Below are 115343 nucleotides of genomic sequence, written 5' to 3' on the forward strand. Positions count from 1 at the left end.
GATACGAAACAAGCTGACCGGCGGCGGTTTTGTCGTACCCCTCGCCTTTCATTTCCGCATAGACTTCGCAAATGTCAGCCTTGATTGCGTCCTCTTCTTCCTTGAGGCGCAAAACGCGGTCGATGAAAGACTTGAGGCGGGAATTGCTCATACCACCACCCCGCTTCTTGCTTCCTTGCGGGGCTTGGGGGATGGAACCAAAACACTGCTAGGCCACCGGACCCCATCAGGCCAATTCTTAGAAAAATTGTTTACGACCTCATCATATTTTTTGACCGTAAATGTAGTTTCGCCATCACGGATGCGAACAAAGAATTTACCGTCAGAGGCGATATGCCGTCCGACTGTTGTTTCTTCGATCCGCTTCGCCGCACCATAAATCGCGGCTAGTGTGAGGAGGTTCTGTGCAAGCTGTGTTTCCATAGCTCGCTACCATAATGGGAATTTTCCTACTTTTCAATGGGAAATTTCCGATTTCCAATTCAATGGGGAAAAATCCTATTCTCAGCGCATGATGGAACTGAAAGAAATCGTACAAACCAGACTGAAGCAACTCGGCCTTGGCCCAGTCGAAGCGGCGACGGCGGCGGGTCTTGAGCGCACTTATATCCGCGACATTGTCGAAGGAAAGAAAAAATCTGTACGCACTGATAAGCTCCAGGCATTGGCCGACGCCTTGAAAATCGACGCCGCCGCCCTGCAACGCGGGGAACTGGTCGCGAGCGACAACGCCAATGAAAGTCCAAGCTGGTCTGAATTCACTGATCTGTTCTCCAAGGTAAGCGAAGATGATCAGGAGGCCGTTTTGCGGTTAATGCGCTCGCTAGCTGCCGCAAAGAAAGAATAATCTGGTGCTGTTCCGTTGCGGATAATTCTGACCATATGATTTCTGCTTCTTTTAACTTAGCCACGTCCTGCCTCCGCTCGTTTCCTATGCTGACTCGCTTTCGCGAACAAATCAAGAACAAGGATAGTTAAGAGGCGGGGATAAGTTTGACGGGCTTGCTTTTTGCTTCGGAGAGGGAAGATGATGAACGCAGGTAGATTCGGAGGCAGGAATTGGATTTCGGCGACTACGTAATATATGTCGATGAGAGCGGTGATCACAGCCTGACATCAATAGATGAAAACTATCCGATTTTTTCCTTGGCGTTTTGTATCTTTAGAAAAGATGAATACATAAACACCGCTGTTCCGGCTATGCAATCATTCAAATTCAGATGGTTCGGCCATGACAACGTTGTTTTGCATGAATCTGATATTGTCAAAAGGAGAGGGCCGTTTCACTTTTTGCAATATGACAAAATACGAGACCGATTTATGAATGACCTAAGTGAAGTCATGGAAAAAACCCCTATGACTATCGTATCTTCCGTCATCAGAAAAGAAAATCTCAAACGGCGATACGCCAACCCGGAAAATCCATATGAGTTAGGGCTTCTTTTCTGCATGGAAAAGGCCCACGAATTTATTGAGTTTCATGCGGATCACGAGCGCCGCTGCCATATCATTTGCGAATCCCGCAGTCCGCGCGAAAAAGCAGGGAGAGGAAAAGAAGACGCCGCTCTCGAATTGGAATTTCGCAGGATCGTGGCAGGGGATCATTATCTTCAGGCAAGGAACGGTCATCGCCCTATACCCTGCTTTGATATACTTTTCGCATCTAAGCTGGCGAATTCCACCGGGTTGCAAATTGCCGACCTGATTGCCCGGCCGATTGGATTGCGCATATTTAAAGGCAACCAAGAAAACCGTGCGTTTGATATAATATCGCGGAAGATATGGTCAGGGCCGAAGGGGAACAGCATGTTTCACGGTATTAAGGTATTCCCATAAAAGCGAAAGGCCCCGGTTAAACCGAGGCCATAACGCCGACCAGGAACAAACCCCAATCCACTTGAATCCTATATAGCACACCCTATCCCGGTTTTCCACATCTAGCATATATTTTATCTAACTAGCCGCAAAAAATTACGGAAATTTCGAGCGGTTGGGTAATCCCCCGTTCTTAGCGGGGCTCGATCATATAGCCCGAGAAAATTCTACTTTTGAATCCCGTTAATTGCCGGGGGGGGGTACCGTTGCAAAACCACCCATCAGGTTTTTTTGGCAGGATCAGCTATAATCGGCCCATAGAAAGACCTTCGTTCATTCTCCTATAGCGCTGCAATATATTAGATAATTCTAGTGCATAAAAAATTGATAATGTTATTTTTAGCGACACTTGAAAAGGCGTTTTTTATTTCTAGATTCAATAAATCTGTATTTACCAATACAGATAAAGAGCGACCCAGAAGATGTTTGCCGCATCTTCTGGGCCATATTGTACCCCCGTTACGGGAGAAGTGATCACTTGACCATTCATTTAATGCGTTCTCTCAGCATGTCAAGCCCTTCTCTCGGCGGAATGCCATGGAGAATATAATTGGCACTACTGCATGAACGACAGCTTATCACCCCAACTGTTGAGCTTCTGGATGCGCAGCTTGACGGGTTTCTTACCACTTCGCAGCTTATTGATCTTCTACATGATAAGCTTCAACCTAGTGGACAAGACCTAGATATTCTGCGCAATAGGAATGATACCCACTTCAGTCAGAAGGTGCGTAACCTTGTATGCCATCGCAATAATAGCACGGGCTTGGAGGCCCGTGGGCTGGCGGTTTATATCAGAATCCGAAAAGGATGGCAGATAACTGACCACGGCAAGGACTACATGAAGAAACTACGCGATCACAAGGCCGCGTAGTCTCGATCGCACTCTAGTTTCCGCCGACAAGGCGGAACCCACATTAGGCGCGGATGAGTAATCTCCGCGCCTTTTTCCCATACAAACCAAGCATAACCAGTTGCGGTGCTGGCTTTCGGGTCAACCCTGCCCTTGACCATGGGAACGCGCTCTGAAAATTGGGCGAACTTGCTTGGCGGATTGATGCTGAAAATATTCTCGAACCGCCCCACACTTTCAAGGAATACGGTTCGAGCAAGTATCGCCACGCCTTCACGTGCGACGACAAGCGCCCGCTCTACAAATTCTTCTGCCAGCCGAAACGGCGGATTGGTAATCACCCAATCGTGCGACAGGGCCTCATAAGGATAGGTCAGAAAGTCGCGAACTGGCGCAAATCCATAATGATACGCGTCTGCGCTATCAACCTGCCCGAAATATTCCGCCAGAGGCTTCGCCATGTAGCCGCGACCACACGCTGGCTCCAGACAGGTTTTCGTGCCCAATAATTCCGGCGATCCAATCACATGCTCGACCAGTGCCCGCGTCGCCCATGGCGGCGTTGGAAAATCGTCAGGGCTGTCTTTCGGCTCGAACCGCTGGGCCATGACCGCATGTGATGTGTTCTGTTTCATGGCCTCTCCTATCTCCCATCACCCTATCGAGCAACCGTTAAGGCTCGCTGAATTACTCAAGTGATTCTACCGCATTGCGACGGCGGGGCAATGGGGTGGGGAAAATTAAAATAGGAAATATCCAACTTTTCTGTTTACAAGTGGGATTTATCCTACTATATTGCTCTCAACAAACGAGTTGGGAGCGCCGCTCTCAACCTAGCCCGGAGAGAGCGATGAGCACTTTAGATAATCTGACAATTGGAGACCCGGACCATGCCGACGCCGGTAAGGTCGAGGGGGAACTGACAGCCGCAGCGCTTGACGTGCTGGCCGAGCGCCGGAGAGTGTCCGATCTTTTGTGTAACGGGAAACTGGTCCATGCTTCATTAAAAGGAAGCTTGCATGACGATCTCGAAGGAAATTCTGGATGAACTGCTGAAGGGCGTTGCCTGCCCTGAAGATCTGCTCGGTGATTCCGGGCTGATGAAAGAGCTTAAAATCCGGCTGATGGAACGGATGCTTGGCGCGGAGCTTACCGAGCATTTGGGCTATGATGAAGGCAAGGAAGCGCCGGTCGAGCAGACGAACCGTCGCAATGGCTCGACGAAGAAGGTGCTGAAGAGCGAGGACGGTGAATTGCCTGTGGCCGTTCCGCGCGACCGCGACAGCAGTTTTGAGCCTGCCTTGGTGAAAAAAGGGCCAGACGCGGATCGACGGGATGGACGACAAGATCATCGGGCTCTATGCCGCCGGTCTGAGCGTTCGCGATATTCAGGCCCATCTTTTGGATCTGTATGGCCTGAGGGTCTCGCCTGACCTGATCAGCCGGGTCACGGATGCGGTTCTGGATGAAGTGCGGGAATGGCAAAGCCGCGCGCTGGACCGAATGTACCCAATCATCATCTTTGATGCGCTGCGCGTGAAAATCCGTGATGGCGACAGTCGAACGGTGAAAAACAAGGCCGTTTACGTGGCCCTGGGTGTCACCCGTGATGGGCTGCGTGAAGTTCTTGGGCTCTGGATTGCCGAGAATGAAGGAGCGAAGTTCTGGCTTTCGGTGATGAATGAACTGAAAAACCGGGGCCTGCAGGGCATTCTGATCGCAGTCGTTGACGGCCTGAAGGGCTTTCCGGATGCCATCACCGCTGCCTTTCCCGAAACGATGGTCCAAACATGCATCGTTCATCTGGTGCGTCACAGCTTGAACTTCTGTTCATGGAAGGATCGCAAGCCCGTGGCGACCGACCTGCGGCGGATTTACGAAGCGACGAATGCGGAAATGGCAGCCATTGAGCTTGATTGCTTCGAAGCAAAATGGGCCGACAAATATGCCTCCATCGCGCCCGCGTGGCGGCGCGCCTGGCAGGAGGTCATTCCTTTCTTTGCGTTTGATCCGGCCATCCGCAAAATCATCTACACCACGAATGCCATAGAAAGTCTGAACCGCGTGATCCGTAAATCGATCAAGACGCGCGGCTCGTTTCCCACCGATGAAGCAGCTACCAAGCTGATCTATCTGGCGATCCGCAGCTTCGAAAAAGATGGGCGAAACGTAAGAGAATGGTTTGCAGCCAGAAACCAGTTCGCCATAATGTTCAATGAGCGCTTCGACGCTTGAGTATCAAAAGCCGCATGGATCCGAGCAGATACACAGAGTTTATGACACTCCCGAGCGCCGCCGTCAGATCGAGAAGGAAGGCTGGACACCTCAACATGATGATCTTCACACTGACGGCGAGCTATATTCGCGCGAAGCAGAGCAAGCCCGACTCGCTACCGATGGAATGAGCCGGGTAGTGCGCCTAAAGCGCAATGGCTAACCTTTTGGCTAACCGCTTTCTGGCTAACCTTAACATATTGATTTAATTGTATAATTTTGGTGAATGGTGGGCCCGGAGGGACTCGAACCCCCAACCAAGCGGTTATGAGCCGCCGGCTCTAACCAATTGAGCTACAGGCCCCACGCATCCTTGCCCTACCCTAAAGAATGGCAGGATACAAGCCGTCAATTGCATCACTTGCCCTAATGCGCACATATTCGATTGCCATGCAGGAGCAGGATAATCGGAATCGTCCAAGCATCGAAAAGTTTGATTGCATATTCGCTCTTTGTTCGTTCAGATAGGTGGCCGTTCACGCGCGAATGAATATAAGGCTTTGATGTTATACGGAAATCAACCTTCAGCGCGTTTATTTCGCACAGGCGACCCAGCATTCATCACAGGAGATTTCATGCGTAACCACATTCAAAAATTCATGGTCCCCTCGCTCTCAGTGCTCATGATCGCATTTGCCCTGCCTGCCATTGCACAGGAGACCCAGCCGATGAAACAACCTGCGCTTATTGCAGTGACCGGCGAAGGTAAGATGACTGCTTCGCCTGACATGGCCATTCTCAATCTGACCGTATTGCGTGAAGCCAAGACGGCTCGTGAAGCCATGACCGCAAATAATGAAGCAATGTCCAAGGTTCTCGAAGCCATGAAAAGCAACGGGCTGGAGGATCGCGATCTTCAGACCGGCAGCATCGATATTCAGCCGCGATATGTATATCCGGACGACAAAAATGGCCTGAAAGAACCCAGCATCACCAGCTATACGGTATCCAACAGCATCGTCGTGCGTGTGCGCGATCTCTCAAAGCTGGGAGCGATTCTCGATGAATCCGTGACGCTCGGCGTCAATCAGGGCGGCGGCCTTAGTTTCGTCAACGACAATCCTTCAGCCACCATCAACGAGGCGCGCAAGCGTGCAGTCGCAGATGCCGTCGCCAAGGCGAAGACCCTTGCCGATGCAGCGGGCGTCGGACTGGGCCGGGTAATCGAGATCAATGAACAAAGCCGTGCGCCAGCGCCCATGCCCATTGCCCGCGAGTTCAAGACGATGGCCGCAGCAGCACCCGATAGTGCCGTTCCGGTCGCGGCGGGTGAAAATACCTATAATGTTTTCGTCAATATGCGGTTTGAGATTAGTCAATAAGAGGAAGCTGCGAGCTACCCCCCGACAACCGAGAACCAACCTTATGATAAAACAAAAAGCCCCGGTCGCATTTCGCTGTCCGGTTCAAATTGCGCCCTAGCGCTGTGAAGCCGGGGCGTCAACCATGTAATGAAGGTAATCTTCCTCGCTCTCCAGCTCATGATCGAAGGCCGCGACCTTGCCGCGAACGGAAATCCCGGCCTCATGAACCGTATCGGAAGAGCCGGAAACAAGCGGATGCCACCAGTACAGGTCGCTGCCCTCAGCCACCAGACGATAGGCGCAGGTCTGGGGCAGCCAGCTGACCTCGTAGATGATTTCCGGGGTAAGAAGGACGCAATCGGGCACCCATTTGCGGCGATCGGGATAATTGCTGCATTGGCAGCTTTCTGAATCAAGCAGCGTACAGGCTACGCTCGTCCAGTAGATTTCGTCGGTGTCGTCATCCTGCAATTTATGCATGCAGCATTGACCACAGCCATCACACAGGCTTTCCCACTCATTGCGAGATAGCTCTTCAAGAGATTTTGTCCGCCAGAAAGGTTCTTTTTTCATAACCCCAATGCCTCGACAGGCATTACCTTGAATAAAACAGCGCCGCGCATCGTCATCGAATGCGCGACGCTTTTTTGTCTACAGAAGATCAGTCGAAAATACGCTCGCCCTGCTCGTCAATAATCTGCCGCCCCTTGTTAAGGGTAATGCTGGCAGCATCTTCGATACCGGGGCAGCGATCCGCACGCACAAAGCGGTGTTCTTTGGTCTCGCCATCGATGGTCTTGGAGATCACACCGCAAACCTGATATTGACCGCCTTCGCTATAAGGCGTTGCGATAATCAGAAACTCCTTATGCTCCAGCCGCCCGGCTTCTTTTGGCTCCGCCGGGGTCTCCGGGGCAGAACCACCACCAAAAAGTCGCTTCAAAAAGGACATGTCGCCCCCTCTCCTTCATGATACTTCGTCCGCAAGCTGGAACAGCTTCGGACAAAGCTTTTTAGAGCGCATCCCGAAAAGTGTGAAACGGTTTTCGGAAAAGATGCGCGTTTAAAGAAAAGGTTAGAGCGCCGATCTGATTCAATCAGATCAAAACGCGCGCTAACTGTCGAGGAACGAACGCAGCTTGCGCGAACGGCTCGGATGCTTGAGCTTGCGCAGCGCCTTCGCCTCGATCTGTCGAATACGTTCGCGCGTCACGGAGAACTGCTGTCCAACTTCTTCCAGCGTGTGATCGGTGTTCATGCCGATGCCAAAGCGCATGCGCAGAACACGCTCCTCGCGCGGTGTCAGCGATGCCAGAACGCGGGTCGTGGTATCACGCAGATTGGCCTGGATCGCAGCATCGATCGGCAGAAGTGCATTCTTGTCCTCGATGAAATCGCCCAGATGTGAATCTTCCTCATCACCGACCGGTGTTTCCAGAGAGATCGGCTCCTTGGCGATTTTGAGCACCTTGCGCACTTTTTCAAGCGGCATGGCCAGCTTTTCCGCCAGCTCTTCCGGGGTCGGCTCGCGCCCGATTTCATGCAGCATCTGGCGCGACGTACGCACGATCTTGTTGATCGTCTCGATCATATGCACCGGAATGCGGATGGTGCGCGCCTGATCGGCGATCGAACGGGTGATCGCCTGACGAATCCACCACGTCGCATAGGTCGAGAATTTGTAACCACGGCGATATTCGAACTTGTCGACCGCTTTCATCAGGCCAATATTGCCTTCTTGAATGAGATCGAGGAACTGAAGACCGCGATTGGTGTATTTCTTGGCGATCGAAATGACGAGACGCAGATTGGCCTCGACCATTTCCTTCTTGGCGATGGTCGCCTCGCGTTCGCCCTTCTGCACCTGATTGACGATACGGCGGAATTCACCAATGGAAATCGCAGTCTCGGTCGCCAGATTCTGGATCTCGCTGCGCAGGCGCAAGATCGCAGCCTCTTCGCGGTTTGCGAACTCCTTCCAGCCCCGGCTCGTGAGGGTCGAAATGCGCTCGACCCAGTTGGGATCGAGTTCATGCCCCTGATATTCCTTCAGGAACTCCTCGCGGCGGACACCGAAGGATTCGGCAAGACGCAACAGCCTGCCTTCGTTCTGCACAAGGCGCTTGTTGATGTCGTAAAGCTGCTCGACAAGCTGCTCGATACGATTCTGGTTCAGCGACAAGGATTTCACAGCCTTGATAAGCTGGTCTTTCAGTTCCTTGTAGCGGCGCTCCTGGCTGGACGAAAGCTCGCCCGTGGCCGCCAGACGGCTTTCAACCTGCTGGTCCTGAAGCTTGCGCAGCTTGCGATAGGTATCAGCGATCAGGTCGAGCGTTTCCATGACCTGCGGGCGCAGTTCGGCTTCCATGGCCGCCAGCGACAGGTTGGCTTCGTCTTCATCATCCTCTTCTTCTTCCGCAGCCGCATCACCGCCGACATTGGTGATGTCGTCATCATCGCGTGTCCGGCGCGCAGATTTTTCATCGCGCGGCTTTTCCTCTTCCACACGCTCGATCACCGGGGCCTGCTTGGCTTCCGGACCGGCATAGGTGGTTTCAAGGTCGATGATTTCGCGCAGAAGAATATTGGCGTCGTTGAGCTGATCACGCCAGATAATGATGGCCTGAAAGGTCAGCGGGCTTTCACAAAGCCCGGCAATCATCGTTTCGCGGCCTGCCTCGATGCGCTTGGCAATGGCGATTTCGCCTTCGCGCGACAAAAGCTCGACGGAACCCATCTCACGCAAATACATGCGCACCGGATCATCCGTGCGGTCGGTCGGCTCTTTTTTGGTGGTGGTCGCAGCAACAGCAGTGCCGGTCGCCTCAACGAGTTCGCCGCCTTCTTCGCTTTCTTCCTCGTTGTCGTCGCGATCATTGTCCTGCTCGTCATCTTCGACGACGTTGATGCCCATATCGGACAGCATGGACATAGTGTCTTCGATCTGTTCGGATGTCACTTCCTCGGAAGGCAGCACGGCATTCAGCTCGTCCATGGTGACGTAGCCGCGCTTCTTCGCAAGTTTGATCATCTTCTTGACAGCATCGTCAGAAAGGTCGAGAAGAGGTCCGTCGGTAGCAGCTTCGCGCTCGACTTCGACTTCTTCGTTTTCCTTAACCTTCGTTGCCATATTATTCGTCTCCAGGCGACACCGGTCGCATCTAAGATATATAGGGTGGTCCTGCGGTTTTGCGAGATCGCAACCTGCCGGATAAATTTTTCCGAAGCGCTGCACGTCTCGTTGAGGCTGCCCGCATTCCGGCATTTACGACACCGCACTGTTTTCTCAGAAAATCGAAACCGATTTCCGTCAAATGCGGTAGTAGCCAGTTCCCGTTAATACCGAATTAACTCTACCGTCCTTGGCAGCCTTGCCGTCTCCAGTTTTTCAGGCAGGTCCGGAATTCATATGCACCGACAGGTGCCGAACCCCTCATACCACCGCTCAAAGGGCTGGTTTCCGGAGTCCGTTTCGGGAATATTTATCGATAATCAGTTCTATGGTCCTTGCTCGAACTGTCGTGATTCCGTCATTTATGCTGCACGTCAAGAGCGACTCACCTGATTCGGCCTCAAAAAGCGAATCATTTATTGCCCACGCGCCGCGCAGCGCTCATTCCAGACCCCGAATCCCGTATTTCAGGCCTGCTCCGTTCGCTGTGGCGTTTAGTGATTCGGGTGATTCGAATCAGAAGCTACCCACCGGCCGCCCGGATGAAAGGCCAAACCCTTCAATAAGCGCTTCGGTCGCCTCGGCTTTCATGAGCTGGTTACGAATATCGACAAGCCTGCCGAAAAGTTCGCCCGTTTCATCCGTTTCAAGCATCTCTTCCAAAGCGCGCAGTTCCTTATGTAGTGCGCGACTGCGCTGATGCAAGTGAAGCGCCTGACGCAGCGCCTCCCGCGCATCCTCTTCCGCAGCCTGCGATGTTGCAGGCCACAGGCGCGCGCGCTTGATCGATTGCTCCAGCGCATCGATCAACTCGCCATGGCCAGCCTCGGCCAACGCCAGCCGCATCGCAGCGCCATCTTCAATATGATCGGAGGCCAGAACATCGAGCAACGCAGCTTGCAACGATCTTAATGCATCATGCCCAGGATCGATTCCCGCCAGCATTTCAAAATCTTCATCGATCAGTCTTGGGTGATTGATGAGGATGAGAAGTATCGTGGCCTCACGCAAAGGCGCATTATTTGCACCCGCACCGATGCTGCGCCCTTTTACAAGCGTTGAACGCACGAGGCTGTCCGAATATGCAAGCCGCCCGCCCGCGACAAGCCCCACGCCTCTGCTAGCGCCTTGCCCGCGCCCCTTATTCCCGCCGCGATTAAAGGAACTGCCGCCGCGTCGGGCATTCTGCCGTCCCTGCCCGAAAAATACCTGTGCGCGCTCACGCATTTCCTGAGCGTAATGACGGCGAATATCCTCATGCGCGATGCGGCTGGTGATTTCGCGCAGCCGCGCTTCCAGTTCCGCCCGCCGCTCCGGCGTATCAAAGACCCCTGCCGCCGTTTCCCGGCTCCAGATCATATCGACCAGCGGCCGGGCATCGCCTATCACAGCGTAAAAGGCCGAAGCCCCTTCCGCGCGCACCAGATCGTCCGGGTCCTGGCCTTCCGGCAGCAGGGCAAAGCGCAGGGATTTCCCCGGCTGTAAGGCTGGCAAGCCCAGATCGGCTGCACGATGCGCCGCGCGCAGACCGGCCCCATCGCCATCGAAGCACAAGACCGGCTCGGGGCTGATGCGCCACAAAAGTTCAAGCTGCTCTTCGGTCAATGCGGTTCCGAGCGGAGCGACAGCCTGATCGATGCCAGCCTGAGCCAGCGCGATCACATCCATATAGCCTTCCACGGCAATGATGGGCTTTGCCCCTTCGCCGCCCTGAGGCTGCGAAGCCTTGCGCGCGCGCAAGCCATTATAAAGCACCCGCCCCTTATGAAAGAGTTCGGTCTCGGGGGAGTTGAGATATTTCGCCGGCGCATCCGCCGATAGCGCCCGTCCGCCAAAGGCGATAATGCGCCCGCGCAAATCCTCGATCGGAAACATGATGCGATCGCGAAAGCGGTCATAGGAAACTGCTATGCCCTCGCCATGGACCACCAGCCCGCATGCTTCGATCTGCTCACGCGAAATGTCCTTGCCTGCCAGAAACTCCTTGAGGGCATTGCGCGATTCCGGGGCATAGCCGATGCGAAAACTCTGCTGCGTCGCGCTTGAAAGCCCGCGATCGCGCAAATAGGCACGCGCTTTGGCACCCGCAGGACTTTGCAACTGGCTTTCAAAAAACTGCGCCGCCAGTTCCATCGCATCGTAAAGCGTCGCGCGCTGTGCCTCGCGCTTCTCCATTTCAGGATCGCGCGCGGGCATCGGCACGCCCGCCATATCGGCAACGCGCTCAACCGCCTCGGGGAAGCTCGCCCCTTCGAGTTCTGTCAGGAACCTGAAATGATCGCCCGTCACACCGCAGCCAAAACAGTGATAGCGGCCCTTGCGGTCTTCACAGTGAAAACTTGGCGTCTTCTCACCATGGAACGGACAGCACGCCCAGAAATCACCCTTTGCCGGATTGCTCTTTTTACGGTCGAACGAAACCCGTGTCCCGATCAATGTCGAGATGGGGACACGATCTCTAAGCTCGTCGAGAAAAGAGGACGGAAAACGCATTACCAATGTCACTTTCAGCTCTGATGGCAGAACGGTTGATCGACCGGGCCAATTCCTGCCCCCGCATCAGTCGCGCCAATCCAGATATGCACTCATATGTGAATATAGGTCCGAATATAAGCATGAGGGACACGACAGTCCATCATACATAAAGCAGCTTCCCCGCTAATCACATGGCCATGGCATGCGCATGCGGCGTCATAAAACTGTCATCTAATCGTCACATTAAGCCGTCATCGCTTGATCTGCCGATCCTTCAAGTTCATATTCCATGCCAGCCCCTGCTCACCGGGAGCGTATTTTTCTCTTTTATAGCGTAGACTTACCGGGGAGTTTCGTCTCCCCAACCAGAAAGGATTTTTTTGTGAACGGTTCTGTGGTCCTTTTGCATCTGGCCGGTGCCGTAGCCTTGCTGCTCTGGGCGACCCGCATGGTGCGCACCGGTGTGGAGCGCGCCTATGGCGATCGCTTGCGCAGGCGTTTGCGCAACCAGATGCAAAAACCACTGCTGGCCATCGTCTTCGGCCTGTTTCTAGCGATCGCCCTGCAAAGCTCGACTGCCGTCACCCTTCTTGTCGGCTCCTTTGTCGGTTCAGGTTTCGTCAGCGGCCTGGCTGGCCTCATGGCCGTTCGCGGCGGAGAGCTTGGCTCCGCGCTCGTGGTAAAGATCCTCAGCTACGACCTGACCTTGCTCGTGCCGATATGCCTTGTCGCGGGCACGACCATTTTCATGACCACCGAGCGGCGCGACTGGCGCCAGATCGGGCGCGTTCTGGTCGGTATCGGCCTGCTCATCCTGTCTCTGGAGATGACCGGCCAGGCGACGGAGCCTCTGCGCCAGAGCGCGCTTCTTCCCATCATCGTGGATTATCTTTCCGGCGATCCCGTCACCGCCTATCTTCTCGCCGCGCTGATGACATGGCTGTTTCACTCAAGCATTGCGGCGGTCATCCTGCTGACCACTTTCGCATCGCGCGGCCTGATCCAGCCCGAACTTGCGGTCGTAATGGTTCTGGGCGTCAATCTCGGCTCCTCCGTCATCGCCCCGATCCTGACCCGTAACGCCCCTGCGGAAACGCGCGTGGTGCCATTGGGTAATCTCCTGATGCGCGGTGCCGGTTCGCTCGTCATTCTCATATTGCTCGAAACCTTCCATCCTCCCGTTACCTTTTTAGGCAGCGATCCGGTAGCGCAGGTGGTCAACGCCCATATTCTGTTTAATGCCCTTATTCTGGTTGCCAGCATTCCGCTGTCGCGGCTGTTACTGCGCACAACCGAAGCGCTGGTCCACCTCAATGCCAATAAGAACACGCCTGCCCAACCCCTTGAAATGGAGGAATATAGCGCGCTCGATAGCAGCGTTCTGGATCGTCCGTCGCAAGCTCTTGCCAATGCAACGCGCGAAGTCATCGGGGTTTGCGATACGATCGACGTCATGCTACGCCGCATCATAGAGCTTTATGAAAAGGCCGATCAGAAACAAATCGACGAGCTTGCAGCCCTCGATGACCGGGTGGACAGCAAGCATGCGGCCATCAAGCTCTATCTGGCCCGGCTGGCAACGCATGAACTCAACGATTATGAATCCGTGCGCATACAGGAACTGATGGGTGCCTGCGTCAAGCTTGAGCAGGTCGGCGACATCATCGTGCGCAACATGCTTGTCCATGTGCAAAAGAAGATGGACCATCAGCTCGAATTCACCGAGGAAGGGTGGGAAGAGCTGACTCATTTTCACGCTATGGTGCTGGCCAGTGCACATCTGGCCTTCAACGTCATCGTCTCGCGTGACGGACGAACCGCGCGCCAGCTTGTGCAGGAAAAGGACCGTCTGCGCGATCTGGAAAAGCAGATGAGCGCGCGCCATTTTTCACGCCTGCGTGAAGGCTCGACGCGCAGCATCGAGACAAGCTCGATCCACCTCGACACGATCCGCGATCTCAAGCAGATCAATTCGCTGCTGGCTTCAATGGCCTATCCGGTTCTCGAAGAACAGGGCCTGCTCGGGCAAACACGGCTCAGGACCGCAAAACAGGGCTGAAAAACTCCAGCTCTGTTTAAGCCGTAACCCGTTCTATTGCAGCAGCGTCTTGATCAGGGCGCTAGCCTTGCTGAAATCCATTTTGCCGGCATAACGCTCTTTGAGCACGGCCATGCATTTGCCCATGTCACGCAGTCCCTGCGCGCCAATCTCGGCGATCACAGCCTCGCAAGCCTTCTTGATCTCCTCGTCGCTCATTTGCTCCGGCAGGAAATCATTGATGATCGCGATTTCCTCACGCTCGGCTTCCGCCAGTTCCAGACGGCTGCCTTCCTCGTAAATACGCGCCGATTCCTCGCGCTGCTTGACCATCTTGCCCAGAATGCCCAGAAGCTCTTCATCATTGACCGGGTCCTTGCCCGCCGTGCGATTGGCAATGTCGCGATCCTTGATGGCGGCGATGATGAGACGAAGCGTCGAGACGCGGCGCTTGTCTTGCGCTTTCAGCGCGGTGGTAAGTGCCTGGGTAATCTCCTGGCGAAGCATATATTTCTCCTGACGGCGTTACGGCGTCTTTGCCCATTCGTGCGGATCGCACCGATGGTCTTGCTGTAGCTCTCTTCTATGCGCAAGCGGGCTGTTAAATCAATCGCAGACAATAGCGGGGATTGCGCCTGCATATTGATTACTGTGGTTTTTGCTGTCACAATTTTTCAAAACCCAGCCGGGAACGATTGACCTGAGGGCAGAGTTTCTCTATTGCTCAAGGCTTAGCAGGACATCGGCACGCGCTCGCGGCGGGAAGTTTAAACCCCGCTGCTTTTTGGCGCGTATATGGCTCTGAAAGCTCCCTCTTTTCAAGCTGCCCTTTCCGGGCAATTGAAAGCAGATGCGTGCCGCGTCACTGGAACATCTTAAATACGCGCCCAAGTCAGGCGCGAAACCAAGCAGGAGTGCACGCCATGACCGAAGTCCCATCCAAGACCGCACCCTGGACGATTGCAAAGCGAACCGGCATTCTCGTTCTGGCCGATGGAACCGTGATCGAAGGTCTCGGCCTTGGGGCGACCGGCGCAATCGAAGCAGAAGTGGTCTTCAATACTGCGCTCACCGGCTATCAGGAAATCCTCACCGATCCGTCCTATGCGGGCCAGATCGTCACCTTCACCTTCCCCCATATCGGCAATGTCGGCACCAATGCCGAGGACATCGAAGACCTGACCCCGGCCAATCGTTTTGGTCCTGTGGGAGCAATTTTCAAGGCGGACATCACCTCGCCATCCAATTTTCGCTCCACGCAAAACCTCGATGACTGGCTCAAGAGCCGTGGCATCATCGCCCTTGCAGGGATCGATACCCGCGCCCTCACCGCTCTTATTCGCGAGCGCGGCGCGCAGAACGCCGTCATCGCCCACGATCCGGAAGGCAAGTTCGACATTGAGGCTCTCAAGGCGCGTGCCGCAAGCTGGAGCGGTTTGGAAAATGTCGATCTCGCCAAGGAAGTCACGGTCGGCCAGAGCCTCGTCTGGAAGGAAACGCCCTGGACCATTCAGGCTGGTTATGAAGAGCAGGAAACCGCACCTGAATATAATATCGTGGCGCTCGACTTCGGCGTAAAGCGCAACATTCTGCGCCTGCTCGCAGGGCTCGGCGCGAAAATCACCGTATTGCCGGCAACCGCCACGGCAGAGGACGTCCTTGCCCATAATCCTGACGGCGTCTTCCTTTCGAACGGCCCCGGAGATCCGGCCGCAACCGGCGAATATGCCGTTCCCATGGTCGAAAAGCTCATTGAGTCCGGTCTGCCGATTTTCGGTATCTGCCTCGGCCACCAGATGTTGGCGCGCGCCCTTGGCGCAAAGACCGAGAAGATGCATCAGGGCCATCATGGCGCAAACCATCCTGTAAAGGACTACACCACCGGCAAGGTTGAAATCGTTTCGATGAACCATGGCTTTGCCGTCGATTCCGACAGCCTGCCCGACCATGTGGAAGAAACCCACGTCTCGCTTTTCGACGGCACCAATTGCGGCCTGCGCGTCATCGGCAAGCCGATCTTCTCCGTGCAGCATCACCCGGAAGCATCACCCGGACCGCAGGATTCCCATTATCTCTTCCGCCGCTTCATCAATCTGATCCGCGAGAAGAAGGGCGAGGCCCCGCTTCCCGAACGCGAACAAGCCGCGTGAATCAAATATTGAAAAATTGTCGTTAACCCGCTGTTAATAAACAAGAAGCCGGAGCGTTCGCCCCGGCTTTTTGTTTAAACATCTCCACTGAACGTATCGCATGCATCCAGCTTGCCGCTGTCGAAACCGCGCTGGAACCACTTGGCGCGCTGCGCGGATGTGCCATGATTGAAACTATCCGGCACGACATAGCCCTGACTGCGGCGTTGCAGCGTATCGTCACCGATCTGGTGCGCCGCATTCAGCGCTTCTTCCAGATCACCGCTTTCGAGAATACCCTTCTGCTCGGTGTAATACCCCCAGACACCGGCAAAACAATCGGCCTGAAGCTCGACGCGCACGGACATCTGGTTCGCCTGTGCCTCATTCATGGATTGGCGCATCTGGTTGAACTTCGGCAAAATGCCCAGAAGATTCTGAACATGGTGGCCGACTTCATGCGCCAGAACATAAGCCTGCGCGAAATCACCCGATGCGCCGAAGCGATTGGCAAGCTCATTGAAGAATGTCAGGTCGATATAAAGCTTGCGGTCGCCGGGGCAATAGAAAGGACCCGATGCCGATGACGCAAGGCCGCAGGCCGAGCTGACCGAATCCGAAAACAGCACCATGGTCGGCGGCGTATAGTTCTGGCCGCGCGACTGGAAAATGCCGTTCCACACATCTTCGGTTTCTGCAAGAACAGTACGCGCGAATTGCGTGGTCTCGTCATTGGAAACCGTACCGCCTTCCGCCACCGTACGGCCACCGCCTTGCTGGGTCTGTGTGCCCGTTCCAATACTGCCGTCACCAAACAGGACCGGCAGCGGATCGATGCCCACGGCCTTGAGCACGAAGAACATCACCACGAGAATGAGTATGCCGGAGATTCCACCGCCCCGCACGATGCGAAAGCCCGGTCCACCCATTCCGCCACGGCCCATCCCCCCGCGCTGCTGTCCGCGCAGGTCTTCCACATTGTCGCTTTGTCTACGGCCTTGCCAGCGCATTGCGCGTCTCCCTTCACCATACCACTCCCAGGGAATGGCACCCAGTTCATGCCACCGATTGTCGCATACAGGATTGGCACGGCAACATAAAAATATATGACAATTCAAATCACAAACGAAAACGGCCATGCAACATATGGCAGGGAAAGCCATTCAGGAGTGATATTTTCGTGAAACCGCGCATTTTCTTGGCCATAAGAGCATTTGTGGGGTTCCGCTTTGCGTGATCATTGCCTATAAGGCCCGCTTAGCCCACAGAATTCATACGCTGCCAACCCGCCGGAAAACCGCGCGGGCTTTTCTGGCAGGCTAAGAAGCATATCTGTCGAAAGTGGGAACCGGTTTCGACAGATATGCATGAACATTTAAAGAGCAGGATGCGCCATGCCGAAACGTACAGACATCAAATCGATCCTGATTATCGGCGCGGGCCCTATCGTTATCGGCCAGGCCTGCGAGTTCGATTATTCGGGTACGCAGGCCTGCAAGGCATTGAAAGAGGAAGGCTACCGCATCATCCTCGTCAATTCCAATCCGGCCACGATCATGACCGATCCCGATCTGGCGGATGCCACCTATATCGAGCCGATCACCCCGGAAGTCGTCGCCAAGATCATCGCCAAGGAGCGCCCCGATGCGCTGCTGCCCACCATGGGCGGACAGACCGCGCTCAACACCGCCCTTTCCCTGCGTCGCATGGGTGTGCTGGAACGCTATAATGTCGAGATGATCGGCGCCAATGCCGAAGCCATCGACAAGGCCGAGGACCGCGCCCTCTTCCGCGAGGCCATGCAGAAGATCGGCCTCGACACGCCCACCTCGATGCTCGCCAATGCAACCAAGATCAAGGAAGAAGATCGCAAGCGCCACGAAGCCCGGCGCGCCGAAGTCAAGGCGCAATATTCGGGTGACGAACTGGACAAGGCGCTCGACAAGCTTGAAACGGAATGGCAGCTGGGCGAAGTCGAGCGCAAGCAGCGCTATGTGAGCCACGCGCTGGGCAAGGCCGCACAGGCGATTGATGTCGTCGGTCTTCCTGCCATCATCCGCCCTTCCTTTACGCTTGGCGGCACCGGCGGCGGCATTGCCTATAACCGGCAGGAATTTTTCGAGATCATCGAGCGCGGCCTCGATGCCTCACCGACCACCGAAGTGCTGATCGAGGAATCGGTGCTGGGCTGGAAGGAATATGAAATGGAAGTCGTCCGCGACAAAGCGGACAACTGCATCATCATCTGCTCGATCGAAAACCTCGATCCGATGGGTGTGCACACCGGCGACAGCATCACTGTTGCACCTGCGCTGACCCTGACGGACAAGGAATATCAGATCATGCGCAACGCCTCGATTGCGGTGCTGCGCGAGATCGGCGTCGAAACCGGCGGCTCCAACGTGCAGTTCGCGACCAATCCGGCCAATGGCCGCATGATCGTCATCGAAATGAACCCGCGCGTCTCGCGCTCTTCGGCTCTCGCTTCCAAGGCGACCGGCTTCCCGATCGCCAAGGTCGCAGCCAAGCTTGCTATCGGCTACACGCTCGACGAACTCGACAATGACATTACAGGCGGCGCGACGCCTGCTTCCTTCGAACCGTCGATCGACTATGTCGTCACGAAGATTCCGCGCTTCGCCTTCGAGAAATTCCCCGGCTCCTCGCCCATCCTGACCACCGCCATGAAGTCGGTCGGTGAAGTCATGGCCATCGGCCGCACTTTCCAGGAAAGCTTGCAGAAGGCGCTTCGCGGTCTGGAAACCGGACTGACCGGCCTTGATGAAATCACCATCCCCAATATCGAGGAAGGCGATGAAAAGAACGCCATCCGCGCAGCCATCGGCACACCGACACCGGACCGCCTGCGCATGGTGGCTCAGGCAATGCGCCTTGGTCTGAGCGTTGAGCAGATATTTGACGCATCCAAGATCGATCCATGGTTCCTTGAGCAGATCGAAGCCATCGTTAAGACCGAAGAACGCATCCGCGAACACGGCCTGCCGCGTGACGCCGAGAACCTGCGCATGCTGAAAGCCATGGGCTTCTCCGATGCCCGTCTTGCAAGCCTGACGGCCAAGGACGCCGAAGACGTTGCAAAACTGCGCGCCGATCTTGATGTACATCCGGTCTACAAGCGCATCGATACCTGTGCAGCGGAATTCGCCTCGCCGACCGCCTATATGTATTCGACCTATGAAACCCCATTCGTCGGCCAGCCGCGCTCGGAGGCGGAAGTCTCGGATCGCAAGAAGGTCGTTATTCTTGGTGGTGGTCCAAACCGTATCGGTCAGGGCATCGAGTTCGACTATTGCTGCTGCCATGCGGCTTTTGCCCTGGGCGATGCCGACTATGAAGCCATCATGGTCAACTGCAACCCGGAAACGGTATCGACCGACTACGACACCTCCGACCGCCTCTATTTCGAGCCGCTGACGGCGGAAGACGTATTGGAAATCCTGCGCATCGAGAGGCAAAAGGGTACACTGCACGGCGTCATCGTGCAGTATGGCGGGCAAACGCCGCTCAAGCTCGCCAATGCGCTTGAAAAAGCCGGCATTCCCATTCTCGGCACCTCGCCGGATGCTATCGATCTGGCCGAAGACCGTGACCGTTTCCAGAAGCTGCTTATCAAGCTCGATCTCAACCAGCCGAAGAATGGTATTGCCTATTCGGTCGAACAGGCACGACTGGTAGCGGGCGATCTGGGCTTTCCACTGGTCGTGCGTCCATCCTACGTTCTGGGTGGCCGCGCCATGCAGATCATCCATGATGAGCGCGGACTGCAATCCTATCTGCTCGACATTGTGCCGGAACTGGTGCCGGAAGACATCAAGGCCAAATATCCGAACGACAAGACCGGCCAGATCAACACGCTGCTCGGCAAGAACCCGCTGCTGTTCGACACCTATCTCACCGAAGCCATCGAGGTGGACGTGGACTGCCTGTGTGACGGCAAGGACAGTTTTGTCGCCGGAATCATGGAACATATCGAGGAAGCCGGAATTCATTCGGGCGATTCGGCCTGCTCCTTGCCGGTCCATACCCTCTCGCCTGACATTATTGCCGAACTGGAGCGCCAGACCGCAGCACTTGCAAAGGCGCTGAATGTCGGCGGTCTGATGAACGTGCAGTTTGCGATCAAGGGTGACGAGATTTTCATTCTCGAAGTCAATCCGCGTGCCTCGCGCACCGTTCCCTTCGTCGCCAAGACCATTGGCGCGCCCATCGCCAAGGTGGCTGCCCGCGTCATGGCCGGCGAAAGTCTGGATGCGGCATTCAACGCCTATGGCGGGCATCCGAAGCCAACCGCCCGTCCGCATATCGCGGTCAAGGAAGCCGTCTTCCCCTTTGCCCGCTTCCCCGGTGTCGACACCCTGCTCGGACCGGAAATGCGCTCGACCGGCGAAGTGATGGGGCTTGATTACGATTTTGCTCTCGCCTTCGCAAAAGCCCAGCTTGGCGCAGGCGTCGAGCTTCCGCGCGAGGGTACAGTCTTTGTTTCGGTGCGCGACGAGGACAAGGAGCGCGTGCTCGGCCCTGTGCGCAGGCTGGTCAGTCTGGGCTTCAAGGTCATGGCAACGGGCGGCACGCAGCAATTCCTTGCGGCCAATGGTGTTGAAGCCACCAAGATCAACAAGGTCATTGAAGGTCGTCCCCATGTCGAGGACGCGATCCGCAATCGCCAGATTCATCTGGTCTTCAACACGACCGACAGCGCCAGCGCCGTTTCCGACTCCAAGTCGATCCGCCGCGCAACGCTGATGCAGAAGCTGCCTTATTATACGACGATGTCCGGTGCGGAAGCTGCCGCCGAAGCCATCGCCGCCCTCAAGGCCGGTTCTCTGGAGGTGCGCCCCTTGCAGGATTATTTCCGGGCATAATCTCACCGGAACACGCATTCATGGCCGGGGGTGAAAGCCTCCGGCCATTTCCGTTTGCTTTTTATGATGCGGCACGTCGAGCGGATCGGCATCGAGATCCATTTCCAGATGTAATTGCCGTTTCAGCAGACCGTCATGCCCCAGCGTCTTGCCGATATGGATAACTGCGGCACCCTGCAAAGGGCCGGTCAGAATGGCATAAGCACGCTGCCGGGCCTCTTCATCCATGCCATCCAGCACCCCGTCAATGACGATCCAGTGCGGGTTTTGCAGCACAAGCCGGGCAATGGCGATGCATTGCTGCTCGTCGCGGGTCAATGTCCGATCCCAGCGCAGTCTGTTATTGAGTTGCGGCACCAACCGTTCCAGTCCCGCAAGCTTCAGCACATCCGCCACCTGATTATGTGAGAAGTCTTTGCGATCAAGTGGATAAACAACCGCCTCAAGCAGATCGCCCGGCGGGATATAGGGCGCATTCGGAATGAAAACCACCTGATTGCTCGCAGGCATGCCGATGCGGCCGCTGCCCCATGGCCATAACCCGGCAAGCGCCCGGAAGAACAGGCTGCGCTCGCCTTCCGTCGCTCCCGTCACCAGCACATATTCGCCGGGTTCGATGGCGAATGATTTTTCCACCAGATTGAGACAGCCATCGGAGGTCGCGATGGAAAGCTGCTCGACGCTCAGGCGCTCATTTTCATTTGTCGTCACCATGATCTGACGGTCGAGGCCGCCAATTTCGTCCATCCGCAGGATTGCCTGACGAAAACTTGCCACTCGCAGCAAGGTTGCGCGCCAATCGGCAATAGCGCCAAAATTATCGACGAACCAGCGCAGCGAATTATGCACCTGCGTGAAAGCGCCAACGGCCATCATCAGCCCGCCAAATGTCAGGTCGCCTGCAAAATAAACCGGAGCCGCCACCAGAATGGGCGCAACAATCGTAAACCAGCCATAGCCCGCCGTCACCCATGTCAGGCCGGTCGTCGCTATGACGATCCGCTTGATTGCCACCAGAACCGCATCAATATCGCGATTGATGCGGCGCAATTCGTCGGCTTCTCCGCGCACGAGTGTAACTGCATCGATATGTTCGTTCACCCGCATCAGCGAGTAGCGAAAATCCGCCTCGCGCGCATAGCGATTGGCATTGTGGTTGACCAGACTGCGCCCCACGATCCAGGTTAGCAGCGAGGCCGAACCCGCATAAATGACCGCAGCCCAGACCATATAGCCGGGAATGGAAAAACTGTAACCTTGCACATGAAAGACGAAGCCACTTGAGAGCGACCATAGCACACCGACGAAACTGACCAGAATAACGGTTGATTGCAGCAGGTTGATGCCCAGATCACAGGTCATTTCGGCAAGATGGCGCGCATCTTCCTGAAGCCGCTGATCCGGATTGACGCCGATTTCTCCTGCCCTTGCGAGACGAAAGGCTCTCCCCGGTTGCAGCCATTGCCCCACCAGATCCCGCGCGAGCCCCTCACGCAATTTCAGCTTGAACATGAGGTTCAGCCATGTCTGCGAAACGTTGAGAACGAGAACGCTGCCCGCAATCGCAAAAAACACCAGAAGTTGGTGAAAGAAAGCATTCAGATCGCGCCGTGACAGCGCATCATAGAAAGGAACATTCCACCGGTTGACCGCGACCTGACCGATTGCGATCAGAACGATCAGCACGAATATGCCCGTGCCGATAGCCATCAGGGAATTGCGCACCGGCGAGGCCCAGAACGCCTTCAGCATCATGCGGGCTTGCGAAAGCAGATCACTGTCTTCAGCGTGCATATGGACGGATTTGCGAGAAGCGCTTTTTCCAGCCCCGGCAGTCTTTCCTCTCTTCATGGTCCGACCTCGCTATCCCGGCATGCCAAAAAGTCCCGGGCAGAGCTATTTCAGAAGCACTGTCGCATGAAAAATGCCGCAGCGAAATCAATGCACGACAAAATCCAGCCGTCTTGTATTGGTCAAATTTGTCGCATATAGTGGCGTCATCGATTTTTCGGTCAAGTGACTTTGCGACCCGTGCGGCCTGTCCGTGCTTCCTGACGATCTCCTGTCCATAAATTCGATTCACAGGGACGTATGCGAAGCATGCGGACTAAAGACTACTAACGTTACAAAGGAATTTCCCATGGCTACGGGAACAGTCAAGTGGTTCAACACGACCAAGGGCTTCGGCTTCATCCAGCCGGATCAGGGCGGTGCGGACGTTTTCGTTCACATCTCCGCCGTTCAGCGCGCTGGCCTTGCCACGCTCGATGAAGGCCAGAAGGTTTCGTACGAAATCGTTCAGGACCGTCGTTCGGGTCGTTCGTCTGCCGACAATCTGGTCGCAGCCTGATCGGTACTTGACACGAACAAATAAAAGAAGGCGGGGAAACACCCCGCCTTTTTCTTATCATGCAGGCAGCCATTCAAGCGGCGCATGCCCTCTCATCCGCAGCGATGCGCATCATGCGTATAGGCATAAGATGAAATCAGCCATTTTTGCCACATACAGGCGCAGGAACGCCAAATTTGTTGCAAATCCATAAAGCTTTTGTTGCGATTCGTGCGCCAATGAGACATAGAAATGGCGCAAGACCGGACCACGCCCGGTGCCGGTTATCTGATCCTGCCATCTATGGAGAACGATCATGGCATTTCTCGCCGACGCCCTTTCACGTGTGAAGCCCTCCGCGACCATCGCGGTCAGCCAGAAAGCACGCGAACTGAAAGCCAAAGGCAAGGACGTGATTGGCCTGGGAGCAGGCGAACCCGATTTCGATACGCCCGACAATATCAAGCAGGCCGCCATCGAAGCGATCAATCGCGGCGAAACCAAATATACGCCCGTGGCCGGTATTCCTGAACTCCGCCAGGCGATTGTCGCAAAATACAAGCGCGAAAACGGCCTCGACTATAAGCCGGAGCAGGTCATCGTCGGCACTGGCGGCAAGCAGATTCTCTTCAATGCCTTCATGGCGACCCTCAATCCCGGCGATGAGGTCATTATCCCGGCTCCCTATTGGGTCAGCTATCCTGAAATGGTGGCGATCAATGGCGGCACGCCGGTTTTCATCGACACCAGGCTCGAAGACAGCTTCAAGCTGACCGCAGCCGATCTTGAAAAGGCGATCACGCCTAAGACCAAGTGGTTTATTTTCAATTCGCCTTCAAACCCCAGCGGTGCCGCTTATACCGAAGCCGAACTCAAGGCATTGACCGATGTTCTCGTGCGTCATCCGCATGTGTGGATTCTGACCGACGATATGTATGAGCATCTTGTCTATGGCGATTTTGTCTTCACCACGCCCGCACAGATCGAACCGTCGCTTTATGAGCGCACGCTTACGATGAACGGCGTCTCGAAAGCCTATGCCATGACCGGCTGGCGCATTGGCTATGCCGCAGGTCCGCTCCAGCTCATCAAGGCCATGGACATGGTTCAGGGTCAGCAGACGTCCGGCGCCTGCTCCATCGCGCAATGGGCAGCGGTCGAAGCACTGAACGGCCCGCAGGATTTCATTGCCACCAACAAGAAAATCTTCCAGGGACGCCGCGATCTGGTCGTTTCCATGCTCAATCAGGCAAGCGGCATCACCTGCCCGACCCCGGAAGGTGCTTTCTATGTCTATCCGTCCTGTGCGGGATTGATCGGCAAGAAGACCCCGGAAGGCAAGGTCATCGAAACCGACGAAGATTTCGTCACAGCCCTTCTGGAAACAGAAGGCGTTGCCGTCGTTCATGGCTCAGCCTTCGGCCTCGGCCCGAACTTCCGCATTTCTTATGCGACATCTGAAGCCTTGCTCGAAGAAGCCTGCACGCGCATCCAGCGCTTCTGCGCAAGCTTGCGTTGAGCTGGTATAAAATAACAAGAGACAGGGGCCGCAAGGCCCCTTTTCTTTGTGCAATATAGAAAGACGATCATTTCCCCCCCCCAAGCCAAAAAGCCAAAAAGCCAAAAAAAAAGCCAGACAAATGTCTGGCTTTGAGTTTTGAAGGTGCCCTTAGGCAAACCTCCAGAGGGGAACACTCAGCCCGCGCAAATGGGAGGAGGAAACGCAGCGCTGAGATGATCTCTATATGCTCCCTGCATGGCGTTTTGGCAATACGACTTTAGCGCAATGCAGCCATGCATTTTACGCATGGCTTGTTTCGAGCGTAATTCTTTTTAAAAACAATTAGTTAAAAGGAAGAAGCAATTCTGGCCATCGGCACCGCCGCCGGCATATCCGGCCTGAAATACAAAGTCGGCAAACAAACGGCCTGCGAATCACATCGTAAACCCGTTGTCCGAGTGAATTTCGCTACACCGGATCAGAACGTCCAGTTACGCGCCTTGGAAAAAAGGAAATCGCGGAAAGCATGCAGCTTCGCCGAATTCTTCAATGCTTCCGGATAGCAGAAAAACGTATCGAAGGAGGGTATTTCTTCCAGTTCCGGCAAAAGCTTCACCAGACCGGCATCCTTGTCCGCCATATAGTCGGGCAATACAGCGATACCAACGCCGCGCTGGACTGCACGGCGGACAGAAAGCAGATTATTGACCTGAAGCACCGGGATGCGCGCACTTCCATCCGCTCGTCCTGCGACCTCCAGCCAGTTTAATCCCGTCAGATAATTGGGCGCAGGCTCCCCAAAGGTTACGATACGATGCTGGTCGATTTCATCGATGGAGTTGAGCTTGCCATATTTGGAAACATAGCTTGCCGAGGCATAGACATGCATATGCACGGTAAAAAGACGGCGCTGGATGAGGTCCGGCTGTTGCGGCTGGCGCAGGCGGATCGCGCAATCTGCATGCCGCATCGTCAAATCCAGCTCTTCATTATCGAGAATGAGCTGAAGCTGCACATCCTGATATAAATCCACAAATTCCTGGATGCGCTCGACAAGCCAGCCGGAGCCGAGCCCGACAGTCGTCGTCACCCGCAGACGGCCCGTCGGCTTCTCGCGACTTTCCGACAGCTTGGAACGGACATTTTCAAGCTTCATCAGCACGTCATGCGCCGTGCGGTAAAGGATTTCACCCTGCTCCGTCAGGATAAGACCACGCGCATGACGATGAAACAGCGGAACACCGACATCCTGCTCCAATGCGCTCACCTGACGCGAAATCGCCGATTGCGACAGGCGCAGGGTCTGTGCGGCATGCGTGAACGAACCGGCCTCAGCCGCCGCATGGAATATGCGCAGTTTGTCCCAATCCAGCGGTGCGGCCACGTTTTTCTCCCCTCATTATTCCGCTGCTTCGTGCAGCGGTTCCTGTGCAGCCAGCCAGCGTTCGGCTTCGAGCGCGGCCATGCAGCCCATACCGGCAGCAGTGACTGCCTGACGATAGACATCATCCGTCACATCCCCGGCTGCAAAGATACCCGGTACATCCGTGGCAGTAGAATCGGGCGCCGTCCACAGATAGCCATTCGGCTTCTGTTTGAGCTTGCCTTCGAACAGGGCCACTGCCGGAGCATGGCCGATAGCTATGAAGACCCCATGCGTGTCCAGTTCACGCGTCTCCCCCGTCACAATGTCTTTCAGGCGAACCCCGGTGACGGTTGCCCCCATTGGCGGCTTGGCTTCTGTCCCTACAATCTCGTCGATGACATTGTTCCAGATGACCTTGACGTTCTCACGCGAAAGCAGGCGATCCTGAAGAATCTTTTCAGCGCGGAATCCATCGCGCCGATGCACCACGGTCACGCTTTTTGCTATATGCGAAAGATAAAGCGCCTCTTCGACCGCCGTATTGCCGCCGCCGACAACCACCACGTCCTTGCCGCGATAGAAGAAACCGTCACAGGTCGCACAAGCGGAAACACCGCCGCCCATGAACGCCTGCTCGCTTTCGAGACCGAGCCATTTGGCTTGCGCGCCGGTGGCAATGATCAGGGTGTCACAAGTGTAGACCGTACCGGAATCGCCGATCAGGCGGAATGGACGCTGTGTCGTTTCAACCTCGGTAATGATGTCATGCACGATCTCCGCACCGACATTTTCAGCCTGCGCTGCCATCTGCTCCATCATCCAGGGCCCCTGCACCGGATCAGCATAGCCGGGATAGTTTTCCACATCGGTGGTGATCATCAACTGCCCGCCCTGCTGCAAGCCCGCAATGACGATCGGCTTGAGCATGGCGCGCGCGGCGTAGATCGCCGCCGTATAGCCTGCCGGTCCGGAACCGATGACAATGACGGGCGCATGGCGTTGTGACATGGATATTTTCTCCGGTCGTATATTTGGTGATCGCGGGCCGCCAGCTTACCAGAATCGCCCGCTCGCGCTCCACTTTTGCCAATGCCCGGATATTATGGCCAAGGTAGGTCCACTACCCGCGCATTGCAAGGTTTGACAGGCATGAGCGCCGGTTTAGCCACAGCTTGTCGCCTTCATGCAGAACCTCGAAACACAGCCGCATTGCGGTTGAGCCGATCCCGCATTAAACAGGCAGAATGTAAATACGCCTCGCCAGTCGCCGGAGACGATCGCCATTTATCAGACTGTTGCCAATATTTGCGCGCGTTTCGGCCTTTTCATGGCCGCTGCCATGTTGCTGCCTGCCGCCATCGACCTGCGCGATGGCAGCGATGACGCATTGATCTTCGTGCGCTCAGCCGCCGCGACCGCCGCCCTTTCAGCACTGGTATTCGTCGCAACCCACAAGGCGACCGTGCGATTTACGCCGCGTCTGGGCTTTCTGCTGACGGTCTGCCTGTGGATGACCGCAAGCTTTCTCGGCTCGATGCCGCTTTATTTCTCGCATCTGCCCATCAGCTATGCCACCGCCTTCTTCGAGGCCATGTCCGGCGTTACCTCAACGGGTGCAACGGCGCTTTCCGGCCTTGACGATATGCAGCGCGGCATATTGCTCTGGCGCTCCTTGCTGTGCTGGATCGGGGGCATCGGCTTCATCGGCCTGGCGCTGCTCATGCTGCCATCGCTGCGCGCGGGCGGGCTGGCCCTCTTCCATATGGAGAATTCCGACAAGTCGGAAAAAATCCTGCCGCGCATGAACCAGATCGCGCTGGGTATTGTCAGCGCCTATCTGAGCCTGACCGCAGCCTGCATCATCGCCTATTTCGCGGTGGGCATGAGCATTTTCGATGCAATCAACCATGGCCTGTCCACCGTCGCGACCGCCGGTTTTTCCACGCATGATGCGTCGCTGGGCTTTTACGAAAACAACCGGGCGCTCCTGATGATCTCAACCATTTTCATGGTGCTTTCGGCCCTGCCCTTCGTTCTCTATATCAAGGCTTTCATGCCGCGCAGGCTCGAATTGCTCACTGATCCGCAAATGAAGCTCTTCCTCACGCTCGTCATCGGGTTCAGTTTTCTCCTCGCAATCGTATTGCGGGCCGGGCCACATATTCCCTTTGGCGATGCACTCGTCCTGGCATCGTTTCATTTCGTCTCCGTCATCAGCACCACTGGTTTTTCAACCGAGGACTATTCCCTCTGGGGACCGCCTGCCATTGGCATTTTCTTTCTGGCTTCGTTTCTTGGCGGTTGTGCCGGCTCGACATCGGGCGGCATCAAGATGAACCGCCTCATCATCCTCTGGAGCCTGACACGGGCCAATCTGGTTCGTCTCATCATGCCTCACGCCGTTATAAAGATTCGCTATGGTTCCTCGGAAGTATCCGGCGAAATTGCGCAAAGCGTCCTGCTTTATCTGTTTCTTTACATCGCTTCGCTGATTATCGGCGCTGTCTTGCTGGCCTCGCTGGGCCTCGATTTCGTCTCGGCCCTTACCGGAGCGCTGACTGCCCTGTCCAATGTCGGGCCGGGGCTTGGAGATACGATCGGTCCGGTGGGCAATTATTCCACCATTGACGATCCCGCGCTTTGGGTACTCTCGTTTCTCATGCTTGCAGGGCGACTTGAGCTGGTGACTGTATTTATCCTGTTCACACGTACTTTCTGGGTGCGCTGAGCGCTCCATGGACGGTTTACACAGGGCTGCATCTTTTGTTATGAGCATGACTAGATTGCGCTTTGACGGCGCGGAATATTTTATAATTACCCTGGAATGAAATTTCCTTGCGCGTGGAGTTTTACATGCCGATCAAGGCCGACCTGGATGAAATTGATTGGAAAATCCTCCGGGAGCTCCAGGATAACGGGCGTATCACCAATGTCGAACTGGCTGAACGGGTCGGCATATCCGCGCCGCCCTGCCTGCGCCGTGTGCGCAAGCTTGAAGAAAGCGGCATCATCCGCGGCTATCGGGCAATATTGAACGGCAATGCTCTGGGACAGGATCTGGTCGCTTTCTGCTCTGTCGGCCTGCATCGGCAGGCCGATGCCGATCTCAAGGCATTTGCCGAAAAAACCAAACATTGGCCCCTGGTTCGCCGTGCATGGATGGTATCAGGCGAATCCGACTTCCTGCTGCATTGCGTGGCACGCGACCTCAACACATTCCAGACCTTCGTTATCGAGGAACTGACCGCCACGCCCAATGTGGATTCGGTGCGCACTGCCCTGACCATCCGTCCGGTCAAGGACGAACCTTTGATGATACTCTAGGTCCTGATCTTAGTTTTCTGGTTGCCCCATTCAGCGCCCGTCCGCATCGACATATGGCATAGATGCGTTATTCTGACTTCGGGCAAAATTGGGAAGCATCGACATGCGGCGATTTGATATTGCAATGGCGGCATTCGTTCTGATGCTCGTCTTTTGCTCGCCGAACAATCATGGCTCCGCCTCTCCCATGGATGAGCCTCAGCCGCCCGCAAAGGAATCCGCGCCAAAGATCAGCGATATATGCGAATTGATCGAAACCAGCGCCGACACCCATGGAATCCCCAAAGACTTCTTCGCCCGTTTGATCTGGAAGGAAAGCCGTTTTGATCACCGCGCCGTCAGCCCCGTCGGCGCACAGGGCATTGCGCAGTTCATGCCCTATACGGCCAAAGAACGCGGTCTGTCGGACCCTTTCGACGTCGCACAGGCAATCCCGGCCTCGGCGCGTTTCTTGCGTGATCTGAAGGGTGATTTCGGCAATTGGGGACTTGCCGCCGCCGCCTATAATGCCGGCCCGGGCCGTGTTTCGCGCTGGATACAGTCAGGCGGCTTTCTTCCCTTGGAAACGGAGGATTACGTCCTCGACCTGACCGGCATGCCTGCCGATAATTTTGTATCCGGCACTGAAATCGTGAACCGGCCTCTTGATCCCAAATTGCCCTTCGCGCAGGCGTGCCAGCGCCTGCCGGTCATCCGTACCGCCACCATCCCCATGTCGCGCATCAAGCCCAAACCATGGGGGATTCAGGTCGCAGGCAATTTTCGCCGCACCGTCGCGCTCAATCAGTGGAACAGGCTGCGCAAGCAGTTTCCATCCATCCTGGCCGGACACCATCCCGTCATCAGTCGAATACGCACGCCGATCGCACGGCGGGGCATCTATGCGGTTCGGATCGGTGCCGATAACCGCATGGAGGCCGACAACACCTGCGCTAAACTGCGGGCGGCTGGCGGAGCATGCATAGTTTTGCGCAATAAATAAGCAACCCGTCATGCTATACCAGCATAGAAGCCGATATAGTGCGGCTTAAATGTTCTATTTTGGAATTATCGGATGATATTCTCGAAATTTTTGTAAAGGATTTTGGCAAAACCGGTTCAAAGATGACCATTTATCTGTGACACAAAGAATTTGCTTGCCAAACACCGCATCATAGATCAGTCTTCGGCTGTCCGGGCATTTTGCGTACAAATGGAAGACTGGAAGAACGGCGCGCCGGAACCGCTAGAAGTTCCGGGTTAGAGAGTAATCTCTGGCAATGATCGGTTCCTTTCCAATGTCGAGAACTGCCTGCATGACCCTCTGCCGGGTGTGTGGTGCGCTCGGCTGAAGACGTAATTACACTGTTTCTAATAAGGACAGTGGCGCCAGGAAAAGGAACGGATCCAATGGCACAGACCGGTCAGGTCAAATTCTTCAACTCCGAAAAAGGTTTCGGTTTTATTAAGCCCGATGATGGCGGTGCAGACATCTTCGTGCATATTTCTGCTGTACAGGCCTCTGGCTTGGCAGGACTTGCAGACAACCAGAAAGTTTCTTACGAGACGGAACCGGACCGTCGCGGTAAGGGCCCGAAAGCTGTGAACATCTCCATCACCGAGTAATCGTTTACACAAAAGATTTTCCACCCCGGCCAAAGCCGGGGTTTTTCATTGCCCCGGCACATGCTGTTTTGGCAATGCCGTCAGGATAACGCGCGAAATATTACGAAAGCTGGCTGTATTTTACCAGCCTGACCCCTCTCTTAAAGCTGCTTGAACATCGTTCAGCCTTCATTCATGTCAAAAAGATTAACTTCCTGTTCATACTCGATAGGGAAGCGCGCCATCGCTTTTATATCGCTATTGATATTCATGCTTCTGAAGGAGCGCACAATGAACAAATTTGCAAAAATGACCATCCTGGCCATTGCCTCGGCAGCGGCGGTTTCAGCGCCACTGGCAACGGCTTCCGCAGATTCCTGGGGCCGTCGAGACTGGCATGGCGGCGGGTGGCATCAGTCCTATAGTCACCACCGTCACAACAGAACCGGCGATGCGGTTGCCGCCGGTGTGATCGGACTGGCAGCGGGCGCATTGATCGGCAGTGCGTTGAGCCAGCCGCAGCAAAGGGTCTATGTCGAACCGGCACCGGTCTATGCTCCCCCTCCTCCACCCGCCTATTACCCGGCTCCACCTGCACGCGCCGTGCAATATCGTGCAGATTTCGAGCCATGGAGCCGCAGCTGGTATGATTACTGCTCCGACCGGTATCGCTCTTTCAATCCGACCACCGGAACCTATCGCGGTTATGACGGACAGGATCACTTCTGCACCGCCAATTAAGCCGGATCATAAAAAAGCCGCCCATTGGGCGGCTTTTTGCAATGGCTTGGAGAGGTTCCTGTTTGAACGGAATCATCAGAACCCCTTCAAGTCTTTTCATTCGCTTCCTGTCAGGAACGGATTGCCACGTCTTTCCTCTCCAAAGCGTCCCCCCGGCCCATGACCGCAGATGAAACCAATATCATCACCCAGCGGAAGCAGCTTCTCCTTGATCGAACGGATCAGCGCGGCATGATCGCCGCCCGGCAGATCGGTGCGCCCGATCGATCCGTTGAACAGAACATCACCAACAATGGCAAATCGTGCATCGGGGTTGAAGTAAACCACATGACCCGGCGCATGGCCCGGACAGTGGAACACATCGAATTTATGCTCGCCCAGAGAAACGCTGTCTCCCTGCTCCAGCCAGCGATCCGGCACGGCATTGCGCACGCCTTCGGTCAGGCCATATTTGATGCCGGTCGTGGCCAGATTATCGAGCAGAAACTTGTCGTCCTTATGAGGGCCGATAATATCGACGCCGAGATCTTCTTTCAGATCCATGGCGCCAGCGGCATGGTCAATATGGCCATGCGTGAGCCAGATAGCCTCCACCTGCACATCCTGCGAGGCGATTGCTTCCCTGATGCGTTCAAGATCGCCGCCCGGATCGATCACGACTCCCTTTTTCGTGTCAGCATCGAAAAGCACCGTGCAGTTTTGCTGGAATGGCGTGACCGGAACGATGATAGCCTGCAATTGTCCCATGGGAAGCACTCCATTCAGTCTGATATATTGTAGATGTCACATAATGCGCATGGCCGGCTGTGAAAAGGCTCTATGAGACCCGGCCCTAAATAAACGGGCGGCAATGCCGCCCGAATCCCTCTCGCAAGTGCGTCGGTCGCCCTCTCCAAATCCAGACAGGACGTGTATTCAGGCTTTGTTCGCCATCGAGTTCTTGATCAGCCCGACAATCGCCGTCAGGATGAGTCCGCCAACGCCGCCGCCAGCCAATTGGCCAACTACACCATTAAGCACGGAGTCCAGTCCGCCATTGGATAGCAATGGGAGAAGCTGGCCGAGAATCACACCACCGATGCCGCCGGCAACAGTGTTTCCTGTGGTTCCAAGATTGATGTTCTTTGCGGCACCGGCAACATTTCCGCCGACTACCCCTGCAACCAGCTGGAGAATGATAGGCAATAGAGATTCCATGTTCGTCACCCCATCCGAGTTAAAAAGCCGGAAAAATGCGAATCCGACATAAAAACACTTGTACTGAAACGGGCCAATGTCAAACAATAAGGATAATATTAGTAAAAAAGCGGCCTGAAAGCCGCTCTTTTCTGTTTAAAGCCTGTTATTCGGCAGCTATCCGCTTGGGCTGAACTTCAACGACATAGTCGTTCATTAGAATGTTAGTAATTTCATCGGGCTGGAAGCGATAGGGACCAACCTCCGAAACCGGTGTCACTTCGGCTGCGGTTCCGCATAGGAAGCATGCGGAGAAATCAGCCATTTCTTCCGGCATGATGACCCGTTCAATGACTTCAATGCCGCGACGCTTCGCAAGATCGATAATGGTCCGTCGCGTAATGCCATCGAGGAAGCAATCGGGGATCGGGGTGTGCAATGCGCCGTCCTTGACGAAAAACACGTTTGCACCCGTCGCCTCGGCGACCTGCCCGCGCCAGTCCAGCATCAGCGCATCGGCATAACCCTTGGCTTCTGCCGCATGCTTGGAAATGGTGCAAATCATGTAAAGCCCCGAGGCCTTGGACCGGGACGGTGCGGTGCGAGGATCGGGACGGCGATATTCTGCAATATCCAGCCGGATGCCCTTCATCTTCTCTTCCGGCGAGAAATAGCTCGGCCATTGCCAGATGGCTATTGCAAGATGAATGCGGTTGTTTTGCGCGGAAACACCCAGCGAATCCGAACCGCGCCAGGCGATGGGGCGGACATAGGCATCCTTGAAGCCTTGCTTTTCAAGCAATCCTCGGCAGGCCTCGTTGATCTCCTCGACACTGTAAGGAATCTCGAACCCGAGAATATGCGCAGATTCGTGCAGGCGCTGCGTATGTTCGGTCAGCTTGAATATCTCGCCGCCATAGGCGCGCTCACCTTCGAACACGGCGCTCGCATAATGCAGACCATGCGTGAGCACATGAATCTTCGCGTCCTTCCAGGCGACAAACTCTCCGTCCAGCCAGATAAATCCGTCTCGTTGATCGAATGGAACCTCAGCCATCTTTCTCTTCCTTAAAGTTTCTCCGCGGCCCGTTCCAGACCGCCGTTCAGACAGATATTTTTCGCCCGTTTGGCCGATGGAACAAATAAGCTAAAGGCAAAGCAAGAATATTTCCGCCACAAACGCAAAATAACACTCGCCATAATTCGCTATCCCCCTTATGGGGGAGCGTATCATGGCAGGTAACGCAATTATTTCTTCTTTCACCTATAGCGGCATAATTTTTGTTCCGAAAAACCACTCTGGACTTACCAAAAATTATCTTGGTGATTGAGTTATGTCAATAATGCTGACATATTTATCAAATCAGGATGGAGCCTCGATGTGAATTCGACGAACGACATGAATTATATAAGCAATCCATTGACGACACTGGAGGCGGCTGACCTCAACGTCATTGAACTGCTGTTTTTTTCTTATCGCGATTTCACCGCCGATCCCGATCTCATCCTCGAAAAAATCGGCTTTGGCCGCGCGCACCATCGGGTGCTTTATTTTATCAACCGCAAGCCGGGCATGACGGTTGCCGAGCTTCTGGAAGTATTGCGCATTACCAAGCAAAGCCTCTCGCGCGTTCTCAAGCAACTCATCGATACCGGCCATGTTGTTCAGGCCACGGGCCTCCATGATCGTCGCCATCGCAAGCTTTATCCCACCAAAAGTGGTCGCCAGTTGACCCTTGCGCTCGCCCTGCCGCAGTCACGCCGTATCGCGCGTGCTCTGGAAGAGTCTGATGCAAAAGATCGCGAAATCATTGAGCGCTTCCTTTATAATATGGTCAATCCTGAAAGGCGAAAACAGATCGATGATTTTGCCGCCTCAGAAAATGCCGTGCAACTGCCCACAACAAAGTTGCAAGACAAAAGCGGTGATGATGCCCAAGCCGAACCGGCGAATGGACGGGCCGCGTCTCAATAGCTAAGATGGAAATCCGGCGCAGCATATTGCGCCAGACAGAAACAGGATGGGATCGAACGGCGCCATGGCTGTAGAAGAAAATACTCTTTCGGATGATGCAGCGCATCTGCTTGTTGTTGACGACGATACACGTATCCGCAGCCTTCTTTCGCAATATCTTACCGCCAGCGGTTTTCGCGTGACGATGGCGGGCAGTGCCGCCGAAGCGCGGCGCAAACTGGAAGGCATCGATTTTGATCTGCTGATTCTCGATGTCATGATGCCCGGTGAAACCGGCGTCTCGCTCACCCGCTCGCTGCGTGAGCAGAAGAATGTGCCGATCCTGATGCTCACCGCACTTTCCGAAACCGACAGCCGTATTGATGGGCTGGCCGCAGGCGCGGATGATTATCTGCCCAAGCCTTTCGACCCGCGCGAACTGATTTTGCGGATCAACAATATCCTGCGCCGCGGCGCGACCCCGGCACAGCCGAAAATCGAGCAGATCGTCTTTGGTCCCTACACATTCTTCATTCCGCGCCGCGAGCTGAAGAAAGGCATGGAAACGATCAAGCTGACCGACCGCGAACAGGATATTATGGCGATATTTGCCGAGCGCGCCGGTGAAACCATTCCGCGTCATGAACTGACCGGACAGGATGGCGAAGTGGGCGAACGGACCATTGACGTGCAGATCAACCGTCTGCGCCGCAAGATCGAGCAGGATCCGGCCAATCCCGTCTGGCTGCAAACCGTGCGCGGCATTGGTTACAAGCTGAGTATCGAATAGAAGCCCATGGCAAGCATCCCCTGGCCAGTACAGCCGTTGGGAGTATTCTGAGACGATGAGATCGCTCTGGAGACAACTCACGCGCTGGCTTGCACGGCGAATGCCGAAAGGTCTCTATGCGCGCTCGCTCATTATCATCATCGCGCCGATGGTTCTGCTGCAATCGGTCATTGCCTATGTCTTTATGGAACGGCATTGGCAAATGGTCACTGAACGGCTTTCGACGGCGGTTGTGCGCGATATTTCAGCTATCATCGACATTCTCGAAACCTATCCGCAGGAACCGGGCTACGATAATCTCATTCGCATTTCACAACAGCGCATGGGTCTCAACATCTCGATCCTGCCGCCTGACCCCCTGCCCCCACCCGGCCCCAAACCCTTTTTCGCCATTCTCGATTATTTTCTGAGCGAGGAAATCACCCGCCAGATCAGCCGTCCCTTCTGGGTCGATACGGTCGGCGATTCCGATCTGATCGAAATCCGCATCAAGCTCGAAGACAAGGTATTGCGCGTCTTTGCGCGCCGCAGTCAGGCCTATGCGTCCAATACCGGCATTTTCCTGACATGGATGATAGGTACGGCACTCGTGCTGCTCATCATCGCCATTGCCTTTCTGCGCAACCAGATCAAGCCGATCCAGCAGCTTGCCGAAGCGGCTGAAAGCTTCGGCAAGGGCCGCCCCATGCCGGAGGGGTTCCGCCCCCATGGAGCCGAGGAAGTGCGGCGCGCGGGCATTGCCTTCATCCAGATGCGCGCGCGCATCGAACGCCAGATCGAACAGCGCACGGCCATGCTTTCAGGCGTAAGCCACGACCTGCGCACCATTTTGACCCGCTTCAAGCTGCAACTCGCCCTCGCCGGTCATAGCATCGATATTGAGCCGCTCAATCAGGACATCGCCGATATGCAGACCATGCTTGAAGGCTATCTGGCTTTTGCACGCGGGGAAGGTTCGGAAGAAACCGCCAATCTCGATATGACACATCTGTGTGAAAAGCTGGAAAGTGAAGCACGGCTGCGCGAACGGGGCTTTCAATATTCGATCGAAGGCGACAGCGAAATTCATGTCCGGCCCAATGCCTTTTCGCGCCTTGTCGGCAATCTCGTCTCGAATGCCTTTCGTCACGCGCAAAACGTCGAGCTTTCGATCACCCATCATGATGGCTGGCTGAAAATCATCGTCGACGATGATGGTCCCGGCATTCCACCCGACAGGCGCGAAGATGTCTTCAAACCATTTGTCCGGCTTGACGAAGCGCGGACTCAGGATGCTGGCGGCACCGGGGGGCTTGGTCTGGCCATCGCCCGCGACATTGCCCGCAGCCATGGCGGCGACATCGATCTTGAAGATGCGCCAACCGGCGGTCTGCGCGCTATCATCCGCATTCCGGCATAATCACGATATTTCAGGCGCGATTGATATATTGTGCTGCGATATAGCCCAGCGCAGTTGCCGCGATACAGGCAAAGACCGACAGGCCGATATTGAGCAAAGCGCGGCCGGGAAGACCCAAACGCAGCAGTTCGAAAGTTTGCAGGCTGAAAGACGAAAAAGTGGTGAAACCGCCGCAGATGCCGACCATGAAGGCCAGCCGCCATATTTCGGGTATTGGAAAGCGGCTGGAAGCAAGGGTCAGCGCACCGAACAAGCCTATTGCAAAAGAGCCAGCCACATTAACGAAGATGGTGCTCCATGGCATTCCGCGACTAAGCGGACCCAGCCAGATAGTTACCCAGAAACGCAGGACACTTCCCAACGCCCCGCCAATCGCAACTATGATCGATGCCTGCATTGTGCATCCCACCTCTGCATGATTTGACCCGCGTCAAATTGCATACATCCGCAGGTCGCGCAAATCACAGATTGCACTCAAAAAAGTTTGCCGCCGTTCGGCACTTTCTTGTCGATGGCCGCAAGGACCACTTCGCCTGCCTCATCGGGCAAGCCGAGTGTAAGAACCTCCGACATGAACGGGCCGATCTGGCGCGGAGGAAAATTGACGACAGCCAGCACCTGTTTGCCAACCAGCTCTTCGGGCGCATAATGGCTGGTAATCTGCGCCGACGATTTTTTCACGCCGATCGCCGCGCCAAAATCGATTTTCAGCTTATAGGCAGGCTTGCGCGCTTGCGGGAATGGCTCAGCCTCGACGATGGTTCCCACGCGAATATCGACTTTCTCGAAATCCGCCCAGTCAATCGTTTCCGTTGAACTCATTGCCTCACTCCCGTTGTCATGCGTGTCCAACTGTCTCGAATACCACGCTTTCAAGCGCCTTGCGGGCGGTAACACCCGACCAGATGACAAACTGGAACGCCTGGAAATAGTTCTCGCACGCTTCCAGTGCAGCCGAGAGCAGAACCTCCACCTGACGGCTGGTCGGCTCGGCGCCGCCCGCCAGCAGCAGCGACTGCCGATACATGATCGCGCCTTCCTGCTGCCATAGATCAAAATGGCCCATGAGCAGCTTCTCGTTGATGAGTGAAAGCAGCCGCATCACTTCATTGGCGCGCGGCTCCGCCACTTTCAGGTCGAAAGCGCAGGCAAGATGCAGCGCCTCGAAATCTTCCATCCAGGAGAAAGAGATATGATAATCAGTCCAGCTGCCTGCCACCGATATTGCGATTTCATCATCGCCAGTTCGCTCAAACGTCCAGTCGTTTGAATTCGCTACATGCTCGATTACATCCACAGGATGCGCTTCACGGGCAAATTCAAGCTCAAGAAGGCTCATGTCCGTTTCCTGTTCTGGGAAGTTCCATCACGGTACTTCCAAATCCCGGCGCATGGTTTCCCTGCGCCAGCACCCGCTGCGCCGCGCGACACCGGCACGGTCAAACAGGCACGAATTGATCGGTCGAGGAACTGGCACACCTGACAGGATGCAAGCGCCTCAATGGCATACGCACATACGCAACTGATACTGGAAAGCAGCCTGAAAGACGCGAAACCTGCGATTGATCCCCTGCCGCCGCCCGCATGACCCGGTTACGAATCATGTAGTGTTTTCAGTCTATTGATGCTGAATCCGAACGCCAGCCCCTTTTATGAAAAGAGGCATTAAAGCATGTGGAAATATGGCGGGGACGGACGGCGACCCTTGCCTTAACCGACTCTAAGACAAGGGTTTTTGCCACTTGCAGCCTGTTAATAAAAAATTACGAATTATCTTTGGATTCCGCGCCCGTTGACGGTTTTTTCACCGTTTTGCCGCTCGAATCAGCTTCAAGTTTGCCAAGGCGCGCTTCCAAAGCTTCAATTTTAGCAAGCAAAGCACTGTTTTCAGAACGCGCCTTGATCGCCATTTCGCGCACTGCTTCAAACTCTTCGCGCTGCACCACATCGAGCGTATTGAGAACCCGCTCGCCCTGCGAACGCAAGGCCGTCTCCACTTCGCGCCGCACGCCCTGCGCAGCACCTGCCGCATCGGTTACAAGCTTGGCAAATTCGTCAAGAACCCGGTTTGATCCGCTGGTCATGGCATTCTTCCTTGTTAAAAGCCTGTTTTGGAAATAGGGCTGTCCCGGTTCCGATGCAAGCATCGCTATGCAATCGTGATTAACCGATAGTCGTCGCGCCGCTTGACCGGCGCAGCGACGCCCCGCATGGTCCATGAACAAAATGGAGTAATTGCATGATAGAGACGCCGATGCGAGTTGCAGGCATTGCATTTCCGGACATCGACCCGGTAATTTTCTCTGTCGGTCCCCTGGCTGTGCACTGGTATGGGCTGGGCTATGTCGTCGGCATTCTGTTTGCCTGGTGGTATGGCAAGAAATTGCTGCAAAATCACCGCCTCTGGGCAAACAGCCAACCGCCCATGCAGCCCGAAGCGCTCGATGATTTCGTGATCTGGGCCGCTCTGGGCGTCGTGCTGGGCGGACGCATCGGCTATGTGCTGTTTTACAATTTCTCTTTTTATCTCGCCAATCCCCTCGCCATTCCAGCCGTATGGGATGGCGGCATGTCGTTCCATGGCGGCATTCTCGGCACGACCCTTGCCATGTTTCTTTTTGCGCGCGCACGCGGCATTGGCGTCTGGAGCATGTTCGACACGGTCGCCGCTGGCGTGCCGGTCGGCCTCGGCCTTGTTCGCGTTGCCAATTTCATCAATTCAGAACTCTGGGGCCGCGTCAGCGATGTGCCCTGGGCGGTCTATTTTCCCAATGGCGGTCCGTTGCCGCGCCATCCCAGCCAGCTTTATGAAGCGCTGCTCGAAGGGCTGGTGCTGTTCCTTGTTTTGTTTGCGCTCGTCTGGTCCGGTCACAAACTCAAAAAGCCCGGCTTTGTTGCCGGTGCCTTTGTCGCCGGTTACGGATTAAGCCGGATCGCGGTCGAATTCTTCCGCGAACCCGATGCGCAATTGGGCTATCTTTTCGGCGGCTGGCTCACCATGGGCATGGTGCTTTCGCTGCCGATGGTATTGTTTGGCTTCTGGGCCATCTGGCGCGCCGGGCGGGCTGCGCAAAATGCCTGACACCACACTCAAGGCCCGCCTGAAGCGATTGATCGCAACCACCGGGCCAATCAGCGTGGCGGACTATATGACCGCCTGTCTCGGTGACCGCGAGACGGGCTATTATATGACGCGCGAGCCATTTGGGCGCGACGGCGACTTCATCACTGCCCCCGACGTCAGCCAGATGTTCGGCGAGCTCATTGCCATCTGGTGTGTCAGCATATGGGACGCGCTGGGACGTCCCGAAAAAGCCGTTCTTTGCGAAATCGGTCCCGGTCGCGGCACGCTGATGAGCGACATGCTGCGCGCCATCACAAAACTCGCGCCGCAAATGGCCAGTTCGGCAAGCGTCGCCATGGTGGAAACCAGCCCACGACTGACCGGGATACAGAAACAGAAGCTCACCCCCTTCAAATCCCACATAAACTGGTATGAGCGTTTTACGGATATTCCTGACGGCCCGCTCATCCTCGTCTCCAATGAGCTTTTTGATGCCATTCCGCTCCGCCAGTTCGTCAAGGTCGCGGGCCGTTTTGTCGAACGCATGATTGCGCTCGATCAGCATGGAGAATTGCATTTCGTCAGCGGCGCCACCGGCATTGATCCGGCATTGCTGCCTCGCGAACACGCGCAGGCGCCCGAAGGCGCCATCTTTGAAGCAGCGCCCGCCCGCACGGCCCTGATGCAGGAAATTGCCGAACGCATCGCCGCAAGACGCGGCGCGGCCCTCACCATCGATTATGGTCATCTGCAATCGGGCTTTGGCGATACTTTGCAGGCCATGCTGAAACACGCCTATGACGATGTTTTCGCCCATCCCGGAGAAGCAGACCTGACCAGTCACGTCGATTTTGACATGCTGGAGCGGACCGCGCGCCATTGCGGCTGCAGGACACAAACCATGACGCAGGGCGATTTCCTGCTCGCCATGGGCCTTGTCGACCGCGCCGGGCGGCTGGGTGCCGGACGCGACGCGGCATTTCAGGAAAAAATTCGTGACGACGTCGAACGTCTGGCTGCACCGGACCAGATGGGAACTCTGTTCAAAGTTCTTGCCATTGCCGATACGGCCACACGGCTGTTCCCGTTTGACCCTGACAATTTAGCGTGAACTGACAAGAAGCTGCGATTGACAAGCTTCGCCGCCTCCCCCACCATCCCGCCGTTTGAAACGAGAAGGCCGATGACCGACAAACCGCAACCGCTCCGCTCTGCCTGGCTCGAAGGCCCCGCCGGACATAATGGCCGACGCATAGCGCATGGTTTTTTCACCCGCGAAGGCGGCGTATCAGCGGGCACCTATGCAGGTCTGAACGTGGGCGGCGGCTCAAATGATACGCCCGAATGCGTGGCGGAAAATCGCCGCCGCGTGGCCGAAACCCTCGGTGTTTCCGCCGACCACCTGATGACGGTGCATCAGGTCCATTCCGCGGATGTCCTGCATGTGACGCAGCCTTTCGGCATACCGCGCCCCAAAGCGGACGCCATGGTCACGGACGTCCCCGGCATAGCCATCGGCGCATTGTCGGCTGATTGCGGCCCGGTGCTCTTCGCCGATCACAAGGCAGGTGTTGTCGGCTCCGCCCATGCGGGCTGGCGCGGCGCATTTGACGGCGTGCTGGAAAATACCGTTGAGGCGATGATCGGACTTGGCGCTTCGCGGGAGAATATCATTGCAGTTCTGGGCCCGACAATCGGCCCTGAAAATTACGAGGTCGGCCCTGAATTTTATGGCCAGTTCATCACGCGGGATCCCGCTTATACGACCTATTTCAGACCTTCGAACAAGGAGGGCCACAGGCTTTTCGACCTGTGGCGTTTTATTACCGACCGCCTGACGGGGGCGGGTGTGCAGGCCGATGCGTTACGGCAGTGCACCTATGCCAATGAAGATTTGTTCTATTCCTATCGGCGCATGACGCATCGCAACGAACCAGATTACGGACGCCAGATTGCCGCTATAGCCATTATAGAAAATTGAGGAGAACATGATGGCCCTTCACTTCGAGCCGGAAGAATTTGCCGCACGCCGCGACCGTCTGATCCTGAAGATGGAGGAAGAAAAACTGGATGCCTTGCTGCTGTTTGCGCAGGAAAGCATGTATTGGCTGACGGGCTACGACACGTTCGGTTTTTGTTTTTTCCAGTGCCTCGTCGTCAAGGCCGATGGCTCGATGGTGCTCATGACCCGCTCCGCCGATCTGCGGCAGGCGCGCCACACATCCAATATCGAAGACATCGTCGTCTGGGTCGATCGCGGCAATGCCAACCCCGCCGTCGATCTGCGCAATATCCTCACCGAACTCGATCTGCTTGGCACACGCATCGGCATCGAATACCAGACCCACGGCCTCACCGGGGCCAATGCACGCAAGCTGGACGAGCAATTGCAGAGCTTCGCCAAGCTTTATGATGCATCCGGCATGGTCGATGGACTGCGGCTGCTTAAAAGTCCTGCCGAGATCGCTTATGCGAAGCGCGCGGCGGAACTGAGCGACGAAGCGCTGGACGCGGCACTCAAGCTGATAAAGGCAGGCGCAAGCGAAGCGGATATTCTTGCCGCCATGATGAGCGCCAACTTCGCAGGCGACGGCGATTATCCGGCGAACGAATATATTATCGGCTCAGGCGCGGATGCCCTTTTGTGCCGCTATAAGTCGGGTCGCCGCCAGCTTGCAACCAACGATCAGCTCACGCTTGAATGGTCTGGCGTCTTCCGTCATTACCACGCCCCCATGATGCGCACCGTCATCATCGGCGAGCCGACGCAGGACCATCGGAAATTATACGCCGCGGCCCGCGAGGCGCTCGAAGCGGTCGAAGCCGCCATGACGCCCGCATCCACTTTCGGCGATGTTTTCGACGCCCATGCGCGCACCATGGAAGCGCACGGCCTGACCCGCCATCGCCTGAATGCCTGCGGCTATTCGGTTGGTGCCCGGTTCACGCCATCCTGGATGGACCCGCAAATGTTCTACTCCGCCAATCCGGAAAACATACAGCCGGATATGACCCTCTTTGCCCATATGATCATCATGGATTCCGACACCGGAACCGCCATGACTCTCGGCCAGACCTATCTGACGACAAATGGCGCCGCTGAACCTTTGTCACGTCATTCTCTGGATATGATTGTCAAATGACGCATGATCGGCGATAAACTGCTTCTGGCGCATGAGTAGTTTGCGCTCTTAGGAGCATGAAGCCGAACATGAACAAGGCATATCTTCCCGTATTGCTGTTGCTTGCCGGAATGCTTGCCGCCTGCAACAGCACCGAATCAGCGTTGAATATCGAGGGAGCCGGGCAGCAGACCAGTCAGGCGAGCGGCCAGCCGGAAACGCCGGAAACGTCCACCGCGCCTGCTCCCGCCGCCGCCCCGGCAGCAGGCAGTCCTGCGCAGCAGCCCCAGCGCACTGCCGCCCTCAAGCCCGGCAAGCTTCACATCGCCCCGATCATTGGCGCACCGCTCAACGTGGTGACACCGCTCACCCATCGCATCAATGATGATGCGCGCGCCAGGGGTATCGAGCTTGCAGGCAATGGGGCCACCGATGCCGCCTATGTCATGAAGGGATATTTCTCGGTTCTGTCGGAAGACAACCAGACCACGGTGCTCTATGTCTGGGATGTGCTGGATGCATCCGGCAACCGGCTTCACCGCATACAGGGACAGGAAAAGGTTCCGGGAGCCGCCTCAGATTCCTGGAGTATCGTTCCCCCCTCCGCCATGCAGGCCATCGCAGACCGCACGATTGAGGAATATGCCTCCTGGCTTGCGGCAAATCGCGCATTATGACTGCTTCATCCGTCAAAAGCCTGAATCTCTTATGCAATCCCATGGATAGCGCCGGGAGAAAGTGCTTTGAATGGTCTTTTTACTGCAATTATGTTCCAACGGGCCTTGCAATAAGGGTGACTCTTTGCAATAGGCCCCACATTCGGCAAAGCCTTGCGGACCACGCCCCTTAGGCGCCTTCGAGGTTTTTCTGGAATGGATTTGCAGGGCCGGGCTTGAAGCGGCTCATGCGCAGACAACAGACCTTGTCCGTTCACGGACTTTGCGACAGAACGAAACTGCTCCGGCTTCAGAGGCAAAAGAATGAAACTTTTCGCAGGCAACTCCAACCGGGTTCTTGCCGAATCCGTTGCTCAATATCTCAACATTCCGCTCGGCAAGGCCACGGTCCGCCGGTTCGCCGATCAGGAAATCTTCGTCGAGATTCAGGAAAACGTACGTGGCGAGGACGTATTCGTTCTGCAATCGACCTCTTATCCGGCCAATGATCATTTGATGGAACTGCTCATCATGATCGATGCTTTCCGCCGTTCCTCCGCGCGCCGCATTACTGCGGTTCTTCCCTATTTCGGCTATGCACGGCAGGATCGCAAACCCGGCCCGCGCACGCCGATTTCGGCAAAGCTCGTTGCCAATCTGATTACCGAAGCCGGTGCCAACCGCGTTCTGACCCTCGATCTCCACGCCGGACAGATCCAGGGTTTCTTTGATATTCCAACCGACAATCTTTACTCCGTGCCCGTCATCGCCCGCGACGTGAAGGCAAATTATGCCAATGGCAATTGCATGGTGGTTTCGCCGGATGTCGGCGGCGTGGTGCGCGCGCGCTCGCTGGCAAAACGCATCGACGCCCAGCTCGCCATCGTCGACAAGCGCCGTGAACGCCCCGGCGAATCGGAAGTCATGAATGTCATCGGCGATGTAACCGGCAAGGACTGCCTCTTGTTCGACGATATTGTCGATTCGGGCGGCACGCTATGCAATGCTGCCGAAGCCTTGCTGGCCAAGGGTGCAAAAAGCGTCACCGCCTACATCACCCATGGCGTTCTGTCGGGCGGTGCGGTAGCCCGTATCACCTCATCCAAACTCAAGGAACTGGTGATTACCGACTCGATCCAGCCCACGACGGCAATCAATGATGCGCCGAATATCCGGGTTCTTTCCATTTCCAGCCTGATCGGCGAAGCGATTGCGCGCACGGCGGCGGAAGAATCCGTTTCAAGCCTGTTCGATTAAAATATATGGAGCGGTTCCATCAAATGGAACCGCTTTATTCCGCAGCCGTGCGGTCCTCTGCCTGCTCATCGGGCGCATTGGGATCGCCGGGTGCGGTTTCGCATTCCAGATCGGGGAAATTGGCGATGCGCATTCCCTTGAAATCATTGCGCAGGACCAGAAGTCCACGCTCTTCGAAATAGGTCAGAAGCCGCCTTGCACGGCTGAAGGAATGGGTGCCATAGGCCCGTGCCAATGCCGCATCCGAAGGGCATGGCGCACCCGTCACCGCTGCCTGTGCGACAATCAGGAACACGCCCTGAACATCATCGGTAAGGCTTTCCGAAAGCGCCAGCGCCTTCTGCCACGTCTCTCCCGACGCGGCATCCCCCTCGATGCTCGCTTGCGCCACAGCCAGCCTGCGCCGGAATGCGGGCAGCGCCAAAGGCTCGCCCGGAACACGATGAATGCGGCAGCGCACCAGAAAATCCTGATAAAGCACGGCGACCGAACGAAATGACGCCTCCGGATCGTCCACGATCTCGCGCATGACCTTTTCCAGCAACTCTTCGCGCTCGGCCTCAATAATTCCCGGAAACAGCGGCTCCGTCACAGGCTCCGCTTCAGGCTTCGGCTTCGCCACCTGTGCCAGAATTTCCGCCGTCGATGGCGGTGGCGGTGACGCGGGCGCACGGCGGACAGGCATGCGGATTTCTTCAGGAGCCGGCGTGAAGATCAGCTCATGCGCATCTTGCGGCGCGTCGGGCAGCGGCATCAGCTTTGGCGATGACGAGCGTGCGGAGGTTTCCACCGTGCCGATCCTGACGGGTAGCGGACGGCGGGACAAGGCTGGTCCAAGCGCCACGAAATGCCCCCGCTGCAAATCGCGGAACATTTCGGCCTGCCTGCGTTCCATACCCAGCAAATCGGCGGCACGCGCCATGTCAATATCGAGAAAGGTGCGCCCCATCAGAAAATTGGAGGCTTCTGCGGCCACGTTCTTCGCCAGCTTGGCAAGGCGTTGGGTAGCGATCACGCCGGCCAGACCGCGCTTGCGGCCCCGGCACATGAGATTGGTCATCGCGCCAAGCGAGAGCTTTCGTGCCTCATCGGACACTTCGCCTGCGGCTGCGGGCGCAAAAAGCTGCGCCTCATCGACCACGACCAGCATCGGATACCAGTAATCGCGCTCTGCATCGAAAAGTCCGCCCAGGAATGCTGCCGCAGCGCGCATTTGCTGCTCGACATCGAGCCCTTCCAGATTAAGCACCACCGAAACGCGATGTTGCCTGATGCGGCTGGCAATACGCGTCAATTCCGCTTCAGTGCGCGCGGCATCGACGACGACATGCCCGTACACATCCGCCAATGTGACGAAATCCCCTTCAGGATCGATGACGCATTGCTGCACCCATTGCGCGCTTTGCTCAAGCAGGCGGCGCAGAAGATGCGACTTGCCCGACCCGGAATTGCCCTGCACCAGAAGGCGCGTTGCGAGAAGCTCTTCAAGATCGAGCATGGCCTGTTTGCCGCCGCCAAGCGCATTTGCCGACGCGGTGGCGCTCCCGGCAACAGACCCCATGTCGATACCGACCTGCATCTCGCCTCCTTTTATGAATAACTGGAAATGTTGGAACCCGACGACTCGAACGCAACGTGTCAGCTTCGGTCAGGCACTCCCTACCATCTTTGCCGCCGCCAATGCCACCCGTTAAGAGAAAAGCCCACAGAAGCTGCGTTCCGAACCAAAAAACTTGCGCTCAAAGGCCGTTTGCTCTATAGCACCGCCATCCGCGTAGACACCCTTGGAGGCAACGTGGAATGGAGCTGCCCAACCTTATTCAACAAATAAGGAATCATGGGCTGTTTCATGTCGTTCATTTTTTAAACGACACTCCAGTAAATATCTGAAAGGAAATGCCATGAGCGATAATTTCGTGCTCAAGGCCGATTTGCGCAGCCGGGTTGGTAAGGGGTCCTCCCGCGAACTTCGCCGCAACGGCCAGATTCCAGCAGTCATCTATGGTGACAAGCAGGAGCCCCTCGCAATCGCCATCCCGTACAAGGAAGTTTTCTATAAAATCCATGGCGGTGGCTTCAAGACGACGATCATGACGATCGACGTTGACGGCAAGAAGATCAATGTCCTCCCCAAGGACTACCAGCTTGATCCGGTCCGCGACTTCCCGATGCATGTCGACTTCCTGCGCGTCTCCGCGAAGTCGGTTGTCACGGTCAACGTTCCGGTCCACTTCAAGAATGAAGAAGCTGCTCCCGGCATCAAGCGCGGCGGCGTTCTCAACGTCGTTCGTCACGAAGTCGAACTGATCGTTGCGGCCAACGCTATTCCGGATGCCCTCGAAGTCGACCTTACCGGCCTTGAAATCGGCGATACGGTTCACTTCTCGGCAATCAAGCTGCCGAAAGATGCGTCTCCGGTCATTCAGGATCGCGACTTCACCATCGCCACCATCGCTGCTCCCGCCGGCCTCAAGTCGGACGAAAATGCAGAGGATGCCGAACAGGAAGAAGCAACCAAGGAAGGCGAATAATCGCTTTTCCCGCAGAGAGGGGCTGCAACCATGCTGCTTATCGCAGGACTTGGCAATCCCGGCCCCAAATATGCGCGCAACCGGCATAATATCGGTTTCATGGCGGCGGATGAAATATTCCGCCGCCATCGCTTTTCCAACTGGCAGAAGAAATTCCAGGCGGAAATCGCCGACGGCATCATAGACGGCGAGAAGGTTCTTCTCATCAAGCCGCAGACATTCATGAATCTTTCCGGCCAGTCGATTGGCGAGGCCATGCGCTTTTACAAGCTCTCGCCCGCCGATCTGGTGGTCATTTATGATGAGCTGGACCTGCCCCCCGGCAAGTTGCGCATCAAGACCGGCGGTAGCGCCAATGGCCATAATGGCATCAAGTCCATCGACGCGCATTGCGGGCAGAATTATCGCCGGATGCGCCTTGGCATCGGTCATCCCGGCGCAAAAGAACTGGTGCATAATCACGTACTCGGTGACTTCGCCAAGGCCGACAGCGAATGGCTGGACAAGCTGTGCGCGGCGATTGCCGATAATATCGGCCTGCTTGCCAAGTCGGAAGACAACACATTCATGAACCGTATTGCGCTCGCCATGGGCGATGGCGGCCAGCGCCCGAGCGGCTTCAAGGCCGATGCAACGCAGAGCAAGGAACCGGCCAGGGCGCAGAGCCATATCCGGCAGGCACGGCAGAACCAGAAGCCCGTCAATGTGCCGCAAAGCGGCCCGATGGCCGAAATGCTCAGGAAGCTTCTTGGCAAAAAGGACTGAAAGCGCCAAACGCTCTCCCGCCTCTTGACGCTTCCCTGCCTGATAGCGCATAGCCTCCATGACAAAATTCTATCGAGACAGGTAAGATCATGGGTTTCAAATGCGGCATTGTCGGCCTGCCTAATGTTGGCAAGTCCACGCTCTTCAACGCGCTGACCAAAACTGCGGCCGCACAGGCAGCAAATTATCCCTTCTGCACCATCGAACCCAATACCGGCGAAGTCGCGGTGCCCGACCCGCGCCAGGCCGAAATTGCGCGCATTGCTGGCTCAAAGGAAATCATCCCGACCCGCATCAACTTCGTCGATATTGCAGGCCTTGTGCGCGGCGCTTCCAAGGGGGAAGGTCTTGGCAACCAGTTTCTCGCCAATATTCGAGAAGTCGACGCCATCGTGCATGTGCTGCGCTGCTTCGAAGACGATGACATCACCCACGTAGAGGGCCGTATTGAACCTGTTTCCGATGCGCAGACGGTCGAAACCGAACTCATGCTTTCCGATCTCGAAAGCATCGAGCGCCGTATCGTCCAGATCCGTAAGCGTGCAACCGGCAAGGACAAGGAAGCCCTCACCATCCTGCCCATTATGGAGAACGCGCTGGAACTGCTTCAGAATGGCCAGCCGGTACGCATGATGCTGGCCGACATTTCAGCTGAGGACCTGCTGATCCTCAAGGGCCTCAACCTGCTGACCTCCAAGCCGGTGCTTTATGTATGCAATGTCGCAGAAAGCGACGCGGTCGAGGGCAACGAATTCACCGCTGCCGTCGAAAAAATGGCGCAGGAACAGGGCGCGCAGACCGTCACCATCTCGGCGGCCATCGAGGCCGAAGTCGCGCAATTGCCAGAGGAAGAAGCGGCAGAATATCTCGATGCGATGGGCCTTGACGAACCGGGCCTCGACCGCCTCATTCGTGCAGGCTACAAGCTTCTCGATCTCATCACCTATTTCACCGCTGGCCCCAAGGAAACGCGGGCCTGGACCGTCAGGCGCGGAACGAAGGCTCCCGCTGCGGCAGGCGTTATCCATACCGATTTCGAGCGCGGCTTCATCCGCGCCCAGACAATCGCCTTTGAGGATTACGTAAAATATAGTGGTGAAGCCGGAGCCAAGGAAGCCGGCAAGGCGCGGGACGAAGGCAAGGAATATATCGTCCAGGACGGCGATGTGATGCTGTTCCGCTTCAATACCTGATATAGAGCATTTCCAGCAAAAGTGCGAAGCGGTTTTGCGTCAGGACAATGCGACAAAATAAAGAATTAGAGCAATTCCCTATAAACAGGAACCGTTCTAAAAGCCCTGATCGTTCGACAATCTTCGCAGCGCCCGACAAATAACGGGCACTGCGAAGGTCGCTAATCTCAGTCGCCTTCAAATTCGACAAGCGTGCGCACCGGCACACCGAGCGCTTCAAGCTTCTTGCGGCCACCAAGATCGGGCAGGTCGATGATGAAACAGGCAGCGACGATTTCCGCACCCATCTGCAAAAGAAGTTTGGCAGCCGCTTCGGCTGTGCCGCCGGTCGCGATCAAATCATCGACAAGAATAATGCGCTCGCCCTGCGTGATGGCATCGCGATGCATCTCCATTTCGTCAATTCCATATTCGAGACTATAGGCGATGCGCACCGTGTCTCGCGGCAGCTTGCCCTTCTTACGGATCGGCACAAAACCGGATGAGAGCTGATGCGCGATCGCGCCGCCCAGAATAAAGCCGCGCGCTTCAATACCCGCAACCTTGTCGATTTTATTGCCCGCATAGGGATAGACAAGCTCATCCACCGCCCGGCGAAAAGCCCCTGCATCGCCCATCAGCGTTGTAACGTCGCGAAACTGCACGCCCGGCTTGGGATAATCCGGGATCGTTCTGATCGCATCTTTCAGCGTGGCTTTGAATCCGGATTCCATAATCGGTCCTTTCGAATGGAAGAGGCGATTGAGCCGTCGCGGCATGATCCGACCGCCCTGTTTTGCTGAAATCACTTCAATCATGATATGGCCGCCGCGCCAAGCTTCTTTGCACGTTTTACATGATTGGAGCGCCCAATAAAAAGGGCGCCGCAAAGGGCGCCCTTTCATTTAGAAAGCTAAAGCATGTCGCCCGAAAGTGGGAACCGGTTTCGGGATAACGACCTGCGTTAAAACAACAACTTAAAGCGTAAGGAGCGAATCTGAAAGATCGCGACACGCTTTAGTCGGTCAGTGCTTCACATCTGACCAGATCTGACGCTTGGCGATATAGACCAGACCCGCAAACAGGATCAGGAACACCAGAACCCGGAAGCCGGTCTTCTTGCGCTGTTCCAGATGCGGCTCGGCAGCCCACATAAGAAATGCCGAAACATCCCGTGCATATTGGTCTACCGTCTGCGGCGCGCCATCATCATAAGTCACCTGATCGTCGCTCAATGGCTTGGCCATGGCGAGCGACTTGCCCGCGATGAAATACGGGTTGTAATAGGTGCCTTCCGGGATTTCCATGCCTGCGGGCGGCTGTTCATCATAGCCGGTCAGCAGGGAATGAATGTAATCCGGGCCGGCTTCGGCATATTGCGTGAATATATCGAAGAGGAATGTCGGAAAACCGCGTTCGACAGCACGCGCCTTGGCGATGAGCGAAAAGTCCGGCGGGGCAGCACCGTTATTCGCTGCTGCCGCAGCATTGGCATTCGCAAATGGCGACGGGAAATAATCCGTCGGGATTGCGTTGCGGGTAAACATTTCGCCGTCAGCATCCGGGCCGTCCTCGACTTCGTATTCCGCAGCAAACGCCTTCACCTCATCAGGCGTATAGCCGAGATCCTGAAGCGTGCGGAATGCGACCAGATTCATCGAATGGCAGGCCGCGCAGACTTCCTTATAGACCTTGAGGCCACGCTGAAGCTGCGCCTTGTCATAAGTTCCGAACGGTCCCGCAAAGCTCCAGTTTTCCTGCTTGGGATGGTGGATCGGGAAATGTAACGGTTCAGCAGCGCTATGGTCCTCCTGAGCGGTGGCGCTTCCCATGGCAACGCCCAATGCGACCATCGGGGCCAGACCCAGTGCGGCGAAATTCTTGAGGAACTTTTTCATTTTTCTGTCCTTCATCTCTCGCGCGCTCAGCCGTTGATTTCCACGGGGGCAATCGACGACTTGCCTTCGTTCTTTTCCAGCACAGCTTCCGTAATGGAGTTCGGCAGGCGCTTTGGTGTCTCGATCAGGCCGAGAATCGGCATGATGATGAGGAAGAAAGCGAAGTAATAGAACGTCCCCACCTGTGCGAGAGCCACATAGATACCCTCTGCCGGGCGCGATCCAAGCCAGCCGAGGAAGATGGCGTTGACCACGAACAGCCAGAAGAACAGCTTGAACCACGGGCGATATACCGCCGAACGCACCTTTGACGTATCGAGCCAGGGCACGACGAACAGGATAGCGATCGAACCGAACATGACCAGAACGCCGCCAAGCTTGGAATCGATCGGGCCGATATTGAAGGTGATGGCGCGCAGCATGGCGTAGAATGGCAGGAAGTACCATTCCGGCACGATGTGGGCCGGAGTTTTGAGCGAATCGGCGGGGATATAGTTATCCGCATGACCGAGATAGTTCGGCATATAGAAGATGAAATAGGCAAAGATGACAAAGAAAACCAGCGCGCCGAAAGCGTCCTTGATGGTCGCATAGGGCGTGAAGGCGACCGTATCCGTCTTGGACTTCACTTCAATACCGGTCGGGTTGGTCTGCCCGGTCACGTGCAGGGCCCATACGTGCAGGATAACGACGCCCGCAATCATGAACGGCAGCAGATAATGCAGCGAGAAGAAGCGGTTGAGCGTCGGGTTATCGACCGCAAAACCACCAAGCAGAAGCTGCTGGACCGGCTCGCCAATGATGGGAAATGCAGTGAAGAAGCCGGTGATGACCGTCGCTCCCCAGAATGACATCTGGCCCCATGGCAGAACATATCCCATGAAGGCCGTTGCCATCATCAGGAGGAAGATGACCACGCCGAGAATCCACAAAAGCTCACGCGGCGCCTTGTAGGAGCCATAATAAAGGCCGCGCGCTATGTGCAGATAAACGGCAATGAAGAAGAACGACGCTCCATTGGCGTGCATATAGCGCAGCAGCCAGCCGGAATTGACGTCGCGCATGATCTTTTCGACTGAATTAAACGCAAGAGCCGTATCCGCCGCATAATGCATTGCGAGCACGATGCCGGTGAGCAACTGCGCAATGAGCATGAACGAGAGTATGCCACCAAAGGTATACATATAGTTCAGGTTACGCGGTGTCGGATAAGCGACAAAGGAATCATAGACAAGGCGCGGCAATGGCAGCCGTTCGTCGACCCATTTTTCGATGCCGGTCGAGGGCGTGTATGTGGAGTGTCCACCACTCATGTTTTTTCTCCCCAAGATCCGTCTTAGCCGATCCTGATGACCGTATCGGAGGTGAATTCAAACTGCGGAATATGCATGTTCTCAGGCGCGGGGCCGCTGCGGATACGTCCTGACGTATCATAGGTCGAGCCATGGCAGGGGCAGAACCATCCGCCGAACGAACCGGCCTCGCCCAGCGGGACGCAGCCCAGATGGGTGCATACGCCGATCATGACCAGCCAGTTTTCCTTGCCCTCGCCCGCCGAGCGCGCCAGGTCGGTCGCCTCGGTGCCCGAAGGCAGGTTGGCATTGCGCGCATCGAGATCCTTGAGGTCGGCGAGCGCTGTGGTCTGCGCATCTTCGACTTCCTTGGCGGTCCGGTTGCGGATAAAGACCGGTTTGCCCCGCCATTTAACCGTCAGCGATGCGCCCTCGGTGAGAGACGAAACGTCAACCTCGATAGATGCCGCGGCAAGCGTCGAAGCGTCAGGACGCATCTGGTCGATAAACGGCCATGCCAGTCCGCCAACTCCGACGACACCCGCCATTCCCGTCGCAATATACAAAAAATCACGCCGTGTCGGCTCAGCCGTGTCGTGTGCGCTCACGTGCCAATTCCTTTTCAACCTGCATATTCAATTAAACTCTCCCCTCGTCCATGTTTGCGCCTGTGCAAAAAAAGTCCTGCAAGTGCTCACAGAACGAAATTCCCTCCATCTCACCTTCCGGTTTAGGCGGGAAGAAAAGTCTTGTCCAGACGCCAACCCCTCATGACGGCACCATGTCGCAGGCTATTTTACACAGCCGTTTTCGCGTATGGCCAGGCGCAGGGAATCCATCTTAATTCGTATCGGGCGATAGAGCGGTTTATTTTCGCCCCTGCCATCCAACCGGCGGCTTTAGCCGGGCTGGCCGAGAAAACCGCCCGATTGACGCGCCCACAGGCCGGCATAGATGCCACCGCGCGCGATCAATTCCTCATGGGTGCCCCCTTCGACAATGCGGCCCTTGTCCATCACAACGAGACGGTCAAGCGCTGCAATGGTCGACAGCCGATGCGCAATGGCGATGACGGTCTTGCCTTCCATCAATTGTCTCAGATTGTCCTGAATCGATGCCTCGACTTCCGAATCAAGGGCCGAAGTCGCCTCATCGAGAATGAGCACAGGCGCATCCTTGAGAATCGCCCGCGCTATGGCGATGCGCTGCCGCTGCCCGCCCGAAAGCTTCACGCCCCTTTCGCCGACGAATGCGTCGAACGACTTGCGCCCCTGATAATCTTCCAGCACCGCGATGAACCCGTCTGCTTCCGCCTGCCTTGTGGCGCGCAGAAGATCGGCCTCCGTCGCATCGTCGCGCGCCAGCATGATATTGTCGCGCAGCGAGCGGTGCAGCAGGGCCGTTTCCTGACTGACAACGGCGAAGGCGCGGCGCAATGAAGCCTGCGTCACATCCCGCACATTCTGCCCGTCGACGAGGATTTCCCCTTTTTCCACATCGTAAAGCCGCAGGATGAGATTGACGAGCGTGGATTTGCCCGCGCCCGAATGCCCGACCAGCCCGACACGTTCGCCGCCCGCAACCGTGAAATTGATATTTTCAAGCACGCCCGCACCCTTGCCATAATGGAAGGTGACATTGCGCACGTCGATGCGCCCCTGCGTGATCTGCAAGGGCTTTGCGCCGCGACGGTCTTCCAGCCCCAGCGGGGCCGAAACCAGCTTCATTGAATTCTCTATCAGCCCGAGCTGGCGCAACATGCCGTTCAACTGCATCATCATCCGCCCCAGCAGCATATTAAGCCGCAAGACAAGACCGAGAGTAAACGATACCTGCCCCACTGTAATCGCATCGCGCGTCCACAGATCGATGGCGATGGCCGCAACCGTCACGATCATCAGGCCCGAGAGGGCCGTCAGCGAAATGCGCACACCCGTCAGCGAGCGCATGAAAGGCAGGATGGCCCCGAGATACCGCTCAAAGCCGTCACGAAGATAGTGTTCATCGTCGTCAGCCGTATTGAGCTTGATGGTCTGGATATTGGAATAGCTGTCGACGATGCGCCCATTGATCATGGAGCCAGCCTCGGCGGATGCTTCGGCATATTTGCGGATACGCGGCAGATAGCGCCGCGCGATAAAACCGAATGCGATGATCCATGCAATGACCGCAGCAGCCAACCGCCAGTCCAGACGCCCGACCAGAAACAGGGTTGTTATGCTGTAGATCGCCATGAACCAGACGACCTGAATGAGACTTTCGATGAGATCGCCCGCAGCCTGCCCCGCCTGCCAGACCTTGGTGGCGATGCGACCGGCAAAATCATTCTGGAAAAAGGCATAGGATTGGCGCAGCACATAGGAATTGGCCTGCCAGCGGATCATGTTGTAGAAACCGGGAGAAAGCGTCTGCCCGTCCAGCATCGTGCTGAGCGCAGTGACGACGAGGCGGATGACCACCACCGTCAGCGCCATGAACAGCAGTTCCGGCCCCGCGTCATGAAACAGCCCCGTCCAGCTTCGCTCCGCGCCAGCCCGGCCCGCCTGATCAAGAATATCGATCAGCCTGCCGGTAAAATAAAACAACCCCGCCTCCACCAGCGGAAGCAATCCACCCACGATCAGCGAAAGCGCCAGCGGCCCTTTGGCCTGCCGTGCATAGTGCCAGATAAAGGCCAGCGTCGTTGAAGGCGGTCTTAGCTGGTCGGGCTCGCGAAAGGGATCGACCCAACGCTCGAACAGGCTATAGACCGCTTTCATCAATTGCGTTTTCCTTAATTGACCAGTTCCGTACCCGCCGGGTCATCGAAGCCGAGAAAACCACCCGATTGTCTCGCCCATAATCCGGCATAAATGCCGCCAAGCGCCACAAGTTCCTCATGGGTGCCGTCTTCGACGATATGACCTTCATCCATGACCACCAGCCGGTCGAGCGCCGCAATGGTGGAAAGCCGGTGCGCAATGGCGATCACGGTCTTGCCTTCCATCAATGTGTTGAGGCTGTCCTGAATGGCGGCTTCCACTTCCGAATCAAGCGCCGATGTCGCTTCGTCCAGAATAAGGATCGGCGCATCCTTGAGCATCACGCGCGCAATGGCGATGCGCTGGCGCTGCCCACCCGACAGTTTCACGCCGCGTTCACCGACATGGGCCTCAAGCCCCCGGCGTCCCTTGGGATCGGTCAGTTGCGGAATGAACTGATCTGCCTGCGCAAGCCGGATGGCGCGCGCCACCATTTCATCACTCGCGTCAGGTCGGCCATACATGATGTTTTCACGCACCGAACGATGCAGCAGCGACGTATCCTGCGTGACCATTCCAATATTGGCGCGCAGCGAATCCTGCTGCACTTTGGAAATATCCTGACCGTCGATCAGAATGCGTCCGCTTTCGAGATCGTAAAAGCGCAGCAGCAGATTGACCAGCGTCGATTTACCCGCTCCCGAGCGGCCGACAAGCCCGACCTTCTGTCCGGCAGGAATATCGAGCGACAATCCTTCGATGACACCCTTGCCCTTGCCGTAGTGAAAACCGATCCGGTCAAAGACGAGTTCGCCCCTGTCGACCTTGAGCGCGGGCGCGTCCGGCACATCCACCACCTCATGCGAACGCGCGATTGTTGTAATGCCATCTTCCACCGTGCCGATATTCTCGAACAGCGCCGACATTTCCCACATGATCCATTGCGACATGCCGTTGAGGCGCAGCACCAGACCGATACCGACGGCCACGGCGCCAACCGATACCGCCTCGTCCATCCATAAGCCGATGCCGATAACCCCCACTGCAAACAGCAGAATGCAGTTTGTGAGATAAAGCGTGAAATGGAACATCGTGATCAGGCGCATCTGCCGGTGCACGGTATCCAGAAAGCCATCCAGACTTTCACGCACATAAGCTTCCTCGCGGCTCGAATGCGAGAACAGCTTGACAGTGGCAATATTGGTATAGCTGTCGACGATCCGCCCGGTCATGGACGAACGCGCATCGGCCTGTTCCTCGGAGATCACCCGCAAACGCGGGATGAAGAAACGCAGCAAAATGATATAAACGCCCAGCCAGACCGCAAACGGGATCATCAGAACGATATTGGCGGATGCCGCGATGAAAAGCGTGCCGGCAAAATAGACGAAAACATAATTGAGAACGTCGAGCAGCTTCATCACCGTTTCGCGTACGGCAAGCGCTGTCTGCATCAGTTTCGTTGAAATGCGACCGGCAAACTCATCCTGGAAAAATGCCATCGACTGGCGAATGAGATAACGGTGCATCAGCCAGCGCACACGCATCGGATAATTGCCGAGCAATGTCTGGTGGATAAGCAGCGAATTGATCAGGACGACACCCGGCAGGCCGATCAGCACCAGCCCCGCTATGAGCGACAGCCGCCATCCTTCATTCGCCAGAAAAGTCTCGCGCGACTGGTGCGAGAGCCAGTCTACGATATTGCCCAGAAAGGCGAAAAGCGACACCTCGATAATGGCGATCAGCGACGTGAAGAACGCCATTCCAAATATCCACGGCCAGGCGCCGCGGGTGTAATAAAGGCAAAACGCCACCAGTCCGCGCGGCGGCTCGCGCGGCGCTTCTTCCGGGTAGGCAATGAGTCGCTTCTCAAACCATTTGAACATAGCGTTCTTTTATGTGCCCTCATGAAAATTGCCAAGGAAAAACAGAACAAAAAGAGAATATTTTATTCGACTGAATCCTTGCGGCAACATGATTTCTGCGTTACCCGGCTGATATGAATTTGCGTATCGCTCTTTATCAACCAGACATTCCCGGCAATACGGGAACCATTTTGCGGATGGCCGCCTGCCTTGGCTTTGCGGTGGATCTTATCGAACCGGCGGGCTTTGATGTGTCCGACCGCTCGCTCAAGCGCGCCGGGATGGATTATCTCGAACAGGCTGCGCTGACACGCCATGCCGACTGGCAGCATTTCAATGAATGGCGCAAACAGGCCGACCGTCGTCTGGTCTTGCTTTCAACGAAGGCGGCGGCACCCTATACGGACTACCAATTTCAGAAAAATGACATTCTTTTGTTCGGACGTGAATCCGCGGGCGTTCCCGATGATGTGCAGGCGACTGCCGATGCACGACTTCTGATTCCGATGGTGCCGGGCGCGCGCTCACTCAATCTCGCTGTCAGCGTTGCCATGACTGCCGGTGAAGCCCTGCGCCAACTGAACCTCAGCCAGCGCACCTGATCCCCCGACCGAATTGACGTTATGTAATAACGATTCGTAAAATCGCTCCGCATGCCATTCAAGGCCGATCTGAATCCAATTTCAGTGGGTTGGACCCTTTTTATGAATCAAAAAACCAGATCAGTCGGAAGTCGGCAATCGCCGGATCGTAAATTCGATCATATCGTCCGGCCGTTCGCACCAGCTTTCGATTTCGGTCCAGTAAGCGGCTTTGGGAAAAGCCTCGAACCATTCCCGTGCCTTGGCACGCGCAGCCTGACGAGGCAGGGTGAATGTCTCGCGGATAAAACCGTCGCGCGGCATACGGCTCTTTTGGGTGCGGCTTTTTTCAAGCTGCCTGCGCAGTCCTTCAAGCGGTGGGCGGGGCGTTGCTGCATTCATGCGTTTGCCTCCCGAAAACACGTCGCTCAGAAATCTAACCGGGCTTGCTGGTTACGGCATGAACATGACAGTGATATAAAGCCGGTCTTGGCGATCCTGTAGCTTTTGCGATCCCTCTAGCGGACCAAGAATAGGGAAGCCCCCCGCAAAAGACGAGTCTTTTCTGGGGAGATGATCCGGGCCCCAATTTCCATAACAGGCTTGGCGCTATGCGTGAGCGCGGGATTTTGTTAAATGAAAACGATATAAGTATGAATGCCCGGAACCTTCCGGTTGCCCGATAAATTGCGAGAGGAAACAAACAAAATGCAACGCGACGAAATTCCCGCAATCATCCCGCAAAATATCGAGGAGAAAAAACAAGAGGCCCGCGACTGGTTCGAAGAGCTTCGCGACCGCATTTGCACAAGCTTCGAGCAGCTTGAAGACGAATTGCAGGGCCAGCTTTCCGATCAGGAACCGGGACGCTTCGTCCGCACGCCTTGGCAGAAGGATGACGGCAATGGCGGCGGTGGCGTCATGTCCATCATGCATGGCCGTGTTTTCGAGAAGGTCGGCGTCCATGTATCAACGGTCTACGGCGAATTCTCTCCTGAATTTCGCAAGCAGATACCGGGCGCGGAAGAAGACCCGCGCTATTGGGCCAGCGGCATTTCGCTGATCGCCCATCCGCAAAATCCCAATGTCCCCGCCGTACATATGAACACCCGCATGGTCGTGACCACGCGGCAATGGTTTGGCGGCGGCGCCGACCTCACCCCTGTTCTTGATCGCCGACGCACACAGGAAGACCCGGACACCCTGGCATTCCACAAGGCGTTCCGCTTCATCTGCGATCGGCACAAGGACATTGTCGATTATCAGCGTGTGAAAGACTGGTGCGACGAATATTTCTTCCTGCCCCATCGCAATGAGCCGCGCGGCGTGGGCGGCATTTTCTACGACTGGCTGCATTCGTCCGAAGAACAAGGCGGATGGGACGCAGATTTCTCGTTCACCCGTGATGTGGGACGGGGCTTTTCAGTGGTTTATCCGCATCTGGTGCGCCAGAACTTCAACAAGGACTGGACGCCGGAAGACCGCGAGGAACAGCTGGTGCGCCGCGGCCGCTATGTCGAGTTCAACCTGCTCTATGATCGCGGCACGATTTTCGGCCTGAAGACGGGCGGAAACGTCAATTCCATCCTGTCGTCCATGCCGCCGGTCGTGAAATGGCCTTGATGGGTCCAGATTGATAAGGCGGGGCAATCCCCGCCTTTTCAATTTCAATGCTGCCTTCAGGCTTTCGGCTGGTTGCGAAGCCTTTCGGCCTGCGCATAGAATTTCTTTTCCCATTCATTGTGATTATCCAGTCCTTCCTTGATGAAGGGCGTGAAGATCGCAAGATTCATAAGGCACCAGTTGACGAAGCGTGCCGGGAACTTCAGCGGCTTGACGAAATCGACGAACAGGACCACGCGCGTCTTATCGGTGTGGTTCCACGCTTCATGCTCATAAGCATCATCGAAAATCAGCACCTTGCCTTCCTGCCAATGACAGACCTGCTGGTCCACGCGAATGGCAAGCTTATCGGCGGGTTCAGGTACGATCATACCCATATGCAGGCGCAGAACACCATTATAAGGCCCGCGATGCGGCGGCAGATGCTTGCCTGGCTCGAAAATCGAGAACATCGCCGTCGTCAATCCCGGAATAGCCTGCACAGCGCGCCAGGTATTCGGGCAGGCCCGGATATTCTGTTCCGACTTGACGCCAAAACCCAGCAGGAAAAACGTCTTCCAGTGGTTGTCGGTCGAGATCGTCTTTACGTCGGTCGAAATCTCCTGAAAGGACGGTAACTCGCTCTGGCGCAGCAGAACCGTCTCGAGTTCCGCGCGAATGGCAGGATATGCCTTCTCGACCTCTGCCGCCCAGGGGAAAAGAGCATTGTCATAGACCGGCGGGTTTCCGAGCCTGGCATATTTAAGATTGAGCCGTTCCGCCCAGGCAACGATGCCCATGAAAAACCGCGTCACAAACCCCGGGCGCTCCATCGGCGTGATGCCTTCGGTGCCAAAGTTCTGCTGGGGGCCGGAATGGACATCTTGCGGTTTCGATGCATCAGAACTGGACATTGGCGCACTCTTTCAAAGCAGATATAACTGGCAAAACAGACATAAACTGGACCGCCTCAGAAACGATCCGCTATCAATCGCTCATCTTATCGTAATCAAGTTTGTCCAGAAGTGTGGCACGGTCAAGGTTAAAACCTGAGTCAATCCAGATGGTTTCAAGGCTGCGCAGCATTTTGCCAAGGCCCGGGCCTTTTTTCACGCCAAGCTGCAAAAGATCGCCGCCCGTAACCGGAAAGACCGGCGCTTCATGAGCCTGAGCAAATTCAAGAAGCCGTGCATAGGCGCCGGCGCGGATCATGGCTTCATCACTTGCCGCAGCCTCATTGCGCGCGGCGGCATAGGCCAGCCGGATGCGATCCGCCACCGCCTGTTTGCTGCCGCGATAAATGAGCGTTTTGAGCGCGTGCTCAGACAGTTCCGGCTTGATGGCATCCGCCCGCGCCCAGGCTTCCATCCGCGCCCGTTCGGCATTCGACATTTTAAGCCGCTTGCCCATTGCCTCCATTCGGACCGCATCGGGCGGAACGATGCTTTCAAGGCGCAGCAGAAAATCCACCTCCCAGCCCAGATCGCTTTCCGCCCGGACCAGACCATGAATGGCATCTATGCCCCATTTTTCGCTTTCGGGTAAAACGAGCGTGAGCACACCGGCCTGCCGCATCCACAAAAGCGCGCGCGAGGGATCGGGCGCACAAAGAAGCTTCTTGAGTTCAGCCCAGACACGTTCTGCGGAAAGTTGCTGCAAACCGTCCTTGAGCCGCGCGCTGGCCCGCAGGCCATCCGCTTCCGGGCGCCCGGAACCGTACCATGCGAAAAAGCGAAAAAAGCGCAATATGCGCAGATAATCTTCGCGAATACGCGCTTCCGCATCGCCGATAAAGCGCAATGTGTGCGTTTCTATATCGTCCAGCCCGCCCACATAATCGACGACCGTTCCGTCGGCCTTGGCATAAAGTGCATTGATCGTGAAATCGCGCCGCTCCGCATCCGTCTGCCAGTCCGTACCGAAGGCGACTTTGGCCCGGCGTCCATCCGTCTCGACATCCTTGCGCAGGGTTGTGACTTCGAAGGGCTGCCCTTTTACCACGACAGTCACCGTGCCATGCTCGATACCGGTCGGCACCGGCTTGAAACCCGCCTCCTTCGCCAGACGCACGGTTTCCTGCGGCAGATGGGTGGTCGCCAGATCGACATCGCTGACCGTGGTGCCCAGCAGCGTGTTTCGTACGGCGCCGCCCACAACCCGCGCCTCGCCGCCCTCACGATTGAGCGCGCTAAAAAGCGCCTGCAGGCGGTCCGCTCGCAGCCAATCGGCCTTATCCGAAATATTCACTGCTTCGCTCAACGATAGAGCCTTTCATAAAGTTCGCGAATAATCCCGGCGGTGATACCCCAGATGAATCGCTCATGATACGGCATGGCATAATAAAAGCGCTCCTTGCCGTTCAAAACCCTGCTTTCCCGTCGGTGATTGACGGGGTTCATGAGAAAGGAGAGCGGCACCTCGAATATATCCGCCACTTCATGAGGGTTGGGATGCACATCGAACGGCGTATTGACCACCGCCAGAACCGGCGTGATCGAAAACCCGCTTCCCGTCAGATAGCGCGGCAGATTACCAATAATTTCAGCCCGTTCTGCGGCAAGCCCGATTTCCTCATTGGCCTCGCGCAAGGCGGCGGTTTCCGCTGTTCCGTCTTCCGCATCGATAGCCCCGCCCGGAAAGGCGATCTGGCCGGAATGCTTGCGCAGCGTATCGGTGCGCTGCGTCAATAGCAGCGTCGCTTCAGGCCCACGGTCCACCACCGGCACAAGCACAGCCGCATCGCGCATTTTTGCCGTAACCATCGCCTGCGTAAAATCCGGGTTAAGCGCATGATCGCCGGTCAGATCATGCTCTCCCGGTCGCCAGCCGCGCACGCGCTCGGCAAAATCACCCGCCGAAAATATTGGAAAGAGAGGGGAACTGCGCACCGTCATCGCAGCGATGACTCCAACTCCCGGGCAGGCATGATGGGAAACACCACCCCACCCGAGCGCACGGCAAACATGCTGATACCATCCACCTCGATCTCTTCTCCCAATGCCGCCAACTCATACATGACCGGGCGCGACAGCAGCGCTTCCAGCCGCCCCCGCACCAGAAGATAGGGCTTCAACCCGCCGCTTTCCGGTTCGATTGCAAAGCGCAAGCCATGTTCCGCCCCTGCCACGACCACATCGCCGACATTGGTGCGGAAGGTCAGAACCTGCTCCGCACCCTCACCCGCAACCTGCATTTCGACGGCGTTGAAATGGGCGTCTTCCACCCGGATGCCGATTTTTTCCACCGGCGTCACCAGATAGGTCCTGCCGTCTTCATCCTTGCGCAAAACGGTGGAAAAAAGGCGCACCAACTGCTGGCGCCCGATAGGTGTGCCCATATAGAACCATGTTCCATCGGCGCGGATTTCCATATCCAGTTCGCCGCAGAATTCGGGATTCCAGCGCTCCACCGGCGGAATGCCGCGCTCCTTTTCGGCAGGTCCGCTATGCGCATCCGCATGAGCGCGTACAATCAGCGCTTCCAGCCCGCCTGCGCCTTCCACGGCCCTTGTTGAACTTTGCGGCACTTGCTTGCCGCCAGGGGTGCTTTTTATCATCCGACTCGGTTATTCCTCTTCGAATGTGATTAAAATGCCTGAAGCCATGAAATAGTCACCGTTTCACCGCTTGTCAGCATTATATAGCGATTTACCTGTAAGATGCAGGTGTGTGATATTTTTGCGAGGTCCCTATGAGCGTTGCCATCACGCCCGAAACTGCCATCGAAGCCTCCCATGCCGACCAGATCATCGCGGAAGCCGAACGTGCGCTCGCGGATATTGCCCGGATCAAGGAAAGCGTCGACACCGTTATCTTCGGACAGGAAAGCGTGATCGAGCGTACGCTGGTTGCAATTCTGGCGGGCGGTCATGCGCTTCTGGTCGGCGTGCCCGGCCTTGCCAAGACCAAGCTGGTCGAAACACTCGGCATCGTGCTTGGTCTGTCAGGTCAGCGTATCCAGTTTACCCCCGACCTGATGCCATCCGACATCATCGGCTCGGAAGTCATGGAGCAGGACAGCGATGGGCGTCGCTCCTTCCGCTATCTCAAAGGGCCGATCTTCGCCCAGCTTCTGATGGCTGATGAAATCAACCGCGCCTCGCCACGCACCCAGTCCGCCCTCCTGCAAGCCATGCAGGAATATCATGTGACGGTAGCCGGACAGCGTTACGACCTGCCAGCCCCTTTTCATGTCCTTGCAACGCAGAATCCACTGGAGCAGGAAGGCACCTATCCCCTGCCTGAAGCACAGCTTGACCGCTTCCTGATGCAGATCGATATTCTTTATCCTGAATTTGAGGCCGAGCGGCGCATATTGCTTGAGACGACCGGCGTTGCCGAAGCAAAGCCCTATCAGATTCTCGATGCCGAACGGCTCAGGCAGATGCAGGCATTGGTGCGCCGCATGCCGGTTTCCGAAAGCGTCGTCGAAGCCATTCTGAAACTGGTCCGCTCCGCACGGCCCGACGCCGATAATGACCATGCAAAAAAACATATCATATGGGGCCCCGGCCCCCGCGCCAGTCAGGCATTGATGCTCTGCGCCCGTGCGCGTGCGCTTTACGAAGGCCGCCTTGCCCCTTCCATCGATGATGTGAGAGCACTCGCGGAACCCGTTTTGCAGCATCGCATGGCGCTTAATTTCGCGGCGCGCGCCGATGGCATGCATGTGCGCGATGTGATCGCCAATCTGGTGAAGGCAGCCGTGTGATGACAATCGGCGCGGAAGTTGCAGCCTCAGACATCCGCGACACGCTGGGTCGCGCCCGTGCGCGCGCATCGAGCATTCCCGATCTGCTGGTTGAAGCACAACGCGTCGTCAACACCGTCATGAATGGCTGGCATGGCCGTCGCAAGCGCGGTCCCGGCGAAAATTTCTGGCAGTTTCGCCCCTATGTGGAAGGTGAATCGCTGGCCCGTATCGACTGGCGGCGCTCCGCCCGCGACGATCATACCTATGTGCGCGACCGTGAATGGGAATCGGCGCATACGATCTGGCTCTGGTGCGATTTTTCGCCCTCCATGCTCTACCGCTCGCAATTCAGCCCCGTTTCGAAAGAAGCGCGCGCCCTTGTCCTGATACTGGCGATGGCCGAACTTCTGTCGCGTTCGGGTGAGCGTATTGCTTTCCCCGCCCTTTTGCGGCCCTTTTCGGCGCGCAATGGCGCAGAACGGCTGGCCAGCGCCTTGATGCATGAAATACCGAACCGCCCGCTGCCGGATATTGATCAGATACGCCGTTTTTCGGAAGTGGTTCTGATTTCCGATTTTCTCCAGCCCTTCGATGAACTGACGACATTTCTGAACAGGCTGGCGCGGCGCGGCGTGCGGGTGCATCTTGTGGAAGTGGCCGACCCTGCCGAGGAAACCTTCCCCTATGCAGGCCGAACGCAATTCCGCGACCCCGAGACGGGCGCAACGCTTGTTGCAGGCCGTGCCGAAACCTATGCGGAAGATTATCGCCGTCTTTATCTTGCGCGCCGCGAAGCATTATCGGATTTTTGCAAGCGCCTCGGCTGGAGCTATTGCGTGCAAAGAACCGACCGCCCCGCATCGGAAGTGCTGTTGCGTCTTCACGATTCTTTAAGCATATCGGTCGGCGCATCCATGCAGGAAGGTGCGCGGATATGAATTTTCTGCCTCTCGCCTTCGGATCGCCGCTGCTGCTTTTCGGCCTCATGGCACTCCCCCTGATCTGGTGGCTTTTGCGCATGACGCCGCCGCGCCCGCAGGAAGAAACCTTCCCTCCGCTTAAAATCCTCGCACAGCTCTTCAAGCGCGAGGAAGTGCCGTCCAAAAGCCCATGGTGGATAACGCTTCTGCGGCTTCTGATTGCCGCCCTCATCACTCTGGCGCTCGCCGCACCGGTCTGGAACCCGCGTCCCATCGCCTTTTCAGGCCGCGAGCCGCTGGCGATCATCATGGACAATGGCTGGGCTTCGGCTGAAAGCTGGGAACAGCGGATACAGACGGCGGAGAAACTGGTCGCGGATGCCGAAAGCACCGGTGTACCGATCTATATTCTCGCAACCGCCGAACCGGCCAATGCGGAAATCGGTCCCTATGATGGCAAGCGCGCAACGGAACGCTTGCAAGCCTTGCAGCCCCGGCCCATTCCCGTGGATCGTAAATCCACACTCGATCGCCTCGCAGCAAGCCTGCCGCAAGGCGAAAAAATCAGTCTGGCCTTCATGAATGATGGTCTGGCGCAGCCGGGCGACGAGCAGATATTTACCCCGCTGGATCAGGGCGGGCGTCTTGCTTCCCTGCTCTGGTATAATGCCGACATGGCTTCGCTTTTCGCACTCACCGGCGTCAGCAACAAGGCCGACAATCTCGAAGTCACCGCCATTCGCCCCGAAGGCATAACCATGCCGCGCATGCTGACCGCTGCCGCCTATGACGACAAGGGCCGTCGCATCGCCGAAACGCCGCTTTCCTTTGATTTGGGAACTGATCGGGATACCGCCCGGTTTGGCCTGCCCGTCGAGCTGCGCAACGACTTTCGCGTAATCCGCCTTGATGGCATTGAGCAGGCGGGAGCAGCATATCTGGTTGATGCGGGGTCCGAACGCCGCACAATCGGCCTTCTTGCCAGCGGCGACAGCGATCTTGCGCAGCCGCTTCTCTCGCCCCTGCATTATATTTCGCGCGCCCTTTCGCCCTATGCCAATCTGATCGAGCCGCGCTCCGCCGATCTGATGCAGACCATACCGGAATTGCTCGACGCCAGACCTTCGATACTGGTCATGGCCGATATTGGCATTTTGCCCCGGCCTGTCGAGGAGCAATTATCACACTGGGTCGAAAATGGCGGCACGCTTATCCGTTTCGCCGGTCCCCGCCTTGCCGGAGCCAGTGAAAACGATCCGCTTTTGCCGGTCCGCCTGCGCAAGGGTGAACGGGCGCTGGGCGGCACCTTATCCTGGTCGCAGCCGCAAAAGCTGCGTTCATTTTCGGAAAACAGCCCCTTTGCGGGATTGGCGGTGCCCGATGATGTAACCGTTGCCCGGCAGGTTCTGGCTGAACCATCCTATGATCTCAATGAAAAGACCTATGCAACGCTTGAGGATGGCACGCCGCTTGTCACCGGCGAGCGCCGGGGACGTGGCAACATCGTTCTGTTTCATATTTCACCGGATGCAACATGGTCGAGCCTGCCCATTTCCGGCTCTTTCGTGGAAATGCTGCGCAGGATCGTTTCGCTTTCGCAGCGCGGCGGACCACAGGATAATAGCGATGCTGTTTCACTCCCGCCTTTCCAGCTTCTTTCGGCTTCCGGCACGTTGGTGCCGCCTTCGCCAGAGGCCAAGCCACTGGTCATGCGGGCCGACACGCCGCCATCTGTCAGCATCAATACGCCCCCCGGCTTTTACGGCAATGAAGACGGCTTGAAAGCTCTCAATATTTTTGAGGGTAGCGACACAAGGCTCCAGCCCATAGCGCCGCCAGCCCTTTCAGTGAATATTATTGCGACCTCTTATGGCGCCGATCAGTCAATTTCCCTGCGCGGCCCCTTCTTTGCGCTCGCCGCATTGCTGTTGGCGCTTGATACTTTGCTGATGCTGTGGCTGCGCGGTGCTTTCCGCCGTCGCATGAAACTTCGTTCGGCAACACTTAGCCTTGTTGCACTCGTCGCTATGACATCCGCAATCACGCTCTTGCCTGCCGGTTTCGATCACGCTCTTGCCCAGCAACAACAAACCCATGATGACAGCAAGCCGGGCGATGAAGCGATCATCGATTCCGTCTCGAAAACACATCTGGCCTATATCATCACCGGCAATGCCGAAACCGATAATATCAGCAGGGCGGGCCTGCGCGGGCTAAGCTTTGCGCTCATGGACAAAACCGCGCTTGAACCGGGTGATCCGATCGGTCTTGATCCCGACAAGGACGAACTTTCTTTTTACCCGCTGATCTATTGGCCCATGGATCCCGATGCGCCCATGCCGGGCGCTGCGGCCATCGCCAAGGTTGATGCCTATATGCAGCAGGGCGGTACGGTCCTGTTCGATACGCGCGACCAGTTGCAGGCGGGTGCAAGCCTCGATCCTGCGGCCTCTGCCGCCAACCAGCGCCTGCGCGCCATACTCGACAATATGAATGTACCGCCGCTCGAACCGGTTCCGGACGATCATGTCTTGACCAAGTCCTTCTTCATCATGCCCGATTTTCCCGGTCGTTATGAAGGAAGCCCGCTCTGGGTCGAGGCCAGCGCACCCGCTGATATATCGCTCAACAGACCGGTGCGCACCGGCGATGGTGTCTCGCCGATCATGATAACCGCCAATGATCTGGCGGGCGCATGGGCCGTGGACGAGCAGGGAAATCCGCTGTTTCCCACCGTCCCCAACGACCCGATGCAGCGCATCTACGCCATTCGCGGCGGCGTCAACATCGTCATGTATATGCTGACCGGCAATTATAAATCCGATCAGGTCCATGTCCCTGCCCTGCTTGAGCGGCTGGGTAATTAGGAGGGCGCGGGCATGAATATCGAATTCGAACCGTTTCTGCCTCTGCCGTGGCTCATCGCAATTCTGGCTCCGCTCGCAATCCTCGTAGCGGCAAGCGTGGTCCTGCAAATGCGCGGTGCGGTCCTGCGCCTTCTTGCAGCCTTCGCGCTGGCGCTGGCGCTGTTCAATCCTGTTTTCATCCATGAAGAACGTCAGCCGCTCAAAAGCGTCGTCGCCCTCGTGGCCGATCGCAGCCAGAGCCAGGAGCTTGGCAACCGCCGCGCCGATACCGATGTAGCATTGAAAGCCCTTCAGGATCAGCTTGCGGCCATGCCGCAATTTGAAACGCGGATCATCGAAACCGGGCAAGTCGGTGAAAATGAAGATGGTCATGCAACGCGGCTCTTCGGTCCGCTCGCCCATGCCCTTCTCGATGTGCCGCCTTCGCGGGTGGCGGGCGCAATCATGATTACCGACGGGCAGGTGCACGACATTCCACCCGGCAGGAATGCTCTGGGTTTCGATGCACCGCTCCATGCTCTCGTGACCGGCAAACCGGATGAATTCGACCGCCGTATCCGCTTCAACAAGGCACCGCGCTACGGCATCAGCGGTAAGCCGCTGGAAATGTCCTTTACTGTCATCGATGAAGGCAGGAATCTCGGCAGTCCCGCACCGGTCGAAATCCGTGTCAATGGCGAAGCGGTGGCTGAGGAAGAAGCGCAGATCGGGCAGGAAACGCCCGTCACAATCGAGTTGCCGCGCGCAGGCGTCAATATTGTCGAGATCTCGACACCCACCCTTCCCGGCGAAGTTACAAACACGAATAATCGCGCCGTTGCTACCGTCGACGGCATTCGCGAAAATCTCCGGGTGCTTCTGGTTTCGGGAGAGCCGCATAATGGCGAACGTACATGGCGCAACCTGCTCAAATCCGATGCGGCTGTCGACCTCGTCCACTTCACCATTCTGCGCCCGCCGGAAAAGCAGGATGGCACACCGATCAATGAATTGTCGCTCATCGCCTTTCCGACGCGCGAATTATTCGTCGACAAGGTCAATGAATTCGACCTGATCATCCTCGACCGCTATCAGCATCGCGACGTGCTGCCGCTGCTTTATTACGACTATATCGCGCAATATGTGGAAAATGGCGGCGCCCTTCTGATTGCCGCCGGGCCTGAATATGCCGGTGACATGTCGATCGCGCGTACCCCGCTTTATAGCGCCCTGCCCGCCATGCCCACGGGCGCGGTGACGGAAAAAGCCTTTTATCCGCGCCTCACCGATCTCGGCAAGCGCCATCCCGTGACACGCGGACTTGAAGGCAGCACGCAGGAACCGCCCCATTGGAGCCGCTGGTTCCGCACCATTGATATTGGTCCGCCCGAAGGCGACACCGTGATGAGCGGCGCGGACGGCAAGCCGCTTCTCGTGCTTGACCATGTCGGTAAAGGACGTGTGGGCATGTTCCTGTCCGATCAGGGCTGGCTATGGGCGCGCGGCTTTGACGGCGGCGGTCCCTATGCAGCACTTTACCGCCGTATCGCGCACTGGCTCATGCAGGAGCCGGAACTGGAAGAAGAGGCACTGACCGCAGGCAGCAATGGCCGCACGCTCGCCATTCACCGCCAGACCATGGGCGATAACCCCGGAACGGCTACCGTCACCACACCTTCAGGCAAGAAGTTGCAGGTCGATCTCGCCGAAAGCAAACCGGGCTTGTTCGAAGCTGCACTTGAAACCGACGAAATCGGCATCTTCCATGTCAGCAATGGAGAGTTTGAGGCGCTTGCACATGTCGGCCCCGTCAATGCGCCGGAATTTACCGATAGTATCTCAACCACACAGCGCCTCGAACCCCTCGCCGGCCAGACCGACGGCTCGGTCCGCCGCATCCATGCAGGGGCAGAGAGTTCCGTCCGCATACCCGCGCTTACGGCTGTCAGCCCGAACCGCCCTGCGAGCGGCAATGACTGGATCGGATTGCGCGAAACATCGGACACACAATTGACGAGCGTCAATCGCGTGCCGCTCTTTTCGGGTTTGCTGGCCCTGGCAACCCTGCTCTTTATTTTCGGGGGAATGTGGCACCGCGAAGGGCGCTAATCCGCCCCCTACAACCCGGATATTTACGCCCGATCTGCGTGGCGCACGGCACCTGATACGCCCTGCAAGGCACCGACAGTCAGTTCGCAGGCCAGCAAGCGGCGGGGATCGACCGGCGCGGGCATCGTCATCGAACCGGGCGCGACCACACGGAAACCAAACGGGCCGTAATAAGGTTCATCCCCGACAAGAACGACAAGCTTGTGACCGGCTTCTTTGGCGGCCTCAAGCGACATGCGCATCAAGGTCCGGCCAATACCGCGATTCTTCCAGTTCGGACGCACGGCAAGGGGCCCGAGCAGCAAAGCTGGCGTCTTGCCGACAACGATTGGCGTCAGCCGCAACGAGCCGATCACGATGCCGCCCATAAGTGCTACGAATGACAGGTTTTGCTCATGCGGACCACCCTCGCGGATGAAATGCGCCGCGCGGGTGAAGCGTCCGGGACCAAACGCTTCAGCATTGATGGCTTCAATTTCGATGTCGTGTGCCGGGTCTTCCTGCACATAAGTGAGTTCAAGCTGCTGCATAGCTTTCATCGCAATAGGAGATGTCGGCGGCCGGATGACCAATGGAATGCATTCTGCGCGAGGGCGCAGTCAAAGATTCATCGTCGGATGAAAAGCATTCCAGTCACATCACTCTCCCGTGCGGCGGCGTATGAGGGAAACCGCAATCTGGATGTTGCCTAACACCAATTTGGTCAGAGGTAAAACAATTTCTTTCAAAATGGTGGCAACAACTGTCTATTTGGAAACTTTACGCACTGTTCATCAATGAAGAGGCTGTCAAGGCGCGATTTTCACTCTATTTTCTATCAAAAGGAGAAATCGGATGGGACTTCTGGTCGACGGTAAATGGCATGACGTCTGGTACGATACCAAAAGCACGCAGGGCCGCTTCGAGCGTTCAAAATCGCAGTTCAGGAACTGGATAACCGCCGATGGCAGCGCCGGGCCAACGGGCGAAGGCGGTTTCAAGGCCGAACCGGGGCGCTATCATCTCTATGTTTCGCTTGCCTGCCCTTGGGCACACCGCACGCTCATCTTCCGCGCCCTCAAAAGGCTTGAAGACGTCATCTCGGTCTCGGTGGTAGATTATCTGATGGCCGAGGAAGGCTGGACACTTTATGGCTCCACCGGCAGCACCGGTGATGCGCTTTACGGCTCCAAACGCCTCTATGAAATCTATACCCGCGCCGACCCGCACTATTCGGGCCGCGTCACGGTGCCGGTGCTCTGGGACAAGCAGCGCGAGACCATCGTTTCAAACGAATCATCCGAAATCATCCGCATGTTGAATTCGGCCTTCAACGAATATGGCGATGCATCGCTCGATTTCTATCCCGAGCTGTTGCGCAACGAAATCGACGCACTCAACGAATTCGTCTATCCCAATATCAATAATGGCGTTTATCGCGCGGGCTTCGCGACCACGCAGGCAGCCTATGAGGAGGCTTTCGGCCAACTCTTCGACGCACTCGACACGCTTGAGGGGAAACTCTCCAGCCAGCGCTATCTTGCCGGTTCAGTTTTGACCGAGGCGGATTGGCGGCTGTTCACCACGCTTATCCGTTTTGATCCGGTCTATGTCGGGCATTTCAAATGCAATATGCGCCGGATCGCAGACTATCCCAACCTGTGGAATTATACGCGCGAACTCTATCAGGTGCCCGGCATTGCCGCGACGGTAAACCTTGAACATATCAAGGGGCACTATTATTGCAGCCATAAGACGATCAATCCAACGGGGATCGTACCGCTCGGACCTGAAATCGACTTTTCCCTGCCGCATGATCGGGAGCGGCTTGCAAAAAGCTGAGGCAAAACAAAACTGCGGCTTTTCTGCAACAGCCGTAACAGAACGCCGCTGTCTTCTCTATTCTTCCCTATCCCGTTGATTTCAATCAATGGGATAGGCTGCGAAGCGGTTCAGACTGGGTGCATATCCTACCCAGACTGAAGGAGAGAGACATGAACCGCGTAGCCAAGGGGCTTCTGGCCGCAACCGCACTGACATTCGCTGCACCCGCTGCATTTGCAGCCGACGCGATTATTGCGCCAGCACCGACACAGATCGAAGCCGTACCTCAAGCGCTGTCACCATGGCAGATTCGCGTGCGCGCACTTGGCGTGATTGCCGAAAATTCCGGCTATGTGAACGGCGTTCCCGGCTCCGACCTTGACTATTCCAAGTCGATCACGCCAGAACTCGACATCACCTATTATTTTACCGATAATTTTGCCGCTGAACTCATTCTCGGTACGACCTATGCCAATATCAACGGCTCCGGCTCCATCGACAGCTTGGGCAAGGTTGGCAAGGTCTGGATGCTGCCGCCAACGCTGACGGCGCAATATCACTTCACCAATTTCGGCGCATTCAAGCCTTATATCGGCGCAGGCGTGAACTACACCATCTTTTACAACCAGGATGCCGGCAGCGCCGACCATCTAAAAGTGAAAAACACGTTCGGCGGCGCTCTCCAGATCGGCTTCGACTATATGATCGATGAGCATTGGGGCGTGAACTTCGACGTGAAGAAACTCTTCCTCGAACCAAAGTTCGACGTCACGGTCGCCGGACAGGAGTTGACCGGCAAGGCCAAGCTCAATCCATGGCTGATCGGTACGGGCATCACCTACCGCTTCTGATAATCGGCAAGGGCGCTTCGATCCAATGGGAGCGCCCTCACCATAGCGGCAGAGGATCGAGATCGTGCAGCGCTTCCTGCAAGCGTCGTTTGGTGGATGGCGTTGTGTTCTCCGGCAGTCTGTCGAGCGGGAAAAAGCCTGATTCAGCGATTTCCCTGTCACGTTTCCTGGGGCCTGTCTGCTCGAAAGAACGGCAGATATAAAGCGCCACATGATCGCGCGGCGAAGCATGAGCGTTCTTGTAAAGCGCAAAGAGCTGCGGACGTCCTGTCAGCACGATATTGCCCTCCTCGCGCAATTCCTTTTCCAGCGCCTGCCCGAACGTCTCCCCGCGCTCCACGCCGCCGCCGGGTAATTGCCAGCCCGGAACATAAGTATGGCGCACCAGAAATACTGCATTCTTCTTTTCATCATAGACAATCGCCCGGACACCAAGGGTCATTGGGCGCCGAAACAAAAAAATTGTGTGAAATAAAAAGTGGCGAATACGCATACCGGCTCTCCAGTCCTCTCCATTTGAAGCAAAACCGAAAAACACTTCATTAAGAAAATTCGCCTTTCGCGGTTTCCGTCCGCTAAAATCTACAGTACACCGGCTCTATGTTCCGTCTTGCCCATATTTCAGACATTCATCTGTCGCCTTTGCCGCGCGTGCGATACCGCGAATTGGCATCGAAGCGCATCACCGGCTATATAAACTGGCTGCGCAACCGCAAAGGCGCGATGCATGGCACCGTGCTTGATAGCCTCATTGCCGACATGCTCACCCACAAGCCAGACCATATTGCCGTCACCGGCGATTTGGTCAATCTCGCGCTCAATCTGGAAATCGATATTGCCAATGACTGGCTTGGCACACTCGGCGAGCCGGATGATGTTTCGGTGGTGCCGGGCAACCATGACGCCTATGTTCCCGGTGCGCTCGACAAGGCGTGCCGCAAATGGGAGCCATGGATGCGCGGCGACGGCGTGGACAATAGCGGCAGGCGCGTCGAATTTCCCTATCTGCGCGCCCGTGAACAGATTGCGATGATCGGGGTCTCATCCGCACGCGCGACGGCACCTTTCATGGCCAGCGGCGATTTTCGCTCGTCGCAGGCCAGGCGGCTTGCAGCCATGCTTGATGAGGCCGGTTCACGCGGGCTTTTCCGCGTCGTCATGATCCATCATCCGCCCATTCACGGTGCGACCCCGACCCATAAGCGGCTTTATGGCATTCGCCGCTTTCAAAAGATCATTCGCAATCATGGCGCGGAACTCATTCTCCATGGCCATACGCATCTTGCCACGCGTTATGATATTGATGGCCCCCACGGCAAGGTTCCTGTAATCGGCGTTCCTTCCGCCAGCCAGAATTATGGCGGCCACAAGCCTGCCGCACGTTATAACATCTTCAATATCGACCGCAGGCCCGATGGCGGCTGGTCATGCCAATGGGAACAGCACGGCATCGAAGATGCAAGCGAGCGCATTCTCAAGCTCTCGCAACAGCAGCTTTATTGAAATAAATAGGCTTCCAGGCGCTCATGAAAAAGCGCGAACAGCACGATACAGGCAGCGATTGCGCCCAATAAGAACCAGCGAAAACCCGAGCTTGCGCTGCGTGGTTTTTCATTGCCGGTTTCCGCCGCCTGCGGATTTTCTTTTGCTGCAAAGGATGGCTCAGGCGCAGTTTCCCGCAATGAGATGACCTCGCCTTCCATCAGCCTTGCGCGTTCCACAAGGCGCTCGGCAATATACAAGGTAACGGCTTCAGCAATTTTACCGATTTCGACGCTTTCAGCGACAACAATCCGCCCAAGCCTCGTATCGCGTACGAAGCGATAGGTTCGCCGGTCACGCGCCATCATTACATGGGCCGTCGCATCGAGCCACAAACGCGGCTGCAAGCCGGAAGAAAGGGCAAAATCCCATTGCGGATCATCGAGCGGTACATCGTCGAAAACGGGTTTAAGCTCCTGCGCCAGCAGTTCCAGCCGCGCCCGGTCCGCGTCTTTCATATCCACGATGACGTCACCGCGATCAGCGGCAGCGATTTTTGCCGTGCGAATGGCTTCAGCCAGTCTGCGCGGCGTTGCTGCGGATTTATCACTCAACTCGCCCATGATCGCGCCTCACACAAGAGCACATCCCGAAAAGTGGGAACCGGTTTTCGGAAAAAGATGTGCCTAAAAGCAAAGAGATAGAGCATTTCCAGCACAAGAAGAACCCGGTTTTGCATCCGCCCAACGTTAACGTAACTTGCCATCAAGCTCCAATGAAAAAGGCGACGCAATGCGCCGCCTTGATCACGAGGATAAATCGCAACTATTAGCCAATGACACGGTTTGCAGCCGAAACCACCGCTTCCAGCGAGGCGCTAACGATGTTGTCGTTGATGCCGACACCAAACAGCTTTCCATCCGGATAGGCCATTTCGACATAGGAAATCGCCGAGGCATCGGATCCCTGCTGAAGCGAATGTTCCGAATAATCCGACACCGACATTTTCACGCCAAGATATTTTGAAAGCGCATCGACAAAACCATCGATAGGCCCGGTGCCGCGTCCTTCAATATTCTTCGTCACGCCATTATCGGTGATTTCGGCGGTCAGAATGCGGCGCCCCTTCTGCTCGGGATCGGGAAAAGTATGATGATCCACAAACTTGATGCGCGCATCGGGCTGCGTCACATAAAGCTGCTGAAACTCATCATGAATGCGCTTTGACGGCAGCTCCTTGCCTTCCTCATCGGTGATATGCTGGATGATCTCGCGGAATTCCACCTGCAGGTTGCGCGGCAGGTTGATCCCATAATCCGCTTGCAGGATATAGGCGATGCCGCCCTTGCCCGACTGCGAATTGATACGGATGATCGCTTCATAAGAGCGGCCCACATCCTGCGGATCGATAGGCAGATAAGGCACTTCCCAAATCGGCGAATTCGCCGACTTGCGCACTTTCATGCCCTTGTTGATCGCATCCTGATGCGAACCGGAAAAGGCCGTATAGACCAGTTCGCCGACATAAGGATGGCGCTCGCCAATCTTCAACTGGTTGGAATATTCGTAAACATCCTTCATCCGGTTGATGTCGGTGCAATCCAGTTTCGGATCGACGCCCTGCGTATACATATTGAGCGCCAGCGTCACCACGTCGACATTTCCGGTGCGCTCGCCATTGCCAAACAGGGTGCCCTCGACACGATCCGCGCCCGCCATCAAGCCCAGTTCGGTTGCGGCAATGCCCGTACCACGATCATTATGCGGATGCAGGGAAATGATGAGGTTCTCACGATTATCGAGATTGCGGCACATCCATTCGATCTGGTCGGCGTAGATATTCGGCGTGTTCATTTCGACCGTCGAAGGCAGATTGAGGATCAGCTTGTGCTCTGCCGTCGGCTTCACGATCTCGGTTACGGCATTGCAGATTTCCAGCGCCACTTCCAGTTCCGTGCCGGTAAAGCTTTCCGGCGAATACTGGAAGCGATAACCGCCGCCGGCTTTTGCCGCCATATCCATGATCATCTTGGCGGCATCGGTTGCAATCTGCTTGATGCCCTTGACGTCCTTTGCGAACACCACGCGACGCTGCAATTCGCTGGTGGAATTATAAAAATGGATGATCGGGGATTTCGCGCCTTCCAGCGCCTCGAAAGTCCGCGTGATCAGTTCGGGGCGGCATTGCACCAGCACCTGAAGGTCCACCTCATCAGGTACGTCGCCCTGTTCGATAGCCCAGCGGCAGAAATCAAAATCGGTCTGCGAAGCAGATGGAAAGCCGATCTCGATTTCTGGAAAGCCCATATCGACCAGAAGGCGGAACATACGCTCCTTGCGGTCATGCCCCATCGGATCGACCAGAGCCTGATTGCCGTCACGCAAATCGACCGAGCACCAGATCGGCGCTTTTTCTATACGCTTTGAAGGCCAGATACGATCTGAAAGCTGCGGCACCGGAAAAGGCGCATATTTGCTTGCTGCATCCGGCATGCCTTTAGGGCTTTTTACAGATTTGGGAGTGGGAATATTCTGGTTCATCGGTTTCTCGTTCCTCCCGGCTCGTCCGATAGCTAATACCTGCCCGGACGGCGCGGATCTCATACTTGAAAAGAATTCGGATATTGCGGAAAGGAGCAGGCGTCAGCGGGACCAGGATCGACCGCCGGACGCTCCTTTCAGCGAGCCCGGCGATCGCCGCTAAGGCCGAGGGTAAGAAGCGAGTTTAGAACGCAAACATTCACGCGCGTACCAAAGGTCGCAGCGGAGTGTCCCAAAGATGTTGCGTTTTCTATCGTCATATCACGCTTTTACACCCCGCCTTCCCGCTGTGCAAGACCGTAATTCATCCTGCCTCAAGCGAACGGGATGGCGCTTGTTCCCGGCGGCAGCTTCGCCTCGTCCTCCGGTTCGACGTGAATTACCACCCGCGCGGAGTTGAGTTCAGCTTTAAGCGCATCTTCGATACGGTCGCAGATGACATGCGCATCCCCCACGCTCATCTCTGCGGCAACAACCAGATGAAACTCGACAAAAGTCACACGACCGGCAATGCGCGTCTTGAGGTCGTGGACTTCTATCGCTCCGCCCGCATTGGCCGAAATCACATCGCGGATGCGCATTTCCTCCGCAGGTTCGACGGCAATATCCATCAATCCCTGAATGGACGTATTGATGACATGCCAGCCCTGCCAAAGAATATTGATCGCCACCAGAATGGCGAGGATCGGATCGAGCACCGCCCAGCCGGTCACGACCGCGCCGACAAGACCCGCCAGCACGCCAAAGGACGTGAACACATCGGTCATGATATGCTTGCCGTCCGCCTCCAGTGCCGGGGAGCGAAAACGCCGTCCCACGCGAATGAGAAGCGTCGCCCAGATGCAATTGATTACACTGGCGACCAGATTGATTCCCAGCCCAAGCCATGGCGCATCAAGGGTCCGCGGCGTCTGCAATGCAAACCATGCTTCCCGGACGATCAGCAATGCCGCAACGGTAATCAGAACACCTTCCACCACGGCTGAAATATATTCAGCCTTGTGATGCCCGAAGGGGTGGTTGCTGTCGGCTGGGAGATAGCTGACGCGGATTGCCCACCATGCACCGATGGCCGCAATGACATTCACGATGGATTCAAGCGCGTCGGAATAGAGCGCGACCGAGCCGGTCAGCACGAAAGCCAGATATTTCAGGCCCATAACGCCAAAAGCAATGGGAATTGACCAAACGGCTAATCGCCGCACCTTTGCACTCGCGTCCATGACGAACCTTCAATACATAATCAAAAATATGGATGCAGCCTTGGCTGCACATCCATCAGCAATGAAGCGTGCGGCCATGCCGCCAGTTTCAATTCCAGCCGCGCGCTCTTTCAGCCCTGCGATGACAAATGCTCTATAACGCAATTCCCCGCCAGTTCTAACCCTCCATCTGCCGGTTTGTGCGTTTAATTTTCTCTTGAGAATGCAATGCATTACACTTGCAAACGCTTCGCCGGTGCATATGAAAATCCAATCAGCGCAAGCAGCCAGAAAAAGCAGAACGGCCGCGGCATAAGCTGCGGCCGTCCTGCTGCTTTCAGGTCAGAGCCAGCTCTAATAATTGCTGCGGCGCGCCTTTGTGGCTGCGGCCAGATGCCTGACGACATTCTCGATCATGACCATTCCGGCATTGTGCCCCAGCGTCATGATGGATTCGGGATGAAACTGCACAGCCGCAACCGGCTCGTGCTTGTGCTCGAATGCCATGATTACCCCATCCTCCGTCTCGGCGGTCACGAGGAAATCATCAGGCAAACGCTCCGGGTCGGCAAAAATCGAGTGATAGCGCCCGACGGTCACTTCCTTCGGCAATCCCTCGAAAATACGTCCCGGTTTTGAAACCCGTATGCGTGAAGGCTTGCCATGCATTGGAATGCGCAATTGCCGCAAACTACCGCCATAGGCTTCGGCAAGCGCCTGAAGGCCCAGACACACGCCGAAGATGGGCAGTTCGCGCTTGCGCGCCTTTGCAATCGTTGCCTTGCAGTCGAAATCCTGCGGCATGCCGGGGCCCGGCGACAGAACAACCAGATCGGGCTTGATCCGGTCAAAGACCTCTTCGGCGACCGGAGTGCGCACGGTTGCAACCGTTGCCCCCGTCTGCCGGAAATAATTGGCGAGCGTATGAACGAAGGAATCTTCGTGATCCACCAGCAGGATCGAAATCCCCTCGCCCGGCTTTTCTTCCGCGAGTTCCTCGACCTCGTGATAGCTCTTTTCGGCTTCGCGCACGGCAGCGATCATGGCCGATGCCTTCAGTTCGGTTTCCGCTTCTTCTTCTGCGGGATTTGAATCGAATAACAGCGTTGCCCCGGCACGAATCTCGGCAACACCGTCCTTTATGCGAATGGTGCGCAGGGTGAGGCCCGTATTCATGTCGCCATTGAAATGCATCATCCCGATAGCGCCGCCATACCAGGCGCGCGGACTGCGCTCATTTTCTTCGAGAAACCGCATGGCCCACAATTTCGGCGCGCCTGTTACGGTCACCGCCCATGCATGGCTGAGAAAGCCGTCGAAAGCATCCATGCCATCGCGCAGACGACCCTCGATATGATCGACCGTGTGAATGAGGCGCGAATACATTTCGATCTGGCGGCGACCAATGACCCGCACCGAACCCGGTTCGCAGACGCGGCTCTTATCATTGCGATCGACATCTGAACACATGGTCAGTTCGGATTCGTCTTTTTTGGAGTTGAGCAGCTTCAGAATCTGTTCGGAATCCGAAATCGCATCCTCGCCGCGCTTGATCGTGCCCGAAATCGGGCAGGTTTCAATGCGCCGTCCATTGACGCGCACGAACATTTCCGGCGATGCGCCAACCAGATATTCATTTTCACCCAGATTGATGAAGAAGGAATAAGGCGACGGATTGATGGTCTTCAGCCGCCGGAAAATCTCCGATGGCGCAGTGTGGCAACGCTCGTAAAACGTCTGGCCCGGCACCACTTCGAACAGATCGCCGCGCTTGAAGCTTTCCTTCGCGCGCTCGACAAGTCTGGCATATTCGCCCGGTTCATGGTCCCCGCGCGGCAGGTCACGTTCGGACGGTTTGAAATTCTGCGCTGGCGTCGCGCGTTCAAGACCGTGCGTTGAGGACCCGCCGCAGGAAAACTCGTAACGGTCCACCCATGCGCGCGCGGCATAATGGTCGGCAATGAAAATTTCATCGGGGATGAACAGCACCAGATCACGCTGATCATCGGGGCGCTTGAGCTTATATTCGATGGAATCGAACTGGAACGCCAGATCATAGCCAAAAGCGCCATAAAGGCCGAGATTGGAATCTTCCTCCGAGAAGAACAGCCCCACGACTGCGCGCAGCACCGTGAAGACCGAAGGAACGCGCGAGCGTTCCTCCTCGGTGAAAACATCCGATGGTTCCGCAATGGCAAGCTCGATGCGCTTCTCATCCGCCTTGTTAATTATCACTTCTGAAAGCGCGCGCACGGTATCGAGAATCGGGCGAAGCAGGATAACGCCGCGCGCATTCAAGGCTTCGATGCGCATGGTGCGCGCCTGCGACGTAATGACGACCGGCGGGTCAACGATTGCCGTATCCCATCGCGTATAACGACCGGGATATTCATAATTGGAAGAAAAGACCGCCCCCCGACGCTCATTCAGGGCATCGATATAAGTTTCGATGGCTCCCTTATAGGCTGTCAGGTTACGCGTACGTTCGACAATAATGCCTCCCGCCGTCTCGTGCCTGAATATTTCGCTATCAGCAATCTTCGCGTTCATGATCGGCTAATCCCAAACCTTTATCGTTTCCGAACACTTCCGAAACCCGGACTTTTCTCGGGCATCGCCGGTTCCCCACGCAGCCAAACAAAAAGGCCGCCCGGATAATCCCAGCGGCCTGTTTCTCTAACGCATATGCGCAAACGCCTGCGTGGCCGCGATTAGCGAACCCACCACCAGCCATTCATGACAATGCGCGAAATGTTCATGCGTTACTGTTAGCCTTCCGGCGAGAACCTTGCAACCGGAAAATTGAGCGTCTCTGGAGGCATGTCCAGTTCCAATGCACCGTGGCCAAAGCACACTTCGACCTGACTGGATCAGATCGGCGCTCTAAATTTTCGTTTAAACGCACATCTTTTCCGAAGGTCGTTTCACACTTTTCGGGAAGCGCTCCAAACAAGAGTAGCAGCGGCTTCGGCAGCTTTACTCAAGCTGCAACGGCTCCGAAGAACGGTTTACCCGCAGGGACAACCACTATAGCGGCAACCTTTACACCATACCCGCCCCTCTTGCCTTTCTTATAATTTGCAAAAGAAAATCCGGGCCTTAGAGAGCAGCCCGGATTTTCCCTCGCCCTTAATGAGGACAATACAGACGAAGAAGCGGGTTCCTTCATCCGATAAAAGCCCGAAGGCCCGGCAGGATAAATTACTATCTATAAAATCATTTAAAGTACGCAATAACTACTATCATAGGTTGTATTTAATTACAACCTTTAAGTGTTGTGCCGTTTTTTCGGACTCATGGCTGGGTAACTGCTGGTTTTATAAACACTATTATCATTTTAGCTTGCTTCACGGAGCGATTTCGGATTCATTTGCCCCGCCTTGAAAATACAAGAAAAGAGCCATCCTGAAAGGTGGCCCTACGGGAACGAACAATGAAACAGATCGATGCGGTGGATAGAAGCATTCTAAATGCGCTGCAGGATAATGGCCGCTTGACGAATACCGAGCTTGCCGAGCGCGTCAATCTTTCGCAAACCGCCACCGCCGAACGCGTCAAACGACTGACCCGCGAGGGCTATATTCTTGGCTATTCGGCACGGTTGTGCCCCAAAATGCTTGATCGGTCCATGCTGGTCTTCATCGAGATCAAACTTGATCGGACGACCGCCGACGTTTTCGAGATCTTTTCATCCTTCACCCGCAACAATCCCGATATTCTGGAATGTCATATGGTGGCTGGCGGCTTTGACTATCTGATCAAGGCCCGCATAGCCGACATGGACCACTATCGGCGCTTTTTGTCAGAAGCATTGTTGGCTCTTCCGGGTGTGCGCGAATCTCATACTTATGCCGTCATGGAAGAGGTCAAGGAAACCGCTCATATTGCGGTGTAAAGCCCGGTCGATGTCAGTGAAATGAGAGCAGTTCAGCTTTCGATAGCATAGCCATCTTGTCAAAGACAGATTGCGGGTATATACCCGCATCATGACGCATCCATGCTTCTGCACTCTTTTGCGCCAGGCCGCACGCAGAACCTCGACAATCTATGACGAGGCGCTGGCGCCGCTTGGCATTAATGTGGCCCAGTTCAGCCTGCTGCGGCGGCTCAACCGCGCCGGAAAGCTGTCGCTGACCGAGCTTGCGCGGGCAGCCGAACTCGACCGCTCAACCGTAGGCCGCAATGCCAAAGTGTTACAGCGCATGGAACTGATTGCGCCCGTAGATGGTGAGGATCATCGCGAAACCAAGGTCGGGCTTACCGACAAGGGCCGCGGTATCCTGTCACGCGGCGCGCCGCTCTGGGATAGGGCACAAGAAGAAATTGAAACGAAGCTCGGAAATGACGGTGCCGATAACTTGCAGGCGCTCCTTCGGGCCCTGTGACACATGCTTGCAATGACCTCATGACCGCCTCTCCGTGTGGTCCAACCTGAAAGCCCCAAGATGATTTCTGCCCGCCTTGCAGCCTTCCTCGCCCAGAGAAACATCCATTATGGATGGATCATCGCAGGCGTAACCTTCCTCACCATGCTGGCAACGGCAGCGGCGATGGGCTCGGCGGGCATATTGATCGATCCGCTTCAGAGCGAGTTCGGCTGGACGAACGCCGATATTTCCTTCGCCATGGCGCTGCGTCTGGTGCTGTTTGGGCTGATGGGGCCGTTCGCTGCCGCTTTCATGAACCAGTTCGGGCTGCGCCGCGTCGTGGTCGCCGCCCTGCTTATGATTTCGTCAGGGCTGATCGGCTCCATGTTCATGACGCAGCAATGGCAGATGGTTGCGCTTTGGGGCGTAATCATCGGTCTTGGCACCGGCATGACGGCGCTGGTTCTGGGTGCGACGGTGGCCGCACGCTGGTTTGAAAAGCGGCGCGGATTGGTCGTCGGCATGATGACCGCAAGCAATGCGACCGGACAGCTCATCTTCATGCCTATTCTGGCTGGCGTAAGCCAGAATATCGGCTGGCGTCCCGCGCTCGCCATTGTCATCGTATTTCTGCTCGCAGCCCTGCTGCTGGTCCTCGCCCTCATGCGCGACAACCCTGCCGATATAGGTCTTAAACCTTTCGGTCGCACCGCTCCCATGCCCGCGCCTGAACCGCGCAAGAACTTCCTTTCCATGCTGGTTTCGCCTCTTGTCACCTTGCGCGAAGCCTCCTCCACGATGACGTTCTGGGTGCTTTTCATTACCTTTTTCGTCTGCGGTTTTTCCACCAATGGCCTTATCCAGACGCACTGGATTGCCCTTTGCGGCGATTTCGGCATCGTGCCCGTGGGGGCGGCGGGCATTCTCGCAGTTATCGGCGCCTTCGACCTCATCGGCACGATCGGCTCGGGCTGGCTTACCGACCGCTTCGATAATCGCTGGCTGCTTTTCTGGTTCTATGCGCTGCGCGGCCTCTCGCTCATCTACCTCACATTCACCGATTTCTCGGTCTATGAGCTTGCCCTCTTTGCGGTCTTCTATGGCCTCGACTGGGTGGCGACGGTTCCTCCGACGGTAAAAATCGCAGCCGAACATTTTGGCCCTGAAAAAGCAGGCATGGTTTTTGGATGGGTCTTTACCGGCCATCAGGTCGGTGCCGCAGCTGCCGCCGCTTTCGCCGGTTTCGTGCGCACCGACTATGACAGTTACACGCCCGCACTTATTCTCGCAGGAGCGCTGTGCATCGCGGCAGCATCGCTGGTGTTTCTCCTCAAGCGCCCGGCCCGCCGCAGCCCGGCCTTGCAACCATCATAACAGCGCATCGCCCCAATCGGCGCGGCGCGCCCAGCGGAAGAGATCGCCATCGCGCCTGGTCACCAGCCGCTCCTGGGCCGTGCCATCCTGATTGCAAAGCTTGAGCGCGACCTTGCCGCCGCCAACACGCCTGGGGGCAATGACGCGCGCCGCCACATCTGCTGTTTTTTCCCGCGAAGCAGCAAGATAGACGAATTTCTCGTCTTCCCACGGCACTTCCGCGTCCTTGGTGAGACGATGAATGCGCGAGCGGGCAACACGCCGTGAAAAATGACACCAGTCGGGAGCAGCGATGGGGCACTCCCGCTGATGCACGCAAGGGGCTGCAATATGCGCGCCCTTCGCAAGAAGAGCCTCGCGCGCAGCCAGAATCCGCTGCCAGCCTGCGGGGGTGCCCGGCTCTATAATGACCAGCATGCTGCGGGCCGCGGCCCATAGCTGCCCGATAAGAGCCGCACGTTCCGCAGGCGCAAGTTCATCGAGCACATAAGCAATGGTGACAAGATCAGCCTGCGGAAAATCGAGTTTTTCCCGAACCACATCACCGGCCCGCCATTGCGTTTCCAGCCCGACATGCCGGGCAAGATTGCTGCCGACGTCCCTAATGGAAGAACTCGCTTCGATCATTATCGCCGAAGTCAGATCAGGCCAGCAATCCTTGACTGCCCAAAGAGCGGTCCCCGGTCCCGACCCTATGTCGAGCAGGCTTCGGGGTGAAAAACCGGGGCAAATCCCGGCCACGCCTTCAAGGCTCGCACGCACCGCCGCATAGGTCGCCGGCAAACGTGCCGCCAGATAGGCTTTCGCAGCCAGTTCATCTGAAATATGCAGCCGTCCGTCACGCGTTTCCGCACGATAGCGCCGCGAAAGCACATCCGAAGCACGCTTGAGATCGGCAAGTGCTACCCCCTCAAGAGCCGTATCCACAGCCTGACGCAGAGCTGAAGGCAACTCCATCGATCAGCGCTCCAGCACCTGTTTTATGTCCACCAGATTGGACCGCACCCGCAGGATATAAAAGCCCATTGTCGTCAGATGCGACGGTGTCAGCCACGCATCGGGATTGCCATTGGATACGATGAAGGGCTGCATATTGAGTGCGGAACGCAGCTGTTTTTCCATTTCATCCCAGACGCCGTCAAGGTGCTTTTCCGCAAGCACGCTCCTGAAATCGGAATGCGCCGCGCGCAACAGGCCGTAATAGGCATAGAGCTGCCCATAGGCGAACCAGAAGCGGTCATCCGCACGCGTATCAAACCAGCCCGCATGATAATTTTCAGCCCGGTCTTTCAGGATCGCCGAAGTGGAACCAAGATCGCTCGCGATACGATCGACGAACTGAATGAGATTGTCGGCACGCGCATCAAAGGTTGCCTGGCAGTTTTCCAGCCGCATATTGAATGCGCGTAAATCCTTGATCGCCGAACGATAATAGCTCGGCGACGGCGTCTTGGGACCAAATGGACTAAGGCCGAAATACCATGCGTCTTCGGCAAATTGCAGATTGCCGCGTGCTTTTTGCAGATCGCTGTCGATTTGCGACGTGCCGCGCAAGCGGCCGATATTATCCACCAGTTCAATGGCCGTGCGTCGCACAGCCGCGTGGATGCCGCGCTGGAACGACGCCTTGTTATCGAGGAACGGGGTACGATCCCAATCAAGACCGAAGAAGCCAAGCTTGTAAAGCAGCATGGAAGAAATCCATGCATTCTGATTGACGTTGAAATCGGTCAGATCGGCAGCAACTTCGGCGATGGCAGAAAGCGAGCATTTGCGCGCAGTCGCCGGAACCTGCGCGGCTTGCAACGGCTGCGCGTCGGATGCTTCGTTGGTCTCAGGCTCGCTCGCATTCCCGCCTTCCGGAGCCGCATCATTATCACCGGCGGCAGGCGCGGACGGTTCCGGAACCGAGGCCAATGGAGCAGGTGCCGTCTGCACCAGTTCCCCCGGCGTCGTAGCGCTTTCATAGCTGTATTTGGCCGGATAATCCGGATTGAAATTGCTCCAGACCTGCGTTTGCCAGATGAAATAGCCATAAAGACCGGCAGAACCCAGAACCACGATAGCTATGGCGATTTTCCATATGATCCCGAATTGAAGATAAAGCCGCCATAAAGCGCCCAACGGCACGGCAATCAAACGGGCTAACGCGGCGATAAAACGCCCAAGGAAGGATAAAACGCCCTGCACTGCATCCCACACGGTTACACACCCTTCCTGCCGTCAGGCCCATCCGAAATCTATGCCAATCACATAGAGTGCCGCAAAGAATTCGACAACCGCGAACATGAAAAGCGTGAAATTTAGGTGATGTTTTTTACTTCCATGGGTTGAAACGGAGCCGTCTATCCGTAACATGGCCGCACTTCGCGCTGCTTCGGCTTGCAGCTCTTATCGATACAATCCCGTGACCGGCCCCTTGCCGGGGTTCATAAAATAGTTGAATCTCACTAAAATGTCGCAATCGGACTTGTTTTCGCCGCTTGAATACTTGATCGGCGAGATCATTGATATTTGCTAAAGTCGGAACCGGAACAACAATTAAACCCGTCAAAGCGGCCCCGGTAAATGGAGAGAACAATGAAGTCCACATCAACGCAACCGCTCAAGCGCATCTTGGGCGCTCTCACCGTCACGACAGCTATTTTAGCGATACCCGCAAGCGGCCTTGCGGCAGAGCCGGAAAGCTGCTCCACCATTCGTTTTTCCGATGTGGGCTGGACCGACATTACGTCCACGACTGCTGTGGCTACGGAGGTTCTCAAAGGTCTTGGCTATAAGACCGACATCAAGGTTCTATCCGTGCCGGTCACTTATGCCTCGCTGAGCAAGAAGGATATTGACGTCTTTCTGGGTTATTGGAACCCGTCCATGACGGCCGATCTGCAACCCTATCTCGATGACAAGACCGTCGAGACCTTGCGCACGAACCTTACCGGCGCAAAATATACGCTCGCCGTGCCGCAATATACCTATGACGAAGGTTTGAAAGATTTCAAAGACATAGCCAATTTCAAGGACCAGCTTGGCGGCAAGATTTACGGTATCGAACCGGGCAATGACGGCAATCGCCTCATCCTCGATATGATCGGCAAGGATGCCTTTGGCCTCAAATCCTTCGAACTTGCGGAATCGTCCGAGCAGGGCATGCTCGCACAGGTCGGAAGAAGCGTCAGAAGCAAACAGCCAATCGTCTTTCTGGCATGGGAGCCTCACCCCATGAACAAGCGCTTTGAAATCGCCTATCTGACAGGCGGCGACGAGTTTTTCGGCCCCAATCTGGGCGGCGCCACCGTCGAGACGAATATACGTGCGGGCTACGCGCAGGAATGCCCGAATGTCGGCAAATTCCTTAGCAATCTCGAATTCCAGCTTGAAATGGAAAACGAAATCATGGGCAAGATTCTGGACGATGGCGAGGAGCCGGCAAAAGCCGCAACCGATTGGCTCAAGGCCAATCCCGCCATACTCGATCAGTGGCTTGCAGGTGTAACCACTGTCGATGGCAAGGAAGGTCTTCCTGCCGTCAAGGCGGAACTCGGTCTTTAACCGTGTACACACCAAACCCATGCACCCAATTGGGTGCATGGGTTTCAATCTCTTTATTATACATCATACTTCCATAAGAACGCAGCAGGAGACCTGATCGTTGAACTGGCTGACGGACTATAAAATTCCGGTCGGATCGACCGCCAAATCGGTGGTCGACTGGCTGACCGATAATATGGGCAGCTTTTTCGACGCGCTCGCCGCCGTCATGCAGAGCATGATCGATGCACTTCTTTTCGTTCTGAAATTACCCCATCCCCTGTTGCTGATCGTAATTTTTGCAATCATCGCATGGCTCATCCAGCGCCGTATTTCGGTTGTGATCCTAACAATTATCGGCTTCCTGTTCATTCTCAATCAGGGCTATTGGGACCGTACGCTCGAAACACTGACCCTTGTGCTCTCGGCCTGCTTTCTGTGCATGGCCATCGGCGTTCCACTGGGGATCGCAGCCGCCCATCGCCCTGCGCTTTATGCGGCCTTGCGGCCAGTTCTCGACCTCATGCAGACATTGCCGACATTCGTCTATCTAATTCCGGCGATTGTCTTTTTTGGCATCGGCATGGTGCCCGGATTGCTGGCGACGGCGGTATTCGTGCTCCCCGCCCCTGTGCGCCTGACCCATCTCGGCATTTCGTCCACACCATCGTCGCTCATTGAAGCGGGCGAAGCCTTTGGCGCTTCCCGCTCGCAACTCTTGTGGAAAATCGAGCTGCCCTATGCCATGCCGCAAATTCTTGCGGGGCTTACTCAGACCATCATGCTGTCGCTCTCCATGGTCGTGATTGCAGCCCTTGTGGGCGCTGACGGGCTTGGCGTGCCGGTCGTTCGTGCGCTCAATTCCGTCAACACCGCGCTTGGTTTCGAAGCAGGGCTGGTCATCGTCGTCGTCGCCATCATTCTCGATCGCATCTTCCGCGCCGGACGTCAGCAATAGGATTCCTTGACGATGACCATTATCGCTCTTGAAGATGTCAGCATCATTTTCGGCAAACAAACCGATGAAGCGCTACGGCTCGCCGATTCCGGGGCCTCGCGCTCGCAAATTCAGTCACAGACCAGCCTTGTCCTTGGCGTGCATAATTGTACGCTCAACATCGAAGAAGGCGAAATTCTTGTCCTGATGGGCCTTTCCGGCTCTGGAAAATCCACGCTCTTGCGCGCCATCAACCGGCTGAACCCGATCTCGCGGGGCCGCGTTCTCATTCGTGATGGCGATGAACGCACCATTGATGTGGGCCAGGCAAATCGCAAGACATTGCGCTATCTGCGCACCGAGCTTGTCTCGATGGTGTTTCAGCAGTTCAGCTTGCTGCCATGGCGCTCGGTCGAGGAAAATGTGGCCTTCGGGCTGGAGCTGTCCGGCATGGGCAAGGAAGAGCGCTTGTCTCAGGCGCGCCAGCAATTGCAGCTGGTCGGCCTTCAGGACTGGGCGGAACATAAGGTGAGCGAACTTTCCGGCGGCATGCAGCAGCGTGTCGGTCTCGCCCGCGCCTTTGCCACCGGCGCGCCAATTCTTCTCATGGATGAGCCTTTCTCAGCCCTTGATCCGCTGATCCGCACGCGCTTGCAGGACGAACTCCTCGCGCTCCAGTCGCGACTGAAAAAAACCATTGTCTTTGTAAGCCATGATCTCGATGAGGCCATGAAAATCGGCAACCGCATCGCCATTCTTGAGGGCGGGCATATCGTGCAATGCGGTACGCCGCAGGAGATTCTTCTATATCCCGCCAATCAATATGTCGCCGATTTCGTCGCCCATATGAACCCGCTCGGCGTGCTGCGTGCAGGCGACATCATGGTCCCCTATGACCGCCATGCACAGCAGCCCCGCCCTTTCGCAGCCACGGCACAGCGCAAAACGCTGATACGCGACCTCATGAGCGCCATTGCAAACAGCAGCGGCGATGTCGGCATCGTCGAAAATGGTGCCATTATCGGCAAGATCTCTGCCGACGATATAGTGCGCGCACTGGCCTGGCATCAGCAGCGCGCGCAGCAATAAAAAATGCCGCTCATCAAAGCGGCATTTTTTCCCGTTGCAGCTAAAGCATGTCGCCCGAAAGTGGGGACCGGTTTCGGGATAACGATATGCGTAAAAACAAGAACTTAAAGCGTAAGGAGCGAATCTGAAAGATCGCGACACGCTTTAGGACTATGCTGAAGCAGCCGCGCGTGCTGCCGTACGCGCCTCGACACGGGCGCGGATGGCATCCACATCCGCGCGCGGTGTCGCTGCAAAGAGCTTTTTCGTATAATCGTGCTGCGGATTGTTGAAAACCTCGTCACGCGAGCCATATTCGACCACTTCGCCGAAATACATCACCATCACGTCATCGGCGATATAGCGCACGACCGATAGATCATGGCTGATGAAGACATAGGTAAGCCCGAATTCTTCCTGCAAGTCGGAAAGAATATTGAGCACCTGCGCCTGCACGGAAAGGTCGAGCGCCGAAACCGGCTCATCAAGCACCAGAAGCTGCGGGTTGAGCATCAAGGCACGGGCAATCGCGATACGCTGCCGCTGTCCGCCTGAAAACATATGCGGATAGCGATTGAAATGCTCAGGCCCCAGCCCGACTTTCAAAAGCATCTGCATCGCTTTTTCACGCCGCGCCTGCGCCGACATTTTCGTATTGAGCAGCAGCGGTTCGGCCAGCACATCGCCGATCTTCTGGCGCGGATTGAGCGAGCCATAAGGATTCTGGAACACGATCTGCACCTTTTGGCGCATTTCATGCGTGAGGCCGTCGCGGGTGATGTTCACGTCCTTGCCGCCGATCAGCAATTCACCGCTGGTCTGCGGGTCGATCATGGTGAGAATGCGTGCCAGCGTGGATTTTCCGCAGCCCGACTCCCCCACGATTGCCAGAGTTTTACCCTTCTCCAGCTTGAAGCTCACGCCCTTGACGGCATGAACGACCTTGGCCTTTCCAAACAGGCCTCCGCCTACATGATAATCGCGCTTGATATTGCGCGCTTCGAGAACGACCTCGCTCATCGCGCTTCTCCGGCATCGTTGTTTTCAAAGACAAAATCGGAAACCGTAGGCAAACGGTCGCCTGTTGCATTTTCCGGCAAAGCCGAAAGTAGCGCGCGCGTATAAGGATGTTTCGGTGCGGAGAAGAGCGATAGTACGTCCGCATCTTCCATCTTGTGTCCCTTATACTGCACGATCACCCGGTCAGCGGTTTCCGCCACCACACCCATATCATGCGTGATCATGATCAATCCCATGCCATGCTCCACCTGAAGCCGCATGAGAAGATCGAGTATCTGCTTCTGGATCGTCACATCGAGCGCGGTCGTCGGCTCGTCGGCAATCAGGAGCTTTGGATTGCACGCGATAGCGATGGCGATCATCACACGCTGGCACTGACCACCTGACATCTGGTGAGGGAAGCTGTTCAAACGCTCCGCCGCATCGCGAATGCCGACCAGTTCCAGCAGTTCGATCGCCCGCGCGCGGCTTGCCGAACCGCTCAGGTGCAAATGCTGCCTGAGTACTTCTTCAAGCTGATAGCCCACGGTAAAGCATGGGTTGAGACTAGCCACCGGCTCCTGAAATATCATCGAAATATCGCGCCCGATGATTTTACGGCGTTCTTTTTCGGACATTGTGAGCAGGTTCTGGCCGTTAAACTGCATAAGATCGGCAGTCACGGCCGCCGTCTTGGGCAAAAGCCCCATGACGGCCAGCATGCCCACGGATTTACCTGAGCCCGATTCGCCGACGATAGCCAGGACCTCGCCCTTGTCCACCGTGATGTCGATACCGTCGACCGCCTTGAAGTCGCCCATCGAAGTATCGAACGAAACCGTAAGGTTCCTGATTTCAAGCAGCGCCATGGGTCAGCTCCTCTTGAGCTTGGGGTCAAGCGCATCTCGCAACCCGTCGCCCACCAGATTGATGGCAAGAACGGTAATCAGGATCGCAAGACCGGGGAAAGTCACCACCCACCATGCCCGCGTGATGAATTCACGCGCTTCCGCCAGCATCGTACCCCATTCAGGCGTCGGCGGCTGTGCGCCCATATTCAAAAAGCCGAGTGCTGCGACTTCGAGAATGGCATTGGAAAAAGACATGGTAGCCTGCACGACGAGCGGCGCAAGGCAGTTGGGCAGCACTGTCTTGAACATCAGCCGCAGCCGGCTGGCACCCGCAAGCTTGGCTGCCGTCACATATTCCCGCTCCTTTTCCGCCATGACGGCGGCGCGCGTCAGGCGCGAGAAGTGCGGAAGCAGGACCAGCGTGATTGCAATGATCGCATTTTCAAGTCCCGGCCCAAGGATTGCCACCAGCACCAGCGCCAGAAGCAGCGACGGGAAAGACAGCATGACATCCATGACACGCATGAAGGCCGTGTCCACCGCGCCGCCAAGAAAGCCGGAAATCACCCCGATTGTGATGCCCAGGCACATGGAAATCACCACGATGACAAAACCCACCAGCAGCGAATATTGCGCGCCATAAATCAGGCGCGAAAGAATATCGCGTCCCACCGCATCGGTGCCAAGCAGGAACATCGTCGACCCGCCCTCCTGCCATGCGGGCGGCTTCAGGAAGAATTCGCGAAACTGTTCGGTCGGGCTATGCGGAGCGATCAGCGGTGCAAAAATTGCCATGAGAACAATGGCGATAAAGACCCACAATCCGATGACGGCGCCGCGATTGACGCTGAAATAGAACCAGAAATCCTTCAGCATGGCGATACGGCCAACACCGGCAATCGGCGTTTCGGCGGGGCTTGATGTATTCGTTATATTACTCATGAAAACCTCACCTGTGCCGGATACGCGGATTGACCAGACCATAGAGCAGGTCGACAATCAGATTGACCGCCATGACCAGCCCCGCAATCAGGAGAAGACCGCCCTGCACGACCGGGTAGTCGCGGCGAGAAATCGAATCGAGCATCCATTTGCCGATGCCCGGCCATGAGAAGATCGTTTCCGTGAGAATGGCGCCCGCCATCAGAACACCGATCTGCAAGCCGATCGTGGTTATCACCGGAATAAGTGCATTGCGCAGCGCATGAAGGCCAACGACCCGCCGCGTCGGCAGGCCCTTGGCGCGCGCGGTACGCACATAGTCCTCGCCAAGAACCTCCAGCATCGCGGAGCGCGTCTGGCGCGCAATGACCGCGAGCGGAATGGTCGCCAGAACGATGGTCGGCAAAACCAGGTGCGACGCCGCCGAAGCGAATGCGCCCTTCTGCCCCGACAAAAGACTGTCAACCAGCATGAAGCCTGTCACCGGCGGGAAGAAATAAAGCAATGAAATGCGTCCTGAAACCGGCGTCCATTGCAGAAAATTCGAAAAGAAGATGATGAGCAGCAGTCCCCACCAGAAAATCGGCATGGAATAGCCCACCAGCGCCACACCCATCAGGGACTGATCAAACCACGAGCCGCGTTTGACGGCTGCGATCACCCCTGCGGGAATGCCGATAAGAACAGCCAGAATGATCGCGCAGACCGCCAGTTCGACAGTGGCCGGGAAAAGCGCGAAAAACTCGGTCAGAACCGGCTTCTTGGTGACGATGGAAAGACCAAAATCGCCATGCAGCAGATTCCAGACATAATCGAGATATTGCTGCCACAGTGGACGGTCGAAACCAAACTGCGCCATAAGCTGGGCATGACGTTCAGGGCTGACGCCACGCTCACCCGCCATCAGCAGGACCGGATCGCCCGGCAATACGCGGACGAAGCCGAAGGCAACGATGGTGATGCCGATAAAAGTCGGCACAAGATAGGCCAACTTATTGATAATAAAACGAAACATTGAATAAACTCCGACCGGGAGCCGGGTTTGTCACCCGGCTCCCGGTCGCCTGTGTTGCAATGGATTATTCTTCTATATCAACCCCATCGAAGCGATGGAGGCCGACCGGATCCATCTTGTAGCCGGTGACCTTGGTGGACATTGGCATGAAGACGGTCGAATGGTCGAGCGTCGCCCATGGAGCCTGTTCCTTGAAGATGACCTGTGCTTCTTCATAAAGCTTGGCGCGTTCTGCCTGATCAGTCGTGATCTTTGCCTTCTGGATGAGGTCTTCAAACGGCTTGTAGCACCACTGGGCACGGTTGTTGTTGCCAACGCCAGCGCAGCCGAGCAGCACGCCGAGGAAGTTGTCCGGATCGCCATTATCGCCCGTCCAGCCCAGAATGACGGCACCATCGCGGTCCTTGTCGGAAGACTTCTTGAGGTATTCACCCCATTCCATCGAGACGATCTCCACGTCAACGCCGACCTTGGCGAAATCGGACTGGAGAAGTTCGGCAACGCGACGCGCATTCGGCATATATGGGCGGCTGACCGGCATTGCCCAGACCTTCATCTTCAGGTCTTTCACGCCTGCCGCTTCAAGAGCCTGCTTGGCCGCTTCGGGATCGTATTTGTCGTCCTCGACCTTGTCGTTATAGCCCCACATTGTTGGCGGGATCGGATTCTTGGCGATTTCGCCCGAACCCTGGAACACGGCATCGACAATGGCCTGCTTGTTGATCGCCTGATTGAGCGCCTTGCGCACTTCCGGCTTGTCGAAAGGAGCAAGCAGCGTGTTATAGGCAAGATAGGCAACATTCAGGCCCGGCTGTTCGTCGACCTTGAGGTTCGAATCGGCTTTCAGCCCTTCAATATCCGCAGGCGCCGGATAGGACATGATGTGGCATTCGCCCGCCTTCAGCTTCTGCGCGCGCACAGCCGGATCGGTCGTGATCGCAAACACCAGATCGTCGATCGGGCGCTTGCCGTCCCAGTAGTCGGGATTGGCCTTGAAACGGATCACCGCGTCCTTCTGATAGGCGACGAAGCTGAACGGACCGGTGCCCAGCGGCACCTGATTCATGTCCGACATGCGATTTTCAGCCTGAAGCTTGTCCGCATATTCCTTGGAAAGAATGGATGCGAAGTCCATGGCAAGGTCGGCAAGGAACGGCGCTTCCGGACGGCTCAGCACGAATTTCACGGTGTGGTCGTCGATGCGCTGAATTTCCTTGATCAGCGTCGGAAATTCCATGCTTTCGAAATATTCATAGGAAATACCGGCACTATATTCATGCCAGGGATTATCCTTCTTGGCCTGCCGTTCAAAAGAGAAGATCACATCATCTGCATTGAACTCGCGCGTCGGGGTGAAGAAATCCGTCGTCTGGAACTTGACGCCCTTGCGCAGATGGAAAGTATATTCAAGACCATCCGGCGACACTTCCCAACTCTCGGCAAGCCCGGGCTCCAGCGTGGTTTCACCATGCTTGAATTCGATAAGACGATTGTAAACCGTACGCGACGAGGCGTCGAACGTATCGCCGCCCGTATAGGACGCCGCATCGAACCCTTCCGGCGATGCCGGGGAACAATAGACCAGTGTCTTCGCCTGCGCAGCGCCGCTCATCAAGGCGACCAGCGCCGTTGCCGCCAATAGTTTCTGATAGAATTTCATTTGAAGCCCGCCTCCACGGATAATCGTGTCGCGCACCCCTTATGCGCGCAACCTGTCTTATGGAAGCCTCTGATCTGTCACATTGCAAGCGCAATTTTTAGAATTGCATCATGTTTTTGACCAAATTCATGCTTTATTTTTAGATTTTAATTCCTGATTTTACGTGCCTTTTGGAAAATTGCGCTAAAGAGAGCGGAATTATAATAATCCTTCACTCAAATTATATGCGTTATATGCGGGCAACCCGGCTTCATACCTTCCAAGCCTGAAATCCCGAGCGGCATTTACATAGTCAGGCTCTGCCAAGTCGCAGCGACGAGCTTCAAAAAGCGGGAAACTATACAATCGGTTGGATATGGCTTATCAAACCTGACAATGAAATTCACATTTGAGTTTGGCCATGAATGAACCCATCAATCCGATTCGCCCGACCACCAGCCAGGCTATCCAGCTGGCCAAAACACTCCTGCGCACGGCACGCAGCGGCACGATTGCCGTGATAGATGCAGCCACCGGTCGCCCGCTTGCCAGCCGCGTGGGCGTCGCGACCGATATCGACGGCACCCCTGTCCTTCTCGTATCCGGGCTTGCCAGCCATACGCCCGCCCTGCTGGCCCATCCGGATTGTTCTCTCCTTCTTGGCGATGTCGGCAAGGGCGACCCCCTGGCCCATGCACGCATTACCATTCACTGCACGGCGCAAAAAACCGAGCGTCCGTCACCTGATCGCGAGCGCCTGCGCCGCCGCTATCTCAATCACAATCCCAAGGGCGCGCTTTATGCAGATTTGGGCGATTTCGTCTTCTTCAAGCTCTCGATTGAATCGGCCAGCCTGAATGGCGGCTTCGGAAAGGCCTTCAACCTGACGCGCGACGATCTTGTGAGCAATCAGAAAGCCGCTGAAAATATTGCAATTTCCGAGCAGGACATTCTGGACGAGCTTAACGCGTCGCAAGGCGAAGCTTTCGCGCAATATGCAGGCCAGGCCGGTAAAAATGCCAATGGCTGGAAACTCATCGGCATAGACCCTGACGGCTTTGATCTGGCAAGCGGCGATCAGATACTCAGATCGCATTTTTCATCTGCAACCGATTCTATTGAATCTGCCACCCAAGCCTTGCTCGCTACCTTGCAAAACAAGCTTTGAAACAAAACCTCATTTTTGAGAGACAAATTCCTGTGTTTTTTCGTGTTTGAATATAAGCAAAACCTTTTCAACTCCATAATATACGACTAGATTTATAGCGTCTTCCAATAGATGAAGATAATATTTTAACAATGCAGTCCTACGGGGGTATGACCGCAAATGACCAATAAAAATATTTTTTATGACCTGATTAATAATGTAGATGAAGCAGCCGAATTTTTATCTGCGCTCGCAAATAATAAGAGGCTGCTTATACTTTGTAAATTACTACATAATGAAATGTCGGTAGGCGCCTTGGCTAAAGCAATCGATCTTAGTCAATCCGCCCTGTCGCAGCATCTGGCCAAGTTACGGGCGCTTGATCTCGTCTCGACGCGGCGCGATGCGCAAACCATTTATTATATGGTTTCATCACCGCATATCGAGTTGATATTGTCGACACTTTCGAGTCTCTATATGGTTCCGCATCGGCGCGAAATGACCGCCGCTGCCAATAGATAATGCACATCCCATGAGGCTTCAGTCGTGCGATGAAAGAAAAACAATCTGGATCGCACGACTGGGTCGTTCAAATTAACGATCCTCAAGACCCCCGTCTTTCACCTTATAAGAATATTCGCGAGAAAGACCTCGTCGGCCGCGAGCAGCGCTTTATCGCCGAAGGCAAAGTCGTCCTCAACGTGCTTTTCTCGTCTTCCGCACGCTTCGAAGCCGAATCGCTGCTGATTTTGGAAAACCGCATCAACGGCCTTCACGAGCAACTGGCCAATCGTCCGGACGGAATCGATGTCTTCTCGGTTCCGCAAACCATTATGGATGAAGTTGCGGGCTTTCATGTCCATCGGGGTATTCTCGCGGTCGGGCGGCGTAAACCCCAGCCCTCGCTGGAAGAGATCATCGCCCGGCTGCCGCCTGAAGCACTCATCGTCGTGGTATGCGGCATCTCCAATCACGATAATGTCGGCTCGATTTTCAGGAATGCGGCCGCCTTTGAAGCTGATTGCGTTCTGATGGACGAGACCAGTTGCGATCCGCTCTATCGAAAAGCCATTCGCGTCTCGGTCGGCGCCACATTGAAGGTGCCCTATTTTCGCGGCGCATCCATCGAAACCATAATCAGTGCCCTGCAAGCGGCAAATTTCGCCATACTTGCCTTGAGCCCATCATCGCAAAAAAGCATCTATCAGATGCCGACCCGTCCCAGACAGGCATTGCTTCTTGGCACGGAGGGAGAGGGCCTTCCCCCTCACCTGCTTGAACAATTGGCGAGCGCGCGCATTCCGATGTCGGAGGATTTCGACAGCCTCAATGTCGCAACCGCTTCGGGCATCGCGCTGAGCCATTTCAGCCGATTTGATTAGAGCGCATCCCGAAAAGCGGGAACCAGTTTTCGGAACGCGCTCCAGGACGGATATTCATGCAGCCGAAGCGCTTGCCGGGCTGGCGATCAGACGGCGCAGCATTTCTTCCGCGCGCGGCTCCCGTTCCGAACGACCGATAAAACCGCCGCCAAGAACGCGCGCGGTATTCGTGTCATCCGAATAGAGCACGCAAGCCTGTCCCGGTGCGATGCCGCTTTCACCATCGATCAGTTCAACCCAGCTCGTGCCGTCCGTGTGATGGAGCACTGCCGGGCGCGGCGGGCGGGTCGAGCGCACCTTGGCGTAAACCTCGGCCCCGCTTTCAGGCAGGGCATCAAGCGCACCGTCACCAAGCCAGTTCACATCGCGCAGAAAAACCTTATGGGTTTCGAGTGCTTCACGCGGACCGACGATCACGCGCGTGTTAGCGGCATCCAGATGCACGACGTAGAGCGGCTCCCCGGTCGCAACCCCGATACCGCGGCGCTGGCCAACCGTATAGTGAACGATGCCTTCGTGCCGCCCCAAAATACGCCCGTCTATATGCACAATGTCGCCGGGCGTAGCGGCTTCGGGCTTCAGCTTGGAGATAATGTCCGAATATTTGCCCTGCGGCACAAAGCAAATATCCTGGCTGTCCTGTTTTTTGGCGACCGTCAGCCCCAGTTCTTCGGCAATCTCGCGCACCTGCGCTTTCGGCAGATGGCCGAGCGGGAAGCGCAGATAGTCGATCTGCTCCTGCGTCGTCGCAAAAAGGAAATAGCTCTGGTCCCGATCCGTATCGACGGGACGGAACATGGCGCGATGCGCGCCATTGGCATGGCTTCTTATATAATGGCCCGTCGCCAGGGCATCGGCGCCCAGTTCACGCGCGGTCTGCAACAGATCGGCGAATTTGACCGTCTGGTTACATGAGACACAGGGAATCGGCGTCTCACCGCTGACATAGGAATTTGCGAACGGATTGATGACCGCTTCACGAAAACGGGCTTCGTAATCCAGCACATAATGAGGAATGCCCAGACTTTCCGAAACACGGCGGGCGTCTTCAATATCCTGCCCCGCGCAGCAGGAACCCGCACGATGCACGGCAGCGCCGTGATCGTAAAGCTGCAGGGTGACGCCGATGACATCATACCCTTCGCGTTTCAAGATTCCCGCCACAACGGAAGAATCAACACCGCCCGACATCGCAACAACGACGCGCGTGTCTTCGGGCCGGCCCGGCAGATCGAGGCTGTTCAAGCTCATGTTACATCCAGTTCCGGGTTAAAGGCCCGGCCTTTCAGAGTTCAGATTTGAGGCTATATAGGTCGAAAAGCTACCCATTGCCAAGATGGCGCGGCGCATCCCGGTCTTTTTTTGCGCTATTTAAAACGCTCTTTTGCGCCAATTATGGCCATATTTGGCCGAAAACCACTATTTTCCGACAATCCATAGCCATTGCTGGCCCAGTTTTTGCAAGTGTTACCAGTTAGTTACCGCCTGTTTAGGTAATTCTTAAAGCTGTGGCGTTAGTCTCGGTCTCGATTGGGTCCTTGAGTGTTGTGTAGAGAGTACAATGACCGATCTGGCAAGACCGCGTATAAAGTATGTTATCGGTCCTGATGGCAGCCCGCTGACCATCGCGGACCTCCCCCCCGCCAATACAAGGCGCTGGGTCATTCGCCGAAAGGCAGAAGTCGTCGCCGCAGTTCGCGGTGGGCTTCTGAGCCTTGAGGAAGCATGCCAGCGTTACACATTGACGGTGGAAGAGTTTCTGGGTTGGCAATCCTCGATCGACGAGCATGGTCTCGCCGGTTTGAGAACCACCAGAATCCAGCAATACAGGCACTAAGACCCTGCCTGTCGCGCTGGAGATACAAAAACCACCCGCCCGGGCAAGCTCGGGCGGGTTTTTATTTGCGTTTTATTCGTGTTTATATCTGTTCCCTGCGCCCTATATGAAAAACAGGGCATTGCCCGCAAAAGCGTGAAATGCCGCAGCAAGCTCCGATATGAAGGACAAGCAGATGGACAGCGCAATTCCTGTCAAAAAGCAGGAGAATTCCGAAGGCGGGCGCTATGTCGTTGCGCTTGACGGAGAAGAGGCTGAAATGACCTATACCCGGCTCGATCCGGGCCTGATTTCGGTCGATCATACCTTCGTGCCCGATTCCATGCGCGGCAAAGGCATCGCGCAGGCATTGGCAGCCTATGCAATCGACGATGCCCGCAAGACCGGCTGGAAGATCATCCCCCGCTGCACATTCATGCAGGCGCAATTCAAACGCCATCACGACTGGTCGGACGTTCTTGCAATCGAATGACAGGGTTATTGCAGATCGCGAATCCGGCTGGCAAGGCTTTTGGATGCGGGCTTTTTCCTTTGCCCTTTTTTAGTCACGGCCTGCTCCTTCACAAGCGCGTGAATCGGCGAGCCTGCCCCTTCCTTTTCAGCGGTCGCGGCAACCATCCGGGCAGCAAGTGCTGCCATTTCTTCGCGAAGGGCGGCATTCTGGCTTGAGATTTCTTTTGTCGCCTGCACTCCCTCCAGAGAGCCGGAACTGTTTCGCATATGATGTTCGAGCTTTTCTTGCGCATCGGAAAGCTCCGCCATCAGCCTGTCGAGCTTCTGCTGCAATTCGCTGTTACGGCGCTTTTCGCTCTTGAGTTCAGTCTGTGTCGCGGTCAATTGCGTCGAAACCTCATTATGGCGGGCGGATGCGCTTTTGCGCTCACGCCGCATTTCCCCCAGTTCATTTGACAGGCGCGCATAATCGGCTTCTTTGGCGCTGATCTCGATGCGCAACGTATCGCTTAATTCTTGCAGGACCGAGAGATGGTTCTGCAGCCGCTCCCCTTCAGCTTCAACGATTTCAGTTTTCTCGGCTGCCGCGTCGCGCTCAAGAATTGTCGCCTCCAGGGCTTTCCTGCCTTCGGCAAGTTCCTGGGCAAGCTGCGCAATATCGCTCTCAAGCAAGGGAATACGCTTGAGTTCATCATATTGGTGTCCCAGACGAATCTGCTGTTCGCAAGTTTTATGCCGCTCTTCTTTCAGCTTCTGCTCGACCTTGCTCACCATCACGGCATGCTCGGCGCGCAAGCCGTCGCGATCCGCTCTGATTTCGGCAAGACTGACGGGAAGTTCTGCAACAATTTGCCGTCGCGCCAGAAAGACCGCGCGCCGCCAGACCGAGGGGCCAAGCAGGATCACGACGAAAACCGCCACAAGAACGCCAAGAATGAAAATAAGCGCGGACTGGATCACGGTCTTGCCACAAAAGAAAGCCAGCCCGTTACAAGGGCCGATTATAGTCATAGAGCAGCGGCATCGTGCTTACCAGCAATAACAATGCCCTGTCTGCCCTGTAGCGATATGGCTGCGATCAGAATGGATTCCAGGTCGGAGCGGCTGAAAGCTTCAGATAACCGATGTTTATCCCAAGCCTCGCACCAACACCGGTCCGGATGGGAACAAGCATGATATTCTGTCGCTTGAGCACATTAAAGCCAACCCCTGCGATGATATAAGCCGATCCCGCAACCCCCGCATAACGGCCATAAAGATTCTGCACGTCATCGAGATTATAGACCAGCATCATGACGCGCGAACCCTGCCCGCCAAAGTCCCATCCCAGCGACGGGCCCTGCCAGAACGTCTTATGATCACCGGCATTCTTGGTATAAAGAGTGCCTTCCCCGTAAGTCAGGCCGCCGATGAAGGCACCGGACCCCTCTTCACCGAGAATATATCCGTTCGGCAGCCCGAAGCTTTGAAATGCCTTTTCGACGGCACTGGCAATACCGCCCGAAGTCGATCCAAAGAAGCGGTGTCCCGATTCAACGATTTCCTCTGCGGTATATGTATTGCTCTGAGCCTGCGCGCGCGGCGGCGCGATAAGGATGGAAGTCAGCAAGACTGCGAAAACCGCCAGCAGGGAGGCTGCCTTGCGGATTCCTGATTGCGACAGCGATGGTATGGCCATTTATAAAATTCCTTTTGCCTACCAGCTTCTCTGTCCGACGCCCTGTTAAAAAAGTCCGACTGCGTTTCTTGTGACGCTTCCGACGAATCGCGTCTATTTAAGCGCTAATTTATTGTCTAAATGTTTAAGTTTTGAAATTGGCTTTAGGAAGGCAGCGAAAACAGCTTTGTTGCGGCAAGCGAATCTGCCGTGTATCCAGATTGTCGATATTTCGGACGATTCGCCCGGCAGCTGCGTAAACCCTCAACCCGGAATCGGCGAGGGATAAATTATGCGGCAAATTTAAATTGTTATCGCACTGGAGAACCACCATGTCATTGCCAGTCACCCTTTCCGCACTCGACCTCGGCGCGCTTTTATGCAGCCGGATCTGCCACGACATTATCTCGCCGGTAGGCGCGATCAATAATGGTCTGGAGTTGCTGGAAGAAGGCGGGGCCGACGAAGACGCAATGGACCTGATCAAGTCGAGCGCGCGCAATGCGTCGGCCCGGCTCCAGTTTGCCCGCATTGCTTTTGGCGCTGCGGGTTCCGCAGGCGTTCAGATCGATACCGGTGACGCACAGCACGTCGCCACTGAATATTTCAAGAATGAAAAAGCCGAACTGACATGGGATGGACCCCGCGTCCTTCTGCCCAAAAACAAGGTCAAGCTGCTTCTCAACCTCATCCTGATCGGCAATGCGGCCATTCCGCGAGGCGGTTCACTGACTGTCCGCATCGAGGATGGTGACAGCGAGCCCCGCTTCATCATCACTGCCAAGGGCCGCATGTTGCGCGTGCCGCCAAAATTCCTCGAACTGCATTCGGGCGCCATGCCGGAAGAGCCGATTGATGCGCATTCCGTCCAGCCTTACTACACCCTCCTGCTTGCTCAGGACGCGGGCATGACAATCTCGATTCATGCAACCGCTGAAGATATTGTGTTCTCGGCTCAATAGCCGCTTTGGCCCGGCCAGATCAAAATATCTTCCAAAAGCAAAAGCTCCGCCATGGCGGAGCTTTTATATTCAGACAGGCTGTGTGCTTTACGCGCTTTCGCGCAATTCGCTGCCATCGGGCTCGCGCAGCACGTAACCACGGCCCCAGACCGTTTCGATGAAGCTCTGGCTGCCGGAAGCCGCATCAAGCTTCTTGCGCAGCTTGCAGATGAAGACGTCGATGATCTTCAGCTCCGGCTCATCCATCCCGCCATAGAGGTGATTGAGGAACATTTCCTTGGTGAGCGTGGTGCCCTTGCGCAAGGAGAGCAGCTCAAGCATCTGGTATTCCTTGCCGGTCAGATGCACGCGCTGGCCGGCAACTTCGACCGTCTTGGCATCAAGATTGACCACCAGATCGCCGGTCGTAATGACGGATTGTGCATGCCCCTTGGAACGGCGGACGATCGCATGGATGCGCGCAATCAGCTCGTCCTTGTGGAATGGCTTGGTCATATAGTCGTCTGCACCGAAACCAAGCCCGCGAACCTTGTCCTCGATACCGGCCATGCCGGACAGGATAAGGATCGGCGTCTTGACCTTGGACAAACGCAAGGTGCGCAGAACTTCATAGCCCGACATGTCCGGCAGGTTCAGATCCAGCAAAATGATGTCATAATCATAAAGCTTGCCGAGATCGATACCCTCTTCGCCCAGATCCGTCGTGTAAACGTTGAAGCTCTCCGACTTGAGCATCAATTCGATACTTTGTGCGATAGCACTGTCATCTTCAATTAAAAGGACGCGCATATCTTATCCCCTTTCCGCCGCTGACCATATCCCTCACGGCAGCACACGGAACTGTCGTTGCCATAGCATGAAGGTGCCTGCAAATGGTTAACAAAATATGATTCCTGTTGGCAAGCATAATTCTAACCGTATTAGAAAAAACTTATACCTGCTTGAATCACCTGATTATTCTGATCCACTAAACTCCAACATGTCACTTTAAGAATCCTCTCTAAGTGATTCATTAGACTCTGGCTTTCACCTGTTGCTCAAAAACCACAGAGAGTTTACCGAGCCTTAAGTCCTGACCCGTATGATTAACGTTGCCGGTAAAGGAATGGTTACCAAACGCGCGAAATCTTAACTTTCTGTTTCGCTTACGAAGGCCATTCTCATATTTGGCGGCAATGCCCATGGCCCCAAAAGGCCGGCATTGCAGGGGTTTTGACGGCAAGACAGCCAGAAAACTGGCGGCGTCGCGCCTGTTAATAAAGTCGGGGGAACGCCCCACGAGGAAGCTGGTTGGTGTTCAAGGAGTATTGCGTATGAAGCCACGGGAAAGCCTAGTCAGGCTGAAACTGTTTCAGGTGAAGGAAAAACGCCGTCAGCTGGGCCAGCTTGACCTGATGATTGGCGAGTTCGAACGTATGGCGGGCGAGCTTGATGCTCAAATTACATCCGAAGAAAAGAAGGCGGGCATCACCGATACAACCCATTTCGCCTATCCGACCTTCGCAAAGGCCGCGCGCCAGCGGCGCGACAACCTTTTCGAATCAATTCGCGACCTGATCTTGCAAAAGGAAACGGCCGAAACCGAATTGACCCGCGCCGAAGACGATCTTGCAAAAGCCGAAGCGCTCGAAGGCCGCGACAGCACCAAGCTGCGCGAGACGACCGAACGCTCCGCAAACCAGCGTCGCGCAATGATTGGCTGATGACCCGTTTCAGGCGCCGCCTGCTGCCAGGTGGAGCCTGAAACCGACCCCGACGCCGGGCGGCTGATGTCATCAATTCTTGGTTTGCCTTTCTACCCGCCAAGGTAGTAGGAAAGATGCAATGCAGAAGCGCGTGCCCCCCGAGCCGAAAACGACCTTCAGCTCAGTCACATTTACTCATCTGGCAAAACCGGTCCAATGGAGCCTGTTGCTGGCCCTGTCCCTGTTTCTGGTTTACCTCGGAGAAATGGCGGGCTTGCCTGCCGCCATTCTATTGGGGGCGATGCTGGCCGCCATTCTGATGGCTTCGCGTGAAAGCTCGATCCGCGTCCACCGCCACCTGACGCTTCTGGCTCAGGCAATCATCGGCCTGCTGATCGCCCGCGCCATGACGGTGGAGTTCTTCGCCAGCATGGGGCAGCACCTGCCCGTCATTTTCCTGTCGACCGGCTTTACACTTCTTGCCAGCACGATGATTGGCTATTTTCTGGCGCGCTTCAGGATCGTGTCAGGAACCACCGCCGTATGGGGGATTTCTCCCGGCGCGGCAGCGGCCATGACGCTGATGGCTGATTCCTTTGGAGCCGATGCGCGGCTGGTCGCTTTCATGCAATATTTGCGCGTGGTTCTGGTGGTAACCGTCGCATCGCTGGTCGTGATGTATGCAACCGGGACGCAAACCGCAGCCCCCGCAGCGATAGAATGGTTTCCACCCATCAACTGGCCTGCCCTGCTCCCGACCCTTGCCGTGATCATTTGCGGCGCCTTTCTGGGCGACCTGTCGCGAATTCCCACCGGCGCCATGCTGATACCGCTGGCGCTCGGCGCCTTCTTGCAGGATATGGAACTGATGGTGCTCGACCTGCCGCCATGGCTGCTGGCGGTCAGCTACATACTGATTGGCTGGCGCATCGGGCTGGGTTTTTCGCGCGCAATCCTTGCCCATGCAGCCAGGGCATTTCCCGCTGTTCTTGCATCCACCTTGCTGCTGATTGCCATATGCGGGCTGTTTGGCGTGTTTTTAGGCTATCTGCTCGACCTTGATCCGCTGACCGCTTATCTCGCGACAAGCCCCGGCGGGGCGGATACGGTGGCGATCATCGCCGCATCGAGTGATGTCGATCTGCCCTTCGTTATCGCACTGCAGACAAGCCGCTTTTTTATCGTGCTGCTCGCAGGGCCCGCGATTGCCCGTTTTATCGCCTCACGCATTCAGAAACAGATAAAATAAAGCATTTCCAGCAAAAGTTTGAAACGGTTTTGCTGGAAATGCTCTTTTAGCCTTAGTAATCGGGGCCTGAATAATCAGGCCTTCCTGCCGTGGAAAGAGCTGATTACCTCGATGATCTTGTCCTGATCGGACTGCTCCAGATAGGGATGCATCGGCAGGCTGAGGATACGCGAGGGCAGGCTTTCGGAAACCGGCAGGCCGCCCGGCGCAACCGGATAATGCTTGTAGGCTGTCTGCAAGTGCAACGGCTTCACATAATAGATAACCGATGGAATGCCCTCTGCCTGCAAATGCGCCTTCAATTCATCGCGACGTTCGCTTTCAATCGAATATTGCGCCCAGGCAGAACGATTGCCGGCTGGCAGCAAAGGCACTTTCACAACCTCTTTCAGACCTTCATTGTAGCGCTTGGCGATGCGATCGCGCGCCTCCATCTCATCTTCAAGAATGGCAAGCTTTTCAAGCAGGACTGCGGCCTGAATCGTATCGAGACGCGAATTGATGCCAATGCGTACATTGTCATATTGTGTTTCACCCTTGCCATGAAACAGCACCGAGCGCAGCGTGTCCGCCAGTTCCGCATCATTGGTGAACATCGCACCGCCATCGCCATAGCAGCCGAGCGGTTTGGCCGGATAAAAGCTTGTTGCGCCCACATGGCCGAATGCGCCGCACATGACATTATCGCGCTTGCCGCCGATGGATTGCGCCGCATCCTCGATAATGAACAGGCCCTCGCGCTCGGCAATGGCCGTAATGCGATTGTAATCGGCAGCCAGACCGAACAGATCGACCGGAATGATTGCCTTCGGCTCCAGACGGCCTTCCTTGCGGATTGCGGCAATAGCCTCTTCAAGCTGGCCGACATTGAGATTGTAACTATCGGGATCGACATCGATAAAGACCGGCTCCGCCCCCACAAGGGCGACGACTTCGGCGGTTGCCGCAAAGGTGAAAGACGGGCAGAAAACCGCATGTCCGGGACCGATACCGCGCGCCATGAGCGGCATCTGCAAGGCATCGGTGCCGTTGGCGCAGGCGATCACATGCTCGACGCCCAGATATTCACCCAGCTTCTGTTCAAACTCGGCCACTTCCGGGCCCAGAATATAGCGCCCGCCCGCAACGACCTTGGAAATGGCGGCATTGAGGCGGTCTTCGATACGTGCGCGCTGCGCTCCAAGATCAATAAACTGCATGTTGGCTCCAATAAACCTGCTCCGCACAAAATTGCGTGCGAATCCTTAGCGATCTATGTATTCGCTTCCGCCCCTCCCTGCCATGGCCGGAGCGTTCAAAGTTTTGCGAGATTTGTAACACCGCTTTACGGAAAACGCCGCAAACGGATTATTTCGGATGCCGCACAGTGCCTTCGGTCAAAATGCGCAAGACGCTGATCGCTTCCTTGCCATCGGTTCGCGGCGTCTGCCGTGTCTCGATGCAATGCAGGAAATGTTCAAGCTCGCGCGTCAGCGGCATGCCTTCCTCAACGGGAACATAGTCCGGCTCGACCGATTTGAAAGCCCATCCTTCGCCCTCGCGCCATACCTGATGGCGATAAAGCGCCAGCTTGCGATCCCACGGCTCGCCATCATCGAAGACCGCCATGGCCTGACTGCCGACGACACTCAGGCGGCGTTCGCGATATGCATTGAGCCTTGAGGCAAAAAGATGGCCGCGAATGCCGTTGGGAAATTCCATATGCAGATGGGCAAAATCGCTCAAATGACCGAGAATAGCAGTCCCTTCACCGCGAATGACGGAAGGCTCCTCCCCTGCAATGGCAAGGATCATTGAAAGGTCGTGCGGTGCCAGATCCCACAATGCGTCATTTTCCGTGTGGAATTTGCCAAGCCCCACCCGGTGCGAGTGTATATAGCGGACATCGCCAAGCTCGCCGCTTTTGACCATATCCAGCAGCTTCTCAAAGGCTGGATGGAAACGAAGAATATGCCCGACCATGAAAACGCGCTTGTTCTCAAGCGCCATTTTCACTTCCGTTTCGGCATCGGCCATTTCAAGTGCGATCGGCTTTTCGACCAGCACGTCCTTGCCGTTTTTCATGGCTTCCATCGCATAGCGCGCGTGAAACTGCGGCGGCAGCGCGAGGACGATGCCATCTATGCCCGGATGGGTGAACAATTCATCGACCGGAATGTCGGGAACGCCAAACTCGGCAGCGAATCGCTGTGCATTTTCCGCCTTGGCGTCAGAAACAGCCTGAAGTGCACCCAGGCTCTTCAGGGTACGAATATGGTTGCCGCCCCAATAGCCGCAACCCAAAACCGCAATACGAGGTGCCATAAAACTAAGCCTTTGCTTTCCGTATGTTACTTATCGAGGCAAATCGTGGAAAACAAGTCGGAACCTGTGCGAAGAGTGCTTGACAGGGTTTCATTCCCCCAATATACCGCCGCCATCCTTGCAGGATCGTTTGTGGATACAAGCGAGCGGCAGCACAATGCCATTAAGGCGTGCAGAGGAATGGCGGAGTAGCTCAGTAGGTTAGAGCAGAGGAATCATAATCCTTGTGTCGGCGGTTCGAATCCGTCCTCCGCTACCATCTCCTTTTCCCAATTCGTTCAAAATAGTTCGCCAGCCCTCTATGTGTGGCGTGGTGTAAGCTTTGGCAAAATAAACAGAAATCGCTAACGCCGTCGCTGTCCCCCCCTCTATATAGCTGAAGCCTTGAGAGACCCCGAAATGCCCTGAACCGATTGAAGCTATCGTGGCTGCGGAAGCGCAATTCGCAAGCCTGACTGGATTACGGCCGTTTCACGTATTATATCGCCTGTACAAGCCATTCTATCGGCCTGGAGAAAAGTTGGCGCAATATGACCGTTCTTATCAATCAACCCCATCCATCCATTGACAAGGCATCCATCGGCAAGCTCATCGACACTTTTTATGCAAGAGCCCGCGAGGATGATGTCATCGGCCCGATCTTCAAGGAAGCGGTCCATGACTGGGATCATCATATTGCTCGCATCAGCGAGTTCTGGTCATCGGTTATATTGAAAACAGGCAGCTATGATGGGCGTCCCTTGCCGCCGCATCTGGCGCTTCGCCTGAAGAATGAGCATTTCGACCGCTGGCTGGAATTGTTCGAGCGGACTGCGCGCGAGCTGTTTCCCCCGGAAGCTGCAATTATTTTCATCGACCGCGCGCGCCGGATCGCCGACAGCTTCGAAATGGCGATTGCCACGCAATCAGGACAGATTGCAGGCCCCCGCCATTCGCGCCGCCCCCTCTAAATGCTCTGGCCCGCCGCTTATGCCGCGGGCTTGGTCTTTTCCGAGGCAAGTTTCTTTTCACAGCGCAGCAGCATGCCAAAAAGATCACGCGGCTCGTCTGGATCGGCCAGCAGATCAAGCTGCTCGTAAAGGCCCGTATCCTTGAGCTTGTCGCGAACATATCGCAGCGCCGAAAAATCTTCCGTGGCAAAACCAACAGAATCGAACAGTGTGATCTGGCGCACATCCTTGCGGCCTTCCGCCTGCCCGGCGATGACTTCCCAAAGCTCGTTGACCGGATAATCTTCCGGCAATTGCTGGATTTCACCTTCGATACGAGTCTGCGGCGGATATTCAACGAAAATATCCGAACGCCGCAAAATATCGCTGTGCAACTCGGTCTTGCCGGGGCAATCCCCCCCGATCGCATTGATATGAACGCCAGCCCCAACCAGATTATCGGTAAGAATGGTTGCGTTAAGCTTGTCCGCCGTCACGGTGGTGATGATTTCCGCGCCTTCGACAACTTCTTCGACATTCTTGCAGATCACAATGTCGAAGCCCGCCCCCTCAAGATTACGAACACATTTTTCCGACGCCTGCCGGTCGATGTCATAAAGACGCAGCTTGTCGATCCCCAGCAGCGCCTTGAACGCCAGCGCCTGAAACTCGCTTTGCGCGCCATTGCCAATGATTGCCATGGTGCGTGCATTCTTTGGCGCCAGATATTTGGCTGCAACAGCGGAAGTCGCAGCCGTGCGCAGCGCCGTCAGGATGGTCATTTCGGTCAGCAGCATCGGATAGCCGCTGCCGACATCGGCCAGAACGCCAAAGGCAGTGACCGTCTGCAAGCCTTCCCGCGTATTCTTGGGGTGGCCGTTGACATATTTGAAGCCGTAAAGCGTGCCATCGCTCGTCGGCATCAGTTCGATCACGCCTTCCTTCGAGTGGGATGCAACGCGCGGCGTCTTGTCGAAATTTTCCCAGCGGCGGAAATCCTCTTCCACATAATCGGAAAGTTCCTTGAGGAAAGTCTCGACGCCAATGGAAAGAACCAGCTTCATCATGTGATCGACACTGACAAAGGGAACAATATTGAGATTGGGCTCGGTCATGATTTCTCCTAAATCATCGATAAGCGACGGCGTTAAACCGGGCCGCTTTAATAGCTGCGTGTTGGGCGGTCCATGACACTGCGGCCAAGAAGGCTCGCCATCAGGTCCACCATGACGGTTGCGGTGCGCCCGCGTTCATCGAGAAATGGATTGAGTTCAACAAGATCGAGGCTCGTCACCAATTCGCTGTCGTGCAGCATCTCCATGATGAGATGCGCCTCGCGGAAGGTCGCACCGCCCGGAACCGTGGTGCCCACTGCGGGGGCGATGGAAGGGTCGAGGAAATCAACGTCAAGGCTGACATGCAGCAGCCCGTTCTCGGATTTCACACGCTCAAGAAAACGCCGCAGCAGGGCAGCAACGCCATGCTCGTCAATCAGGCGCATATCAAAAACCGACACTTTGGTTTTCTGAATTGCCGCGCGTTCGGCAGGATCGACGCTGCGAATGCCCATCATACAGGCATTGCTCGGATCGATGGCGGCGGCGAGCGGCGGGAAATAATCCGCAAACCCCTTCTGGCCAGTGAAATAAGCAACCGGCGTGCCGTGCAGATTGCCGCTGTCGGTCGTCTCCAGCGTATGGAAATCCGTATGCGCGTCGAGCCACAATACAAACTGCTTGCGATTTTTTTCGGCGGCACGGCGCGCAATGCCGGGAACCGTACCGGCAGCCAGCAAGTGATCCCCGCCCAGAAAGATCGGAAACCCCTCTTCGCTCTCGCGATAGGCTGCTTCGCTGATCGCCTCGATCCATGCGACCGCTTCGGGCAGCGACTTGATTGCCGGATTGGGATGGCTTCGTGGATGCCTTGCAGCAGGAGCGAGATTTCCAAGATCGGTAAATCCATGACCAAGTTCACGGATCGCTTCTGCAATACCCGCTGCGCGATAGGCGTCAGGCCCCATATTGCAGCCCAGACGCCCCGTGCCTTCCTGAACCGGCAATCCCAAAATCTTGCAATGCATCAAATACGGCTCCTTTTGAATTATGAGCAAGATTGACCATTTACCCTTGGCGATGTGAACCATACGGATTGGCAACTTTATCATTTTACTTTATCAAATTGGCAGATTTATATACCATACTGGAGAAAGCATGGACGCTCTCGACGAAAAGCTGATCACGACCCTTCGCCACAATGGCCGCCGCAGCATTTCGGATATGGCCATCGATCTTGGTGTATCGCGCGCAACCGTTCGTGCGCGCATGGAACGGCTCGAACAAAGCGGCGATATTCTCGGCTATACGGTCATCCTGCGTTCGGACGCCGTGGACCTGCCTGTGCGCGGGATCATGATGATCGAAATCGAAGGGCATGTCGCCGACCGTGTGGTCAAGGCACTGGGCGGCTTTTCAGAAATTTCAGCAGTCCACACCACCAATGGCCGCTTCGATCTGGTGGTGGAACTGGGTGCTGCAACCCTCACCGATTTTGATGCCGTCCTGCGTCGCATACGATTGGTATCGGGCATCAAGGCCAGCGAAACCCATTTGCTGCTGGCCACGCCGCGCTCAACAAGGGCGCGGCTTTAAAAACAAAAAGGGCCGGAAATCTCCGACCCTTTCTTTGGCTCATTCTTTGGCTCAGGCAAGAACCGGGTAATCCGTATAGCCTTTCGCCCCGCCGCCATACATGTTCTGCTGGTCAAGCTCGTTCAGCGGAGCATTGTCTTTCAGACGGCGAACGAGGTCCGGATTGGCAATGAACGGCTTACCGAAGGCAACCAGATCAGCCTCCCCGCTGGCGATGGCCTTTTCCGCCAGTTCACGGTCATAGCCATTATTGACCATCCATGCAGCCTTGCCGCCCGCATCGCGATAGATCTGCTTGAGTCGCGCATAATCGAAAGGCTGCGGCCCCTGCTGAAAATCACGCGCGCCACCTGTCGCACCTTCAACGATGTGAATATAGGCAAGGCCATATCCACCCAGTTTTTCCACGACATAATCAAACAGCGGCTGCGGGTCGGAATCGGAAGCATCATTGGCAGGCGTCACCGGAGAAAGGCGGATACCGACCTTGCCGCCGCCCACAGCCCTGGTGATGGCACCCACCACCTCGAACAGAAAACGGGCGCGATTTTCGATCGAGCCGCCATATTCATCGCTGCGGTGATTGCTGCCCGAGCGCAGGAACTGGTCGATCAAATAGCCGTTGGCCGCGTGGATTTCGACGCCGTCAAAACCGGCGACATCGACCGCATCTTTTGCGGCCTTGGCGTAAGTGGCGACGATTTCCTCGATCTCGCTCCTTTCGAGCGCGCGTGGTTCTGATGTTGGCGCAAACTCCCCTGTGCCGTCCTCGTGCACCAGATAGGTCTTGGCCTTGGCCGTGATGGCAGATGGCGCGACAGGCTTCTCGCCATTTGGCTGCAAGGAATTATGCGAGATACGACCTACATGCCACATCTGCGCGACAATCCTGCCGCCTGCCTTGTGCACCGCTTCGGTCACGCGCTTCCATCCGGCCAGTTGTTCAGGCGAATAAAGCCCCGGAACATCGGCATAGCCCTGCCCCTGATGGCTGATAGCGGTCGCCTCCGTAATGATGAGACCAGCGCTCGCGCGCTGTTCGTAATAGGTGACATTGAGATCGTTCGGCACGGCTCTGGGCGAGCGATTGCGTGTCAGTGGCGCCATGACGATACGATTTGCAAGCTCCAGATCGCCGACCGTAACGGGACCGAATAAAGTGGCCATAGGTATTTTCCTTCAGGTTGAAAGGCTGATTAAAGATCGGAAAGAGAATTCAGAAAGGCTGCGATAGCCTCTTCGTTGCGCTTGTAGAATGTCCATTGTCCCACACGGTGGGGCACGATCAGCCCGGCTTTCGCCAGCACCGAAAGATGACCGGAAACGGTCGATTGCGAGAGGCCGCAACGCTCGAACTGGCCCGCGCACACGCCCATCTCCACGGAAATATGCTGGGCGGAGAAATGCTTCTCCGGGTTTTTGAGCCAGTTCAGAATATCCAGACGCACCGGATTGGCGAGGGCTTTCAGCACCTCGTCTCTGGCTATGATGGATTGTTCTTCCGGCATCGCCGCCTCGCTGGTCCTTAATGATACATCGTCATTTTCCGATATATGTATCGCCTGAATCCGATTTAAACCCTGCGCGCGTTCACATCCGCGTGAGCGATCCACACACAAGCTTTCCTGTGGAGCCATCGACGCCTTGATTGCGCCTCACGGACAACCGACTATGTTCGCCGTAACGATTGCAAAACGGGAAGATACATGGCGGACGACATCAAGCGCATTGCCGGGATAATCGCGGCGGAAATCAACGCAACACCCGATCAGGCTATTGCCGCTATCGGCTTGCTGGACGAAGGCGCAACCGTGCCTTTCGTCGCCCGCTACCGCAAGGAAGTGACCGGCGGGCTTGATGACACGCAATTACGCCAGCTTTCCGAGCGACTTTCCTATTTGCGCGAGCTTGAAGCACGGCGCAATTCCATTCTCGAATCGATCCGCGGGCAAGGGAAGCTCACGCCCGAACTGGAACTCAAGATTGCGGGGGTCGAAACCAAGGCCGAACTGGAAGACCTCTACCTCCCCTACAAGCCCAAGCGCCGCACCCGCGCGCAGATCGCTCGCGAGCGCGGCCTTGGCCCCCTTGCCGAAGCGATTCTTGATGATCGCAGCCTCGTTCCATCCGACATCGCCGCACAATATGTCACCGGCGAAGTCGCCGATGTGAAAGCAGCCCTCGACGGCGCGCGCGACATCATCGCCGAGAATTTTTCTGAAAATGCCGAACTTCTTGGAAATTTGCGCAATTATCTAAAAGACCGGGCCGTGCTGCGCTCGCGCGGGATCGATGGCAAAGAGGCGGCTGGCGCGAAATTCTCCGATTATTTCGACCATTCCGAACGCTGGGCCACCGTTGCAGGCCACCGTGCACTCGCCATGTTGCGTGGCCGCAACGAGGATTTCCTGTCGCTGGACATTGAAGTAGACGCCGACGACGCCTCGCCGGTCAAACCCGTCGAACGCAAAATTGCCGCTGCCTATAATATCGGCGCGACACTGCCCGGCGATCGCTGGCTGATGGAAGTTGTCGGCTGGGCATGGCGCGTGAAACTTTCACTGTCGCTATCGCTCGACCTGATGCGCGATCTGCGCGAGCGCGCCGAAGAAGAAGCAATCAACGTCTTTGCCCGCAATCTTAAAGACCTGTTGTTGGCCGCACCAGCCGGTTCGCGCGCAACCATGGGTCTCGATCCCGGCATTCGCACCGGCGTCAAGGTCGCGGTCGTGGATGGCACCGGCAAGTTGCTCGATACCACAACCGTCTATCCCTTCCCGCCAAGAAACGATCTTCGCGGCACACAGGCGGAGCTTGCAAGCCTCGTGCGCAAGCATAAGGTCGAACTGATCGCCATCGGCAATGGCACCGGAAGCCGCGAGACGGAACGTCTCGTCATCGACATGCTTTCTGATATGCCCGCACCCAAGCCGCTGAAGGTGATCGTGTCCGAAGCGGGTGCATCGGTCTATTCCGCTTCGGAAACAGCTGCGGCAGAATTTCCGCAATTGGACGTATCGCTGCGCGGGGCGGTTTCCATCGCCCGCCGCTTGCAGGACCCGTTGGCGGAACTCGTCAAGATCGAACCCAAATCCATTGGCGTCGGCCAATATCAGCATGATGTGGACCAGATACGGCTTGCCCGCGCGCTTGATGCCGTGGTCGAAGATGCGGTGAATGCCGTCGGCGTCGATCTCAACACCGCTTCCGCCTCGCTGCTTGCCCGTGTGTCGGGTCTTGGTCAATCGCTGGCCGAAGCCATCGTCGCCCATCGCAACGAAGCAGGGGCTTTCAAAAATCGCAAGGAATTGCTCAAAGTCGCACGTCTTGGCAATCGCACTTTCGAGCAATGCGCGGGCTTCCTGCGCATCGCCAATGGCACCGAACCGCTCGACGCCTCATCCGTTCACCCGGAAGCCTATGGCGTGGCGAAAAAGATCGTCAGCGCCTGCGGCCGTGACGTGCGTTCGCTGATGGGCGACAGCGCAGCGCTCAAGGCGCTCGATCCGCGTGTTTTTGTCGATGAGCGTTTCGGCCTGCCGACCGTGCGCGACATCATCGCCGAACTCGACAAGCCCGGCCGCGACCCCCGACCAGAGTTCAAAACGGCAACCTTTGCCGATGGCATTGACGACATCAAGGATTTGAAGCCCGGCATGATGCTGGAAGGAACCGTAACCAATGTTGCAGCCTTCGGTGCATTCGTCGATATTGGCGTGCATCAGGATGGCCTCGTCCATGTCTCGCAATTGGCGGATCGCTTCATCAAGGACCCGCATGAGGTGGTGAAGGCTGGCGATGTGGTGAAAGTGCGTGTGGTGGAAGTGGATGTGCCGCGCAAGCGCATCGGCCTTTCCATGCGCAGGGATGCCGAACCAGCACCTTCACGCGGGCCTTCAAATCGCGATCAGCGCCCGACCAAAAGCTTTACGCCCCAGCGCAAGCAGGAACAGCCAGCAACCGGCGGACTGGGCGCGGCATTGCTCGAAGCAATGAAGAAGAAATAGGCAGATTAAATCTTGTTGCCAATCGGAAAGCCGGTCGATGCCTTTCGCACCGGCATTTCCTCGCTTGGAATGATCCAGCCATCTTTGATGGACAGGCGCACCTCGTCACCCTCTTGCAGCCGCATCGGGTCACGAATTTCAAAATGCAGGTGAATATCGGGCTTTGCGAGTGATACCGCTTCAATACGTGAGCCGCCG

General features: G+C 56.1%; 109 protein-coding genes, 2 tRNA genes and 2 pseudogenes (2 of these 113 cut by a window edge). 56 read left to right on the forward strand and 57 right to left on the reverse strand.

Annotation, left to right across the window (positions count from 1 at the left end):
• Both DKP76_RS13495 and DKP76_RS13500 read right to left on the reverse strand, forming a co-directional pair.
• Nucleotides 1-151 carry the beginning of a DUF2312 domain-containing protein gene (locus DKP76_RS13495; protein ID WP_109707327.1) on the reverse strand. The gene continues 305 nt to the left of window position 1, outside the view, so 151 of the gene's 456 nt are visible here — the first part of the coding sequence; its start codon is at nt 149-151; the stop codon falls past the left edge of the window.
• A complete protein-coding gene (locus DKP76_RS13500; protein ID WP_109707328.1) occupies nt 148-423 on the reverse strand; it encodes a hypothetical protein in 276 nt (91 codons plus the stop codon). The genes DKP76_RS13495 and DKP76_RS13500 overlap by 4 nt, the downstream gene beginning before the upstream one ends.
• An 88-nt stretch (nt 424-511) precedes the next feature.
• Between DKP76_RS13500 and DKP76_RS13505 the strand changes: the two genes are divergently transcribed.
• From DKP76_RS13505 to DKP76_RS13515, 3 genes are all read left to right on the forward strand, one after another.
• Complete coding sequence (locus tag DKP76_RS13505; protein WP_109707329.1) at nt 512-847, forward strand: helix-turn-helix domain-containing protein; 336 nt, start codon at nt 512-514, stop codon at nt 845-847.
• Nucleotides 848-1059: 212 nt separating this feature from the next.
• Nucleotides 1060-1836: a DUF3800 domain-containing protein gene (locus DKP76_RS13510; RefSeq protein WP_109707330.1), complete on the forward strand. Its 777-nt coding sequence runs from the start codon at nt 1060-1062 to the stop codon at nt 1834-1836.
• Nucleotides 1837-2425: 589 nt separating this feature from the next.
• A complete protein-coding gene (locus DKP76_RS13515; protein ID WP_109707331.1) occupies nt 2426-2749 on the forward strand; it encodes a hypothetical protein in 324 nt (107 codons plus the stop codon).
• On the opposite strand, the gene DKP76_RS13520 is transcribed toward DKP76_RS13515, so the two are convergent.
• Entirely contained in the window at nt 2734-3363 is a 630-nt protein-coding gene (locus tag DKP76_RS13520; protein WP_109707332.1) for an SAM-dependent methyltransferase, read from the reverse strand. The genes DKP76_RS13515 and DKP76_RS13520 overlap by 16 nt on opposite strands.
• A gap of 215 nt (nt 3364-3578) precedes the next feature.
• On the opposite strand from DKP76_RS13520, the gene DKP76_RS19050 reads away from it, so the two are divergent.
• The 3 genes and pseudogenes from DKP76_RS19050 to DKP76_RS13530 form a co-directional block, all read left to right on the forward strand.
• Nucleotides 3579-3776 (forward strand): hypothetical protein, encoded by a 198-nt coding sequence (locus tag DKP76_RS19050; RefSeq protein WP_146198933.1) that lies wholly within the window; start codon nt 3579-3581, stop codon nt 3774-3776.
• Nucleotides 3748-4963: pseudogene (locus DKP76_RS13525) on the forward strand (IS256 family transposase). Before DKP76_RS19050 ends, DKP76_RS13525 begins: the two are co-directional and overlap by 29 nt.
• 115 nt (nt 4964-5078) lie before the next feature.
• Nucleotides 5079-5165: pseudogene (locus DKP76_RS13530) on the forward strand (tyrosine-type recombinase/integrase); the annotation flags it as partial.
• A gap of 64 nt (nt 5166-5229) precedes the next feature.
• On the opposite strand, the gene DKP76_RS13535 reads toward DKP76_RS13530, so the two are convergent.
• A tRNA-Ile gene (locus DKP76_RS13535) sits at nt 5230-5306 on the reverse strand.
• 271 nt (nt 5307-5577) lie between these two features.
• Between DKP76_RS13535 and DKP76_RS13545 the strand changes: the two genes are divergently transcribed.
• Nucleotides 5578-6324 (forward strand): SIMPL domain-containing protein, encoded by a 747-nt coding sequence (locus DKP76_RS13545; protein WP_109707334.1) that lies wholly within the window; start codon nt 5578-5580, stop codon nt 6322-6324.
• 96 nt (nt 6325-6420) lie between these two features.
• On the opposite strand, the gene DKP76_RS13550 is transcribed toward DKP76_RS13545, so the two are convergent.
• The 4 genes from DKP76_RS13550 to dnaG form a co-directional block, all read right to left on the reverse strand.
• Nucleotides 6421-6879 carry a YcgN family cysteine cluster protein gene (locus DKP76_RS13550; RefSeq protein ID WP_109707335.1) on the reverse strand — a complete coding sequence of 153 codons (459 nt, stop codon included), beginning with the start codon at nt 6877-6879 and terminating at the stop codon, nt 6421-6423.
• Nucleotides 6880-6967: 88 nt separating this feature from the next.
• Nucleotides 6968-7258: an HlyU family transcriptional regulator gene (locus DKP76_RS13555; protein WP_109707336.1), complete on the reverse strand. Its 291-nt coding sequence runs from the start codon at nt 7256-7258 to the stop codon at nt 6968-6970.
• 162 nt (nt 7259-7420) lie between these two features.
• Complete coding sequence (gene rpoD, locus DKP76_RS13560; protein ID WP_109707337.1) at nt 7421-9436, reverse strand: RNA polymerase sigma factor RpoD; 2016 nt, start codon at nt 9434-9436, stop codon at nt 7421-7423.
• A gap of 558 nt (nt 9437-9994) precedes the next feature.
• Entirely contained in the window at nt 9995-11971 is a 1977-nt protein-coding gene (gene dnaG / locus DKP76_RS13565; protein WP_109707338.1) for a DNA primase, read from the reverse strand.
• 364 nt (nt 11972-12335) lie between these two features.
• Here dnaG and DKP76_RS13570 point away from each other — a divergent pair, with 364 nt between their 5' ends.
• The gene (locus DKP76_RS13570; protein ID WP_109707339.1) at nt 12336-14012 is read left to right on the forward strand and encodes a Na/Pi cotransporter family protein; all 1677 of its coding nucleotides are present in this window, start codon (nt 12336-12338) and stop codon (nt 14010-14012) included.
• Nucleotides 14013-14045: 33 nt separating this feature from the next.
• On the opposite strand, the gene DKP76_RS13575 is transcribed toward DKP76_RS13570, so the two are convergent.
• Nucleotides 14046-14498, reverse strand: coding sequence for a GatB/YqeY domain-containing protein (locus DKP76_RS13575; protein WP_109707340.1), 453 nt, complete (start codon nt 14496-14498; stop codon nt 14046-14048).
• Between the two features lie 416 nt (nt 14499-14914).
• Between DKP76_RS13575 and carA the strand changes: the two genes are divergently transcribed.
• Nucleotides 14915-16141 carry a glutamine-hydrolyzing carbamoyl-phosphate synthase small subunit gene (gene carA, locus DKP76_RS13580; RefSeq protein ID WP_109707341.1) on the forward strand — a complete coding sequence of 409 codons (1227 nt, stop codon included), beginning with the start codon at nt 14915-14917 and terminating at the stop codon, nt 16139-16141.
• Nucleotides 16142-16215: 74 nt separating this feature from the next.
• Here the strand turns inward: carA and ypfJ are convergent, their stop codons facing one another.
• On the reverse strand, nt 16216-17130 hold the full coding sequence (gene ypfJ, locus DKP76_RS13585) for a KPN_02809 family neutral zinc metallopeptidase (protein ID WP_109707342.1): 915 nt from the start codon (nt 17128-17130) through the stop codon (nt 16216-16218).
• 384 nt (nt 17131-17514) lie between these two features.
• On the opposite strand from ypfJ, the gene carB reads away from it, so the two are divergent.
• Entirely contained in the window at nt 17515-21003 is a 3489-nt protein-coding gene (gene carB / locus DKP76_RS13590; RefSeq protein WP_109707343.1) for a carbamoyl-phosphate synthase large subunit, read from the forward strand.
• Nucleotides 21004-21021: 18 nt separating this feature from the next.
• Here the strand turns inward: carB and DKP76_RS13595 are convergent, their stop codons facing one another.
• A complete protein-coding gene (locus tag DKP76_RS13595; protein WP_109707344.1) occupies nt 21022-22854 on the reverse strand; it encodes an ABC transporter ATP-binding protein/permease in 1833 nt (610 codons plus the stop codon).
• Nucleotides 22855-23143: 289 nt separating this feature from the next.
• On the opposite strand from DKP76_RS13595, the gene DKP76_RS13600 reads away from it, so the two are divergent.
• Nucleotides 23144-23353 (forward strand): cold-shock protein, encoded by a 210-nt coding sequence (locus DKP76_RS13600; RefSeq protein ID WP_109707345.1) that lies wholly within the window; start codon nt 23144-23146, stop codon nt 23351-23353.
• A gap of 111 nt (nt 23354-23464) precedes the next feature.
• Here DKP76_RS13600 and DKP76_RS13605 read toward each other — a convergent pair whose 3' ends face one another.
• On the reverse strand, nt 23465-23650 hold the full coding sequence (locus DKP76_RS13605; protein WP_109707346.1) for a hypothetical protein: 186 nt from the start codon (nt 23648-23650) through the stop codon (nt 23465-23467).
• Between DKP76_RS13605 and DKP76_RS13610 the strand changes: the two genes are divergently transcribed.
• Complete coding sequence (locus DKP76_RS13610) at nt 23649-24851, forward strand: pyridoxal phosphate-dependent aminotransferase (RefSeq protein ID WP_109707347.1); 1203 nt, start codon at nt 23649-23651, stop codon at nt 24849-24851. The genes DKP76_RS13605 and DKP76_RS13610 overlap by 2 nt on opposite strands.
• A gap of 460 nt (nt 24852-25311) precedes the next feature.
• Here DKP76_RS13610 and DKP76_RS13615 read toward each other — a convergent pair whose 3' ends face one another.
• Complete coding sequence (locus DKP76_RS13615) at nt 25312-26217, reverse strand: LysR family transcriptional regulator (protein WP_109707348.1); 906 nt, start codon at nt 26215-26217, stop codon at nt 25312-25314.
• 15 nt (nt 26218-26232) lie between these two features.
• Nucleotides 26233-27207, reverse strand: coding sequence for a thioredoxin-disulfide reductase (trxB, locus tag DKP76_RS13620; RefSeq protein WP_109707349.1), 975 nt, complete (start codon nt 27205-27207; stop codon nt 26233-26235).
• Nucleotides 27208-27526: 319 nt separating this feature from the next.
• Here trxB and DKP76_RS13625 point away from each other — a divergent pair, with 319 nt between their 5' ends.
• The 5 genes from DKP76_RS13625 (at nt 27527) to DKP76_RS13645 (ending at nt 31848) form a co-directional block, all read left to right on the forward strand.
• Complete coding sequence (locus DKP76_RS13625) at nt 27527-28927, forward strand: TrkH family potassium uptake protein (protein WP_109707350.1); 1401 nt, start codon at nt 27527-27529, stop codon at nt 28925-28927.
• Between the two features lie 125 nt (nt 28928-29052).
• Nucleotides 29053-29523, forward strand: coding sequence for an Lrp/AsnC family transcriptional regulator (locus DKP76_RS13630; RefSeq protein WP_109707351.1), 471 nt, complete (start codon nt 29053-29055; stop codon nt 29521-29523).
• A 187-nt stretch (nt 29524-29710) separates the two neighbouring features.
• Nucleotides 29711-30505, forward strand: coding sequence for a lytic transglycosylase domain-containing protein (locus DKP76_RS13635; RefSeq protein ID WP_245410243.1), 795 nt, complete (start codon nt 29711-29713; stop codon nt 30503-30505).
• Between the two features lie 407 nt (nt 30506-30912).
• Entirely contained in the window at nt 30913-31128 is a 216-nt protein-coding gene (locus DKP76_RS13640; RefSeq protein WP_109707352.1) for a cold-shock protein, read from the forward strand.
• A gap of 270 nt (nt 31129-31398) precedes the next feature.
• Entirely contained in the window at nt 31399-31848 is a 450-nt protein-coding gene (locus DKP76_RS13645; RefSeq protein ID WP_109707548.1) for a BA14K family protein, read from the forward strand.
• A 96-nt stretch (nt 31849-31944) separates the two neighbouring features.
• Here the strand turns inward: DKP76_RS13645 and DKP76_RS13650 are convergent, their stop codons facing one another.
• The 3 genes from DKP76_RS13650 to DKP76_RS13660 form a co-directional block, all read right to left on the reverse strand.
• A complete protein-coding gene (locus DKP76_RS13650) occupies nt 31945-32595 on the reverse strand; it encodes an MBL fold metallo-hydrolase (RefSeq protein ID WP_109707353.1) in 651 nt (216 codons plus the stop codon).
• A 168-nt stretch (nt 32596-32763) separates the two neighbouring features.
• Entirely contained in the window at nt 32764-33045 is a 282-nt protein-coding gene (locus tag DKP76_RS13655) for a hypothetical protein (RefSeq protein WP_109707354.1), read from the reverse strand.
• A 145-nt stretch (nt 33046-33190) separates the two neighbouring features.
• Nucleotides 33191-34081 (reverse strand): branched-chain amino acid aminotransferase, encoded by an 891-nt coding sequence (locus tag DKP76_RS13660; RefSeq protein WP_109707355.1) that lies wholly within the window; start codon nt 34079-34081, stop codon nt 33191-33193.
• A gap of 324 nt (nt 34082-34405) precedes the next feature.
• Here DKP76_RS13660 and DKP76_RS13665 point away from each other — a divergent pair, with 324 nt between their 5' ends.
• Genes DKP76_RS13665 through DKP76_RS13675 form a run of 3 tightly spaced genes read left to right on the forward strand, consistent with a single transcriptional unit; the run spans nt 34406 to nt 37167 of the window.
• Complete coding sequence (locus DKP76_RS13665) at nt 34406-34999, forward strand: MarR family winged helix-turn-helix transcriptional regulator (RefSeq protein WP_245410238.1); 594 nt, start codon at nt 34406-34408, stop codon at nt 34997-34999.
• Between the two features lie 46 nt (nt 35000-35045).
• Complete coding sequence (locus tag DKP76_RS13670; protein WP_109707356.1) at nt 35046-35768, forward strand: response regulator; 723 nt, start codon at nt 35046-35048, stop codon at nt 35766-35768.
• A 55-nt stretch (nt 35769-35823) separates the two neighbouring features.
• A complete protein-coding gene (locus tag DKP76_RS13675; protein WP_109707357.1) occupies nt 35824-37167 on the forward strand; it encodes an ATP-binding protein in 1344 nt (447 codons plus the stop codon).
• Nucleotides 37168-37177: 10 nt separating this feature from the next.
• On the opposite strand, the gene crcB is transcribed toward DKP76_RS13675, so the two are convergent.
• From crcB to DKP76_RS13695, 4 genes are all read right to left on the reverse strand, one after another.
• Nucleotides 37178-37564, reverse strand: a complete 387-nt coding sequence (gene crcB / locus DKP76_RS13680; protein ID WP_109707358.1) for a fluoride efflux transporter CrcB — start codon at nt 37562-37564, stop codon at nt 37178-37180.
• Between the two features lie 77 nt (nt 37565-37641).
• Nucleotides 37642-37989 (reverse strand): tRNA-binding protein, encoded by a 348-nt coding sequence (locus DKP76_RS13685; RefSeq protein WP_109707359.1) that lies wholly within the window; start codon nt 37987-37989, stop codon nt 37642-37644.
• A 16-nt stretch (nt 37990-38005) separates the two neighbouring features.
• The gene (locus DKP76_RS13690; RefSeq protein WP_109707360.1) at nt 38006-38506 is read right to left on the reverse strand and encodes a type III secretion system chaperone family protein; all 501 of its coding nucleotides are present in this window, start codon (nt 38504-38506) and stop codon (nt 38006-38008) included.
• A gap of 424 nt (nt 38507-38930) precedes the next feature.
• The gene (locus DKP76_RS13695; protein WP_109707361.1) at nt 38931-39251 is read right to left on the reverse strand and encodes an accessory factor UbiK family protein; all 321 of its coding nucleotides are present in this window, start codon (nt 39249-39251) and stop codon (nt 38931-38933) included.
• A gap of 155 nt (nt 39252-39406) precedes the next feature.
• Between DKP76_RS13695 and lgt the strand changes: the two genes are divergently transcribed.
• From lgt to DKP76_RS13725, 6 genes are all read left to right on the forward strand, one after another.
• Nucleotides 39407-40249 carry a prolipoprotein diacylglyceryl transferase gene (gene lgt / locus DKP76_RS13700; RefSeq protein ID WP_109707362.1) on the forward strand — a complete coding sequence of 281 codons (843 nt, stop codon included), beginning with the start codon at nt 39407-39409 and terminating at the stop codon, nt 40247-40249.
• A complete protein-coding gene (locus DKP76_RS13705) occupies nt 40242-41342 on the forward strand; it encodes a class I SAM-dependent methyltransferase (protein WP_109707363.1) in 1101 nt (366 codons plus the stop codon). The genes lgt and DKP76_RS13705 overlap by 8 nt, the downstream gene beginning before the upstream one ends.
• A gap of 72 nt (nt 41343-41414) precedes the next feature.
• Entirely contained in the window at nt 41415-42212 is a 798-nt protein-coding gene (gene pgeF, locus DKP76_RS13710; protein WP_109707364.1) for a peptidoglycan editing factor PgeF, read from the forward strand.
• 10 nt (nt 42213-42222) lie between these two features.
• Nucleotides 42223-43374 (forward strand): M24 family metallopeptidase, encoded by a 1152-nt coding sequence (locus DKP76_RS13715; RefSeq protein WP_109707365.1) that lies wholly within the window; start codon nt 42223-42225, stop codon nt 43372-43374.
• Nucleotides 43375-43430: 56 nt separating this feature from the next.
• The gene (locus DKP76_RS13720; RefSeq protein ID WP_109707366.1) at nt 43431-44030 is read left to right on the forward strand and encodes a hypothetical protein; all 600 of its coding nucleotides are present in this window, start codon (nt 43431-43433) and stop codon (nt 44028-44030) included.
• A gap of 303 nt (nt 44031-44333) precedes the next feature.
• Nucleotides 44334-45266 carry a ribose-phosphate pyrophosphokinase gene (locus DKP76_RS13725; RefSeq protein ID WP_109707367.1) on the forward strand — a complete coding sequence of 311 codons (933 nt, stop codon included), beginning with the start codon at nt 44334-44336 and terminating at the stop codon, nt 45264-45266.
• 34 nt (nt 45267-45300) lie between these two features.
• On the opposite strand, the gene DKP76_RS13730 is transcribed toward DKP76_RS13725, so the two are convergent.
• Entirely contained in the window at nt 45301-46845 is a 1545-nt protein-coding gene (locus tag DKP76_RS13730) for a helicase HerA domain-containing protein (protein WP_109707368.1), read from the reverse strand.
• Nucleotides 46846-47167: 322 nt separating this feature from the next.
• Between DKP76_RS13730 and DKP76_RS13740 the strand changes: the two genes are divergently transcribed.
• From DKP76_RS13740 to ychF, 3 genes are all read left to right on the forward strand, one after another.
• The gene (locus DKP76_RS13740; RefSeq protein WP_109707370.1) at nt 47168-47797 is read left to right on the forward strand and encodes a 50S ribosomal protein L25/general stress protein Ctc; all 630 of its coding nucleotides are present in this window, start codon (nt 47168-47170) and stop codon (nt 47795-47797) included.
• Between the two features lie 30 nt (nt 47798-47827).
• Nucleotides 47828-48562, forward strand: coding sequence for an aminoacyl-tRNA hydrolase (gene pth, locus DKP76_RS13745; protein ID WP_109707371.1), 735 nt, complete (start codon nt 47828-47830; stop codon nt 48560-48562).
• A gap of 89 nt (nt 48563-48651) precedes the next feature.
• A complete protein-coding gene (ychF, locus tag DKP76_RS13750; protein ID WP_109707372.1) occupies nt 48652-49755 on the forward strand; it encodes a redox-regulated ATPase YchF in 1104 nt (367 codons plus the stop codon).
• 167 nt (nt 49756-49922) lie between these two features.
• Here the strand turns inward: ychF and DKP76_RS13755 are convergent, their stop codons facing one another.
• The 6 genes from DKP76_RS13755 to DKP76_RS13780 form a co-directional block, all read right to left on the reverse strand.
• Nucleotides 49923-50468, reverse strand: a complete 546-nt coding sequence (locus DKP76_RS13755) for an adenine phosphoribosyltransferase (protein WP_109707549.1) — start codon at nt 50466-50468, stop codon at nt 49923-49925.
• A 291-nt stretch (nt 50469-50759) separates the two neighbouring features.
• Nucleotides 50760-51632, reverse strand: a complete 873-nt coding sequence (locus tag DKP76_RS13760; protein WP_109707550.1) for a cytochrome c1 — start codon at nt 51630-51632, stop codon at nt 50760-50762.
• Between the two features lie 26 nt (nt 51633-51658).
• A complete protein-coding gene (locus DKP76_RS13765) occupies nt 51659-52945 on the reverse strand; it encodes a cytochrome b (protein WP_109707373.1) in 1287 nt (428 codons plus the stop codon).
• 23 nt (nt 52946-52968) lie between these two features.
• Complete coding sequence (gene petA / locus DKP76_RS13770; RefSeq protein ID WP_109707374.1) at nt 52969-53532, reverse strand: ubiquinol-cytochrome c reductase iron-sulfur subunit; 564 nt, start codon at nt 53530-53532, stop codon at nt 52969-52971.
• A gap of 291 nt (nt 53533-53823) precedes the next feature.
• Nucleotides 53824-55683, reverse strand: a complete 1860-nt coding sequence (locus tag DKP76_RS13775) for an ABC transporter ATP-binding protein (protein WP_109707375.1) — start codon at nt 55681-55683, stop codon at nt 53824-53826.
• A 14-nt stretch (nt 55684-55697) separates the two neighbouring features.
• Nucleotides 55698-57554: an ABC transporter ATP-binding protein gene (locus DKP76_RS13780; protein ID WP_109707376.1), complete on the reverse strand. Its 1857-nt coding sequence runs from the start codon at nt 57552-57554 to the stop codon at nt 55698-55700.
• A gap of 113 nt (nt 57555-57667) precedes the next feature.
• Between DKP76_RS13780 and DKP76_RS13785 the strand changes: the two genes are divergently transcribed.
• Complete coding sequence (locus DKP76_RS13785) at nt 57668-58135, forward strand: tRNA (cytidine(34)-2'-O)-methyltransferase (protein ID WP_109707377.1); 468 nt, start codon at nt 57668-57670, stop codon at nt 58133-58135.
• A 120-nt stretch (nt 58136-58255) separates the two neighbouring features.
• Here DKP76_RS13785 and DKP76_RS13790 read toward each other — a convergent pair whose 3' ends face one another.
• Complete coding sequence (locus tag DKP76_RS13790; RefSeq protein ID WP_109707378.1) at nt 58256-58516, reverse strand: hypothetical protein; 261 nt, start codon at nt 58514-58516, stop codon at nt 58256-58258.
• A 306-nt stretch (nt 58517-58822) separates the two neighbouring features.
• On the opposite strand from DKP76_RS13790, the gene hemF reads away from it, so the two are divergent.
• Nucleotides 58823-59737 (forward strand): oxygen-dependent coproporphyrinogen oxidase, encoded by a 915-nt coding sequence (hemF, locus tag DKP76_RS13795; RefSeq protein WP_109707379.1) that lies wholly within the window; start codon nt 58823-58825, stop codon nt 59735-59737.
• A 56-nt stretch (nt 59738-59793) separates the two neighbouring features.
• Here the strand turns inward: hemF and olsC are convergent, their stop codons facing one another.
• The 4 genes from olsC to DKP76_RS13815 form a co-directional block, all read right to left on the reverse strand.
• Complete coding sequence (gene olsC / locus DKP76_RS13800) at nt 59794-60630, reverse strand: ornithine lipid ester-linked acyl 2-hydroxylase OlsC (RefSeq protein ID WP_109707380.1); 837 nt, start codon at nt 60628-60630, stop codon at nt 59794-59796.
• A gap of 73 nt (nt 60631-60703) precedes the next feature.
• A complete protein-coding gene (locus tag DKP76_RS13805) occupies nt 60704-61975 on the reverse strand; it encodes a CCA tRNA nucleotidyltransferase (protein ID WP_109707381.1) in 1272 nt (423 codons plus the stop codon).
• The gene (locus tag DKP76_RS13810) at nt 61972-62610 is read right to left on the reverse strand and encodes a CoA pyrophosphatase (protein WP_109707382.1); all 639 of its coding nucleotides are present in this window, start codon (nt 62608-62610) and stop codon (nt 61972-61974) included. Before DKP76_RS13810 ends, DKP76_RS13805 begins: the two co-directional genes overlap by 4 nt.
• Nucleotides 62607-63272 (reverse strand): DUF1285 domain-containing protein, encoded by a 666-nt coding sequence (locus DKP76_RS13815; protein ID WP_109707383.1) that lies wholly within the window; start codon nt 63270-63272, stop codon nt 62607-62609. The genes DKP76_RS13810 and DKP76_RS13815 overlap by 4 nt, the downstream gene beginning before the upstream one ends.
• A gap of 134 nt (nt 63273-63406) precedes the next feature.
• Here DKP76_RS13815 and DKP76_RS13820 point away from each other — a divergent pair, with 134 nt between their 5' ends.
• From DKP76_RS13820 to DKP76_RS13835, 4 genes are read left to right on the forward strand one after another with little or no spacing between them, the layout of a single operon-like run.
• Nucleotides 63407-64426 carry an AAA family ATPase gene (locus tag DKP76_RS13820; RefSeq protein WP_109707384.1) on the forward strand — a complete coding sequence of 340 codons (1020 nt, stop codon included), beginning with the start codon at nt 63407-63409 and terminating at the stop codon, nt 64424-64426.
• A complete protein-coding gene (locus DKP76_RS13825; RefSeq protein ID WP_109707385.1) occupies nt 64426-65346 on the forward strand; it encodes a DUF58 domain-containing protein in 921 nt (306 codons plus the stop codon). The genes DKP76_RS13820 and DKP76_RS13825 overlap by 1 nt, the downstream gene beginning before the upstream one ends.
• The gene (locus tag DKP76_RS13830) at nt 65343-68195 is read left to right on the forward strand and encodes a DUF4159 domain-containing protein (protein WP_109707386.1); all 2853 of its coding nucleotides are present in this window, start codon (nt 65343-65345) and stop codon (nt 68193-68195) included. The genes DKP76_RS13825 and DKP76_RS13830 overlap by 4 nt, the downstream gene beginning before the upstream one ends.
• Before the next feature lie 12 nt (nt 68196-68207).
• Complete coding sequence (locus tag DKP76_RS13835; RefSeq protein ID WP_109707387.1) at nt 68208-70283, forward strand: hypothetical protein; 2076 nt, start codon at nt 68208-68210, stop codon at nt 70281-70283.
• Between the two features lie 23 nt (nt 70284-70306).
• On the opposite strand, the gene DKP76_RS13840 is transcribed toward DKP76_RS13835, so the two are convergent.
• A complete protein-coding gene (locus tag DKP76_RS13840; protein WP_109707388.1) occupies nt 70307-70813 on the reverse strand; it encodes a GNAT family N-acetyltransferase in 507 nt (168 codons plus the stop codon).
• A 304-nt stretch (nt 70814-71117) separates the two neighbouring features.
• Between DKP76_RS13840 and DKP76_RS13845 the strand changes: the two genes are divergently transcribed.
• Nucleotides 71118-72104 carry a glutathione S-transferase family protein gene (locus DKP76_RS13845; RefSeq protein ID WP_109707389.1) on the forward strand — a complete coding sequence of 329 codons (987 nt, stop codon included), beginning with the start codon at nt 71118-71120 and terminating at the stop codon, nt 72102-72104.
• Nucleotides 72105-72256: 152 nt separating this feature from the next.
• Entirely contained in the window at nt 72257-72937 is a 681-nt protein-coding gene (locus DKP76_RS13850; protein WP_109707390.1) for an OmpW/AlkL family protein, read from the forward strand.
• A 37-nt stretch (nt 72938-72974) separates the two neighbouring features.
• On the opposite strand, the gene DKP76_RS13855 is transcribed toward DKP76_RS13850, so the two are convergent.
• Complete coding sequence (locus tag DKP76_RS13855) at nt 72975-73430, reverse strand: NUDIX domain-containing protein (protein ID WP_109707391.1); 456 nt, start codon at nt 73428-73430, stop codon at nt 72975-72977.
• Between the two features lie 107 nt (nt 73431-73537).
• On the opposite strand from DKP76_RS13855, the gene DKP76_RS13860 reads away from it, so the two are divergent.
• The gene (locus DKP76_RS13860) at nt 73538-74440 is read left to right on the forward strand and encodes a metallophosphoesterase family protein (RefSeq protein WP_109707392.1); all 903 of its coding nucleotides are present in this window, start codon (nt 73538-73540) and stop codon (nt 74438-74440) included.
• Here the strand turns inward: DKP76_RS13860 and DKP76_RS13865 are convergent.
• The 4 genes from DKP76_RS13865 to DKP76_RS13885 all read right to left on the reverse strand — a co-directional run bounded on the left by DKP76_RS13865 (nt 74434) and on the right by DKP76_RS13885 (nt 80712).
• Nucleotides 74434-75042, reverse strand: coding sequence for a hypothetical protein (locus DKP76_RS13865; protein ID WP_109707393.1), 609 nt, complete (start codon nt 75040-75042; stop codon nt 74434-74436). The two genes, DKP76_RS13860 and DKP76_RS13865, sit on opposite strands and share 7 nt — an antisense overlap.
• A 205-nt stretch (nt 75043-75247) precedes the next feature.
• Nucleotides 75248-76960, reverse strand: a complete 1713-nt coding sequence (gene leuA / locus DKP76_RS13870) for a 2-isopropylmalate synthase (RefSeq protein ID WP_109707394.1) — start codon at nt 76958-76960, stop codon at nt 75248-75250.
• A 314-nt stretch (nt 76961-77274) separates the two neighbouring features.
• A complete protein-coding gene (locus tag DKP76_RS13875) occupies nt 77275-78183 on the reverse strand; it encodes a cation diffusion facilitator family transporter (protein WP_109707395.1) in 909 nt (302 codons plus the stop codon).
• A 333-nt stretch (nt 78184-78516) separates the two neighbouring features.
• Nucleotides 78517-80712 (reverse strand): anthranilate synthase component I, encoded by a 2196-nt coding sequence (locus DKP76_RS13885; protein ID WP_109707397.1) that lies wholly within the window; start codon nt 80710-80712, stop codon nt 78517-78519.
• Nucleotides 80713-81595: 883 nt separating this feature from the next.
• Here DKP76_RS13885 and DKP76_RS13895 point away from each other — a divergent pair.
• From DKP76_RS13895 to DKP76_RS13905, 3 genes are all read left to right on the forward strand, one after another.
• The gene (locus DKP76_RS13895; RefSeq protein WP_109707398.1) at nt 81596-82057 is read left to right on the forward strand and encodes an Lrp/AsnC ligand binding domain-containing protein; all 462 of its coding nucleotides are present in this window, start codon (nt 81596-81598) and stop codon (nt 82055-82057) included.
• A gap of 91 nt (nt 82058-82148) precedes the next feature.
• Nucleotides 82149-82547, forward strand: a complete 399-nt coding sequence (locus DKP76_RS13900; RefSeq protein ID WP_109707399.1) for a MarR family winged helix-turn-helix transcriptional regulator — start codon at nt 82149-82151, stop codon at nt 82545-82547.
• 60 nt (nt 82548-82607) lie between these two features.
• Nucleotides 82608-83903, forward strand: coding sequence for an MFS transporter (locus DKP76_RS13905; protein WP_109707400.1), 1296 nt, complete (start codon nt 82608-82610; stop codon nt 83901-83903).
• On the opposite strand, the gene DKP76_RS13910 is transcribed toward DKP76_RS13905, so the two are convergent.
• A complete protein-coding gene (locus DKP76_RS13910) occupies nt 83898-84860 on the reverse strand; it encodes a small ribosomal subunit Rsm22 family protein (RefSeq protein ID WP_109707401.1) in 963 nt (320 codons plus the stop codon). The genes DKP76_RS13905 and DKP76_RS13910 overlap by 6 nt on opposite strands.
• A gap of 3 nt (nt 84861-84863) precedes the next feature.
• Complete coding sequence (locus DKP76_RS13915) at nt 84864-86105, reverse strand: DUF2333 family protein (RefSeq protein WP_109707402.1); 1242 nt, start codon at nt 86103-86105, stop codon at nt 84864-84866.
• Between the two features lie 378 nt (nt 86106-86483).
• Here DKP76_RS13915 and DKP76_RS13920 point away from each other — a divergent pair, with 378 nt between their 5' ends.
• The 3 genes from DKP76_RS13920 (at nt 86484) to choV (ending at nt 89457) form a co-directional block, all read left to right on the forward strand.
• A complete protein-coding gene (locus tag DKP76_RS13920; RefSeq protein ID WP_109707403.1) occupies nt 86484-87452 on the forward strand; it encodes a choline ABC transporter substrate-binding protein in 969 nt (322 codons plus the stop codon).
• A 100-nt stretch (nt 87453-87552) separates the two neighbouring features.
• A complete protein-coding gene (choW, locus tag DKP76_RS13925) occupies nt 87553-88389 on the forward strand; it encodes a choline ABC transporter permease subunit (RefSeq protein WP_109707404.1) in 837 nt (278 codons plus the stop codon).
• 12 nt (nt 88390-88401) lie between these two features.
• On the forward strand, nt 88402-89457 hold the full coding sequence (gene choV, locus DKP76_RS13930; RefSeq protein WP_109707405.1) for a choline ABC transporter ATP-binding protein: 1056 nt from the start codon (nt 88402-88404) through the stop codon (nt 89455-89457).
• 150 nt (nt 89458-89607) lie between these two features.
• Here choV and DKP76_RS13935 read toward each other — a convergent pair whose 3' ends face one another.
• The 5 genes from DKP76_RS13935 to DKP76_RS13955 form a co-directional block, all read right to left on the reverse strand.
• Nucleotides 89608-90456: a dipeptide ABC transporter ATP-binding protein gene (locus DKP76_RS13935; RefSeq protein ID WP_109707406.1), complete on the reverse strand. Its 849-nt coding sequence runs from the start codon at nt 90454-90456 to the stop codon at nt 89608-89610.
• Complete coding sequence (locus DKP76_RS13940; protein ID WP_109707407.1) at nt 90453-91304, reverse strand: ABC transporter ATP-binding protein; 852 nt, start codon at nt 91302-91304, stop codon at nt 90453-90455. The genes DKP76_RS13935 and DKP76_RS13940 overlap by 4 nt, the downstream gene beginning before the upstream one ends.
• A 3-nt stretch (nt 91305-91307) precedes the next feature.
• Nucleotides 91308-92162, reverse strand: a complete 855-nt coding sequence (locus DKP76_RS13945) for an ABC transporter permease subunit (protein ID WP_425349407.1) — start codon at nt 92160-92162, stop codon at nt 91308-91310.
• 73 nt (nt 92163-92235) lie between these two features.
• Nucleotides 92236-93243 (reverse strand): ABC transporter permease subunit, encoded by a 1008-nt coding sequence (locus DKP76_RS13950; protein ID WP_109707409.1) that lies wholly within the window; start codon nt 93241-93243, stop codon nt 92236-92238.
• Between the two features lie 64 nt (nt 93244-93307).
• Entirely contained in the window at nt 93308-94903 is a 1596-nt protein-coding gene (locus DKP76_RS13955; protein ID WP_109707410.1) for an ABC transporter substrate-binding protein, read from the reverse strand.
• Between the two features lie 400 nt (nt 94904-95303).
• Between DKP76_RS13955 and DKP76_RS13960 the strand changes: the two genes are divergently transcribed.
• The 3 genes from DKP76_RS13960 to DKP76_RS13970 all read left to right on the forward strand — a co-directional run bounded on the left by DKP76_RS13960 (nt 95304) and on the right by DKP76_RS13970 (nt 97411).
• On the forward strand, nt 95304-96050 hold the full coding sequence (locus DKP76_RS13960; RefSeq protein ID WP_109707411.1) for a HugZ family pyridoxamine 5'-phosphate oxidase: 747 nt from the start codon (nt 95304-95306) through the stop codon (nt 96048-96050).
• A 159-nt stretch (nt 96051-96209) separates the two neighbouring features.
• Complete coding sequence (locus tag DKP76_RS13965) at nt 96210-96551, forward strand: ArsR/SmtB family transcription factor (RefSeq protein ID WP_109707412.1); 342 nt, start codon at nt 96210-96212, stop codon at nt 96549-96551.
• A 29-nt stretch (nt 96552-96580) separates the two neighbouring features.
• Nucleotides 96581-97411, forward strand: coding sequence for a TrmH family RNA methyltransferase (locus DKP76_RS13970; RefSeq protein ID WP_109707413.1), 831 nt, complete (start codon nt 96581-96583; stop codon nt 97409-97411).
• Nucleotides 97412-97465: 54 nt separating this feature from the next.
• Here the strand turns inward: DKP76_RS13970 and mnmA are convergent, their stop codons facing one another.
• Complete coding sequence (gene mnmA / locus DKP76_RS13975; protein ID WP_199224815.1) at nt 97466-98662, reverse strand: tRNA 2-thiouridine(34) synthase MnmA; 1197 nt, start codon at nt 98660-98662, stop codon at nt 97466-97468.
• A 310-nt stretch (nt 98663-98972) separates the two neighbouring features.
• Here mnmA and sciP point away from each other — a divergent pair, with 310 nt between their 5' ends.
• Nucleotides 98973-99248, forward strand: a complete 276-nt coding sequence (gene sciP / locus DKP76_RS13980; protein WP_109707414.1) for a CtrA inhibitor SciP — start codon at nt 98973-98975, stop codon at nt 99246-99248.
• A 175-nt stretch (nt 99249-99423) separates the two neighbouring features.
• Nucleotides 99424-99720, forward strand: a complete 297-nt coding sequence (locus DKP76_RS13985) for a GNAT family N-acetyltransferase (protein ID WP_109707552.1) — start codon at nt 99424-99426, stop codon at nt 99718-99720.
• 5 nt (nt 99721-99725) lie between these two features.
• On the opposite strand, the gene DKP76_RS13990 is transcribed toward DKP76_RS13985, so the two are convergent.
• Both DKP76_RS13990 and DKP76_RS13995 read right to left on the reverse strand, forming a co-directional pair.
• Complete coding sequence (locus DKP76_RS13990; RefSeq protein WP_245410244.1) at nt 99726-100637, reverse strand: coiled-coil domain-containing protein; 912 nt, start codon at nt 100635-100637, stop codon at nt 99726-99728.
• A gap of 142 nt (nt 100638-100779) precedes the next feature.
• Complete coding sequence (locus tag DKP76_RS13995; protein ID WP_109707416.1) at nt 100780-101379, reverse strand: DUF1134 domain-containing protein; 600 nt, start codon at nt 101377-101379, stop codon at nt 100780-100782.
• 311 nt (nt 101380-101690) lie between these two features.
• Here DKP76_RS13995 and chpT point away from each other — a divergent pair, with 311 nt between their 5' ends.
• Entirely contained in the window at nt 101691-102320 is a 630-nt protein-coding gene (gene chpT, locus DKP76_RS14000) for a histidine phosphotransferase ChpT (protein WP_109707417.1), read from the forward strand.
• 87 nt (nt 102321-102407) lie between these two features.
• Here chpT and ctrA read toward each other — a convergent pair whose 3' ends face one another.
• Complete coding sequence (ctrA, locus tag DKP76_RS14005) at nt 102408-103109, reverse strand: response regulator transcription factor CtrA (RefSeq protein WP_109707418.1); 702 nt, start codon at nt 103107-103109, stop codon at nt 102408-102410.
• A gap of 524 nt (nt 103110-103633) precedes the next feature.
• Between ctrA and DKP76_RS14010 the strand changes: the two genes are divergently transcribed.
• Nucleotides 103634-104023, forward strand: a complete 390-nt coding sequence (locus DKP76_RS14010; protein ID WP_109707419.1) for a flagellar export protein FliJ — start codon at nt 103634-103636, stop codon at nt 104021-104023.
• 121 nt (nt 104024-104144) lie between these two features.
• Nucleotides 104145-105254 (forward strand): AbrB family transcriptional regulator, encoded by a 1110-nt coding sequence (locus tag DKP76_RS14015; RefSeq protein ID WP_109707420.1) that lies wholly within the window; start codon nt 104145-104147, stop codon nt 105252-105254.
• A 74-nt stretch (nt 105255-105328) separates the two neighbouring features.
• Here the strand turns inward: DKP76_RS14015 and DKP76_RS14020 are convergent, their stop codons facing one another.
• Complete coding sequence (locus tag DKP76_RS14020) at nt 105329-106453, reverse strand: DegT/DnrJ/EryC1/StrS family aminotransferase (RefSeq protein ID WP_109707421.1); 1125 nt, start codon at nt 106451-106453, stop codon at nt 105329-105331.
• A gap of 148 nt (nt 106454-106601) precedes the next feature.
• Nucleotides 106602-107558 (reverse strand): Gfo/Idh/MocA family protein, encoded by a 957-nt coding sequence (locus tag DKP76_RS14025; protein ID WP_109707422.1) that lies wholly within the window; start codon nt 107556-107558, stop codon nt 106602-106604.
• 182 nt (nt 107559-107740) lie between these two features.
• On the opposite strand from DKP76_RS14025, the gene DKP76_RS14030 reads away from it, so the two are divergent.
• Together DKP76_RS14030 and DKP76_RS14035 are read left to right on the forward strand one after the other, a co-directional pair.
• A tRNA-Met gene (locus DKP76_RS14030) sits at nt 107741-107817 on the forward strand.
• A gap of 271 nt (nt 107818-108088) precedes the next feature.
• Nucleotides 108089-108508 carry a group III truncated hemoglobin gene (locus DKP76_RS14035; RefSeq protein WP_109707423.1) on the forward strand — a complete coding sequence of 140 codons (420 nt, stop codon included), beginning with the start codon at nt 108089-108091 and terminating at the stop codon, nt 108506-108508.
• Between the two features lie 17 nt (nt 108509-108525).
• Here DKP76_RS14035 and DKP76_RS14040 read toward each other — a convergent pair whose 3' ends face one another.
• Together DKP76_RS14040 and rocF are read right to left on the reverse strand one after the other, a co-directional pair.
• Nucleotides 108526-109602: an ornithine cyclodeaminase gene (locus DKP76_RS14040; protein WP_109707424.1), complete on the reverse strand. Its 1077-nt coding sequence runs from the start codon at nt 109600-109602 to the stop codon at nt 108526-108528.
• Between the two features lie 47 nt (nt 109603-109649).
• The gene (gene rocF, locus DKP76_RS14045) at nt 109650-110570 is read right to left on the reverse strand and encodes an arginase (RefSeq protein ID WP_109707425.1); all 921 of its coding nucleotides are present in this window, start codon (nt 110568-110570) and stop codon (nt 109650-109652) included.
• Between the two features lie 130 nt (nt 110571-110700).
• Here rocF and DKP76_RS14050 point away from each other — a divergent pair, with 130 nt between their 5' ends.
• Complete coding sequence (locus DKP76_RS14050; protein WP_109707426.1) at nt 110701-111138, forward strand: Lrp/AsnC family transcriptional regulator; 438 nt, start codon at nt 110701-110703, stop codon at nt 111136-111138.
• Between the two features lie 51 nt (nt 111139-111189).
• On the opposite strand, the gene DKP76_RS14055 is transcribed toward DKP76_RS14050, so the two are convergent.
• Together DKP76_RS14055 and DKP76_RS14060 are read right to left on the reverse strand one after the other, a co-directional pair.
• Nucleotides 111190-112305 (reverse strand): alkene reductase, encoded by a 1116-nt coding sequence (locus tag DKP76_RS14055; RefSeq protein WP_109707427.1) that lies wholly within the window; start codon nt 112303-112305, stop codon nt 111190-111192.
• A gap of 29 nt (nt 112306-112334) precedes the next feature.
• The gene (locus tag DKP76_RS14060; protein ID WP_109707553.1) at nt 112335-112646 is read right to left on the reverse strand and encodes an ArsR/SmtB family transcription factor; all 312 of its coding nucleotides are present in this window, start codon (nt 112644-112646) and stop codon (nt 112335-112337) included.
• 198 nt (nt 112647-112844) lie between these two features.
• Between DKP76_RS14060 and DKP76_RS14065 the strand changes: the two genes are divergently transcribed.
• Nucleotides 112845-115145 carry a Tex family protein gene (locus tag DKP76_RS14065; RefSeq protein ID WP_109707428.1) on the forward strand — a complete coding sequence of 767 codons (2301 nt, stop codon included), beginning with the start codon at nt 112845-112847 and terminating at the stop codon, nt 115143-115145.
• Nucleotides 115146-115150: 5 nt separating this feature from the next.
• On the opposite strand, the gene DKP76_RS14070 is transcribed toward DKP76_RS14065, so the two are convergent.
• Nucleotides 115151-115343, reverse strand: partial view of an ABC transporter ATP-binding protein gene (locus tag DKP76_RS14070; RefSeq protein WP_109707429.1) — the final stretch only. 923 nt of this gene lie beyond the right edge of the window; only the last 193 of its 1116 coding nucleotides appear in the window; its start codon lies beyond the right edge, outside the window; its stop codon occupies nt 115151-115153.

Origin of the sequence: Falsochrobactrum shanghaiense, from assembly GCF_003149535.1 — a bacterium.
GTDB classification, from domain to species: domain Bacteria; phylum Pseudomonadota; class Alphaproteobacteria; order Rhizobiales; family Rhizobiaceae; genus Brucella; species Brucella shanghaiense.

Bases quoted from the DNA above. Each gene is read 5' to 3' on its own strand.
- DKP76_RS13500 (WP_109707328.1), bottom strand. From the start codon at position 423: ATGGAAACACAGCTTGCACAGAACCTCCTCACACTAGCCGCGATTTAT.
- DKP76_RS13505 (WP_109707329.1), top strand. From the start codon at position 512: ATGATGGAACTGAAAGAAATCGTACAAACCAGACTGAAGCAACTCGGC.
- DKP76_RS13520 (WP_109707332.1), bottom strand. From the start codon at position 3,363: ATGAAACAGAACACATCACATGCGGTCATGGCCCAGCGGTTCGAGCCG.
- DKP76_RS19050 (WP_146198933.1), top strand. From the start codon at position 3,579: ATGAGCACTTTAGATAATCTGACAATTGGAGACCCGGACCATGCCGAC.
- DKP76_RS13545 (WP_109707334.1), top strand. From the start codon at position 5,578: ATGCGTAACCACATTCAAAAATTCATGGTCCCCTCGCTCTCAGTGCTC.
- DKP76_RS13550 (WP_109707335.1), bottom strand. From the start codon at position 6,879: ATGAAAAAAGAACCTTTCTGGCGGACAAAATCTCTTGAAGAGCTATCT.
- DKP76_RS13555 (WP_109707336.1), bottom strand. From the start codon at position 7,258: ATGTCCTTTTTGAAGCGACTTTTTGGTGGTGGTTCTGCCCCGGAGACC.
- rpoD (WP_109707337.1), bottom strand. From the start codon at position 9,436: ATGGCAACGAAGGTTAAGGAAAACGAAGAAGTCGAAGTCGAGCGCGAA.
- dnaG (WP_109707338.1), bottom strand. From the start codon at position 11,971: ATGCGTTTTCCGTCCTCTTTTCTCGACGAGCTTAGAGATCGTGTCCCC.
- DKP76_RS13575 (WP_109707340.1), bottom strand. From the start codon at position 14,498: ATGCTTCGCCAGGAGATTACCCAGGCACTTACCACCGCGCTGAAAGCG.
- carA (WP_109707341.1), top strand. From the start codon at position 14,915: ATGACCGAAGTCCCATCCAAGACCGCACCCTGGACGATTGCAAAGCGA.
- ypfJ (WP_109707342.1), bottom strand. From the start codon at position 17,130: ATGCGCTGGCAAGGCCGTAGACAAAGCGACAATGTGGAAGACCTGCGC.
- carB (WP_109707343.1), top strand. From the start codon at position 17,515: ATGCCGAAACGTACAGACATCAAATCGATCCTGATTATCGGCGCGGGC.
- DKP76_RS13595 (WP_109707344.1), bottom strand. From the start codon at position 22,854: ATGAAGAGAGGAAAGACTGCCGGGGCTGGAAAAAGCGCTTCTCGCAAA.
- DKP76_RS13600 (WP_109707345.1), top strand. From the start codon at position 23,144: ATGGCTACGGGAACAGTCAAGTGGTTCAACACGACCAAGGGCTTCGGC.
- DKP76_RS13610 (WP_109707347.1), top strand. From the start codon at position 23,649: ATGGCATTTCTCGCCGACGCCCTTTCACGTGTGAAGCCCTCCGCGACC.
- DKP76_RS13605 (WP_109707346.1), bottom strand. From the start codon at position 23,650: ATGATCGTTCTCCATAGATGGCAGGATCAGATAACCGGCACCGGGCGT.
- trxB (WP_109707349.1), bottom strand. From the start codon at position 27,207: ATGTCACAACGCCATGCGCCCGTCATTGTCATCGGTTCCGGACCGGCA.
- DKP76_RS13625 (WP_109707350.1), top strand. From the start codon at position 27,527: ATGGCCGCTGCCATGTTGCTGCCTGCCGCCATCGACCTGCGCGATGGC.
- DKP76_RS13630 (WP_109707351.1), top strand. From the start codon at position 29,053: ATGCCGATCAAGGCCGACCTGGATGAAATTGATTGGAAAATCCTCCGG.
- DKP76_RS13635 (WP_245410243.1), top strand. From the start codon at position 29,711: ATGGATGAGCCTCAGCCGCCCGCAAAGGAATCCGCGCCAAAGATCAGC.
- DKP76_RS13640 (WP_109707352.1), top strand. From the start codon at position 30,913: ATGGCACAGACCGGTCAGGTCAAATTCTTCAACTCCGAAAAAGGTTTC.
- DKP76_RS13645 (WP_109707548.1), top strand. From the start codon at position 31,399: ATGAACAAATTTGCAAAAATGACCATCCTGGCCATTGCCTCGGCAGCG.
- DKP76_RS13650 (WP_109707353.1), bottom strand. From the start codon at position 32,595: ATGGGACAATTGCAGGCTATCATCGTTCCGGTCACGCCATTCCAGCAA.
- DKP76_RS13655 (WP_109707354.1), bottom strand. From the start codon at position 33,045: ATGGAATCTCTATTGCCTATCATTCTCCAGCTGGTTGCAGGGGTAGTC.
- DKP76_RS13660 (WP_109707355.1), bottom strand. From the start codon at position 34,081: ATGGCTGAGGTTCCATTCGATCAACGAGACGGATTTATCTGGCTGGAC.
- DKP76_RS13670 (WP_109707356.1), top strand. From the start codon at position 35,046: ATGGGATCGAACGGCGCCATGGCTGTAGAAGAAAATACTCTTTCGGAT.
- DKP76_RS13675 (WP_109707357.1), top strand. From the start codon at position 35,824: ATGAGATCGCTCTGGAGACAACTCACGCGCTGGCTTGCACGGCGAATG.
- crcB (WP_109707358.1), bottom strand. From the start codon at position 37,564: ATGCAGGCATCGATCATAGTTGCGATTGGCGGGGCGTTGGGAAGTGTC.
- DKP76_RS13685 (WP_109707359.1), bottom strand. From the start codon at position 37,989: ATGAGTTCAACGGAAACGATTGACTGGGCGGATTTCGAGAAAGTCGAT.
- DKP76_RS13690 (WP_109707360.1), bottom strand. From the start codon at position 38,506: ATGAGCCTTCTTGAGCTTGAATTTGCCCGTGAAGCGCATCCTGTGGAT.
- DKP76_RS13695 (WP_109707361.1), bottom strand. From the start codon at position 39,251: ATGACCAGCGGATCAAACCGGGTTCTTGACGAATTTGCCAAGCTTGTA.
- lgt (WP_109707362.1), top strand. From the start codon at position 39,407: ATGATAGAGACGCCGATGCGAGTTGCAGGCATTGCATTTCCGGACATC.
- DKP76_RS13705 (WP_109707363.1), top strand. From the start codon at position 40,242: ATGCCTGACACCACACTCAAGGCCCGCCTGAAGCGATTGATCGCAACC.
- pgeF (WP_109707364.1), top strand. From the start codon at position 41,415: ATGACCGACAAACCGCAACCGCTCCGCTCTGCCTGGCTCGAAGGCCCC.
- DKP76_RS13715 (WP_109707365.1), top strand. From the start codon at position 42,223: ATGGCCCTTCACTTCGAGCCGGAAGAATTTGCCGCACGCCGCGACCGT.
- DKP76_RS13720 (WP_109707366.1), top strand. From the start codon at position 43,431: ATGAAGCCGAACATGAACAAGGCATATCTTCCCGTATTGCTGTTGCTT.
- DKP76_RS13725 (WP_109707367.1), top strand. From the start codon at position 44,334: ATGAAACTTTTCGCAGGCAACTCCAACCGGGTTCTTGCCGAATCCGTT.
- DKP76_RS13730 (WP_109707368.1), bottom strand. From the start codon at position 46,845: ATGCAGGTCGGTATCGACATGGGGTCTGTTGCCGGGAGCGCCACCGCG.
- DKP76_RS13740 (WP_109707370.1), top strand. From the start codon at position 47,168: ATGAGCGATAATTTCGTGCTCAAGGCCGATTTGCGCAGCCGGGTTGGT.
- pth (WP_109707371.1), top strand. From the start codon at position 47,828: ATGCTGCTTATCGCAGGACTTGGCAATCCCGGCCCCAAATATGCGCGC.
- ychF (WP_109707372.1), top strand. From the start codon at position 48,652: ATGGGTTTCAAATGCGGCATTGTCGGCCTGCCTAATGTTGGCAAGTCC.
- DKP76_RS13755 (WP_109707549.1), bottom strand. From the start codon at position 50,468: ATGGAATCCGGATTCAAAGCCACGCTGAAAGATGCGATCAGAACGATC.
- DKP76_RS13760 (WP_109707550.1), bottom strand. From the start codon at position 51,632: ATGAAAAAGTTCCTCAAGAATTTCGCCGCACTGGGTCTGGCCCCGATG.
- DKP76_RS13765 (WP_109707373.1), bottom strand. From the start codon at position 52,945: ATGAGTGGTGGACACTCCACATACACGCCCTCGACCGGCATCGAAAAA.
- DKP76_RS13775 (WP_109707375.1), bottom strand. From the start codon at position 55,683: ATGAAAGCGGTCTATAGCCTGTTCGAGCGTTGGGTCGATCCCTTTCGC.
- DKP76_RS13780 (WP_109707376.1), bottom strand. From the start codon at position 57,554: ATGTTCAAATGGTTTGAGAAGCGACTCATTGCCTACCCGGAAGAAGCG.
- DKP76_RS13785 (WP_109707377.1), top strand. From the start codon at position 57,668: ATGAATTTGCGTATCGCTCTTTATCAACCAGACATTCCCGGCAATACG.
- DKP76_RS13790 (WP_109707378.1), bottom strand. From the start codon at position 58,516: ATGAATGCAGCAACGCCCCGCCCACCGCTTGAAGGACTGCGCAGGCAG.
- hemF (WP_109707379.1), top strand. From the start codon at position 58,823: ATGCAACGCGACGAAATTCCCGCAATCATCCCGCAAAATATCGAGGAG.
- olsC (WP_109707380.1), bottom strand. From the start codon at position 60,630: ATGTCCAGTTCTGATGCATCGAAACCGCAAGATGTCCATTCCGGCCCC.
- DKP76_RS13810 (WP_109707382.1), bottom strand. From the start codon at position 62,610: ATGACGGTGCGCAGTTCCCCTCTCTTTCCAATATTTTCGGCGGGTGAT.
- DKP76_RS13815 (WP_109707383.1), bottom strand. From the start codon at position 63,272: ATGATAAAAAGCACCCCTGGCGGCAAGCAAGTGCCGCAAAGTTCAACA.
- DKP76_RS13820 (WP_109707384.1), top strand. From the start codon at position 63,407: ATGAGCGTTGCCATCACGCCCGAAACTGCCATCGAAGCCTCCCATGCC.
- DKP76_RS13825 (WP_109707385.1), top strand. From the start codon at position 64,426: ATGACAATCGGCGCGGAAGTTGCAGCCTCAGACATCCGCGACACGCTG.
- DKP76_RS13830 (WP_109707386.1), top strand. From the start codon at position 65,343: ATGAATTTTCTGCCTCTCGCCTTCGGATCGCCGCTGCTGCTTTTCGGC.
- DKP76_RS13835 (WP_109707387.1), top strand. From the start codon at position 68,208: ATGAATATCGAATTCGAACCGTTTCTGCCTCTGCCGTGGCTCATCGCA.
- DKP76_RS13840 (WP_109707388.1), bottom strand. From the start codon at position 70,813: ATGCAGCAGCTTGAACTCACTTATGTGCAGGAAGACCCGGCACACGAC.
- DKP76_RS13845 (WP_109707389.1), top strand. From the start codon at position 71,118: ATGGGACTTCTGGTCGACGGTAAATGGCATGACGTCTGGTACGATACC.
- DKP76_RS13850 (WP_109707390.1), top strand. From the start codon at position 72,257: ATGAACCGCGTAGCCAAGGGGCTTCTGGCCGCAACCGCACTGACATTC.
- DKP76_RS13855 (WP_109707391.1), bottom strand. From the start codon at position 73,430: ATGCGTATTCGCCACTTTTTATTTCACACAATTTTTTTGTTTCGGCGC.
- DKP76_RS13860 (WP_109707392.1), top strand. From the start codon at position 73,538: ATGTTCCGTCTTGCCCATATTTCAGACATTCATCTGTCGCCTTTGCCG.
- DKP76_RS13865 (WP_109707393.1), bottom strand. From the start codon at position 75,042: ATGGGCGAGTTGAGTGATAAATCCGCAGCAACGCCGCGCAGACTGGCT.
- leuA (WP_109707394.1), bottom strand. From the start codon at position 76,960: ATGAACCAGAATATTCCCACTCCCAAATCTGTAAAAAGCCCTAAAGGC.
- DKP76_RS13875 (WP_109707395.1), bottom strand. From the start codon at position 78,183: ATGGACGCGAGTGCAAAGGTGCGGCGATTAGCCGTTTGGTCAATTCCC.
- DKP76_RS13885 (WP_109707397.1), bottom strand. From the start codon at position 80,712: ATGAACGCGAAGATTGCTGATAGCGAAATATTCAGGCACGAGACGGCG.
- DKP76_RS13895 (WP_109707398.1), top strand. From the start codon at position 81,596: ATGAAACAGATCGATGCGGTGGATAGAAGCATTCTAAATGCGCTGCAG.
- DKP76_RS13900 (WP_109707399.1), top strand. From the start codon at position 82,149: ATGACGCATCCATGCTTCTGCACTCTTTTGCGCCAGGCCGCACGCAGA.
- DKP76_RS13905 (WP_109707400.1), top strand. From the start codon at position 82,608: ATGATTTCTGCCCGCCTTGCAGCCTTCCTCGCCCAGAGAAACATCCAT.
- DKP76_RS13910 (WP_109707401.1), bottom strand. From the start codon at position 84,860: ATGGAGTTGCCTTCAGCTCTGCGTCAGGCTGTGGATACGGCTCTTGAG.
- DKP76_RS13920 (WP_109707403.1), top strand. From the start codon at position 86,484: ATGAAGTCCACATCAACGCAACCGCTCAAGCGCATCTTGGGCGCTCTC.
- choV (WP_109707405.1), top strand. From the start codon at position 88,402: ATGACCATTATCGCTCTTGAAGATGTCAGCATCATTTTCGGCAAACAA.
- DKP76_RS13935 (WP_109707406.1), bottom strand. From the start codon at position 90,456: ATGAGCGAGGTCGTTCTCGAAGCGCGCAATATCAAGCGCGATTATCAT.
- DKP76_RS13940 (WP_109707407.1), bottom strand. From the start codon at position 91,304: ATGGCGCTGCTTGAAATCAGGAACCTTACGGTTTCGTTCGATACTTCG.
- DKP76_RS13945 (WP_425349407.1), bottom strand. From the start codon at position 92,162: ATGCTGAAGGATTTCTGGTTCTATTTCAGCGTCAATCGCGGCGCCGTC.
- DKP76_RS13950 (WP_109707409.1), bottom strand. From the start codon at position 93,243: ATGTTTCGTTTTATTATCAATAAGTTGGCCTATCTTGTGCCGACTTTT.
- DKP76_RS13955 (WP_109707410.1), bottom strand. From the start codon at position 94,903: ATGAAATTCTATCAGAAACTATTGGCGGCAACGGCGCTGGTCGCCTTG.
- DKP76_RS13960 (WP_109707411.1), top strand. From the start codon at position 95,304: ATGAATGAACCCATCAATCCGATTCGCCCGACCACCAGCCAGGCTATC.
- DKP76_RS13965 (WP_109707412.1), top strand. From the start codon at position 96,210: ATGACCAATAAAAATATTTTTTATGACCTGATTAATAATGTAGATGAA.
- DKP76_RS13970 (WP_109707413.1), top strand. From the start codon at position 96,581: ATGAAAGAAAAACAATCTGGATCGCACGACTGGGTCGTTCAAATTAAC.
- mnmA (WP_199224815.1), bottom strand. From the start codon at position 98,662: ATGAGCTTGAACAGCCTCGATCTGCCGGGCCGGCCCGAAGACACGCGC.
- sciP (WP_109707414.1), top strand. From the start codon at position 98,973: ATGACCGATCTGGCAAGACCGCGTATAAAGTATGTTATCGGTCCTGAT.
- DKP76_RS13985 (WP_109707552.1), top strand. From the start codon at position 99,424: ATGGACAGCGCAATTCCTGTCAAAAAGCAGGAGAATTCCGAAGGCGGG.
- DKP76_RS13995 (WP_109707416.1), bottom strand. From the start codon at position 101,379: ATGGCCATACCATCGCTGTCGCAATCAGGAATCCGCAAGGCAGCCTCC.
- chpT (WP_109707417.1), top strand. From the start codon at position 101,691: ATGTCATTGCCAGTCACCCTTTCCGCACTCGACCTCGGCGCGCTTTTA.
- ctrA (WP_109707418.1), bottom strand. From the start codon at position 103,109: ATGCGCGTCCTTTTAATTGAAGATGACAGTGCTATCGCACAAAGTATC.
- DKP76_RS14010 (WP_109707419.1), top strand. From the start codon at position 103,634: ATGAAGCCACGGGAAAGCCTAGTCAGGCTGAAACTGTTTCAGGTGAAG.
- DKP76_RS14015 (WP_109707420.1), top strand. From the start codon at position 104,145: ATGCAGAAGCGCGTGCCCCCCGAGCCGAAAACGACCTTCAGCTCAGTC.
- DKP76_RS14020 (WP_109707421.1), bottom strand. From the start codon at position 106,453: ATGCAGTTTATTGATCTTGGAGCGCAGCGCGCACGTATCGAAGACCGC.
- DKP76_RS14025 (WP_109707422.1), bottom strand. From the start codon at position 107,558: ATGGCACCTCGTATTGCGGTTTTGGGTTGCGGCTATTGGGGCGGCAAC.
- DKP76_RS14035 (WP_109707423.1), top strand. From the start codon at position 108,089: ATGACCGTTCTTATCAATCAACCCCATCCATCCATTGACAAGGCATCC.
- DKP76_RS14040 (WP_109707424.1), bottom strand. From the start codon at position 109,602: ATGACCGAGCCCAATCTCAATATTGTTCCCTTTGTCAGTGTCGATCAC.
- rocF (WP_109707425.1), bottom strand. From the start codon at position 110,570: ATGCATTGCAAGATTTTGGGATTGCCGGTTCAGGAAGGCACGGGGCGT.
- DKP76_RS14050 (WP_109707426.1), top strand. From the start codon at position 110,701: ATGGACGCTCTCGACGAAAAGCTGATCACGACCCTTCGCCACAATGGC.
- DKP76_RS14055 (WP_109707427.1), bottom strand. From the start codon at position 112,305: ATGGCCACTTTATTCGGTCCCGTTACGGTCGGCGATCTGGAGCTTGCA.
- DKP76_RS14060 (WP_109707553.1), bottom strand. From the start codon at position 112,646: ATGCCGGAAGAACAATCCATCATAGCCAGAGACGAGGTGCTGAAAGCC.
- DKP76_RS14065 (WP_109707428.1), top strand. From the start codon at position 112,845: ATGGCGGACGACATCAAGCGCATTGCCGGGATAATCGCGGCGGAAATC.